This window comes from Pantoea sp. F_5 (assembly GCF_008631595.1).
Classification (GTDB): domain Bacteria; phylum Pseudomonadota; class Gammaproteobacteria; order Enterobacterales; family Enterobacteriaceae; genus Pantoea; species Pantoea gossypiicola.
Map to the genome: position 1 here is coordinate 341,746 of NZ_VWUO01000002.1, position 114,978 is coordinate 456,723.

Consider the following 114,978-nt stretch of genomic DNA (forward strand, 5'->3'; position numbering starts at 1 on the left):
AGGCACCCTGATCGATGGTAAGCGCATTATGGACAGCATCCTGCAGGCGCACCCGGATGTGAAAGGCGTAATCTGCGGTAACGGTCCGGTCGCGCTGGGTGCCATTGCGGCGCTCAAGGCAGCCGGTCGCAACGATGTCATCGTGGTGGGAATTGATGGCAGCAACGATGAACGCGATGCGGTGAAAGCCGGCACGCTGAAGGCCACGGTGATGCTGCAGGCGCAGGCGATTGCCGCTGAAGGCGTGACCGATCTCGATAACTTCATTCAGAAAGGCGTGAAGCCGGAGAAACAGCGGGTGATGTTCCGCGGCATTCTGATTACCCCGGAAAACGCCAAAGGCGTCCAGGACTTTAACTACAAGTCGTAATTAACCGCTGTCGCGCCTGCGCGAGCGGGTGCCAGGGAGAAGAAGATGTCACGAAGAGTCTGGCTGACGCTGATGGTCATGCTGTTAGGCGGCTGCAAAATTGTGTCGCAGCAGGAGCTGGCTGACCTGAAAAATCCCCCCAATCCGAAGATGGCCAACATCGACCAGCTCTGGCAGCAGAAGCTGGTGCCGCAGGTCCAGGCGGAGGCGAAACCGCTGGCGACGCTGATGTCGTCGCTGCAATCTGCCAAAGACTTTGACAGCGCCTGTCAGACCTACGGCTATCGCAGTCAGGCTGAGAATCCCTGTGTCTTCAGCGTTTCCGTTCGCGGCGAGGTAACGGCTGTCAATACCACTTCCCGCAGCGGAAAGATGACCGTGAAGGATGAATCAGGTGACAGTGTCACTATTCAGGTCGGGCCAATCATTCGTGGCACGGCGCTGCGCGATGTCTATAAGGGCGCGAGTTATCAGGACTTCAACGATCAGGTGCTGTTTGGTGATTACGGTAAGGCGATTAATCAGCACGCCTCAGCCCTGATGCAGCAGTTCGCACCTAAAGTGGGCGACAAAGTGAGGGTCAGCGGCGTGTTCAGCAGCTGGGACATTCCGCAACAGCTGCCGGATATCACTCCGGCTGCCATCACCCGGCAATAAGGAGCGGCAGATGCAAAATCCGCAACCGCAAACGTCCGGCGACGTGATTATCGAAACGCGCAACGTGTCGCGTCTTTATCCCGGCGTGACCGCACTCGATCAGGTCAGCTATCGCGTTTATCGCAACAAAGTAAATGTCCTGATCGGGGAGAACGGGGCCGGTAAGTCCACCATGATGAAGATGCTGGCGGGGGTGGAAACGCCGTCGTCGGGCGAGATCCTGCTGGATGGCAAGGTGGTGTCGCTGAACTCAACCCATCAGGCGGAGAAGCAGGGGATCAGCATCATTTTTCAGGAGCTGAATCTGTTTCCCAACATGAACGTGATGGACAACATTTTTATCGCCAACGAGTTTTTCCAGCGCGGCGTCATCAATGAAAAGTATCAGTATGCGCTGGCGAAGTCGCTACTGGATCGGCTGCAGCTCGATGTCGATCCCTATGCACCGCTGGGCGAGCTGGGCATTGGGCATCAGCAACTGGTGGAGATTGCCAGAGCGCTGTCGAAGGATACCCGGGTACTGATCATGGATGAACCCACCAGTGCCCTGAGCCAGTCGGAAGTGAAAGTGCTGTTCAATGTCATCGATCAGCTGAAGCGACGCGGTGTCACCATTATCTACATTTCTCACCGGCTGGAAGAGCTGATGGAGATAGGCGATCACATCACCATTTTTCGCGATGGCCGTTTTATCAGTGAGCGCGAGGTGCGCGATGCCAGCGTGCCGTGGATTATCGCCCAGATGGTGGGCGATAAGAAAAAACAGTTCGACTATCAGCCTGCGTCACAGGGGGAAACGGTGCTGGAGGTTGAGGGGCTGACCGCGCTGCATCAGAACGGCGGCTACAGGCTTAATGAGGTCAGTTTCAGCCTGCGCAAAGGCGAGGTGATCGGCATTTATGGACTGCTGGGCGCGGGACGCACGGAGCTGTTTAAGGGGCTGATTGGGCTGATGCCCTGTCAATCGGGCCGGGTCCGGCTGTCCGGTAAGGATCTGGCGAAACGCAGTTTTCAGCAGCGGCTGAAAAGCGGCATCGCCCTGGTACCCGAAGATCGCAAAGGCGAAGGAGTGATTGAACTGATGTCGATCACCGCCAACATGACACTCTCTGATTTCAGCCTGCGCGGTTTTCGTCGGGCGCTGGGGCGGGTAAATCCGGCCCGGGAGCAGCAGCGGGTCAGTGAGATGATCGGCCATCTGGCAATCAAAGTCAGCGATCCCGACCTGCTGGTGACCGCGCTGAGCGGGGGTAATCAGCAGAAGGTCGTGCTGGGTAAAGCGCTGATGACCGGGCCGCAGGTTGTGTTGCTGGATGAGCCAACGCGCGGCATCGATGTGGGTGCCAAAACTGACGTCTATCACCTGATTGGCAATCTGGCTCAGCAGGGGCTGGCCGTGATGTTCTCATCGTCCGAGCTGGATGAGGTGATGGCGCTGGCGGACCGCATTTTAGTGATGGCCGATGGCCGGATAACGGCCGATCTGCCTCGTGCAGCGGCAACGAGAGAACATCTGATCGCGGCATCAACCCCGCAGGATTAAGCGCCTGGCCCATTGGGCTATTTTATTCGTCAGTCTGAACCTGAGCAGTGTCGTGTTTACCGGGTTATTCCGCGCGCCGTGTTCAGACTGCCTGCAACCATTACGCCTGCTGGGCCAGACGCTAAGCTGGCCGGAGAATGTCATGAACCAAAAGTATCTGCTCTATATGTACCTCCTCAAGGCGCGCACCTTTATTGCGCTGCTGATTGTGGTCGGCTTCTTCAGCGTGATGGTGCCGAACTTTCTGACTCCCTCTAACCTGTTGATCATGACGCAGCACGTGGCCATAACCGGGCTGCTGGCGATAGGGATGACGCTGGTGATCCTCACCGGCGGTATCGATCTCTCGGTGGGGGCGGTCGCCGGAATCTGCGGCATGGTGGCGGGCGCGCTGCTGACCAATGGCATCCCGTTATGGGGCGGCAATACGCTGTTTCTCAACGTGCCGGAGGTGATTCTGGTGGTGGCGATCTTTGGCGTGCTGGTGGGCCTGATTAACGGCACGGTGATCACCCGACTGGGCGTGGCGCCCTTTATCTGCACCCTGGGGATGATGTATGTGGCACGCGGGGCGGCACTGCTGTTCAACGACGGCAGCACCTACGCCAACCTGGTGGGCATGCCCGCGCTGGGCAACACCGGCTTTGCCCTGCTGGGTTCCGGCACCGTGCTGGGCGTGTATCTGCCGATCTGGTTGATGCTCGGCTTCTTACTGCTCGGCCTCTACCTGACGCGCAAAACCCCGCTGGGCCGTTACATCTACGCCATTGGCGGCAATGAGTCCGCCGCGCGGCTGGCGGGCGTGCCGATTATTAAAGTGAAAATTTTTGTCTACGCCTTTTCGGGCCTCTGCGCCGGATTGGTCGGGCTGGTGGTGGCGTCTCAGTTGCAGACCGCGCATCCAATGACCGGCAACATGTTTGAGATGGACGCTATTGGTGCCACGGTGCTGGGCGGCACGGCGCTGGCGGGCGGACGTGGGCGGGTGTCCGGCTCGATTATTGGCGCGTTCGTTATCGTTTTCCTGGCCGATGGCATGGTGATGATGGGCGTCAGCGATTTCTGGCAGATGGTGATTAAAGGCCTGGTGATTGTCACAGCCGTTGTGATCGACCAGTTCCAGCAACGTCTGCAAAGCAAAGTGGTGCTGCTGCGTCGCCATGAAAAAAAGCAGCAGGCAGCACCTCTCACTGATGTTCGTCACAGTTAACAGGAGCAATTATGAGCCGCGAACAACGTGGAAAAACAGTGGTGATTACCGGTGCCTGTCGCGGCATCGGTGCCGGGATCGCGGCGCGTTTCGCCCGCGACGGGGCCAGGCTGGTGATGGTGTCGAATGCCGATCGGGTTTTTGCCACGGCCGACCAGCTTTCGCAGCAGTACGGCAGTGAGATTCTGGCGCTGCAGGTCGACGTTACGGATGAAGTGGCGGTTCAGCAGCTCTATCAGCAGGCCTTTGAACGCTTTGGTCAGATTGACGTCTCGATACAGAATGCAGGCGTGATCACCATTGACCGCTTCGACACCATGCCGAAAAGCGACTTTGAGCGGATTCTGGCCGTGAACACCACAGCCGTCTGGCTCTGCTGTCGTGAAGCGGCGAAATATATGGTGAAGCAGGGCAGCGGCAGTCTGATTAACACGTCATCGGGGCAGGGACGGCAGGGCTTTATCTACACGCCACACTATGCCGCCAGCAAAATGGGTGTGATAGGCATTACCCAGAGTCTGGCGCTGGAGCTGGCACCGTGGAACATTACGGTCAACGCCTTCTGTCCCGGCATCATTGATAGTGAGATGTGGGATTACAACGATCGCGTCTGGGGCGAGATCCTCAGCAGCGAGGAGAAAACCTACGGCAAAGGTGAGCTGATGGCGGAGTGGGTGAAAAACATTCCGCTGAAGCGTGCCGGTCAGCCGGAGGATGTGGCCGGACTGGTGGCGTTTCTGGCTTCAGACGATGCGCGCTATATCACCGGACAGACTATTAACGTGGATGGTGGCTTAATCTTCTCCTGAAGACGCCAGAGATAACCCCGGGCCTGCTTCACAGCAGGCCTTTTTTTGTTTCACGATGACTCCAGCCCGGCATTTCGCTGGACTACGCCCAAGCCCGCTACAGCAGGTTTATCAAGGACTTAGGCGAGTTCAACATATGCCGGTGCTTTCCGAAACTTGACCCGGCTTCCGGTCGCGTGGCTCCCATGTGGCTCTTGGAAACCGAGGTTTCCGAGGAGTCATCATGGCAAGAATCAAACTCACCAAGTCCGCCGTCGATGCCGCCAAGCCCCAGGCGCAGGCCGTCGAACTCCGGGACACCGTGGTTCCCGGCTTCCTGTGCAAGATCACCCCGGCCGGCCGCAAGGTGTTCATGCTCCAGTACCGCACGAACGCTGGCGAGCGCCGCAAGCCCGCCCTGGGCCAGTACGGGGAACTGACCGTCGAGCAGGCCCGCGTCATGGCGCAGGAGTGGCTGGCCGAGGTTCGCCGGGGCGGCGACCCCAGCGCGGCCAAGAGTGCGGCCCGCAAGGCGCCGACCATGAAGGAGTATTGCAGCACCTTCATGGAGGACTACTCCAAGCAGCGCAACAAGCCCAGCACGCAGCGCGGCGACCCTCGACATCACACCCGCGATGCGTGCTCGCATCAAGGTGTCGGCCTTCACGCGAGGCGTGACCGTGGCCGAGTTGCTGCGCGGCGTGCTGGAACGAGAGTTCCCCGACAACCGCACGGAGAACCTGCCATGAACGCATCCGCTTTGCCTGCCGCTCACGCGGCGACGGCTGCACCGGCTGCTGCGCCGCCGCCTTCACTTTCGACGCCCGCCGGCCAGGCTGGCAGCGTGCCGCTGACTCGCGTATCGCTCGCCTACATCGAACCGCGATTCAAGCTCTACCTGCGCTTCGGCGAGCCGGCGCGCACGCTGCGGCTCGACCGCTGGCGGCACTGCGCAGTGTTCCTGCCGCGTGCAATGTTCTGCCGCGTGCGCTGGGAAGCAAATGACTACGGCACGATCCGCTGGCAACTCATGGTAATGCAAGCCGCCACGCCGCTGGACGACATGCAGCGCATCCCCGGCGTGCGGCCGGGCGCACGCCTGCTGCTGCACGCCGAAGGCGAAAACGCGGTGCGTGCCGTGCTGGAACACATCGACGGTATCGAAGGGCAAGGCATCGCCGCCATCGACGTGTCGCCCGCGTACTGGCGCACGCTGGGCAACCGTCTGGCGGCCCGCCTGGCGCTGCCCGAATACACCGCCGAGCGGCACGCCGCCTGGCTGGCCGGAAGGGCGCTGCCATGACGACCCAATCCAACACCGCATGCACGCACGAAGCCGCGCCGCATCCTCGCTCGCGCCTGCGCGTTCGCATCGTGCTGGCGGGCTTCGCCGCCGTCGGCCTCGCTGCGCTGGCCTGGGCGGCTTTCGTGTCGCCGCTGCCGCGTCTGACCTACAACCCGTCCGACAGCGTGGCGGTCGGCTGGTATCGCGTACAGCCGCTCGACCGCCGGGCGGCCTCGCTGCCACGTCCTTTGTCCGTGGGCAGCATCGTCCTGACCCGATTGCCTGCCGACGCTGCCGCCCTCGCTGCGCAGCGCGGCTACCTGCCGATCCGCGTGCCGCTGCTCAAACGTGTGGGCGCGGTCGCGCTGCAACACGTTTGCATCGTCGCCGGGCAGGTTCGCATCGACGGCGTGCCTGCGGCCGCCGCGCTGCCTGCCGACCGGCTGGGCCGGCCGCTGCCATCCTTGCAGCTTTGCCGCCGCCTCGAACCGGGCGAGCTGTTCCTGTTGAGCGTGACCAATCCGGCGTCGTTCGACAGCCGCTATTTCGGCCCGGTCAGCGCATCCGCCGTGATCGGCGTCGCGCATCCGGTCTGGCTGGAGACACGCCCATGATGGTCGTCGATTCGCTGCACCTTGCCGTGCCTCTCATCGTGCCATCGGGCATGTCGCTCCAGTGGCTGCTGCCGTGTCGTCGCGCGTGCAGCGCGGGCGCATTCGCGCCGCGCCTCGCGCAACATCCGGCGCAGCCGTCCAGCGTGCAGGCGTCTTGCCTCGAACGCGCCCGGCCTGCGGCCATTGGCGCGTTCGCCGGCGGGCTGGCTGCAAGCAGCGCCGCGCCGCCGGGCCGCCGACGCCCGGAGCGACAGCGAGGGGTAAAGGCGGAAGGCAAGACAAAAGGACGCGGCACCGGGCCGCGTCGAAAGCTTGTCTGCACATGGGGGTGGCGCGGCACGGAGCGGCTTCGCCGCCGTGCCGCGTGGGGCGCGAGGGTCGCGCCAATGCAGGCATGTCCGCGTGCTTCGCACGACAGGACTCGCCAGGGCTTGCAGGGAGAACGGCAATGACCGACCGCCGCGACGACGATTTCCGGGTGCGCCCCAGCGCCCCGAAAAACCGGGGCAAGGGCCAGGGGCAGAGCTTCGTTTCCAAGGTGCTCAAGCAGGCCGGCAAAGCCAGCAGCGGCAAGTCGGCGGTGCGCCGTCCTGGGGCGGCCGGCACCGGCCAGCGGCCTGGCTCGCGCCTGGGGCGCGGCCATACGGCGGCGCGCTTTGCCGGGGCGAAGCTAACGCCCATGTCGCGGCGCGTGACCATCAAGACCTTGCTGGTCAATCACCAACGGGCCAGTCCGCAATCGCTCGCCAAGCACCTGCGCTACGTCGAACGCGATGGCGTGGGCCGCGACGGCGAACTGGGCCAAGCCTACGGGCCGCAGACCGACACCGCCGGCCTCGATGCCTTCAAGGAACGCTGCTCCAATGACCGCCACCATTTCCGCTTCATCGTTTCGCCGGAGGACGGGGCTGAACTGGACGACCTGCGCACCTACACCCGGCATCTGGTGGATCGCATGGAAGCCGACCTGGGCACGCGGCTGGATTGGGTGGCGGTCGATCACTGGAACACCGACAACCCGCACACCCACCTGATCGTGCGCGGGCGCGACGACACGGGCAAAGACCTCATCATCGCGGGCGACTACATCGCCCACGGCTTCCGCCATCGGGCCGCCGAGCTAGCGACGGAATGGCTGGGGCCGCGCACCGAACTGGAGATCCAGCAGACTTTGCAGCGCGAAGTGGAGCAAGAGCGGTGGACGAGCATCGACCGCACATTGCAGCGCGAGGTCGGCGACGATGGCCGAGTGCGGATCGAGCGCTTGAACGAACCCCGGCTGCAACGCCAGCGCCTGCTGCTGATCGGCCGCCTGCAACGCTTGCAGCGCCTGGGCCTGGCCGACGAAGTGCAGCCTGGCACCTGGGCCATCCATGCGGATGCGGAGAAGACCTTGCGCGCCCTGGGCGAGCGCGGCGACATCATCCGCACCATGCAGCGGGCGATGAGCGGCCAGCCGCGCGATCTGGCGGTGTTCGAGCCGGGCGACGATGGCCGCACCATCATCGGCCGCGTGGCCGGCAAGGGCTTGGCCGACGAGCTGCACGACCGCGGTTATCTGGTCATCGACGGCGTGGATGGCAAGGCCCACTACGTCGCGTTGAATGCCCGCGACGAGCTGGCGAACTACGCGACCGGAGCCGTGGTGGAGGTACGCGGTGCCGCCGAGATGCGGTCGGCCGACAAGAACATCGCCGCGCTGGCGAGCGATGGTCTGTATCGCCCCGATCATCACCTGGTGATCGAGCGAGGCCGAGCCAAGCCCGGCCGCGACCCGCAGGAGGTCGTCGCGGCCCACGTTCGCCGGCTGGAATCCCTGCGCCGGGTCTGCATTGTGGAACGTGTGGCGGACGGACTATGGAAGGTGCCGGACGATCTGGCGGAGCGTGGCCGCCAGTACGACGCGCAACGGCTGGGCGGCGTGGCTGTGGAGCTGAAATCGCATCTGTCGATCGAGCGGCAGGCGCGGGTAATCGGCGCGACCTGGCTGGATCAGCAATTGATCGGCGGCGGCAAGGGGCTGGGCGACCTGGGCTTTGGTGGCGATGCCAAGCAAGCCTTGCAGCAGCGCGCCGACTTCCTCGAAGAAGAGGGGCTGGCCCAGCGGCGCGGGCAGCGGGTGATTGTCACCCGGAATCTGCTGGAAACGTTGCGCAATCGGGAGCTGGCGCAGGCAGCGAAGGACATTGCCGCCGACACCGGCCTGACGCATCGCTCCGTCACGGACGGGGAGCGCGTGGCCGGCATCTACCGGCGCTCCGTCATGCTCGCCAGCGGGCGCTACGCGATGCTTGATGACGGCAAGGAATTCAGCTTGGTGCCGTGGCGGTCGGTGATCGAACAGCGGCTGGGGCAGCAGATCGCCGCGACAGTGCGCGGCGGTGGCGCGTTGTGGGAGATTGGCCGGCAGCGCGGGCCTGAACTCTGATAGCGCACATCATCTTCAGCATGTTGCAAGATCGTCAAGGCTAGGTGCGAATTACTTCACGAAATCAACATGAGCCTTTTGGCTGCACCAAGATTTCCAACTGCCGTGCCACATCATCGAATGGCGCGACGCTGCGCTCCGCGCGGCATAGCACGATCGCACCTTCAATACTGGCGACGATGAGAGTGGCCAATTGGGATGCATTAACGGACGTGTGTCCGTGAGATTGCAGTGATGCAGACAGTATCGCCTTCCACTGGCCAAACGTCAGCGCAGCTGCCTCCAGTGCTTCTACCGCTTCACCCTCAATCGGTTGTTCGACCGCTGCGGCCATGACCGGGCAACCCTGGCGAAAATCAGAGCGCAGCAGGATATCGCGCCACAAACCCAAAAACGCACGCAACCCCGGCCGGAGCCCTTCGCGTAAATGACCTTCCAACTGCCGCTGCACTCGCGCACCGGCCTGCAACACCGCCTCAGAAATCACCTGCTGCTTGCCGCCCGGAAAGTAGTGGTAGGTCGAGCCGAAGGGCGCCTGGGCACGCTTGGCCATCTCCCGGATGCTGGTCGCGTTCAAGCCGTGCCGGGCCAGCATCTCGGCGGCTACGGCAACGACACGCTGGCGGCCGCCGGTTTGACGAGGACTCATGACAACACCCTTGCTAAGACAGTCGTCATAGTCTAGCCTCGCGAATTCTAATATGACAGTCGTCATAGATAGCGTGAAATGGCCGTGACCTTGAACCTGATTGAACTGACCGCCGCCGATGGCTACGTACTTGGCGCCACTCGGTATGTGCCAGACGTCCCGCCCCATGCATGTCTGGTCGTAGCCGGCGCCACCGCCGTACCCCAAGGCTTCTACAAGCGCTTCGCCGAATTCGCTACTTCCCGGGGCTTTGAGGTCCTGACCTTCGACTATCGGGGGATCGGCCGCTCGCATCCCGGATCACTGAAGAACTTCCGCATGGATTTGTTGGACTGGGGACGACTCGATCTGGCGGCAGCGGTCGATGCTATGGCCCATCCGCAGGTGCCGCTATTCATCGTCGGGCACTCATTTGGCGGCCATGCCTTCGGGTTGCTCCCCAACCACCAGAAAGTTGCAGGCTTTTATGTATTTGGTACTGGGGCGGGCTGGCATGGCTACATGCCGATGGGTGAACGCGTGCGCGTACTGGCGATGTGGCACCTCGTTCTTCCGGTCCTGACGTGGTGGAAGGGGTACTGCCCTTGGAAGATGCTGGGCATGGGTGAGGATCTTCCCGTCGATGTCTACCGCCAGTGGCGGCACTGGTGCCGCTTTCCCCGTTATTTTTTCGACGACCCTGCCATGTCTGGCATCGAAAGTAATTTCGCCGACGTGCGCACGCCTATCGTGGCTGCCAATGCGCTTGATGACCGGTGGGCGATGCCAGCCTCGCGGGATGCCTTTGTGGAGGCTTATCGCAATGCACCATTAACGTGCAAGGACCTAAATCCTTCCCAATCCGGCGGCGCGCTCGGACATATGGGCTATTTCCGCCAATCAGCGACATCGCACTGGGAAGACGCGCTGGAATGGTTTACGGGTCTGTCCCACAGGGCCGAACGGAGATGAACACAGCGCCACACTGACGCTCCTCGCTTCGCTGACCACTTTCGGTAGCAATGCCCTGCTCTAAGCGGCACATCTGCCGCTCTTCGAGCGGCGCTCAGATCCCCATCTGGATCAGCGGGGGCACAATTAGCGGACCTTTTTGCTAAGGCGCTTGCCATAAGAAATATAGGAGCAGAGCACGTTACAGCAGTTCAAGCTCGCTCAAGTTTGATTGCGCGCTCTGGGCAGGCAGTGACGCATAGGCCACATGCCTCACATGCACTGGCATTCGGCATGAAGGCCTGCTTCCAACCGTGAGCAAAGCCCTTCACCTTGCCAATCCAGGAGAGGCCGTCTCGATCGGACTTGGGAAGGACACCGAGCACGAACACGTCTTTCGGACAGGCGCTGACGCAGTCGCCTTTTCCCTCGCAGCGGTTGCGATCGATGACCGGCACGAACTTGCCTGGCGGATGCTTACACGGCTCAGCCGCGGCTTTCAGTGTTTTTTCCATAGGTCCTTTCTCTGGGTTATGGTTTACCCAGCGGCGCGTCGAAGAGCGGTGCTAGGACCAATTTTACTTAATTCTGGCACAAAGTGCCAGTTGGCGCATTGTGCTTTAATGGCACTCAATGCCATAAAGCAGAGCGATTTGGATGACAGAGAAGAACCCCAGCCTTCGTGAAAGGCACAAACAAAGCACTCGAACAGACTTGTCCAACTTCGGACTGGAACTGTTCTTGAAACAAGGCTTCGCAAGTACCACCATCGAGCAGATCGTCGAGCCCCTGGGCATCGCGCGACGCACCTTCTTTCGGTACTTCAAGACCAAGGAGGAACTTGTTTTTGCGTGGCACGCAGAGAAGACGGTTGAATTGGTCGAGGTGTTGAAGGGCAGGCCCGCGAAGGAGCGTCCCCTGGAAGCGGTTTGCGAAACCATGGCGACGACCCTCATGCGCTACGACGCGAATCCAGACCTCGCCTTTGCTTTGGTACGCCTTCTGAAAGAAACTCCGGCCTTGCTCGCCAAGGAATGCGAAAAGCGGATGGACCGGGAATTGGCGCTTGCTGCTGCATTGGTGGAGCGAGAAGGCGAGCAGAAGCTGAGCCTCCTTAAAGCGCGCATCATCGTTGGCGCGGTCACGTCGGCGTGGATGGCAGCGCTGGATGAGTGGTATGCCGACGGCGGGCAGGCAAACCTGCGGCCCATCATGGCAAGCGCGTTCGCACTGGTTCACGAGCTGTGATCATCACCCCGGGCGACGCGCCGCATTGCCATTGACCGTGGACCACTGCCTTGGAGCATGCATGTGCTCCGAAGGCGGCGCTTTCCAAGCCGGCTGTTTGGTGTCGTGCAGAAGGCGTTTGCGTTTCCTGTCAACAGCCCTCGCAGCGGAGATCGGCTGCGGCCGACAGGAGATGCTCCAGCAGGATGCGGCGTATCTCCAATATCGCCTCTGGCGTTTCTTGCACGCTGTGCCATGACGTGATGACCCTTTCGGACAACGCGCCTTCCAGGTGCGCACTGGCATAGGGCACCACGCCGTCGCTGGACTGCGCCAGTACCTCCTCGGGGCGTTCGCGGCCAATGATGGAGTGGTAGCGCACCCTCGGGCTGATCTGCAATTGCGCAGCCGCACGCACGAATGGGTCACGATCGCTAAGGTTGTCGATGCTGTTCGGGATGTGCAGCGGTTCGCGGCCCTGACTCTGGGGAGACAGCCGGGCCAGCCGTCGCGTCAGATCGCCCGCCTGCTCCAGCATGGCCAGAGGCAAGGTGACGAGATTGGCGGCGTGGCGTGCTAGCCGGTTCTCGGCGAAGGGCGTGCCGCGGTGCGGTGCGGCAATAAAAACGGCGCGTGTGACCTGCGGCATCGGCCGAAACTCCACATATGCGGTCAGATCGCGCTGGAGTTCCGGGTCCGATGCCATGCGCGTTTTCGCTCCCGAAGGTAACAACGGCCACATCGCCTGACCGGCATCGGACATTAACAGCCGCGACAGCACGCCACCCATGCTATGGCCGACCAGCACCATGTCGCGTGAGGCGCGGGCCGTGCCCTGGGGGTCGAAGTGGGCCAGTGTCTGTGTCAGCGCCTGCTCGATGGCGTGCCGGTTCAGGGCCAGGGGGGCATTCGTTGGGTAATAGACCTGCCAGATCTGATAGTGCTGGCGCAGCGTCTCGTCGCCCAGCACCTCGTTGGCCACATTGACCCATGCTTCCGGGCTGCTCGCCAGTCCGTGCAGCATGACGACGATCCCCCGTTCCGGGTCATAGGGCTGCATCAACTGGATTTGCGGCCGCACGATGCCGTCGCTCATGCCGAACAGGGTACGCAGCGCTTGTGTGGCGAAGCCGGAGCGCGCGAGCCAAAGGCCATAACCGGCAGTGAAGTTGGCCGCGAGCGGAGCCTGTACCCCGGCCGTGTCGATCTGCTTCGCGCGGTAAGGATCGTAGAGGCGAATATCCACGCGGCGGGTGCCCAGCACCTCTTGCAGGTTCCGGCCCTCGAAGGTGATCAGCGCAGTGATCGCGGGATACCGCATCTCGGTATAAGGCACCGGGGGACTGGTTGGTAGCGGCGGGAGGACCGCCACCAGCGGGGCGCCGAAGCCGTCGCGCCGATAGGTGTTGCGCAGGCCGGAGAAGCGCAGCGAGGAAGCGGTCACCAGCGCCTCTGGCAGCGCCGCACCCTGCGTGCGTGCAAACCCCTCGACGTGGCTGCTTAGACGCCACTGTCCAAGATGGAGGACAGAAGCCCCGGTGTTGCGGGTGGCGGCAACCCGCTCGCGCCAGCGGGCGTTGAACAGGCGTGTCACGGTCTGCTCGACGGCGTAGTTGTAGTAGTCGCGCACTTGGGTCTGGCGGTCCTCGAACGCGCGTTCTCCGGGGCGCCGCTCGGTGAAAAACAGGTAGGCCCAGGCGTGCCGCGCTGCTTCAAGCCACGCGTCCAGCGCCGGGGCTTGCCGGGTCGAGCTGGCAGGCGCCTGGTCGGCCGCGAGTGCCGCTTCCAGCCACAGTTCGGACAGCGCGGACTGGCGCTGCTCCTCGGTGATGCCGCTCGCCTGCGCCAGGGTCTGTCGGCAGGCCTCCTGGCGTTCACGGCAGTCGTCGATGCCGACCACGCGCAGCACCTCCTGCGCGGCCGTGCTCAGCCGGCCCGTGGTGAGCACGTCGCCACGTCGCTCAGCCAGGTACTCCTTGGGTGAGATGGATGAAACGGACACCACCGCGCAGCCTGGCAGCAGCGCGACGAGCAGTACCCACAGCAGTATGTGAAACGGGGGCCGAAGGCGACTCATGAAGCCGCCTCCTGCATATCGGAAAGGTCGGAGCGCGCGGCTCGGCAGCCGAGAGGGTCGGCGTTGGTGGCCTGCGCGCGACCGGGTTCGCACGGCTCAACCGTGGCTCGGGATACGTCTTCCATAGCGCTTCTCTCCCCTGAAGCCAATGAAACGCCGACAGGGGCGGTTCAGCCAAAACTTCAGTCATTGTGACACAAAGTGCCAATTGGCGCATAATGCAGTATTGGCACCAAGTGCCAGTTAAGGCAGAATGCACCCATGACACAGAAAAACCCTGGCCTTCGCGAAAGACACAAGGAGAGCACCCGCAGGGAGTTGTCCAACCTCGGGCTCGCGCTGTTTCTGAAGCAAGGCTTCACCCACACCACCATCGAGCAGATCGTCGACCCTCTGGGCATCGCGCGGCGCACCTTCTTTCGCTACTTCAAGACCAAAGAGGATCTGGTCTTTGCCTGGCATGAAGAAAAGACCGTTCAGTTGGCCGACGAGTTGAGGGGCAGGCCCGCCGAGGAGCGCCCCTTGGATGCGGTCTGCGAAACGCTGGGGACGGTGCTCAAACTCTATGACGCCAATCCCGACATGGCTTTTGCTCTGGTGCGCCTCCTGAAGGAAGCACCGCCCTTGCTCGCGAAGGAGTGCGAGAAGCGGATGGAGCGAGAAGTGGTGCTTGCCGCCGTGCTGGTGGAGCGATACGGCGAACGGGGCCTGAGCCTGCTGGAGGCGCGCATCATCGTGGGCGCGGCGACGTCAGCATGGACGGCCGCCCTGGATGAATGGTACGCCGACGGTGGGCAGGCAAATCTGCGGCCGATCATGGCAAGAGCGTTCTCACTGGTGCGCGAGCTGTGATGGCGACGCTGCACGATCTGACGCATCGCCAAGGTCACCCTGGACCGCGGCTTGGGGCGTGCGTGATGGCCGCAGCGCTTTGCGTCGGTGGCTGCGCGACGCAGCCGCCTTATGCGACGCCACACGTCGATGTGCCGACGGCTTGGGCGAACGCCAAGGCAGGTACGCCAGTCGGTGGCGCCGAGTTGCGCGAGGACTGGTGGACGCATCTGGGCGATCCCGCCATCGACACCCTCGTCGCCTCGGCGTTGATCGACAACCCCACGCTTGCACAAGCAGCCGCACGTGTCGATGAAGCGCGTGCGGGGCTGGGAGCGAGCCGTGCCCGGCGCGCTCCCCAGCTTGGTGGCAACGGATCGCTGTCGCGCGGCAAGTCGCAGGGCCAGACGGGCGGCGCCGAGACAATCAACGCCACTACGGGTTCTTTGGGCGGCAGCCTTGCTTGGGAGCTTGATCTTTGGGGCCGTGCCCGTGCGACGGAAGACGCGGCCCGCAGCCGGCTCGACGCGCGCAACGCGGACGCCGATGACGCCCGGCTGTCCCTGGCCGCGCAGATCGCCGACGGCGTCGTGGCCCTGCGCGCCTGCAACTATTCCCTCGCGATTCGCGGCCAGGACATCGCCTCGCGTGAAACCGAGCTTTCGCTGATCCGTCAGCGCCTCGCGGTTGGCAATGTCGCGCCCGTGGAAGAAGCCAGCGCACTGAGCAATCTTGCCGCCGCGAGAACCAATCGCTTCAGCCAGGAAGAGGCCTGCACGACCCTGGTGGACGCGCTTGTCGCCCTTAGCGGCCGGGAGGCCGCGACGGTACGGCAGCTTGCGATGCAGCCGCCGCTTGTATCGCCCAGCGGTGACTCGTCGCAAGCCGCAGCCATCAGCCGCCCGGCTGGTCCCGCGGCCACCGCCTCCCTCGCGCCCTCGTCGCGCCTGGACCTTCAGGCCATTGTCCACCTCCAGCACGGCGAGGCTCGGCGCCTCGCGATGTCATCTCCCTCCGTGCCGCCCAGTAGTGATTCGTCGGCATCCGTTGCAGTCGAACATCTCGATGATCCCGCGGCCATCGTACCCATCGCGCCGTCATCCCGACTGGATCTGCCGGCAACCGTTCTTCTCCAGCATCCTGCGGTCCGGTCAGCCGAGCGGGAACTCGCCGCCACATATGCCGAGATCGGTGTTGCCCGTGCCGAGCGTCTGCCGCGTGTTGATCTGTCTGCGCTCCTGACGGGCCAGTGGATTCGCGCACTGGGGTCCACGGTCAATTTCGATACCTGGTCCGCCGGCGCCGCGGTGTCCGTGCCCATCTTCGATGCGGGGCTGGGGGCGGCCAACGTCGATGTCGCCGAAGCGCGGTATCGCGCGGCCCTGGCGACCTTGGCAGACACCCTGCGTACAGCGACCCGTGATGTCGAGGACGCTCTGGCTGCGCTGTCGTCGGCGCAGCAGCGCGTGGGCACGTCCCGACAGGCTACCGATGCAGCTCGCATTGCTTTGCAAGCCAACGAAGCCCGATATCGCGCCGGCGCCATCAGCCTGTTCGAGCTGGAAGGCTCGCGACGGCAGTTCAACAGCGCGCAAGAGAGCGCCATTTCGGCTGCTTCCGATCGCGCTCGATCCTGGGTTTCCCTCGTGCGCGCCGCAGGGAATCCGCCGCTGTCGGCGGCGGCACCGGAGCCGCCGGTGACCCGAAAGACGACCGATACCCCTATCGCCCGCAACGAAAGTATTCGCAGATGAGCCCAGAACAAGAGCACCCCCGCAATTCGCCCACTCCTGGTCACCTGCGCAGGAACCGGGTCGCGTATGCCATCGGGGCCATCGCCGTCGTTGCGGCGGCGCTGGCGCTCGTCTTCGTGCAGCGCGATCGGAGCCCGGCCGAAGTTACTCCCGCCGCCACGCCAGCGCTCACCGTGACAAGCGCCGCGCCACGCGAGGTGTCTTGGCCGCTGCAAATCAAAGCCACCGGCGCGATTGCCGCATGGGAAGAAGCCAGCATCGGCTCGCAGATCGGCGGCTACCAACTCATCGACGTTCGCGTCAACGTCGGGGACGTTGTGAAAAAGGGCCAGGTGATCGCCCGTTTCGATCGCGCGCTGTTGGAGGCGGAACACGCGCAACTGAAGGCGAATGCCGATCAAGCGGCCGCCAACCGCCAGCGCGGTCTGGCGTTGCAGCGTAGCAGCGCCATGAGCGATCAGGACGTGCTGCAGCTCGTGACCCAATCCAAGACCGCCGATGCCTTGCTCGCGGCCAATGCGCTACGGCTGCGCTACACCGACGTCAGGGCGCCCGATGATGGTGTCATCAGCGCCAGAACGGCGACCCTTGGCACCGTCGTCCCGGTGGGCCAGGAATTGTTCCGGATGATTCGCCAGGGGCGCCTGGAATGGCGTGGCGAGCTGACGGCGGGACAACTGGCCCAAGTAAAGATCGGCCAGGAAGTCACGCTTGAACTTCCCGACGGCAACACCGCGACGGCGACCGTTCGACAGACTTCGCCCGTGCTGGACAGCGCCTCGCGCCTGGCCATCGTCTATGCCGACCTCCGACCAGGTAGCTCGGCCCGGGCTGGCATGTACGCCAGCGGCAGCCTTGGGCTGGGGAGCGGCGCGGCGCTGGTCGTGCCCGCCGAGAGCGTCGTCATTCGCGATGGGCGCAGCCATGTGCTCGCGTTGGCCGACGCCAGCGCAACGCCCCGGGTGTCGCTGCGAAGCGTCACTGTCGGCCGGCGCAATGGCCGGGAGGTCGAGATCACCGACGGGCTTGGCAAAGATGAACACGTCGTCGTCCAGGGCGCAGGGTTCCTCAAGGACCGTGATCTGGTGCGCATCTCCCAAGGCCGTCCGGCAGGAGCGGCCAAGCCATGAACTTCGCCACCTGGTCCATTCGCAATCCCATACCCTCGATCCTGCTGTTCGCGCTGCTGGCGCTCGCCGGATTGTGGGGATTCCAGAAGCTGCCCACGCAGGACTTGCCCGACCTCGATCTGCCGATGGTTACGGTAGCGTTGTCGCAGCCGGGGGCGGCCCCCGCTCAACTCGAAACGGAGGTCGCACGCAAGGTCGAGGACGCGCTCGCGACCTTGAGCGGGCTGAACCATCTGACCACATCAGTCACGGATGGCTTGGTGTCGATCCAGGTGCAATTCGTACTGGAAAAGAATCTGTCGGACGCGCTGATCGAGACCAAGAACGCGGTGGACGGCATTCGCTCCGACCTCCCGCCTGATCTGCTGCAACCGACGGTCAGCGCGTCCAACAGCGTCGGTGCTCCGGTGCTCACCTATGCCATCGCTTCCTCCCGTCTCAGCGAGGAGCAGCTTTCCTGGTTCGTGGACGATACAGTCGCCAAGACCGTGCTCGGCGTGTCCGGTGTTGGCCGGTTCGAGCGGCTTGGCGGCATCGAACGCGAGGTTCGGATCGAGGTCGATCCGCTGCGCATGTCTGCCCTTGGCATCACCGCGGCGGATGTCTCCCGAGCGTTGCGCCAGGTACAGCAGCAGTCCTCGGGTGGCCGCGGACAGCTCGGCGGCGAGGAGCAGTCGGTTCGCACGATCGCCACGGTTCGCCAAGCATCGGAGCTTGCGGGCCTGCGGATCTCGCTGTCGAACGGCACGAGCTTCAGGCTGGACCAGATCGCGACCATAATCGATGGTCAGGCTGATCCCACGCACGCGGCCTTGCTCGATGGCAAGCACGTGGTCGGCTTCAGCGTGTATCGCGCCAGGGGCTTTGACGAAGTGCGGCTGGCCGAGGGCGTTCGCGAGGCCCTGGCCGGCCTCCAGCAGGCCGATCCGGCGCTCAGCCTGACGGAGATTTCTGGGTCGGTCGGCCAGACGCTGGAGCAGTACGAAGGTTCGATGGCGATGCTCTACGAAGGCGCCATCCTGGCGATGATCGTCGTCTGGCTCTTCCTGCGCGACTGGCGCGCGACACTGATCGCCTCGACCGCGCTACCGCTGTCCATCCTGCCCGCGTTCGCGGCCATGGCCTGGCTGGGCTTCACGCTCAACACCGTCACGCTGCTGGCGCTTGCGGTGGTCGTGGGCATCCTGGTCGATGACGCCATCGTCGAGATCGAGAACATCGAGCGCCACCGGCACATGGGCAAATCGATCCGGAAGGCAGCAGAGGATGCCGTGACCGAGATCGCCCTGGCCGTCATGGCGACCACCATGAGCTTGGTGGTCGTCTTCCTGCCGACCGCCATGATGAGCGGCATTGGCGGCTTGGTCTTCAAGCAGTTCGGCTGGACCGCCGTGATCGCCGTGCTCGCGTCGCTGCTCGTCGCGCGCTTGCTCACGCCAATGATGGCAGCCTACCTGCTCAAGCCCGAACCGATTCCCGAGAAAGAAGATGGCCGGGTCATGCGCTGGTACATGGCAACGGCGCGCTGGTGCCTGAAGCACCGCAAGACCACCTTGGGCGGCGCGGTCATCTTTCTGGCCGCTTCGCTCGCCCTTGTACCCTTCATCGAGACGGGCTTCATCCCGGCCTCCGACAGTGGCACGACGACCGTGAGCATCGAGTTGCCGCCGGCCAGTTCGATGGCGGACACATTGGCGGTTGCCGAGTCTGCGCGCAAGGCCGTCAGCGATGTGGATGGCATCGCCCACGTCTTCGCCACGGTGGGCACTGCGCAGAGTGCCGGGCCAGGAGGCACGCGTGCTGGCGAGGTTCGGCGGGCGTCGCTCACGCTCACGATGGGGCCGCGTGGCGATCGGCCATCGCAGCAGGTCATTGAGAAAGCTGTGCGAGAGCGCCTGTTCAACGTTGCAGGCGCGCGCTTCGCTGTTGGTGGTGGAGGGCCGGGGGAGAAACTTTCGATCATCCTCGCCAGCGACAATGCCGAGGTGCTCAAGGCGAGCGCAGAGGCAGTGGAATCCGAACTGCGCGACGTCAAGGGCCTCACGGGCATCGCCTCCACCGCAAGCCTGGAACGTCCCGAGATCATCATCCGCCCCGACCCGGAACGCGCGGCCGAGCGTGGCGTGACGACCGCAGCGATCGGCGACGTGGTACGGGTGGCGACGAGCGGCGATTTCGATTCGCAGGTCGCGCGCCTGAACCTGGACAACCGGCAGGTCTATATCCGTGCGCGCATTCCCGATGCAGCACGGCAGGACATTGACACGATCGGCAACATGCGCGTACCGGGCCGCGACGGGCCGGTGCCGCTTGCCAGCGTTGCCAGTCTGTCCGTGGAGAGTGGTCCTGCGCAGATCGACCGCCACGACCGCCTTCGCAACGTCACCATTTCGGCTGACCTGGGGGGCACCGCACTTGGAACGGCGCAAGCAGCAGCCGCCAACCTGCCTTCGATTAAGTTCCTGCCATCCAGCGTGAAGGTGGTCGAGGCCGGCGATGCAGAGATCGTTGCCGAACTCGGCGCGGGCTTCGGTATGGCGCTCGTGGTTGGTGTCCTGTGCATCTACTGCGTGCTGGTGCTGCTGTTTAGGGACTTTCTTCAGCCGATCACCATTCTCTCGGCCATACCGCTGTCCATCGGCGGCGCGTTTCTCGCGCTGCTGGTCACGCGCAGCCAGTTGAGCGTGCCTTCAATGATCGGGCTGGTCATGCTGATGGGGATCGTCACTAAGAACTCCATTCTGCTCGTCGAGTACGCGGTCATCGGCATGCGCGATCGCGGCTTGTCTGTTCACGATGCCTTGCTGGACGCGTGCCACAAGCGAGCGCGCCCCATCGTGATGACCACCATCGCGATGATCGCCGGCATGTTGCCCATCGCGCTGGGGCTTGGCGCGGATTCGAGCTTCCGCCGGCCCATGGCCATGGCGGTGATCGGCGGCCTGATCACATCGACCGCATTGAGCTTGCTCGTCGTGCCTACCGTGTTCCTGTACGTGGACAAGTTCGAGAAATGGCTGGCATCGCTCGGATTCTTTCGACACACCGAGCGCGCCACCGCCGGCGAGGGGGCGCTTGAACGATGACACAGCAGCCTTCGCCACGATGCGGCACTCCCGCAGCGCGTCCGTCGCCTCCCTTCATGGCGAGCAGCGTGTGGCCGGACTGGTGCGAGACGACGTCGGGTCGTCAAAACGAGATGGAAGTCAGGCAGACGGTGAAGTGCGGCCGTCTGCCGACGGTCCGCGAGCCTATCGGCGCAGTTCGATGGCGCGGTCCGCCAGCAGCCGATCCCCTGCATGGGGAGAGGCATTCTTCACGTTCTCCTTGAAAGGGATCAATCATGTCATCACGCCTTCATTGCGCAGCCCGGCTGCGACGCCAGCCGTCTTATGCGGCGCTGCCGATTCTGGTCGCCGGCATTTTCTCCACTCCCGCCGCCGTTGCTCAGACCGACGATACGAAGAGGTCCGCGAGAGGCCAGGCCATGGCCGAAGCCGAGCGCAGTGAATCGACATGGGGGATCGGCGTCGCCGGTGGCATGCAGTACCGCGTTTACCGGGACTTCGATAACCGCGTGCGTGGCTTGCCGATGATCACCTATGAGAATAAGTGGATTCAGGTGGCCGGCCCTGGCCTGGACGTCAAGCTCCCGTCGTTGGGGCCGGTGTCTTTCAGGCTGCGTGGCCGGTATGCCATGGAGGAGTTCGATTCTGGCGACTCGCCGTACTTCGCGGGTATGCGCGACCGGGATTCCAGCTTCTGGGTCGGCGGTGCCGCCATCTGGCGCAGCGGCATTGCCAACCTGTCTGCCGAAGTGCTGACCGATGCCATGAGCAACAGCAAGGGAACGCGGGCGACGCTGCAGATCGATCGGCGTTTCACCGCAGGCCCGATCGGTTTGACACCGCGGCTCGCGGCCGAGTGGGTGGACAGCAAGTACGTGGATTACTACTACGGCGTGAGGTCGGACGAAGCGCAAAGCTGGCGCCCGGCCTACAGCGGCAGTTCCTCGGTCAATACCGAAATCGGACTGCGCGTTGACTGGCAGCCTGTGCCCAAGCACACGGTGTTCCTCGATATGGGCGCCAAGCACATGGGCAGTTCGATCCGCAACAGCCCGCTGGTCGAAAAGAGCACGCAGTACGGCGTGGGACTCGGCTACCTGTATCGGTTCTGAGAAGGCGATTCATGGCATGGCCCGTTGCTGGGCTTTTGCTGTGTTTCGGATTCGACTCGAAATGAGCGGGACGCAGGGCATTGGGAATGTGTGCTGGAGCGCGTTATCTGGCCAGCCACTGCCAACTGCGTTCATCTCGATCTTCTTTTTGTGGGAGGGGTAGCTATGGCAACTCGCAATGGCTCCAGACGTTTCAGGAATCTCGACGGCAGCGCGGCCCCTGGTACTGTGCTGCCGGCATTTCGCATGTTGGTCCTGGACAGCCTAGCCGGGCGTGGCCGCGGTGTTCCAAGAAAAGCACCCGTCCCATGTGTCGAGACCGACCTCGTAGCGATCGCCAGTCCGCCGGGACCGGGCGAAGGCGCTCGCCTCACCTGGATTGGACATGCAAGCTGGCTGGTGCAGCTAGAGGGCAAGTCGTTCCTCATCGATCCGATCTTTGGCGACCTTGCCCTGGGCCCGGGGGGACGAAATGTTCCGGCCGGCGTGCTGCCCGAAAACCTGCCGCCCATCGATGCCGTGCTGATCACGCACAACCACTACGACCACCTCGATCTTCCCTCCGTACAGCAGGTCGGTGCGCCGGTGATCGCCGGGCTGGGCATGCAGGCGTTCCTGGCGAAGAAGGGCATTCCCGCAAGCGAACTGAATTGGTGGGAATCCGCTGAACTTGGCTCCGCCAAAGTGTCTTTTGTGCCTGCTCAGCACTACAGCCGTCGTGGCCTCACCGACGCCAACGAAACGCTATGGGGCGGATTCGTCGTCGAGGGGCCATCCGCCAGCATTTATCACTCGGGCGATACGGGATATTTCGACGGCTTCCGGGAGATCGGTCGTCGCTTTCCGGCGATTGACGCGGCGCTTCTACCGATCGGCGCCTACGACCCGGCATGGTTCATGCGGGCGCAACACATGAATCCAGAGGAAGCTGTCCAAGCCTATCTAGACTTGGGTGCGCGGAGCTTTTTCGCCATGCACTGGGGGACGTTCAAGTTGACCTACGAACCGCTCGATGAACCTCCAGTTCGCCTGGCGGCGGAGTGGAAAAGACTGGGGCTGACTGCTTCAGAAAAGCGGGTTCTCGCCGTTGGCGAAACTGCAGAAGTGCGACGTCCAAATGAATAAGCCGGCTCTACAGCGGCGACCCACGCCGTCACCCACTGCAACGCCACGCCATCATCGCTTTATCGACGGCGCATGCGAACCTGCCATGTGCCAGGCAGAAGTGCCTGGGCTGGAAACGCTGTGTTCCGTTCGCTTGGCGGCGAAGCGCTCTGGCCGCTTGCCGCATGTAGCGAGTGAATCCCCTGCGTGGAAAGGCTGGATGGCGATTGGGGCAATGCTCTGGAGTGGCTCGGCGCTGGCTGAGGAGCGCTGCGACCGCAAAGGCATTGCGGCCGAATCCACGGTGAATCTGCGAATCGACAACGACATGTTCGGCGGCCTCGGGCAGGACCAGGGGTACTCCAATGGCTTCCTGCTCACGCTGGTTTCGCCGAATCTAATCCACCGTGCGGATGACCCGTGCCTGCCCGATATCGCCAGACGGTTGAACCACGCGTTCTCCAGCTTGCAGCCTGGCGGGTTCGATGAGTTGAACATGACTATTGGGCTCGGTCAGACGATGTACACGCCCACCGACCGCGAGCCGCACGAACTGATTGCAGACGACCGGCCTTACGCCGGCGCATTGATGTTCAGCGTGGGCTACAACGCTCGAAAAGGCGACGACCTGCGGACTTCGCAACTACGGTTAGGCATCGTGGGGCCTGCTGCCAAAGCCGGAGAAGTTCAGGACTGGTGGCACGGCGTCATTGGCGTGGACAGGTTCAATGGCTGGGACAACCAACTGCAAAACGAACCTGTGGTGCAGTTCATTCACGAGCGACGAAAGCGGTTCGCGCTGCAGCAGCCTGCCGGGCCATGGCGGTGGGACGCGATTACCCATTGGGGCGGCAGCCTGGGCAACTTCGCCACTTACGCCAACACCGGGATCGAGTTCCGTTTCGGCTATTTGCTGCCGGACGACTTTGGCACAGCGCCAATGCGGCCGGCCGGCGAGAACACATCCCCGATCCGCACGAGCGCGACGCAGGGGTGGCGCGGCCATTTCTTCGTCGCTGCCGATGCGCGTTGGGTCCTGCGCGACATCACGCTCGACGGAAATACCTTCCGCTCCAGCCACAGCGTGGACAAGCGCCCACTGGTTGCAGACATCGGCTTCGGTATCGCATTTACCCATGGCCACTGGCGTTTCGCCTTCGCGCGCTACCACCGGACCCGCGAGTTCGATGGACAGCGCGAGCGACCGGCCTTTGGGAGCTTCACCATTGGCAGGCGGTTCTGATGGAAGAAATCGCGTTCTCGATACAGCGACTAGACCGTCGCGCAGGTGGCCTGACTCAAGGAGAAACGAGGTGAGACCGATGAACTCGAAGTACGTCGTCGTGATGACCGGAGCCACAAGTGGGTTTGGCCAATTCACGCTGCAGGATCTGGCCGCTTCCCCTGACACAAGGGTCATCATAGGCGCTCGTGGAGAAAATCGCGCCGTGCCGAAAGGCGTTGATGTCTTGCCGCTTGATCTTGCCTCTCTGGCCAGCGTCCGCGACTTTGCCGGCGCCGTGATACGGCAGCTTGGGGATGAACGTATTGACATCCTTGTCCTCAATGCAGGCCTGCATGGCACACCCGCCGATCAGCGTAGCGCCGAGGGTTATGGCCTCACGTTCGCCGTGAATCACCTTGCTCACTATCTGCTGGCGCGTCTGCTGCTGCCGCATATCGCTGAGCGGGGTCGAGTGGTGATCACGTCGAGCAACATGCACAACCCGCCCATCAAAGCGATCGGTCCCAAGACGCTCGACCTTCAGGAGTGGGCGTATCCGCCGAAAGGCGGTTCGGGTGACGGCATACGCTCCTACACGGCGTCGAAATTGTGCAACCTTATGACGGCACTGTCCCTGGCCCGGCATGACACGGTGGTGGCGCGCCAGATCGAGGTCATCGCCTTCAACCCGGGCCTAACGGGTGGCGCTGCCGGCCGCGAGGCGTCTGCGTTGCAGAAGGCGCTCCTTAGCATCGTGATGCGCACGATCTTCCCTCTGGTCGGTATCTTCCGCCCCGAGTTCGTGATGAATGCGCCCGAGCACTCGGGTCGGATGCTGGCCGACGTGGCGCTCGGAACGCTTTCCCTGCCGGAGGGGCGCATTTACATCTCCCTCGTCAAGGGAAATCCCACCTTTCCCGATCCCTCGGAGCTGGCTCGCAACCGTGAGGCCCAGGAGCGCTTGTGGCGCGAGAGTGCCGTAATGGTGGGCGTGGAGGAGTCGTCTCCATGAGTTTCTTGAGAGAACCGATTCGCCCAATAGACAACCAAACTGCGAGCTTCTTGTAGTGGACAACCTGACTCACACTTTGGTCGGCGCCGCTTTGGGGCAGGCCGGGCTCAAGCGGCGAACGGCGCTCGCGATGCCGGCATTGATGATCGGCGCGAATCTGTCCGACGTGGATGTCTTGTGTATCGCTTTCGGCGAGGCTCTCTCGTGCAGGCGTGGCTGGACACATGGCCCGATCGGGTTGCTCGTGCTGCCAGCGGTTCTAACGCTCGTGCTGCTGTGGTTCGACAGATGGCAAACCCGTAGAGGTTCACGACCAGGCGCGCGCCCCGCCGTTCAGCCGGGGCAGCTCTTGTTGCTCAGCTATATCGGCGCGCTTTCGCACCCCTTGCTGGACTGGATGAATAGCTGGGGCATCCGGCTTCTGATGCCGTTCTCGGAGCGTTGGTTTTATGGCGATGCGCTTTTCATCGCCGATCCATGGATCTGGCTCGCCCTTGGCATAGGAATCTGGCTATCACGGCGCCGCGAGCGCTCGGGCGCAGGTCGGACATCCAGCCCGGCGATAGTGGCCCTTCTGGTAACCACACTCTATAGCGGCGCAATGGTCGCGAGTGGGCGAGTTGTGGAAGAACGTGTAGCCCGCGAGTTCAAGGAGTCTGGTCTGGGTCAACCGCAGCAGGTTCTGGCGAATCCGGTATTTGCCGACCCGTTCAGGCGGAGGATCGTCGTGCAGACAGAGCATCAGTATGGCTTTGGTGATTTTCGCTGGCTTCCCAACCCTCATGTATCGCTGGACCAGGAACTTGTTTCCTCTCACATGGACCAGTCGGCGATTGCTCTGGTGGCTGGGCAGAGCAAGCAGATGGCCGATTTCCTGTACTGGTCTCGGTTCCCCTTCGCGATGATCAAAGGAAATGGTGAGAACACCAACGTCACTGTTGGGGATGCGCGGTTCGGAACGCGCCCGGATACGGGGGTTTTCTCGGTTAAAGCAGCGTTTCCACTGGAACTGACGAAGCAGAGCGACCCTGAGAGGTTGGTCGATTCGTGTGATAAAAAGTGCCCGGAGAATTGACTCCGCACACTTTGGCGTTCTCACCCTCAGAAATTAAATGCGGATAGCCTCAAGCGCGATCTATAGATTCGGCAAAATCAGAAAATTGGCTTTCACTCCAGGTACGCTTACATGATCAACACGATTCGGCCTGGCGGGCGCCGGCCGACTTCCGTGTCCTTGATCATTGACAGCGCATCGGCAAACGGCGCTTCCAGACCAATGGAAGAACGCAGCTTTCCGTCGCCGGCTAACTTGGCGATTTCCTCCAGATTCTTGAAACCGCCTGTCGAGAACGTCATCCGGTAGCGCCCGGAGATGAGGCCGCGCAGCATCCTGGCCGGAGTCGGATTGATGTCGATGAAGCGGCCCTTGGGCTTGAGCATCGCCAGTCCATCAGCGACGGCCAGCGTACCGAGCGTGTCGAACACCGCGTCGTAGAGGCCGTCGGATGCAAACGAGGCCTTCTCCGAGTAAGGAAACACCGGATTGACGCCAGCAGCCCTCGCTGCAGCGATCGAAGCATCGCCGCACGCGCCGCACACCTGCGCGCCATGCGCCTGCGCGAGTTGGACCGCGCTGCTGCCTACGGCGCCGCTGCAGCCGTGGATGAAGATTCTCGAACCGTGGCCCACGCGCGCGACGCCGACGACGGCCGCCCAGGCGGTTGCCGCCGGGATGGGGAGGCACGCGGCTTCGCTGAACGTGAGCGAGGCGGGCTTGCGGACAATGAGCTTGGCGTCGGCATCGACGACCTCGGCAAACGCACCTTGCCTCTTAATCTCGACCGTGCCGAAAACTTCGTCGCCCACACGGAAGTCGGTGACATCGGTGCCGACTTCTTCCACTACCCCAGCGAAGTCCGAACCCATACCCTGAGGAAACTTCCGTCCGGTGACGAACTTCATGACACCGCGCCGCAGCTTCCAATCCAGCGGATTGATCGCAGCGGCTTTCACGCGCACGCGCACCCGTCGGGCTTCGAGTGGGGGAAGTGTATATTCGGCGAATGCCATCGTCTCGGGGCCGCCGTAGCTGCTGAACTGCACTCTTTTCATGGTGTCTCTTTACCTTTCGGCTGCTTTTGGAATGTCAATGGATCGAGGGGGCGATGCTGGCCGGGAGCGTTCGCTCGTGGAGGTCTTCAACGTGACGTCCTGCGAGATGACGGATGTGGTTGCGGTGTCAAGCATCGCCAGCATCACCGAGGTCTGCCACTCGAAATACGGGTTGAAGGTGAGCCGTGCGTGGATCTTCCCTTCCTCTCGATAGCCCCAGTCCGAGTACCAGACGGGCTCCCCCTTTTCGCAGGCCTGCGTGTCGCCTTCACGCAAGCCGTTCAGGCACAGGCGCAGGCTGCCGCCGTCCCCATAAACAGTGTTGGCGGGAGAGAACGTGACGCTCATGTGCGAGAACTGGCTGATGCGCCATTCGGGCAGCCGGTCCTGCCGGACCAGAACGCGCCGGCGATCCGTCAGTCCGTCCGGCTCGCCTCCGTACCAGACCAAGCGGCTGTCCGGGTGCGTGAAGCGCTGCTGGAAGACATCGAACAGATAGTCGGTATCCAGCACGGAATCGTGCTCGGCAACGACCATGAAGACCGGCTTCTCATAGGCCCGGTCGCGCAGCAGCCGGCGTGCGTTGGCGCTGGTCCGATAGAACTGTGCGAACCCGTTGGACGGGACGTTGAAGTACTTGACGGCGTTCTGCATCGGAATCGTCCCGTCAGGCTTGATGAGCCAGGGCCGGACACGGGCCGCCAGCGGCGCAAGCCAATCGAAGGGCATGCTCTTGAAGCCGGGCGAGAACAGCACCAGTCCTGCGATCTCGGGATGCGAATACGCGTAGTCAAGGACCAGGTTCGCCCCCGTGGAGAACCCTCCTAGGTACACCTCGCCATCGACGTCGCGCTGCAGCGCCATGGCCTGTTCCCAGACCACTTGGCGCCATTGCTCCGCCGTTGTCGTCAGCAAGTCGTCGGGCCGCGTGCCGTGGCCGGGGAGGAGCACCGTTCGCACCAGTAATCCTTGGCTCGCCAGTGGCGGCCCCACGTCGTGGAAGGACCAGGGCGAATCGCCGAGGCCATGCACGAACAGAATCCCTTTTCGCGGACGCGCTCCCGCCTCGGATTCAGCGGGCCGCCACTCCTGTGGGGCATTCCACGCCAACTCGGCATCCCGGTCGGCAAGCTGGAAACTGCGGCCGGCCTGGATTTGAGCGATCGTGTCGCGTCGATACTTTTCAAAGCTCACCGAGCCGACCGGAGACTCGCTGAAATCCACCGTTGCGCACCCGGACGACAGGCTGACTGCTCCGAGAACCACGGCGAGCAGCGCGGCACCTCGCGCTAAGCGCGAGATGACCGAGCGGACGCCGAATTCATGCCAGTTCGGCATGGTCTTCCTCGGTGAGGGAAATGCCACCGGCGGCGACGTTCTCCTGAAGGTGCTCGACGGAGCCCGTGCCGGGGATCGCCAGCATCACCGGGGAGGATGCCAACAACCAGGCCAGCGCGATCTGGGACGGCGTGGCACCATGCCTTCCGGCGACCCGGGCCAGCCGCCCGTCGTCGATCTCCCCCATGCCCCCACCGAGCGGGAAGAACGGGCAGAACGCGATGCCGGCTTCTTCGCAGGCCTTCAGCAGGCTCAGGTCCTCGCGCTTGGCGATATGGAAGTTGTTCTGCACGGCCGCGATCGGGGCGATGGCGCGGGCCTCGTTGAAGTGCCCGATATCGACGTTGCTGATGCCCAGATGCCGAATCAGGCCTTCTGCACGCAGTGCGGCCAGCGCCTCGAAGCGTTCGGCCAGCGACTCGCCGTGAGGCACCGTCATCTCGCCGATGCGCAGGTACACCAGATCGAGACGGTCCAGGCCAAGACTCGACAGGTTCTCTTCGACGAGCCTGCGCATGTCGGCACCGGTGGCCGGTCGATGGCTGCCATCCGGGTTGAACACGACCCCGACCTTGGTCGCGATCAGCAGGTTGGACCGATAGGGATACAACGCCTCACGGATGAGCGCATTGGCGCGTACCGAACCATCGGTGCTCTGGTAGAACTCGGCCGTATCGATGTGGTTGACGCCGAGTTCGACTGCGCGGCGCAGCACGGCACGCCCGGTTTCCGGGTCTCGCGCCGGACCACGGAAGCCGTTGCAAGGCAGGCGCATGGCGCCAAAGCCCAGCCGGTTGATGGGCAGCTCTCCGCCAAGGCGGAACTCATTGGTACTGGGAAGCGAAGAATTCATTTCGTGTTCCTGATGGGAGTTGCGTGAGGTTGTCAGGTCGAGCGGGACGCGCGGATCACGCGCAACCCAACCGTTCGGCGATCCGGTCGAAGATGTATTCGGTGGCCGTCGCATAACCGCCGATCTGGCAGTGCGACTGCGCCGTCGAGGTCTCGTCGAACAACAGGTATTCCTTGGGACCTTGCAAGGCGTCGTAGAACGGCTTGGCTCCATGGAAGACCTCGCCGGTGCCGTCCAGCACGAGCGTCTCGCAGGTCACCTTGTCCAGAACGGCCGAGTTGTCGTAGGGCTGGAGGGCCTGCACCACATCCTTGATCGTGTTCGGCACGCCGTGCTTCCAGGCGTAGTCACGCACCAGGTTGCGCATCTGCTCCGGAATCTGGTCCAGCGGGTGGTCAGCGAAGCGCTCCAGTTGCGCGATGATCTGGCGGCCCCAACTGATGTTGCCGGGATCGGTGATGCAGAGCTTGATGCGCTTGTCGAACGCGGCCACGCGCGGCGCCAGATAGCCGCCGAAGCTCAGTCCCATCAGCGCGATGTTGGAGGCGTCGATTTCCGGGAATTTTTCCAGCGCGAAGTCGATCAGCGGGCTGACGACCTTTTCCCAATCCGGGCGGAAGGTGAGATTGTTCAGTCGCAGCGCGAATCCCTGGCCCGGACCATCGTAGGTCAGGCAGTGGATACCCCGTTGCAGCGCGCCTTCGCACACCCAGCGGGTGTCTTCGGCCCAGGTATCCCGGCCAGGCGTGACGATGAGCAGTGGTGCCTTTGCGCCCGCATGGGGCGACCGGTAGAAGTAGCCGGGAAGGAAGTCGCCCTCGTAGGGGATTTCGATGCGCTCGCCGGGGTAGCCCGACAGCTTGATGTAGCGCTCGTAGCACGAGGCGCTGGCGACCGCGTACTCCTTCATGCGCTTGTCCTCGAAGTCGCTGAAATACAGGAGCGCGCAGCGCCAGTAGGTGGAGGCCCGAAGAAAGGCGCTGGCGGCGGTGACGCGCTTGCCTTTTTGGTCAGCCGCTTCGGCCCTGTCCTGCAGCCGGCCTGCCAGCGCGGCCCAGGCACTGACCCAAGCCTCTTCGTCGCTGCCCTTGAGCCGGTGCACCACGTCCATGACCTCGCCGAAATCGGTCATGCCGTAGGGCATCAGGCTCAGGATGTGCTTGATCAGTGCGTCAAGCAGTACGTTGTCATTGAAAAAACCAGGGTCTGCCCAATGCTTTCCGACCTGTGCTGAAGTCGCCGCGCTGGCCTTTGCGCCGTGTACTTGTTTAGTGTCAAATTTATCTTTCTGATCGATCATGATGTGTGTACCTCATCCTTAATGTTGACAAATTGATCTCGCCTTGGATTCGGCCGGATCGCTCTCTCCGTTGGAGGTAGAGGACCGATTCATGGAGTGAGTGCTAACCCCGGACTAGAAAAATTCAGTTGTTATTTCTTCTCTCTACGCTCCACTCCACGGCTCAATGAGCCATGAAGAAAGGTCTGGACGGCGTGGCCCACAATTCGGTCGATCTCGCTGTTGGACAAAGGTGACGAACGGAGTCCTGAAGCTGCCAGCAGCTTGGCATGGCCGGCTACCAGGCCAATGAAATGTTCGGCAAGCACTTTGGCTGGAACCGCGCCAGACAGGTCTTTTCCCGATTGCTGTTGCGTCTCGATCCAGTCGGAGAGGATCTCGATGGCCTTGCCGTAACTCACTTCCCACATTGCCTGTGCAACATCGGGAAAGCGCCTGCCTTCATTGACTAAGAGACGGTGCAGGGCAAGCGTGCGTGGGGACAGTGCGGACTGTAGTAGCCGCTTGCCGAGCAATGGAAGCACTTCTTCTGGCCCGCCATTCCCGATTCGCAACTGCTCCAGCGGCTTCGCCACGTCTGCGCACAGACTGATCATGGCCTCCTTGAACAGTCCTTCCTTGCCGCCGAAGTGGCTATAGATGTTGCTGCGTGAACCTCCCACGCGGGCGATCAAGTCATCCACGGCGACGCTGTCGAAACCGCGTTCGAGGAATAGCTCAGCCGCAACGGAGATTAGATCCTGAAGGCGCTGTGCGCCCTTTGCGGTTCGATGCTTCGTCGGTGATGTGCGCTGATCCTTTACCACTTCGATTGTCCTTGGCTTCATCGTTTATGTAACGTACTATACAGTACACTTTCGGGCGTGACAACTGCACAGGCGCCAGCCGATAGGAAACATATGCCACCTCCGGCTGTGCGCTAACCAAAGTAAGGACTACAAAATGGAACTACGGCACCTGCGTTGCTTTGTCGCCGTTGCGGAAGAACTCCACTTCGCTCGTGCAGCGGAAAAGCTGCACATCGAGCAATCGCCCCTGTCGCGCACGATCAAGGAGCTGGAGGAAGAACTAGGGGAACAGTTGTTCATCCGCTCCAGCCGAAGCACGCGCCTGACACGGGCAGGCAAGCTGTTTCTAGAGCATGTGCCACGCGTGTTCACGGCCTTGCAGCAAGCGCGCGACAGTGTGAAAGCAGCATCCAACGGCTTCCACGGCCAGTTGAGAATCGCCGTTTCCGACGGCATCACGTCTTCGCGTCTCCCGAGCTTGCTGGCGATGTGCAGGCAGGAGGAACCCGAGGTGGATATTCGGCTTTTCCAAGTGCCGCTTTCACAGCAACTCAAGGGCCTGCAAGACGATCTGTACGACTTGGGGTTTGCTCAATCCGATGAAGTGGGTGACGGCATAACCGCCGAGGCCGTATGGAGCGACCCGCTCATGGTGGCTGTGCCCGCGCGGCATCACCTGCTCAAGCACAAGCGAATCCCATTGGATGAATTGCTGCAATTTCCGCTGGTGCTCTGCGATCCGCAGGCGTGCGAGGGCCATGCTCGCCAGGTGGAACGCATGCTGCGTCGATCCGACCGCGAGCCGCTGATCGCAGAACGTGTCGCTTCGTTCGAGCTGATGATGGTGGTGGTTTCCGCTGGCTTCGCCTTGGGTCTAGCCGGCTTGCCGCATATCGTGGCGAGCCGGGAATGCGGCGTGGTGGCCCGGCCATTGGCCGGGCGCTCCCCTATGCTGACCACCTACCTTCTGCGGCGCGAAGGGGAAGAGTCTGAAGTGCTGACTCGATTCGTCGAACGGGTACAGGCAATCGACTTGCCCGAAGGCGCAAGGCCCGTGCCGTCAGCCGAATCTGACCCACAGGAGGAAATCGAGCTATGAAGCGAATGACGCTATTGCTGCTGGCCGGCTTGCTCACGGCCTGCGGCCCATCTGAGACGCCCAAGCAGGCCAACATCCCGACCGTCGAGGAACTGGCTGCCGATCCTGCACGGTTGAAGGAGTTGCGTCAGCAGTGCAAGACCGACCGTGCGACGCTTGGCGACGTACTCTGCAACCGCGTGGCAGAAGCCACGCGCAAGCGGTTCTATGGCGACGGCAACACGCCCTATACCCCGCCGGAGGCGCCACCTAAGTTCTAGTCGCTAGTCCTTCACAAATTATTTTCCCTCTTAACCAAACACGCCGCAGCGCGCTCGCGCCTGCGGCGTTTCTATTGGTTTCGCTCCAGCCTGGAACGATGCTTTTTGCATCATCTTGCTTCCGATAACGGTCTTTGACCGGCACCTACCCGGCACCGATCCTCCCTCTATGCGGCACGTCCCTGTGCCGCTTTTGAACGAAGAATCAGCGCAGGGAAATCGGAGGCCAGTCGATGCAAGCTCAGGGCGTACTGTTCGGGCAGATCGCCGCCGTATTCGGCATCGTGATCGCCGGCGTGTGGAGTGCAACGCAATGGACAGCCGCCGCCCTGGGCTATCAACTACGCCTTGGCTCGCCGTGGTTCGACTTCTTTGGAACTCCGGTCTATCACCCTTGGCGGCTGTTCGAGTGGTGGTTCTTCTTTGACGCCTACGCGCCGCACGTCTTCGATATCGGCGGGGCTATCGCGGGTGGCAGCGGTCTGGTGGCCGTGGGGGTCGCCATCGCCATGTCGGTGTGGCGCTCGCGGCAAGCGCGCCTTGTCACCACCTACGGTTCGGCACGTTGGGCCGATGCGGACGACATACGCAAAGCCGGTCTGATCCAGCCCGACGGGGTTTTCCTCGGGCTGCATCGCGGCCAGTACCTTCGCCATGAAGGCCCGGAACACGTCCTGACCTTCGCCCCCACACGCTCGGGCAAGGGTGTGGGCCTGGTCGTTCCCACCTTGTTGAGTTGGCCCGCATCCGTCGTCGTTCACGACATCAAAGGCGAGAACTGGACGCTCACCGCAGGCTGGCGTTCGCGGTTTAGCCACTGCCTCCTGTTCAACCCCACGGATGCGCAGTCGGCAGCCTACAACCCGCTGCTCGAAGTCCGGCGCGGCGCGCATGAAGTCCGCGACGTGCAAAACGTGGCGGACATTCTGGTCGATCCCGATGGTGCGCTTGAGCGCAGGAACCATTGGGAAAAGACCAGTCATGCGCTGCTGGTCGGCGCGATCCTGCATGTGCTCTACGCGGGCGAGGACAAAACGCTACGCGGCGTCGCAAACTTCCTCAGCGACCCTGCTTGTCCCTTCGAGCTGACGCTGCACCGGATGATGACGACGAAGCACCTGGGCGATGCGCCTCACCCGGTTGTCGCATCCGCTGCGCGCGAAGTGCTGAACAAGTCAGACAACGAGCGGTCGGGCGTGCTCTCCACCGCCATGTCGTTTCTCGGTCTGTACCGCGACCCGACCGTGGCCGAAGTCACGTCGCGCTGCGACTGGCGCATCGCCGACCTGATTTCCGCCGAGCATCCGGTATCGCTCTATCTGGTCGTGCCGCCTTCCGACATCAGCCGCACCAAGCCGCTGATCCGGCTCATCTTGAACCAGATCGGGCGGCGGCTGACCGAATCGCTCGATGGCAGCGACGGCATCGCGCGCCGCCACAAGCTGCTGCTGATGCTGGACGAATTTCCGGCGCTGGGTCGTCTGGACTTCTTCGAGTCCGCACTTGCCTTCATGGCCGGCTACGGCATCCGCAGCTTTCTCATCGCTCAGAGCCTGAACCAGATCGACAAGGCGTATGGGCAGAACCATTCCATCCTCGACAACTGCCATGTCCGGGTGACTTTCGCCACCAACGACGAAAGGACGGCGAAAAGGATTTCCGAAACCCTCGGCACTGCCACCGAGCTTCGCGCGCAGCGCAACTACGCCGGCCACCGGCTCGCTCCATGGCTGGGGCACCTGATGGTGTCGCGTCAGGAAACCGCGCGTCCGCTGCTGACGCCCGGCGAGGTGATGCAGCTTCCGCCCGATGACGCCGTGGTCATGGTGTCCAGCGTCGCCCCGATCCACGCGAAGAAGCTGCGCTACTACGCCGACGCCAATTTCAAGAATCGCGTCCTGCCACCGCCCGCGCTCGCAGTCGGGAGGTACGCCGACGCGCCGCCAGCCCGCCCCGACGACTGGAGCGGCTTGGCGATCCCGGCCGTACCTGCGGCGCCGGCCTCGGCATCCGCCGATGGCCTGGGCGGCACCGATGACGGCGGCCCGCGCCGCCAGCCCGAACTCTCCGAAACCGTCGCCTACGACCCCGAGCCTGACGCACATGCGAACGACCTGGCGCTGCTCGATGACGACGACCTGGTGCTGCCACTTCCCGGCCAGCTCGACCCGTCCATGCAGCGCACGGCCCGGCTGGCTTCCCTCGACCCCAACGACGGAATCGACCTATGAGCCAATACCGCCTCAACCTTTTCATCCAGCCCGAGCACGCCAAGCGCCTGGACGAACTGGCCGCCAAGAAAGGTGTGTCCAAGTCCTCCATCGTCGCAGCGGCCTTGGCGTCCTGGCTGTCACCGGATGCTGGCGACCAGCGTGAGGCCGCTATTGCCAAGCGGCTGGATCGACTGTCGCGGCAGACCGAACGCCTGGAGCGCGACCAGAACATCCAGATCGAAACGCTGGCGCTGTTCATCCGCTATTTCCTGACCGTCAGCACGCCAGTGCCAGAAGCCCACCAGGACGCGGCCCGCGCCCAGGGCAAGGCGCGCTTCGAGCAGTTCGTCGAGCAGTTGGGCCGTCACCTGCTGCGTGGCCGCAGTCTGGTGCGCGACGTGGTGGAGCAATTGCACCCCGATCCGATGCGGATGGATGACGCACCAGCGATGGCGTCCGCCCATGAACGAACTGCGGAGCGTGCATCATGAGTGCCGTTCCGCAGATCCCGCCCGAACCCCGGTCATCCGCAGCGGCGTCCCAGGATCGCCGCATCCAGATGCTGCGCACGGCGATGGGGCCGCTGATCGCCGCTGCGCTCGAAGACCCGGACGTGGTGGAAATCATGCTCAACCCGGATCGCACCCTGTGGGTGGATCGGTTGTCGTCGGGTCGCTCGCCGCTGGGCGTGGAACTGCCCGAAGCAGATGGCGAACGCATCATCCGCCTGGTAGCCGCGCATGTCGGTGCGGAGGTGCATCGCAGCCAGCCGCTCTTGACCGCCGAGCTGCCGGAAACCGGCGAGCGTTTCGAGGGCATCCTGCCACCGGCCGCCCCGGGGCCAGCCTTCGCGCTGCGCAAGCGGGCCGTGAGCATCATCGGTCTGGATCGCTACGTGGCCGACGGCATCCTGACCGCCGGGCAGGCCGAGTTCCTGCGCCGCGCCGTGCGCGAGCGGCAGAACATCCTGATCGCCGGCGGCACCAGCACCGGCAAGACCACGCTGGCGAACGCGCTGCTGGCCGAGATCGCCGCCACAGGCGACCGCGTGCTGGTGCTCGAAGACACCATCGAGCTGCAATGCGCGGCCCGCGACCATGTGCCGCTGCGCACCCGCGCCGGCGTCGTCACCATGACCGAGCTGGTGCGGGCCACGATGCGCCTGCGGCCTGACCGCGTGATCGTCGGCGAGGTGCGCGGCGGCGAGGCCCTCGACCTCATCAAAGTGTGGGGCACCGGCCACCCCGGCGGCATTGCAACCATCCACGCCGGCTCCGCGCTGGGCGCCTTGCTGCGCCTCGAACAGTTGATTCTCGAAGTCGCTGTGAATCCGCCGCGGGCGCTGATCGCCGAGGCGGTCAACGTCGTCATTCACATCGCCGGACGCGGCCGCAAGCGCCACGTCGAAACCATCGCCCGTGTCGTCGGCTTCGACGGCACCGGCTATCGCCTGGCGGACGCGCTGGAAACGCCGTTTCCCAAGCTGACGCCGGCTCCTCTCGCAGCCGACGCCGCTGCACATCCCCGTCCCCTAACCAACTTGGAGAACTGCCATGACGCACGTTGATTCTTTCCGCTTTTCCGTAAATCCGCTTCCTCACCTGTCCGGCCTAGCGCGACTGCGCAGCCTCGCCCGCCCTGCGGGGCAAGGGCTGCTGCTGGCCGCGCTGCTGCTGTTGCTGGCGGGCACGGCGCAAGCCGCCGGTTCCTCGATGCCGTGGGAGGGGCCCTTGCAGTCGATTCTGGAGTCGATCCAGGGGCCGGTGGCACGCATCGTCGCGGTCATCATCATCATCGCCACGGGCCTGGCGCTGGCCTTCGGCGACACCAGCGGCGGCTTTCGCAAGCTGATCCAGATCGTGTTCGGGTTGAGCATCGCGTTCGCCGCTTCCTCGTTCTTCCTGTCGTTCTTCTCGTTCTCCGGCGGGGCCGTCGTATGAGTACGGCCAGCGACCTTCCGGGCTTCGAGGTGCCGCTACATCGCTCGCTGACCGAGCCAATCCTGCTGGGCGGCGCGCCGCGCACCGTGGCAATTGCCAACGGCACGCTGGCCGCCGCCGTCGGACTGGGCCTGCAACTGTGGATTCCCGGCGTGGTGCTCTGGATCGTCGGCCACTCGCTGGCCGTATGGGGTGCTCGCGTCGATCCGCAGTTCATGCAGGTCTTCGCGCGGCATATCAAACACCGCCCGCTTCTGGACGTGTGAGGGGAGGACGCCATGCTGAACCTTGCCGAATATCGTCAGCGCCCGGCCTTGCTTGCCGACTGGCTGCCCTGGGCCGGGCTGGTCGCGCCGGGCGTTGTACTGAACAAAGATGGTTCGTTTCAACGCACGTTCCAGTTTCGCGGTCCCGACCTGGACAGTGCGACACAGGGCGAACTGATTGCCACGTCGGCGCGGCAGAACAACGCGCTTCGCCGTACCGGGTCTGGCTGGGCCTTCTATATCGAGGCCGAGCGAATGCGGGCATCGAGCTATCCGCAGTGCTCCTTTCCCGAACCACTGTCCTGGCTGGTGGATGAGGAGCGACGCGCGGCGTTCGAGGAGTCGGATGGCCATTTCGAGAGCGTCTATCACTTCACGTTGCAACACCTACCGCCGCAAGAGTCTCGCGCCCGTGCGGCTGGGATGCTGTACGAGAACCGGCCCACCGAGGGCGTGGACTGGCGCGGTCGGCTCGATTCCTTCGTGGCAGAGACCGATCGCGTGTTCGACCTGCTCGATGGTGTGATGCCGGAGATTGCCTGGCTGGACGACAGCCAGACGCTGACCTACCTGCATGCCACAGTCTCCACGCGCCGCTATCGCGTCGGCGTGCCCGACGTGCCGTTCCATATCGACGCGCTGCTGGCCGATGCCGCGCTGGTCGGCGGCCTGGCGCCCATGCTGGGCGATCAGCACCTGCGCGTGGTGTCGGTACGAGGCTTCCCGACCTCGACCTGGCCGGGGATTTTGGACGACCTCAACCGCCTGGGCTTTGCGTATCGCTGGAATACGCGCTTCCTGTGTCTCGACAAAGCCGAGGCGGAACGGGAGTTGGGGCGCTTGCGGCGCCAATGGTTCGCCAAGCGCAAGAACGTCATCGCGCTGCTGCGCGAAACGATCTTTCAGCAGGAAAGCCCGCTGGTCGATACCGATGCCAGCAACAAGGCCGCCGACGCCGATGCCGCCTTGCAGGAGCTGGGCAGCGATCAAGTCGCCTTCGGCTACCTCACCGCCACGGTGACGGTGCTCGACGCCGACCCGGCCGTGGCCGACGAGAAGCTGCGCATGGTGGAGCGCGTTATCCAAGGCCGGGGCTTCGTGACGATCCCCGAAACCCTCAACGCGGTCGATGCGTGGCTGTCGTCCGTCCCCGGCAACGCATACGCGAACGTGCGTCAGCCCATCGTTTCGACGCTGAACCTGGCGCACATGATGCCGATGTCAGCGGTATGGGCCGGGCCGAAGAAGAACGACCACCTCGACGGCCCGCCGCTGATCGTGACACGCACCGATGGTGCGACGCCGTTCCGGCTGGTAACGCACATCGGCGACGTGGGCCACACCCTTGTCGCCGGGCCGACTGGCATGGGCAAGTCGGTGCTGCTCGCCATCCTGGCCATGCAGTTCCGGCGCTACTTCGGCTCGCGGATCTTCGCCTTCGACATGGGGCGCTCGATGCGCGCCACCATCCTCGGCCTTGGCGGTGAGCACTACGACCTCGGTGCCGATGGCGGCATCGCCTTCCAGCCACTCGCGCGAATTGCCCACGAGGGCTACCGCACCTGGGCCGCGGAATGGGTGGAGGGCCGGCTGCTGCACGAAGGCGTGACGGTCGGCCCGGACGAGAAGGCTGCCATCTGGTCGGCGCTGAGAAGCCTTGCCGGTGCGCCGGTGGAGCAGCGCACCATGACCGGCTTGTCGGTGTTATTGCAGTCCAACGCGCTGCGCCAAGCGCTCGCGCCCTATGTGCTGGGCGGCGCACACGGCAAGCTGCTGGACGCTGACCACGACCGGCTGGGCATGGCCGACGTGCAGGGCTTCGAGATGGAAGAACTGATGCACAGCCCCGCCGCCGTGCAAGCGGTGCTGCGCTACCTGTTCGCCCGCTTCGACGAGCGTTTCGACGGTGCGCCGACGCTGCTGATCCTCGATGAAGCGTGGCTATTCCTTGATGAGCCATCTTTCGCGGCCCGCATCCGGCAATGGCTCAAGACGCTCAGGAAAAAAAACGTCAGCGTCATCTTCGCCACGCAGTCGCTGGCCGACATCAAGGATTCGACCATCGCGCCCGCGATCATCGAGAGTTGCGCCAGTCGGATTTTCTTACCTAATCCGCAGGCGACCGAGCCGCAGATTCGCACGATCTACGAGGGCTTCGGGCTCAACAGCCGGCAGATCGAGATCGTCGCCACCGCGCAGCCCAAGCGCGACTACTACTACCAGTCGCGCCTCGGCAACCGCCTATTCGACCTCGACCTGGGGCCTGTCGCGCTCGCATTCGCGGGCGCATCCACCCCTCAAGACCAACGCGATATTGACCGCGTGCTGACGCAGGCCGGCGCTCCCGGCTTCGCCGGCGCGTGGCTGCGCCATCGCGGCCTCGGCTGGGCCGCCGACCTGCTGCCGTCCGCTCCGGCGGCAGCTTCCTTTCTCGCTTCTCAACCGCTGGAGGTTTCACTATGAAGACCAAGCCCCGTTTGCTCTCTGTCTCACTCGCTGCTGTGTTGTCGGTATTGCTGCTGGCCATGCAGCCCGCATCCGCGCTGACGGTGTTCGACCCGTCCAACTTCGTGCAGAACACGCTGACCGCCGTGCGCACGCTGGAACAGATCAACAACCAGATCAACCAGCTCCAGAACGAGGCGCAGATGTTGATGAACCAGGCCAGGAATCTGGCAAACCTCGACTTCAACATCGTCAACCGCCTGCGCTCGACGCTCGCCACCACCGAGCGCCTGATCGCCGAGGCGCGCGGCTTGGCCTACGACGTGCAGAGCATGGATGCCACGTTCGCCCGCCTGTACCCGGAACAGTACGCCGCCACCATCAGCGGCGACCGCATGGCGCAGGACGCCCGCGAACGCTGGCAGAACACCTTGAACGGCCTGCACACCGCGATGCGGATGCAGGCGCAGGTGTCGCAGAACCTCGCCCAAGACGAAAGCGCGCTGGCCGACCTCGTGAACCAGAGCCAATCGGCGACCGGCGCGCTGCAAGCGATGCAGGCGACGAACCAGCTCCTGGCTTTGCAGGCCAAGCAGTCGATCCAGGGGCAGCAGCTCCAGATCACGCAGGACCGGGCCGCTTCGCTGGAACTGGCGCGGCAAGCGGCGGCTATGGAGCGCGCCCGCGAAGTGCGGCGGCGCTTCCTCGGCACCGGCACGCCGTACACGCCGCAGTCCGTCAACTTCTACAACAACTGACCGGAGGCGGCCATGCGAAGCGCTTCCGTCCTGCTGGCCGTGCTGCTGACCGCGTGCGGCCAGCAGCCGGCCGAGAACCTGGCCGACGCCCTGGCCGCAGATCCGGTGCGGCTCAAGGCATTGCGCGGGCAATGCGCGGCCGACCGGCAGGCCGTGGGCGAGGATGCCTGCCGCGCCGCCGCCGAAGCCTTCCGGCGGCGCTTTTTCGCCGGCCATACCGGGCCGGACGAATACAACTCGCTGGCTGAACTTCCGCCGATTCCGCCGAGCTTCGATACGCCCGCAGATGAATTGCCAGAGGGCGCCGTTCTGCTCACTCCGTCCGAGGATTCGCCATGAACGACGTGACCATCATCGACCGTTTCCTCGATACGTTCTCGCGCTACATCGACTCGGGCTTCGGTTTGTTGCAGGGCGAAGTGGCGTTTCTCACCGCCACACTCATCGTCATCGACATGACGATCGCTGGTCTTTATTGGGCCATGAGCCACGCCACCGGCCAGGGCGATGACGTGATCGCCAAGCTGCTGCGCAAGGTGCTCTATGTCGGCGCGTTCGCCTACATCATCGGCAACTTCAACTGGCTGGCGAGCATCGTGTTCCGCTCGTTCGCCGGCTTGGGGATCACCGCGACCGGCTCGGCCATCACGATGGAGAACTTCCTTCAGCCTGGCCGGCTGGCGAAGACCGGCATCGACGCTGCCGCGCCGATTCTGGAACAGATCGGGGACATGGCTGGGTTCCCCGAGGTGTTCGTGAACATCGACCCCATCGTGGTGCTGTTCATCGCCTGGCTGGTGGTGATCCTCTGCTTCTTCGTGCTGGCGGTACAGCTTTTCATCACGCTGATCGAGTTCAAGCTGACCACGCTCGCCGGCTTCGTCTTGATCCCGTTTGCACTCTGGAACAAGACCTCGTTCCTCGCGGAAAAGGTGCTGGGCAACGTGGTGTCGTCAGGCATCAAGGTCTTGGTGCTGGCCGTCATCGTCGGCATCGGTTCCGGCCTGTTCGCCGAGTTCCAGGTGCATCCCGACGAGCCATCCATCGACCACGCGCTGGTCGTGATGCTGGCCTCGCTCGCGCTGCTTGCGCTGGGCATTTTCGGACCCGGTATCGCCACCGGCCTGGTGTCCGGTGCGCCGCAGCTTGGTGCGGGCGCGATGGCTGGTGCTGCGGTCGGCGCTGTCGGCACCGGCGTTGCCATCGGCGCCGCCGCAACGGGCGTGGGCGGCGCCGTCATGGCCGGTGCACGAATGGCCCCGGCGGCCGCAAAGCTGGCCGGTGCCGGGGCGCGTGCCGCGACTTCGGCGGCCGGCAGTGCCCGATCGGCGTTCCAGGCCGGTTCCACTGCGGCCGGCGGCGGTGCCAAGGGCGCGGCGGCTGGCCTCGGCAATGTCGCCAAGACCGGCGCACAAGCCGCAGGCCGCCGCGTCGCCTCTGGAGCTTCCGCTGCGGGGCAGAAGATGGCCGATTTCTTCCGCGCTGGCTGGAACGGCACAGAAGCCGGCAGCGACGGTGCTGGCCCCGGCCAGACCGCAGACGGCGCCGCAGGCTCGCAGAAGCAAGAGCAACCGGCCTGGGCCAAGCGGATGCACCGGCGCCAGCAGGCCACCCATGCCGCGACCACTGCTGCCCACACGCTGCGCGGCGGCGACGGCGGCGGCTCCGGGCAAGGCCCGAGCCTGCGGGATTCCGATACCTAACCTTCAAGGAGAACACCCATGCGATTCAAACGCCCGCAGGTGCGCTACGCCGATACGCCGCAGCCTGCCACCCCGTATCAAGCCGCCGCCCAGGTATGGGACGACCGTATCGGCTCGGCTCGCATGCAGGCCAAGAACTGGCGCCTGATGGCCTTCGGCTGCCTGGTGCTCGCGCTGCTGATGGCCGGCGGCCTGGTGTGGCGCTCGGCGCAGTCCATCGTGACGCCCTATGTCATCGAGGTCGATCAGGCCGGGCAGGTGCGCGCCGTAGGTGAGGCCGCCACGCCGTACCGGCCCGGCGACGCGCAGATCGCGCACCACCTGGCGCGCTTCGTGACGCTGGTTCGCTCGCTGTCCATCGATCCCATCGTGGTGCGGCAGAACTGGCTCGATGCCTACGACTACACCACCGACAAGGGCGCGGCGGTGCTCAACGACTACGCCCGCACCAATGACCCATTCGCCCGCATCGGCAAGGAATCGGTGACGGTGCAGATCACCAGCGTGGTTCGCGCCAGCGACACGTCTTTCAACGTGCGCTGGACAGAGCAGCGCTACGTCAACGGTGCGCCCGCCGGCACCGAACGCTGGAACGCCGTGCTTTCGACCGTCCTGCAAACCCCGCGTACCGAACAGCGCCTGCGCAAGAACCCATTGGGTATCTACGTCAACGGACTGTCATGGAGCCGCGAACTGGATTCTTCCGAAGGAGCCAAACCATGAAACTTCGTTTCCGCCTTTACGTTTTTCCTTTGACGCTGCTGGCCCTCGCGGGCTGCGCCTCGCAGGGCAAGCCGCCGCCGTCCATCTCGCTCGACGAGCCGGTGCTGGCCCAGCCGTTGCCCGAACCGCCCAAGCCCGTCGAAGTCGTCGCCGTCCCTGAACCGCTGGCGCTGCCAGCGCAGTTGAAGCCGCTGCCGGAAGTCGATGAAGCCCCCGCTGCGCCGGAGCCGGCCGACGAAAAGGTGCGCGTTTCCCGTGCCAATGCAGAAGCGCGTATCGCGCCTACCCGTGAGGGCTACGTCAACGCGATTCAGGTGTGGCCGTTCACCGATGGCGCGCTTTATCAGGTCTATGCGTCGCCGGGGCGCGTGACGGTGGTTTCGCTTCAACCGGGCGAGGAACTGGTGACGGTCGCCGCCGGCGATACCGTGCGCTGGATCGTGGGCGACACGTCCAGCGGCGGCGGGGCCGATCTGCGCGTCAATGTGCTGGTCAAGCCCATCCGTTCCGGTCTGAAAACCAATCTCGTCATCACCACCAGTCGGCGCACCTACCTGCTGGAGCTGACCTCGACCGAGAAGGCATGGATGGCGTCGGTATCCTGGGACTACCCGAAAGACCGGATGCTCGCGTTGCAGCGCCAGGCGCAGGCGACAACGCCTGTCGATACGGGCCTGTCGCTGGACAAGATCCGCTTCCGCTACGCGGTATCGGGCAGCAACCCGCCGTGGAAGCCGCTACGCGCCTTCGATGATGGAGAGAAGGTCTATATCCAGTTTCCGGCCGGCATTGCTCAGGGCGAGTTGCCGCCGCTGTTTGTCATCGGCGCGCAGGGCGACGGGCAATTGGTGAACTACCGTTTCCGCGCGCCGTACTACGTCGTGGATCGCCTGTTCGGCGCGGCCGAACTGCGGCTGGGCGGCGACGGCGGCGACTTGGTGCGGATCGAGCGCACCGATGGCGTTGCGCGGAGGAACTGACCATGAGCCAGGATGACACTCCCGACCTTGCCGCGCCGCAGGCGGCGGGCAAGATCGCTCCCGAGGCGGTGGCGCTGCGCGCCCAGCCGCGCCCGGTCACGCGCCTGAATCGGCGCACGCTGGCCATCCTCGCCGGCGTCCTGGCGGTGGCCGTGCTCGGCGCGCTGATGTGGTCGCTGCAACCTCAGCGGCGCGGTGCGGGCGAGCAGACCGAGCTTTACAACGTCGATCGTGTCTCGAAGTCGGAAGGACTGGATGCGCTGCCGACGGACTACTCCAAGCTGCCGCCGGCGTTGCCGCCTGCCGTTCCCGAACTGGGGCCGCCGCTGCCGGGCGATCTTGGCCCTGCCATCGTGAAGTCGCAGCAGCCGGCGACGGCCGCCTACGCGGCCCCCGGCCACGACCCGAACGATGCTCTGCGCAAAGAAGCCGAAGCGGCCGCGGCCTCGTCCGTGTTCTTCCGCTCGGGAGGGCAGAATGCGGCGCCGGTGGCGCAGACACAGGTGGCCGCTGCGCCGGGCTTCGCCGCCAATGCGGCGTTTGACCCGCTGGCGGCCGCGCCGGCCTCCACGGCGGCCCAGCCTGCTGACCCGACAGCGGTGCAAAACCGGCAAGACCAGAAAGAGGCTTTCCTGAAAGGTGGCTCCACTGAAACCCGTAATTCCGGCAATCTGACCCTGCCAACTTCGCCGTATCAGGTCATGGCCGGAGCGGTGGTCGCAGGTGCCTTGGTGACGGGCATCAAGTCGGACTTGCCCGGCGACGTGATCGCCACGGTGACGGAGCCGGTCTATGACACAGCCACCGGGCGCTTCCTGCTGATTCCGCAGGGTTCGCGCATCCTGGGCAAATACAACAGCCAGGTCAGCTACGGGCAGAGCCGCGTTCAAGTCGTCTGGAACCGGATCATCCTGCCGGACACGTCTTCGCTCACGCTCGACAACCTGGCCGGCACCGACCCAGCCGGCTATGCCGGGCTGGAGGACGATGTGGACTACCACTGGGGCCGCATCTTTGCCGGTGCGGCACTCACCACGCTGCTGGGCGTCGGTGCCGAGCTGGCCGCGCCGGAGAACCGGCAGGATGGTGATCGCGTCATCATCGCTGGGCGCGACAGCGCGCAAGACAGCATCAATCAGGCCGGCCAGGAGATGACCCGGCGCAACCTCAACATCCAGCCGACCTTGACGCAACGACCGGGCCTGCCGGTTCGCATCATCGTCAACCGGGATCTGGTGCTGCGGCCGTACCAGCCGCTGTTCTTCAACCGGGGGACTTCACGATGAGCACGACCAAGAAGCTGCGGCTTGGCCCGCTGCCGAAGACCGAGAGCACCAAGCTGACTTTCGTTTGCCCGACCAGTTTAAAAGCCGACCTCGACCGCTACGCCGCGCTACACGCGCAGGCGTATGGCGAGGCAGTCGATGCGGCGACGCTGATCCCGCATATGCTGGAAGCGTTCATGGCGGGCGATCGAGGATTCAGGAAGGGCACGGCGACCCGCAGCGCACCACCGAAGCCGCCATGATTGCACCGCATACTATTCAACGGCATCCATCGAACGCGCAGCCCAGGCTGCGCGTTCTTCATTATGGATGCCGCCGAGCCTGTTGGGCTATGATGATGCGACAGGCCCGCCGTTCCTCGGCAATCGAGCACTACACAGTGCGATGCGGCTTTCTCTCCCAAAGCTCCTATGTCGCTCCTAGCCGACGACGCCGCTCTTCTTCAAAGCGGCCCCGAAAGGAGCTAACCTACTGTCCCATATACGGTTTCAAGCCCTTCTTGATTTGAGCCGAAGACTTGACACCGGCACTTTTTTGTGCCAGACTTTTCTGGTATATGCACAATTTGCCTCTGCTGTCCTGCATCGCCGTCACAATATGTTAAGGTAACTGTCAATGAATTTGACTTTATCGCAGCAACAAATTAATCAATGTGCCGGGTGACATGATACGGAAAACAGGGGTTCTCTCTTTGCTTGCGCTGTCGCTCTCTGTCTTGCAGAGCGCCCGCGCGTTCCAGACTGAAACGACAGTGTCAGAAACGCCGTTCGACAATCCTGCGCGCTACAGTGAGTCACTGCCGACGCTTGGCAGTGCCAGCGACGAGGATGAAGAGTGGAGCAAAAAGCTGGCGGCCGTGGCGAAAAGTATCGGTGAAGCGAGTAACAACAGCGACAGCAATGTAACGTTTGGCCAGCAGGCGGGCGTCTGGGCGTTCAATCATCTGCGCGATGAAGTCGCTAATCGGGTCGAGAGCGAAGGGCAGTCACTGCTTTCGCCCTACGGCACTGCGCAGCTCGATCTGAAAGTCGACATGAACGGCAACTTTGCCGGCACGGGCGGCGATCTTTTCAGCGCACTGGCCGACGAGAAGAGTCTGCTTACCTTCAGCCAGCTTGGTCTGCATGATACCGGCGACGGTCTGGTCGGCAATGCGGGACTGGGACAACGCTGGGACGCCGGTAACTGGTTGCTGGGCTACAACGGCTTTGTCGATCACGTCTTCAGCAGCGGCCTGCAGCGTGCTTCGGTGGGGACTGAAGCCTGGAGTGATTCGATGCGTTTTTCTGCAAACTACTATCTGCCGCTTTCCGGCTGGAAAAATCTTGGCAGTTCGCAGCAGCAGCGTATGGCGCGCGGCTATGACATCACCAGCCAGAGCTATCTGCCCTTTTATCGTCAGCTGGGCGTCTCGGTGAGCTATCAGCAATATCTGGGTGAAAATGTCGATCTGTTTAACAGCGGCAACCGCTACCACAATCCTTCCGCCATGTCGTTTGGCCTCTCTTACACGCCGGTGCCGCTGGTCACGCTGTCTGCTACCCACAAAACCAGCAGTGCCGGTGAAAGCCAGGATCAGCTGGGGCTGAAACTGAACTATCGCTTCGGCGTGGCGCTGAGCCGTCAGCTTGATGCCGGAAACGTCGCGGAAGCACGCTCCCTGCGCGGCAGCCGTTACGATACCGTGACCCGCAGTGATACGCCGGTGCTCTCATTCCGTCAGCGCAAAACGCTGTCGGTATTTCTGGCGACGCCACCCTGGCAGTTAAGCAGTGGCGAGAGTCTGCCACTGAAGCTACAGGTGCGTGCCAGCAATGCGATCAAGGCAGTGAGCTGGCAGGGTGACACGCAGGCGCTTAGCCTGACGCCACCGGCTAATAACGCGGATCCGCAGGGCTGGAGTGTGATTTTACCGCAGTGGGATCCGTCGCCAGACGCCAGTAACGAATACCGGCTGTCGGTGACACTGGAGGACATCAAGCAGCAGCGTGTCACCTCTAACTGGATCACCCTGAAAATTGAGCCGCCTATGGCTATGGATGCGCCCCCGCAAAACGATCCTTACGATTTAATGGCACCCACCGGCACGGCCCTCTAGCGGGCACCTGCCGGCACGGCGCGCTGGCGGGAAAATCCGGCCAGAGCGCGACGTGATATGTCCGCCCGACTTCATCACAGAAGCGTGCTGATGTGCGGCCGTCAGATTTATGTGTCAGTAGTAACATCATGTTGCAATCATCAGCAGCAACTATCGCAGCGATGCGTAAGGGACACTGGCAAAATGCCGATAACAAGAGCAATTCCACCGTTTACTGGTCTTGCTTATGCGCCTGAGTTTACTGAAATATCTTGTCCCTTCTTTTCTCCGTCAGCGTGGCCTGCACGCCTCCGCGTCTTTCCGATCGCTGGGGCGCGCTATGCCCGTGATTGAGTTCACGCCTGAGGGCATCATTCAGAAAGCCAGCCCGCTATTTGTGGCGGCCATGGGATACCGGGCGGATGAAATTGTCGGTCAGCATCACAGTATGTTCTGCCCGCCCGCGCTGGTGAACTCGCCAGAATACCGACGTTTCTGGCAGCGTCTGGCGGCCGGCGAAAGCTTCAGTGATAAATATCTGCGGCTGGCTAACGGTATGCGGCCAGTCTGGCTGGAGGCGAGTTATATTCCGGTGACTGACCGTCGCGGACGGGTATTCAAAATCGTGAAAATAGCCGCGGATATTTCAGAGAGAATGCAGTCATCACTGGAACAGGAGTCGATTATCAATGCGATCAGCCGCTCCATGGCCGTGATCGCCTTTAGTCCTGACGGACACGTTCTTGAGGCAAATGATAACTTCCTTAAGGCTACCGGTTATCAGGCTGCTGAGGTAATAGGAAAGCATCACCGGCTTTTCTGTTCAGATAACCTTTCTCAGAGTGAGGAGTACCGGCAGTTCTGGTTGAGGCTGAATCAGGGCGAGTTCTTTTCGGGCCAGTTTCCCCGTCTTAACCGGCGTGGCGAACCGCTCTGGCTCAGGGCAACTTACAATCCGGTATTCAACAGTGATGGACAGCTCACTAAAATTGTTAAATTCGCCACTGACGTGACTGAGCAGGTGCTGCGTAATCAGCAGGAATATGAGGCGGCGTTAAATGCCTGGAACATGGCTGTTCAGACGCGGGGAAGTGCACAGGCGGGCGCGGATGTTATCGACAACAGCATTCAGATGATCAGCCGGATTGCTGAAGAGATGAGCGTCGTGTCGGCAGATGTCACGCGCCTGAACAGCCAGTCTGACAGCATTGATGGCATGGTTGAAACCATCCGGCGCTTTGCCATGCAGACCCGACTTATTGCACTGAATGCCGCCATTGAAGCGGCACGTGCAGGCGCGTCCGGGCGGAGCTTTGCCGTCGTGGCGGCAGAGGTCCGCAGCCTGGCGGCCAGCGTCAGCAGTGCGACCGAGGAGATTGAGCGGGTGGTGGCAGGCAACAATCAACTGGCCAGAGAGGTGCTGCGGGGAATTGAAACCTCGCTGGCGAACACCGGTCAGGGGGTGCTGCTGATGCGTGAAGCGGGAGACGTGATTGCCAGCATTCAGAAGGATTCAGAGCGGGTAGAAAACGCTGTCAGAGACGTTGCCCGGGCGGCACATAGCGAATAACCACGCATTGACCGGTCGGATAAACAGGGCCGGTCAATGCGTGGCCCTGAAGAACAGGGATTCATTGGGTCAGGTCCGGCAGTTGTCTCAACAGGAGAATAAGGAACGGCGGCTGTCAGGATAATCTGATCAGTGCCGCTCAGCCTGGCAGGGTTAGTTAACCAGTTTCGTCACGACACGAACGGCTCTGGCATAGACTTCTCTCTGACCGTTGACGGACCGCGCTTCCTGTTGTTTCAGGTAAGCGATGATTTCCTGTATGCCTGCCGTCTTGCCCGACTTCAGCAGGCTCGAAACAGCCTGTCCTACCACGGCATGAACATCATCCATATCTGCCGGTTTATCGGTACCCAAATGAAACTCCAGTGGAATAATTCTGGTTAAAAGCATCCGAACGGTCAACGCTTCGGCGAATCAGCCTGCCCGTCTGTTTATCGAACGCGCGCATTATGGCAGGGCCTTAAGCAGTTTTTCCCGCAGCGTGGCAACCTGGGTCGTCAGTTCACCAAGCTCACTGCAGGCGGTATCCATTACTGAGATCATATCTGCCGGGACACCCGCCGCCGCGACTTTAAGCTGGTGGCCCTGTTCCGTCAGTGAGACCACGACCCGACGCTCATCCTTCCCGGTGTCACGCTGCCGACAGATAATGCCAGCGCTCTCCAGCCGCTTCAGAAGTTGACTGAGCGTGCCGGAATCCAGCCGGACGCGCGCGCCAATATCAGAAACGGTCAGGCGATCTTTTTCCCACAGCACCAGCAGTACCAGATACTGCGGATAGGTCAGCCCAAGCGGTTTCAGCCGCGACTGATAAAGCTTTGTCATGGCGAGCGATGCGGAATAGAGCGCAAAGCAGAGAAACTGGTCAATGGTTTCTGGCGCTGCACTGGCGGGAGACGTATCAGCGATCCCCGCGGTTTCATCATTCATATTTTTACTCATTCTGAGTCCGGGGCAGGAGAGCCAGACCACCGGCGGCTTGTCAGCCCTGAAGTCTTGCTAAGTGCATATCGGGGAGATGCAGACTGCAGCAGCATCTCTTTTCGGGTGTCAGAAACCCCACTTTCAATCGCTTTCGCGGCGAGAGGAAAAGCCGTTGGCTGCGCCTCCGGTTGAAAGGTGACTCAGTATTGAGTCAAATTAAATTGAAGTCAACATAACCGGGCGCAGCCCCTGGCGCACAACGTGCGCCGGGGGCAAAACGGCTAAGATTTGCTACAAAATTTCAGCATTTAACGCAGAAGTGAATGCCGCACATTGTCAGCACCCTGATCCGGTCATCGGGTAATGACCGCGCAGCGCAGAAAGTTATCCATGACCGCAATCATTCTTCCCACCGCCAGCAGGTCAGCGGCCAGCAACAGGTCGCTGCGCACCAGTTTGTCCATCAGGGCGCGATCACTCATGTGCGCCTGAATCCGGCTGTAAAGCTGGGTCAGATGTATCCAGTTATTGGCGAACGTATCCACACTCAGATACTCGCCTTCACTGAGCTGCTGAAGCAGGATATCCACATCCTGTTTCAGGCCGCCGATCCGGTTGATAAGGTCAGCCGTGCCGACGGAGAGTTGTCCGCCGGAAGGGTTCATACGGTGAAGGTCCCCACCATGCCGCGCAGGTCGCGCGCCTGCGCCAGCAGGGACTGTGACGCGGAAGAAGACTCTTCCACCAGCGCGGCGTTATTCTGCGTGACGCCGTCCATCTGACTGACTGCAATACTGACCTGGGAGATGCCCTGCATTTGTTCACCGGAGGAGAGTGAGAGGTTGTCCATGGCATCGGCCAGCTCGCCCACGCGGCTGACAATTTCCAGGATGCGCTCACCCGTGCCTGCCGCCACGGTGACGCCTTCCTCGACCTGCGTGACCGCCTGCTCAATCAGCTGCTTGATGTCGCGCGCCGCAGTGGCGCTGCGCTGGGCCAGCGAGCGGACTTCACCCGCGACCACGGCAAATCCGCGACCGTCTTCACCGGCACGTGCTGCTTCTACGGCAGCGTTAAGCGCCAGAATATTGGTCTGGAAAGCGATACCTTCTATCACTGAGGTAATGTCACGCACCCGCACGGCACTCAGCGAAATGTCATGCATGGTTTCTGACAGGCGCTGAACATCGACTTCGCCCGCGTGAGCCAGCGTGGCAGCCTCGCGTGCTGAACCCGCCGTCTGATGCGCGCCCGCCGCATTGCTTTTTACGGTGGCAGTGAGCTGCTCCATGCTGGCTGCGGTTTCCTGCAGCGCAGCAGCCTGCTGCTCGGTGCGGGATGACAGCTCACTGTTGCCCTGAGAAATCTCATCGGCCGCCAGTGCCACCGAAGCGGAAGCATCTTTAATTTGCGACACCAGCCCGCGCAGATTGGTCTGCATTTCGCTCAACGAAGCAAGCAGACTGGTGCTGTCGCCACGGCGTAGCGTAACCGGGGAGGTGAGATCGCCAGCGGCAATCGCGGCAGCCAGCGTTTGTGCCTGAACAGGTTCGCCGCCCAGCTGACGCATCAGTATCCGCACAATAAACGCGCCGGTCGCGACCGCAGCCAGTATGGAGAGGACCGCCAGAATGATCAGTATCCAGGTGGTACGGGCGATAGCGTTACCGTTCTCTACCACCGCATCCCGGCTGCTGCGCATCTCAAGTTCAGTCAGGTCGTTGATCGCTTTAAGCAGACTCTGCTGTGCAGGACGCGTGACGGTCAACAGATAGCTGGTGACCTCCTGCTGACGGTTTTCCAGTCCGAGTTTCCCGGCGGTCATCAGGGTAGAAAGAGCAGCGTCTTCGGTTGACTCAATTCTGCTCATTGCCTCTCGTCCGGCTGACCCTGTGTCGGTCTGCATCATGCGTGATAGCGCTTCACGATTGCTGATGTAAAGCGCTCGTTGTTTTTGCAGGCGTTCCCACTCTGGCTGCATTTCGACAGGATCGGTCAGCAGGGCGAGGTTACGTACCGCAATAGCCATATCACGCACGCCGCCACGCATATCCAGCACCGTCTGGTATTTTTTCAGGCGGACATTAACCACCTCGTCCATGCTATCACGGGCGCTGTTCAGCGCCTGAATCGCGGTGCCTGCACAGAGAATAAACAGTAAAATCAGCAGGCCAAAACCTGCGCCAAGCCGCGTTGAAATTTTCATCCATTTTCCTGAAGAGTTCGTTGGGTAACAAGGTATCGGCAGGCGGAAAAGGTTCTGTAGGGTTGTGTTTAACTAAATTGAGTGCTATTTAGTTTTGCACGACAAAAGACGATTCCGCTGGTTCGTGTCCCACGTGATTAGTCGGCCGGTAATAAATGAAAAAAGTGCCATGTTCGCAGGCTTTGTAACGCAAATTTTCGCAACGACTTAGGGTGGCAGAACACGTCAAACCCTTGTTAATTGAAGATTTAGCTGCCCTGGCGTGGTGCATTTTGACGTGCTGTGCGGTGTCCCGACTTCCCGTTCACATCACCTGTCGGAACACGAGTAATGCATAAATTTAACCGGAAGGGCCTGTTAATCTGGCCGCCGCTGCCGATAGAACATTCATCAATAATGATGACGTAACCGGCACGCGCCGCTCAGAGCAGGTCTTCTGTTGTGCTGGCGCGAGGCGGATAAGAACGCGTGATTTCTATGAGCAGAAATAGCGGAGGGGTGATTATCGTCGGCAGTTAAGCTGACAGGCTATGAGAAATACACCCCGGTTTTTTACTGATAATTAAAACAACACTCTTACACTCTCCATCACCGGGAATGAATGCATGCGCCTGAAACTTTCCTGGCTCGCAGTGCTGAATATTGCGACCATCATATTACTTTCCATATTGTGGGAATTCGGGCTTGAGGCGCGGATTTCCACTCTGCTGGGCCTGGGCTACGATCCCGGTTTCGAAACAAGTGAACGGGTGCGGTTTATCCTCACCGCCACTGCGTTTGCCGGGCTGGCGATGATTATTCCGGCGCTGCTTATCGTAAAGTTGCTCCGCCAATCGCTGAATGCAGAAAAAACCGCACTCAGGCTGGCCGGTACAGATGCGCTGACCGGGGCGATGAATCGCCGGGCATTCACCGCGCATCTTGCTGCGCTGAATGCCGGAGAAATGTCTTACACCCTGACGCTGCTCGATATCAATGATTTCAAAAGTATCAATGACCTGAACGGTCATCGTCAGGGCGACGCCACGCTGGTTGCGCTGGCCGGACTGCTGACCACCTCGGCGGGCTCAGAGAGCCAGGTATTTCGCATTGGCGGGGATGAGTTTGCTATTGTAACCGCGGCGTCGCAGGCTGAGCAGGCCCTGGCCGCGGCTGAAAGTCTCTGTCAGCATGCGGCATCTATCCGGACCGGCCCGCACACCTTCCTGAGCCTTTCTGCCGGAATTGCCAGTTCAGCCTGCACGGGCCAGACCGATGTGGTACGTGCGGCGGATCTGGCGTTGTATGACGCTAAGCGGAATAAGTGTTCTCATCTGGCGCAATTTTCGCCAGACATGGAGCTGCGTTTTCGCCAGCGGGAAAGGCTGGAGCAGGAGGTGGTTGCCGCCGTCAGCGGTCACGCCATCGTTCCCTTTCTGCAACCGCTGGTGTCGCTGCATACCGGAAACATTACCGGTTTTGAAATACTGGCACGCTGGATTACGGCGTCGGGTCAGACGGTTTCGCCCGCCGAGTTCCTGCCGGTGGTGGAGCGGCTGGGGTTGATGGACAGCATGACCGTAGCGCTGTTGCAGGATGCGGTCAGTGCAACACGGGCATGGCCTGCCGGGCTCTGTCTGTCGCTGAATATTACCCCGGAGCAACTGCTGAGGCCGTCACTAACGACCTGTCTGTCCCGCATTATGCAGCAAGCCGGACCCGTCATGCTGGAGCTGGAGATCACGGAACAGAACGTCATGGCCATCTCTGATGATGCCCGCGAGGCGATTCGTCTGCTGAAAGAGGCCGGGATTGGCGTGGTACTGGACGATTTCGGCACCGGCTATTCCAATCTCTCCGTATTGCTGGGGCTGGGTATTACCAAAATCAAAATTGATCAGACGTTTATTGCCGGAATTGTGACCGGATCGGAGCAGCGGAAAGTCGTGGAAACGCTGCTGGCGCTCTGTCAGGGACTGAATGTGGTGATAACGGCAGAAGGCATCGAGGATGTCGCCACGCTGCGGTGGCTGAGAAAACGCGGCTGTGATTATGGTCAGGGTTATCTTTTCAGTCGTCCGATTCCTGCCGGGCAGGCAACCACGCTGCTGGCATCGGCCAATGTGGAAGAGCTGATGCAGGAAGAGGCCGTAGCGGTTAATTTAGTCCGGTCGCTGGGCTGAAGCGATGTGAAAACTGATTTTGCCTGGACTAAGTCAGTGAACAGGCCCGGCAGGAAGCGCCGGACCTGCTGTCTCATCAGAACTGGTAAATCAGACCCAGCGCGGTGATGTCGTCGGTTGCCAGACCGAGCGGATTGTTATCTTTCAACAGGTTGATACGGTATTCACCATAGACCGACATGTTCTTATTGAAGTAGTAAGTGGCACCCACGGCGGTGTACTTAACAATGTCGGCATCGCCGATGTTTTCAATCTCTTTGCCCTTCGAAGAGACATAGCCTACTGATGGACGGAAGCCGTTCAGGAACTGATATTGCGCTACAGCTTCAACGTTTTGCGCTTTGTTTGCAAAGCCGCCGCTAATCGGGGTGGCATTCAGGGTCTCGCCATACATTGCGGCCAGATAAACCTGGTTGGCATCATATTTGACTGAGGTCGCCCAGTGCTGGGCTTTTTCGCCTTCACCGCGTGCGGCTGCATTCTGCGCCGTGGTGCGATCCAGGCTCGCAAACGCGCCAGCGAAGCTCAGTCCGAAATCGAAGTCATAAGACGCGGAGAGGGCAAAACCATCGCCATTGGAACGACGCACGCCGTCGGTGTTACTGCTGCGGTCGTTTTTACCCTGATACTGTGCAGCAAGGTTTAACCCGTCAACCAGGCCAAAGAAATCACTGTTACGCCAGGTCAGCACGCCGGTTGAGCGGCCAGAGAGGAAGGCGTCGGTATAGCCGGAATCGCCACCGAAGAACGGCAGCATATCGGTGTAACTCAGCGCGTCATAGACCAGGCCATAGTTACGTCCATAATCCAGCGCGCCTGCTTTACCAAATTTCAGGCCAGCATAGCCAAGACGGGTACGGTTACTCGTCTGCGCATCGCTCCCCTCGGAGTTGTGCAGGCTGTACTGATACTGCCAGAAGCCATAACCGGTGAGCTGATCGGTAATCTTCGTCTCGCCCTTGAAACCCAAACGGGCATAAGAAGAGGTATCACCGTTGTTGTTATCGTCGTCAGAAAAGAGGTGTGACACGTTAATCTTGCCGACCAGGTCCAGCTTATTGCCATCCTTGTTATAAATTTCTGCGGCCTGTGCGGAGGAGAGACCGATCAGTAACGGCATAATAGCCGCCAGTGAAGTGCGCTTCATCATTTAATTATTACCCTGTATTCATTAATTATTATTCCCCTGATGAGGGGTGAAATGAAAATGACACAAAAAGTTAAAATCACAAAGCGCAATAAAAGTAACAAAATGTGATTTCTATATTCAGCTAATGATTAACAGCGGGAAGCAGAAGATTAAATGACAAGGTAATAAGATTTTCTTCTAATAAAACCTTCAGTGGTTATGGTGAATAATTACCATTAAATCAACTAATTAAGTATTAAATTCACACTGAAATCCATAAGTAAACTGACTATAAATAAAACAGATTAATCTCTGAGCTAATTATAGTGAGTTTTATGAGGGTGATAATAGCACAAGGGTTTTCTTCTAATCATTAGTCTGCATATTAATATTTGTTCATCTTTTCAGAAATATTATTACCCGCCCGATAATCACGTCATAAATAACCTGCACGACGCTGATTAAATTGTCACCATGTTGTTCGTTAATTAAACGAAAACAGGCCGGAAAATTAATCCGCCGGGCGTGATAAATGAAAATAGTTTGTTAAGTTTTGGCAATACTCCCCTCTTTTTCATGCAAATTCTGTCAGCTACTGTTGCACCATTGCGAGGCAAACTGCGCTAAAACAGGGCAAAGAAGGGGTTTTTGTGGAGAGATAATTTATCAGCGATCACAAAAGCGATATTTCATCCCGCGAATGCATAATTCTGCTGTTTAAAACCCGGCTTTGCCGCTGCAATCAGACAACTATTCACTATATATGCAAATTAAGTGAATATTGACGGCACCTAACCCATTGATATTGCGTTACGAAGATAATTTTATGCATTAATTCTCTGGCTGGCACGTTAACTGCACTCTACAGTAGGGCTGCACTACAACATCTTTTAACAATTTTAAAACATAAGCTTTACCCGGCCGGTAAAGTAAAGAAGGAGAGTGGGTTATGGCACTGCACGTTTCACGTCACGATTTCGATCAATGGATGATGCCGGTTTATGCACCTGCGACATTTATACCGGTTCGCGCAGAAGGCTCCACCGTCTGGGATCAGAACGGTAAAGATTACATCGACTTTGCCGGTGGCATCGCCGTCAATGCGTTAGGACATGCGCATCCGGCGCTACAGCAGGCGTTGCAGGAACAGGCCGCACGTTTATGGCATACCGGTAATGGCTACACCAACGAACCGATCCTGCGGCTGGCGAAGCAGTTGATCGACGCCACCTTTGCTGACCGGGTATTCTTCTGTAACTCCGGCGCGGAAGCAAACGAAGCAGCGCTGAAACTGGCGCGCAAAGTGGCGCATGACCGTGCTGGCCCGCATAAAAGTGGCATCGTGGCGTTTAAGAATGCGTTTCACGGCCGCACCCTGTTTACCGTCTCAGCCGGTGGTCAGCCCGCCTACTCAAAAGACTTTGCGCCGTTGCCGCCAGAGATCCAGCATGCGCCGTTTAACGATCTGGCTGCGGCCGCAGAACTGATTAATGACCATACCTGCGCCGTGATTGTTGAACCCATTCAGGGTGAGGGCGGCGTGCTGCCGGCCGATCCGGCGTTCCTGCGTGGACTGCGCGAACTCTGTGATAAACATCAGGCCGTGCTGATTTTTGATGAAGTGCAGAGCGGCGTGGGTCGTACCGGTTCGCTTTACGCCTATATGCATTATGGCGTCACACCCGATGTGCTCACCAGCGCCAAAGCGCTGGGCGGCGGCTTCCCGATTGGTGCGATGCTGACCCGCGACGATCTGGCGCTGGTGATGGGCGTCGGCACTCACGGCACCACCTATGGCGGCAATCCGCTGGCGGGTGCGGTGGCCGGTAAAGTGATGGAGCTGATCAACCAGCCTGAAATGATGACAGGTGTCACGCAGCGTCACGAGTGGATTGTCGCGGCCCTGGATGAGATCAATCAGCGCCTGCATCTGTTCAAAGAGGTGCGCGGTCTGGGTCTGCTGATTGGCGCGGTGCTCAGCGACGACTTTGCCGGTAAAGCCAAAGAGATCAACCTTGCCGCCGCTGAGATGGGCGTGATGGTGCTGATTGCCGGGGCTAACGTGGTACGCTTTGCCCCCGCGCTGAATATCAGTGAGCAGGAAGTGAAGCTCGGCATGGCACGCTTTGCTGAGGTCTGTGAACGCCTGGTTCGAGGGTCCGCATCATGATGGTAATCCGTCCGGTTGAACGCGATGATTTAAGCCAGCTGATGGCGCTGGCCGGTAAAACCGGTGGCGGACTGACCTCGCTGCCCGTCGATAGCGCCACATTACAGGCGCGTATCGATCGATCGCTGCAGACCTGGGAGGAGTCGCTGCCGCGCGCTGAGCAGGGCTATGTCTTTGTGCTGGCCGACAGTGAAGATAACCGCGCTGTTGGGATATGCGCTATCGAGGTGGCGGTCGGCCTGCAGGATCCCTGGTACAACTTTCGCGTCGGCACGCAGGTGCACGCCTCGAAAGAGCTGAATGTCTACGCCGCGCTGCCAACGCTGTCGCTGAGTAACGATCACACCGGCAGCAGTGAATTGTGTACGCTGTTTCTCGATCCCGATTACCGTGACGGCAAAAATGGCTATCTGCTGTCGAAGTCCCGCTTCCTGTTTATGGCCAGTTTCCGTGAACGCTTCACCGACCGCGTGGTGGCTGAGATGCGTGGCGTCAGCGATGAGCAGGGCCATTCGCCGTTCTGGGAGAGCGTGGGCAGCCGTTTCTTTTCTATGGAATTCAGTAAAGCTGATTTCCTCAGCGGCACCGGCCAGAAATCGTTTATCGCGGAGCTGATGCCAAAGCATCCGCTCTATATCGACTACCTGACACCACAGGCGCAGGCGGTCATCGGGCAGGTGCATCCACAAACCGCCCCTGCCCGTGCCGTGCTGGAGGCAGAAGGCTTCCGCTACCTCAACTATGTTGACATCTTTGATGGCGGCCCGACGCTGGAGTGCGATATCGATCACATCCGCGCCGTGCGCAAAAGCCGTCTGCGCCGCGCAGAACGGGGTGAAAACCCGACGGGTGCGCCGCTCTGTCTGGTTGCCAATAACCATTACCGCCAGTTCCGTGTGGCGCTGATCCCGGCCCATGCCGACAGCGACAGCGTACAGCTTACGGATGAACAGATGCGGGCGCTCCACTGCCAGCCGGGCGACAGCCTGCGCGTGGTGACGCTCTGCAAAGAGGAGAAAACAGCATGACGCACCTGATAAAGGGAGAATGGGTAAACGGTAACGCGGAGGTCCTGACCAAAGCGGATCCGGTCAGCGGCGAGACGCTATGGCAGGGCCAGGCGGCATCGGCCGCGCAGGTCACGGCGGCCTGTGACGCGGCGCGCGCCGCCTTTCCGGTCTGGGCCAGACGCCCGCTGGCGGAACGGCAGGCGATCATAGAGAAATTTGCGGCCGGGCTTGAAGCGCACAAAACAGAAATGGCAGAAACCATCGCCCGCGAAACCGGTAAGCCACGTTGGGAGGCGCTGACTGAAGTCGGCGCGATGATCAATAAAATCGGCTTTTCGGTAAAGGCGTATCATAGCCGCACCGGTGAGCAGCATGAAGGCGAAAGCTCGCTGCGCCATCGTCCCCACGGCGTGCTGGCGGTGTTTGGTCCCTATAACTTCCCCGGTCATCTGCCAAACGGCCATATCGTTCCGGCGCTGCTGGCGGGCAACTGCGTGGTCTTTAAACCCAGCGAACTGACGCCGCTGACTGCCGAGAAAACGGTTGAGATCTGGCTGGCCGCGGGCCTGCCAGCAGGAGTCCTGGCGCTGTTGCAGGGCGGGCGTGAGACTGGTCAGGCGCTGGCCACCTGTAGCCAGATCGACGGCCTGCTGTTTACCGGTAGCGCCCATACCGGCTATCAGCTGCATCGCCAGTTTGCCGGTCAGCCTGAGAAGATGCTGGCGCTGGAGATGGGCGGCAATAACGCTCTGATTGTAGAAGAACCGGCTGACCTGGATGCGGCTGTCAACATCACGTTGCAGTCCGCCTTTATTACCGCGGGTCAGCGCTGCACCTGCGCCCGGCGTCTGCTGGTTAAACGCGGCGAGGCGGGCGATGCGTTTCTGCAGCGGCTGGCTGAGGTGGCGGGGCGACTTCAACCGGCCGCGTGGAATGCGGAGCCACAACCCTTTATGGGCAGCGTGATCTCCACCGGCGCGGCAGAGAAGATTATGAGCGAGTGGCAACGTCGGGTTAAGGCGGGCGGTGAGGTGCTGCTGGCGATGCGCTGGCCGGATCGCCACAGCGCCATCCTGACGCCAGGCATTATCGATTTGACCGGCGTGCAGGGCATCCCGGATGAAGAGGTCTTTGGCCCACTGCTCGGCGTGCTCCGCTATGACACCTTTGACGAGGCGATTGCGCTGGCGAACCAGACCCGTTACGGCCTGTCGTGCGGATTAATCTCGCCTTTGCGCCAGCAGTTTGATCAGCTGCTGCTGGAAGCACGCGCCGGTATCGTCAACTGGAACAAACCGCTGACGGGCGCAGCCAGTACCGCACCGTTTGGCGGTATTGGGGCGTCGGGCAATCATCGCGCCAGTGCCTGGTATGCGGCAGATTACTGTGCCTGGCCGATGGCCTCGCTGGAGACGCCGGACCTGACGCTACCCACCACGCTGTCGCCGGGCCTGGATTTCTCCGCGCCGGAGAAAACATCATGAAGGCAATCGAAGCCAACTTTGATGGGCTGGTGGGATTAACGCACCACTATGCCGGGCTGTCGTTTGGTAACGAAGCCTCAACCCGCAACCAGCTGCAGCCCTCAAACCCCCGTCTGGCGGCAAAGCAGGGATTGCTGAAGATGAAAGCTCTGGCCGATATGGGCTATGTGCAGGGCGTGATCCCGCCACATGAGCGGCCCAATATTGCGGCGCTGCGTCAGCTCGGATTCAGCGGCAGCGATGAGCAGGTGCTGGCGGCAGCCGGGAAAACCGCGCCGGGATTACTCTCCGCCTGTAGCTCCGCGTCGGCAATGTGGGTCGCCAATGCCGCTACGGTTTCGCCGTCAGCAGACAGTCTGGATGGCCGGGTTCACCTGACGGTGGCAAACCTTAACAACAAATTCCATCGGGCAATGGAAGCGCCGGAAACGGCCTGGCTGCTGCGTTCCATCTTCCGTAACGACCGCCATTTTGCCGTGCATGATGCCTTGCCGCAGGTGGCGATGTTTGGTGATGAAGGGGCTGCTAACCACAACCGATTCGGCGGGGCCTATGGCGAGCGTGGCGTGCAGCTGTTTGTCTATGGCCGTGACAGCAGCCATGAGGGCAACGCCCCGCAGCGCTATCCGGCGCGGCAGACCCGTGAGGCCAGCGAGGCGGTGGCCCGCCTGCATCAGCTTTCACGCGAAAGCGTGCTGTTCGCGCAGCAGAATCCTGAGGTGATTGATCAGGGCGTATTTCATAACGATGTGATTGCGGTAAGTAACCAGCAGATGCTGTTCTGTCATCAGCAGGCGTTTGTTAATCAGCCTGAGCTGCTGGCGCAGCTTCGGACGCGCGTGCCCGGCTTTGTGGCACTGGAAGTGCCGGCAGATCGGGTCTCGGTAAAAGAGGCGGTAGAGACCTATCTGTTTAACAGCCAACTGCTCAGCCGACCCGACGGCAGCATGATGCTGGTGCTGCCGGAGGAGTCTCGTCAGCATCCGGGTGTCTGGCGCTATCTGTGCGAGCAGGTCGAAGGTGACACGCCACTGAAAGCCCTGAAGGTGTTTGATCTGCGCGAAAGCATGTATAACGGGGGAGGCCCGGCCTGCCTGCGTTTACGGGTGGTGCTGACGCCTCAGGAGCAGCAGGCAGTCAATCCGGCGGTGCTGATGAACGATACGCTTTTCACCACGCTGAATCACTGGATTGACCGTCATTACCGCGATCGCCTGACCCAGGCCGACCTGGTCGACCCGCAGTTACTGCGTGAGGGACGCGATGCGCTGGATGAACTGACGAAGCTGCTAGACTTAGGAAATGTATATGCATTTCAGCAGTGAAGGAGGGGGCAGCTCAGGCTGCCCCCTGCTCAGGGCGAAAAGGAGGAACGATGCAGGACTTTTTACAACAAACGCTCTCCGGCGAAGTACCGCATAAGCGTAGTGGTGAAACGGCGCATCTTCGCTGGCAGTGGTTGTATCACGGCATACTGTTAATGGAGCCAACGGTGCCGGTTAAACAGGCGCTGGTACTTTCCGCCGGGATCCACGGTAATGAAACCGCCCCGGTTGAAATCGTGAACCAGCTGATTAACCCCCTGCTGCGCGGCGAAAAACCGTTGCAGCAGCGCATGCTGGTGATTCTGGGTAATCCATCAGCGCTGCGGGCGGGTAAGCGCTATGTGCGCTATGACATCAACCGGCTGTTTGGCGGACGCTGGCAGCAGATTGACGATGGCGATGAGGCCCGCCGCGTGCTGCGGCTGGAGCAGACGCTGGAAACGTTCTGGCAGCTGGGCGAATGTGATGAGACGCGATGGCATCTCGACATGCACACGGCGATTCGCGGCTCTTACCATCCTCAGTTCGGCGTGATGCCGCACAACGAGCGCCCCTGGTCGCCCGGGTTTCTTAACTGGCTGGCCGCAGCCGGTCTGGAAGCGCTGGTATTTCATCGTGCGCCGGGCGGCACCTTTACTCATTTCAGCTGCGAGCACTTCGGTGCGGCCAGCTGCACCCTGGAGCTGGGTAAAGCGTTGCCGTTTGGCGAGAATGATCTCAGTCAATTCAGAGCGGCACAGCAGGCGCTGGCATCGTTACTCTATGGTGAAGCGATGCCCGTCACTACGGTTAAGCCGCGCCATTATCGGGTCGCGCAGCAGATCACCCGGCTGAGTGAGCACTTTACGCTGCATATGTCGCCGGAAACGCTGAACTTTACCGCCTTTCCACAGGGGACGTTACTGGCGGAAGATGGCAACACCCGCTATTACGTGCAGCAGGCACGGGAATATGTGCTGTTCCCGAACCCCAACGTAGCAGCCGGGTTGCGTGCCGGGCTGATGCTGATAGAAGAGGGCGAACAGACCCAGGCGCTGCCGGTCTGATGCCTGACGTAACCGGCACCGTTCATCGGCATTAAAAAATCGACAGGAAAAGCGCGAGACAGCCTTCCGCTTTCCTGTCGTAACCATTACACTCCTCCACGATTTCTGCGAAATCCGCTGTAAATTCATAAACTTTTTCAATTCCTCACGCCTTTCTTCTTATTCTCTTCATGATTGCCCGATTTTTATCTTTTATGCTTTCACGGCTTTACTCAGGCTCTGAGTAGTTGACGTTCAGCGTCGTATGCTTGTTTTCGAAGACGCGACAGAGTGCTGTCGTCATTATCATGAATTATAAGGACACGATTATGCGCAAACTGACTTCCCTTTTACTGGCTTCTTCGCTGGCGTTTGGTGCAGCCAGCGCCGTCCATGCTGCTGCGGATAACCTGACTCCACCGCCAGCAGGCAGCGAAAAAGCGATGCACAAACCGCCAATGCGTCATGGCCCGGAGATGATGTTTAAAGGTCTGAACCTGACCGACACGCAGAAAACGCAGATGCGCGACATCATGAAAGAGAGCCACAAAGATATGCAGCGTCCATCGCTGGATGAGCGTCGCGCAGCCCACAGCATCATTGCCTCTGACAGCTTTGACCAGAGCAAAGCAGAAGCGCAGGCAGAAAAAATGTCCGCCAATGCGAAAGAGCATGCGCTGAAGATGCTGGAAACCCAGAACAAGCTCTATAACGTGCTGACGCCGGAGCAGAAAAAACAGTACAACGCGAACTTTGAAAAGCGTCTGACTGAGAAAGGCCCGCACGAAGGAAAAATGGCACCGCCAGCAGAACCGGCTGAATAACCTTAGCTAAGCCAAGGGTCTGAGACCGCCGATGCTGTCCACTGAAATGAGTGGGCAGCATCGGCGGTTTTTTATAGCGGAAGAATCGGGTAGGCTCCCGACAGAATCGGGCGGCAGAGAATTTTATAGCCGTCGTGGTCAAAACCGCCTTTGGGCCGCTGCAGTTTTCTGGCCTCATCCATGCTGTTCACCGAACCAAGATAGAACCAGTGGTCGATGACGTGAATCTGAGTCATCTCTTTGCCTTCCTCCACCAGGCCTACGGCACCCTGCCAGGGCCAGCAGAAGACCCGGACATTCTCCAGCGCCTCCAGCAGACGATCCTGATGATCGCTGACCGGCTCTTTACCGCAGCAGGCACCGGCGCAGCGGCGCAGTGCCGAACGGAAGCAGCCGCGCCCTGCATTGAGCGTTTCCAGACCCAGCAGGCCATGACAGAGCTGATACTCATCCGCAAGCTGCTTCAGTCGTTCAAGCGCGGCAAAGCGACTGCGATAGAGGCCAAACAGGTTGGGAGACTGGCTGAAATCGAGATCTTTTGCGTAAACCACATTTGGTTTGCCATTGGTAATCTGTAACGAGCAGAGCTGCCGGTTTTTGCGCAGTCGCTTATTAAACAGCGGTTGCTGGGTTTTGATCATCTGCGCTTCCAGCAGCAGTGCGCCGAGATCCCCTGCGGTAGGGATCCAGCTGACTCGCCGCGACTGACGCAGCATTTTTGCCTCGTCAGGGGTGCGAAAATGGGACATCACCCGCGAACGCAGATTCACACTTTTACCGATATAGAGCGGCAGTGACTCACTCTCGCCGTGAAAGGTATAGACGCCAGGGTGATTCGGCAGACCTTCCAGCCATTCACGCAGGTGTTCAGGATATTGATAAATTGTATTCGCGTCGGGTTCGGGGCGAAGAATGGCAGAACGTCTGGCCAAAATGGACTCCACTTACTGGTTGTCCATACAGCATAACAGGCAGGCGAAATGATCGCCAGCCGTCTGGTTAAAGACGCCGTGTTGCCAGCCAGCAGATCAGCGAACCCAGGGTAATCATTGCGACCCCCTGCCAGAAGACCAGCGGCGGCGTCAGGCCGAGCCATAGCGATCCCAGCAGAGCCGACAGCACGGGTGTGAAATACGAAGCAGTGGCTAGCAGCGTCAGGTTGCCCTGCTGAATCCCGTGGTTCCAGGCGGAGTAGGCGATAGCCGTAGAGAGGCCGACAAACAGCACCTCAAGCAGCGGTACCAGTGCAAAGGTCATTGGCGCAGAATGATCGCTGAAGGCATATTTAATCCACAGCGCCAGCGCGGTCAGCATAAAAAACAGCGTAACGCCATTCGAACCCCGGGCATAGCGCCGGGTAAGATTGTTGTAGAACGCCCAGGTCAGGGCCGCGATAAAGGCGAGTGCATAGGCGACAGGATTACGCAGCATGTTCTGCCATAGCAGCGCAGGCGAGCCGCTGCCGCTGCTTTTCATTACCCAGACAATCCCCAGCAGCGCCAGCAGCAGCCCGGGCCAGAGCCAGACGCGGAAGCGCTGCTGATTAAATGGGATCGCCAGCACGATGGTGAGACAGGGCCAGAGATAGTTAATCATCCCCAGCTCCAGCGACTGGCTGCGATCGCTGGCCAGCCCGATAGCCATCGCCAGAGAGATTTCATAGCCCACGAAGAGAGTGCCACCCAGCCATAAATAGATTGCAGGCATTGCGCCGGGCTTTGGCAGGCCGCGGGTCAGGCAGAGCAGGAGCGCTGTGGTGGTATAGATCAGCGCCGCGCCGCCAGTGGCACCAAAGGCTTCACTAACGCTGCGCAGCAGGCCAACGGTGGTGCTCCAGAGCAGAATGGCAATAAGCCCGATGAGAGTAGCGCGCGAAACGGTGGCAGGCATGCAGCGATCAACAAGATGAGTGAGAGAAGCCTCCCTTGCCGGGGCAAAGGAGGCGCGGGATTACTTCCAGAAGTCGTCAAACACCGTGATCGGTGGGCGACGTTTGTGCTCGGTCTTCAGATACCAGCCTTCGATGATGCGGGCGTTATCAGGATTGATGGTTTTACCTTCCAGATAATCATCAATCATCTCGTAGGTGACACCCAGCGCCACTTCATCCTGCAGGCCTGGACGATCATCTTCCAGATCGGCAGTCGGCTTCTTCAGGTAGAGATGTTCCGGGCAGCCAAGATGCTTCAGCAGCTGTTTGCCCTGACGCTTGTTCAGGCGGAACAGCGGGTTGATATCAGTGCCGCCATCGCCATACTTGGTGAAGAATCCGGTGACCGCTTCAGCCGCGTGATCGGTGCCAACCACTACCCCTTTGGTCATGCCGGCAATGCTGTATTGTGCTTTCATACGCTCGCGCGCTTTTTCATTGCCGCGCACGAAGTCGGAAAGCGTGATACCTGCGTCTTTCAGCGCGCGCTCACTGGCCAGTACCGACTCTTTGATATTGACCACCAGCGAACGATCAGGCTTGATAAACGCCAGTGCATCCTGGCAATCCTGCTCATCCGCCTGCACGCCATAAGGCAGACGCACGGCAATAAAGGTGTAGTCATTATCGCCGCTCTCCTGACGCAACTCGCTGATCGCCGTTTGCGCCAGCTTGCCCGCCAGGGTTGAATCCTGGCCGCCGCTTATTCCCAGCACCAGCGTTTTCAGTCCGCTGTGACGTTTCAGGTAGGCTTTAAGAAAATCGACGCTGACGCGCACTTCCTGGTCGGCGTCGATAGCGGGTTTCACACCCAATGCTTCAATAATTTCCTGCTGCAGTGACATGAACTTCTCCTCAGGTCAGTGGCCTGTCGGCTCGATGCGAACGTTTTAATAAAGCTAACGTGCCTTCGCCAAAACAACAAGCTTAAGCGGCAACTGATTACGGCTTAACGTTGCGAAATCAGTGAGTTTTTACCTGAGGCAGCGGTTTTTTGGCCAGCAGGCTGAACATCAGAATGGCCATCATAAAGCAGCCAAAAATGGTGGCACACATGCTCAGTACCGAGGTGCCGCCGATGCCGGTGATCGGCACGGTAATCGCGCCCAGGGTGAACATAGTGACGCCAATCACTGCGGAGGCGCTGCCCGCGCGGTGGCCCTGACTCTGCATCGCCAGTGATGAGGCGGTGGTGGCGATGACGCCATTACTGGCGATGGTAAAGAACAGCGCGACCAGCAGCAGTGCCAGCGGTGCATGGAGCAGCGCGGTCAGCAGCAGCAGGCTGGAGGCGACAAAGGCCAGCGTCAGCCCGCCTTTCAGCACCCGATACTCGCCCCAAAGTGGACAGAGACGGGCGCTGGTCTGCGAGGCAATGATCAGACCAAATCCGTTTGCTGCAAAACAGAAGCTAAAGGCCTGAGGCGACAGGCCATAGAGCTGTTGCAGCACAAACGGTGAGGCACCGATATAGGCGAACATCCCGGACATCATAAAGCCCTGCGTCAGGCAGAAGCCCATAAAGGGGCGATGGGTTATCACCTGACCCAGCGCTGCGTAGGCGGAGAAGATCGATCCTTTACTGCGTCTTTCTTCTGGCAGCGTTTCATGCAGCTTCCAGCGAGCCAGCAGGATCAGCAAAATGGCAATGCCGCCCAGCACCATAAAGATGCCGCGCCAGTTGACTATCGGCATCAGCACACCGCCCAGGACCGGTGCACCAATCGGGGCCAGACCGTTGACCAGCATCAGCAGCGCGAAGAAGCGCGTCAGCTCATGACCGCTGTACATGTCACGCGCAATCGCCCGTGACAGCACCGCACCACCTGCACCGGCCAGTCCCTCGAACAGTCGTGCCAGCAGCAGCTGGTTAATATCCTGCGCCAGCGCACAGCCCATTGAGGCGATAAACAGCAGCACCAGTGACAGGGTCAGCGGACGCAGGCGGCCGAACTTATCGCTCATCGGGCCAAACAGCAGCTGTCCAACGCCCAGACCCAGCAGACCGGCGGTCAGACTCAGTTGCGCGGTTGCGGTTTCAGTATGCAGATCCTGCGCCATTTGTGGCAGGGCAGGCAGATAGAGGTCGATGCAGAGTGGGCCCAGTGCGGCCAGCAGGCCGAGCGTAACGGCGTAAACCAGGCGGTTGGAGTGTACAGGGGTCATTTATCCTCGGAATCATCAGCGATGGGGTGAACAGAAAGCAGGCAAGGCAGTAAATTACAGAGACCCGTAACGCAGCTATCACACTGCTCAAGGCCTTCACAGATGATGGCCGATGCGTCTGAAAATAGGTCGTTACGGCGTGTCTGTTTTGCGGTGAAGTATACGTCTGCGTTGACAGCAAAACAGCCTTCTTTACGATATCCTGACATTTACCTTGCCACGAATTATTGCTCATAAACTTGATAAATCAGCATTTATGTTCCAGGCTTGTTTCCACATGGACAATCAATGAGGAACAACAAGATGAATAAAGTGATGGGATGTATCGCTGCGGCGCTGACACTGGCTGCACTGTCTGGTTGTACGACTTACGATCGTGCTGAAAGCTACGTGACTAAGCCAGTGGTAAAGGATGTTAAAAAAGGCATGACCCGTGATCAGGTACGTCAGATCGCCGGTACGCCGTCAACTGAAATCACCATGGTTCACGCGCGCGGCACCTGCCAGACTTACGTACTGGGTCAGCGCGACGGTAAAGCACAGACTTACTTCGTGAGCTATAACGACACTGGCCGTGTGATGAACTACGGCTTCCAGAGCTGTGCGGAATATGACACCGATCCGCAGGTTCAGCAGTAATACGTAGCCCCCCTGAATAGCAAACGGCCCGTCGTCATGACGGGCCGTTTTTCGTTGTGTCGCAGACTACAATCCTGCCGGACGCGGCACCTCAACATAATCACCGTCTATCTGCCGCTGATAGTAGTGGCCGTCCTGCACATAAAAACGTTTACCATTAAAGTCGAGTACCCGCATTTCATTGCTGACCCGCGACTCGGCTGGCGGTTCGACCACCACATATTCCTCCCCGTGACGCTGGTAATAACTGCCGTTCAGCAGGTAGTAGGTCAGTCCGCCAATCAGCACCGCGGTAGCGGCTTCAGGTAAAAAACGTATCGGGCCAGGCCCGCCCCAGTGGGGGCCAGGTCCGCCATGTCGACCCCATCCACCCGGGCCCCAGTCGCCATGGTGGGCAAAAGCCAGCGCGGGCGTCAACAGCGCCAGCGTCAGAAGCGAGGCAATAATTTTTTTCATCGGATGTCCTCCTCATAAGACTGGATGCAGAATTCGCTTTTTGCCGGGCAAAGACAAGCATTAAAGCGGCGATTTTTCGCCTGTTTACCATGCTTAACGCTTTCTTAACGACGTCGCCATCAACGGGGAAGATTATGGAGAGGCAGGGCGGAAATAACCTGGCGCGGGCGCGCCAGGTTTACAGCAGATTAACGATGCGCCAGCTCGGCGTTGTCGTCACTTTCCAGTACGCGCTTATCGGTCAGACCTAACCAGCGGCTGGTCAGGGAACCGGCGGTCATAGAACCGTTGACGTTCAGTGCCGTACGACCCATATCAATCAGCGGCTCAATGGAGATCAGCAGCGCCACCAGGGTGACAGGCAGGCCCATCGCAGGCAGAACAATCAGGGCGGCAAAGGTGGCACCACCGCCGACACCGGCCACGCCTGCGGAGCTCAGCGTCACTATCCCAACCAGGGTGGCAATCCACAGCGGATCAAACGGGTTGATACCAACCGTTGGCGCTACCATCACGGCCAGCATGGTCGGATAGAGACCGGCACAGCCATTCTGTCCAATTGTGGCACCAAAGGAGGCAGCGAAGCTGGCAATCGAGTCAGGTACGCCCAGACGACGGGTCTGCGTCTCCACGCTCAGTGGAATGCTTGCTGCGCTGGAGCGGCTGGTGAAGGCGAATGTGATCACCGGCCACACTTTACGGAAGAAGCGCAGCGGGTTGATGCCGTTCACCGACAGCAGCAGGGCATGGACACCAAACATGATGGCCAGACCGAGGTAAGAGGCGACCACAAAACTGCCCAGCTTGATGATGTCCTGCAGGTTAGAACCGGCAACCACTTTGGTCATCAGCGCCAGCACACCGTAGGGGGTCAGCTTCATGACCAGACGAACCAGCTTCATAACCCACGACTGCAGCGTATCAATTGCGACCAGCACGCGCTGACCTTTCACTTCATCATCTTTCAGCAACTGCAGGGCAGCGACACCCAGGAAGGCGGCAAAGATGACGACGCTGATAATCGAGGTGGGATTGGCACCGGTCAAATCGGCAAACGGGTTTTTCGGGATAAAGGAGAGCACCAGCTGTGGCACGCTCAGGTCAGAGACCTTGCCGACATAGTTGCTCTGGATCGCACTCAGACGCGCGGTTTCCTGCACACCCTGTACCAGACCTTCCGCGCTCAGACCAAACAGGCCGGTCACGAACACGCCGACCAGCGCCGAAATAGCGGTGGTAAACAGCAGTACGCCAATGGTCAGCACGCTGATTTTCCCCAGCGACGAGGCGTTATGCAGACGGGCCACCGCGCTCAGAATAGAAACGAACACCAGCGGCATCACCACCATCTGTAGCAACTGGACATAGCCATTGCCAACGATGTTAAACCAGCTGATAGACTCTTTTACCACTGCGCTATTTTCGCCGTAGATCAACTGCAAAACCAGGCCGAACAGCACGCCGATCACCAGACCGGTCAGCACTTTTTTCGACAGGCTCCAGTTCTGACGGCTGAAGCGGGAGAGTAATACCAGCAGCACCACAAAGGCCACGATATTAAGCGTAAGAGGAAGGTCCATGCTGAAACTCCAGAGTAATGCGGCTTTCCCACCCGGGAAAGCCGCATAACGTTAATCACGAATTAAGACAGCAGGAATGGTAACAGCAGGTGCAGAGGGTGCCTTATATCCAAATGGCATGGTTTATAACTTAATGGTGTTTTGTGCGGATTTATTGCGCAGAATGACTGGATATTAACCGACCGACGCCATTTTGTAGCGTATCAAACAGTTGAGCCGGCCAGCCGTTTGCACCAAAAGATGGCATGCCGACCGGGAACCACAGCGCATAGCCTACCAGTCCCAGACACAATGCCCGCTCAAGCTGATTGCCTTTCTGACTGCGCAGGATCGGCAGACGGAAGCGCCAGCGGCAGGGCCACAGCAACGGGACACCGGCGGGCGTCAGCATATCGGCCACAATATGACTGAGGTAGCCCAGCGTCAGACCCTGCAGTACGTCCGCGGGTATCGGCGACGACTGGGGCAGGTTTATCTGAAAAAGCCATAAACCGGCGGCTACCGCCAGCAGACTATGGGTAAAGCCCCGATGACCGAACGCGCGTGCAATAGGATGAGAGAGCCAGCGTAGTCGCTGCCCCAGCAAAGATTTGGGGTGATCGATATCGGGCAGGAGGCATGTCAGCAGAGCAGAAGGAACAAGATGCCACCAATCGGCCTGCGCCAGTACGGGTGTAAGCTCAGCACGCTTAGCAAAAATAGCGCTGGCAATGGCAAAAATGATGTGGCCTTCGCCCGTCATGATAGAACCTGGTTGCAAAGAAAACTGTCGATGCATCCAGTATAGGGATTTATCCAGTGAATGAGAACATGTGACGCTGTAACGAAGCATGAATATTTTTAACAAGCCGGACAGCGATGAAACACTGCCCGCCTGTTCTGACAGAAAGATTAACGTGCCAGCCAGCCGCCATCTACCGCCAGGGTATAGCCATTTACGTAGTCAGACGCGGAAGAGGCCAGGAAAACTACCGGCCCCATCATGTCATCAGGCACGCCCCAGCGTCCTGCCGGGATACGTCCCAGGATCTCATCGCTTCGGGCCTGGTCTTTACGCAACTGTTCGGTGTTATCGGTAGCCATATAGCCTGGGGCAATCGCATTAACATTAACGCCATGCTTCGCCCACTCATTCGCCATCAATCGCGTTAAACCCATCACGGCGCTTTTTGACGCCGTATATGAAGGCACGCGGATGCCCCCCTGGAACGACAGCATAGAGGCGATATTGATAATTTTGCCGCCGTTACCCTGAGCAATAAACTGCCGCGCTACCTGCTGTGACAGGAAAAAGACCGTTTTACTGTTGATGTTCATCACATCATCCCAGTCCTGCTCGCTGAAGTTCAGTGCATCTTCACGACGGATAATCCCGGCGTTGTTGACCAGGATATCGATTCTGCCTGCGGCGGCGACAGCCTGCTCAACAACCTGCGACGCAACATCAGAGCGCATCAAATCCGCTGACACCGACCAGAAACGGCGGCCAAGTGCTTCAACTTTACGTTGCGTTTCGTCAGGCTCGAAACGGTTAACGCCGACAATGTCGCAGCCAGCCTGAGCCAGCCCCAGAGCCATACCCTGACCCAGACCGGTATTACAACCGGTCACCATTGCCACTTTGCCTTTTAAATCAAACATATTCAGTACCATTTATGCCTCTCCTCTGCTTAACGCAGTTCGCTGATTTTGACGTGGTCCATGTCATCAAAGACCTGATTCTCACCCACCATGCCCCAGATAAAGGTGTAACGCTGGGTGCCGACACCAGCATGAATTGACCAGCTGGGTGAGATGACCGCCTGCTCGTTATGTACCAGCAGATGGCGGGTTTGCTGGGGTTCTCCCATCATGTGGAAGACCGCGCTCTCTTCGCTCATATCGAAGTAGAAGTAGACTTCCATGCGCCGCTCATGGGTGTGACAGGGCATGGTATTCCACAGGCTGCCTTCATCCAGCCTGGTTAAGCCCATGGTGAGCTGGCAGGTGGGCAGGACATCCGGCACGATAAATTTGTTAATGGTGCGACGATTGGCAGTGGCAACATCACCCAGCGTGGCGGTGGCTGCTTCCTGCAGCGTGATCTTCTTATCCGGGAAGGTGCAGTGTGCGGGTGCGCTGTTGTAATAGAATTTGGCGGGCTGGGCTGGGTTCAGGCTGCGGAACAGCAGGTGGCGCGCACCTTTGCCAATGTAAAGCGCCTCTTCGTGACCGATCTCCCACGCTTTACCGTCGACCTCGACCAGACCCGGGCCGCCAATGTTAATCATGCCCAGCTCGCGGCGTTCAAGAAAATAACTGACACCCAGCTGCTTTCCCATCTCATCACCGATAGTGACTGGCTTATTAACCGGCATCACGCCGCCAATGATGATGCGGTCGATGTGGCTGTAGGTCAGGGTGTAATTGTCAGCGGAAAAAATCGTCTCAATCAGAAACTCGCGGCGCAACGCGTCAGTGTCGAGTTGTTTAGCGTGATCGCTATGAATGCTTTGGCGAACGTCCATCTCAGGCCTCTCTGCAGGTCAGGTTATTCATGCCCCGAACGGGGACGCTTCGGGCATCTTAGGCAGAGTGGGATGGGAATTCAATAAAAATGAAACGTTGTTTTATTTTTTGCGGGGTAGATCAACCGGCATGCGCAGCGGGCCAAAAAAAAGCCCGCTATGCGCGGGCTGTTTATTATCCCTGCAGATGCTGCAGGCTAAGCTGTGTCAGGTTGTCCAGCCGGACATCCGCCAGCGCCCAGCGCGGATCGTCACGATGCTCAGTAGCAGGTACCACAATCGACCGCATGCGGGCCGCTTTGGTCGCGATCATGCCATTAAACGAGTCTTCCAGTGTGACGCAGTTGAGTGGATCAATCGCCAGGCTGGCGGCGGCGTTGAGGTAGACCTGCGGATGGGGCTTGCTATAGGGCAGTGATTCTGCTGAAGCCAGCACATCGAAATAGTGGCGCAGGTTGAAGATCTCCAGCACCTGTTCCAGCATCATGAGCGGCGATGCTGAGGCCAGACCGATTTTCAGTCCCTGCTCCTGGCAGAGCTGTAGCGCCGTTTCCACGCCAGGGAGCAGCGGGCGCGTCTGATCCACCAGCGTCATGGCACGCGCAATAATACGGTCAGTAACCTCCTGCTGAGAGGGGCCCTGCCAGGGCAGCGTTTCGTACCACATCCGCACAGTCTGGTCGATACGCAGGCCAAGGGTATCAGGCATTTCACTGCGGCGTGACAGGTCGACGTCCAGCGTTGAAAAGATATCCAGTTCAGCCTGATCCCACAGCGGTTCAGAATCGATCAGTAAGCCATCCATATCAAACAGGGCAGCAAGGACAGGGCGGTGCCAGGTCATCAGCGGTCTCATTATAAATAAAGTCGGTTTACCATACCATCATTCTCTGCTGACGCCTGCTTCAACCAATTGACCACGCTTTATTTGGGAAATTTCTTTGTGGGCAGGTAGACTGACGGCAAATTGGATTCCAGGTTCAGGAGATATTATGACCTATCAACAGGCTGGCCGTATCGCCATCCTTAAGCGCGTAGTGGGCTGGGTGCTCTTTTTAGTGGCACTGCTGTCGACCATTATTTCGGTATTGAGCTTTATGTTTAAGCACAGCGAGAAGCAGCCCGGTATTGACGCCGTTATGCTTGATTTCGTCCATGTCATTGTCGATATGCTGCGCTTCAACACGCCGTTCCTGAACGTTTTCTGGCATAACTCGCCGGTACCGGAATTTAATGGTCAGATGAACCTGGGTTTCTGGCTGATCTACATTCTGATTTTTGTCGGGCTGGCGCTGGAGTCATCAGGCGCGCGGATGGGACGGCAGGCACGTCACGTCAAAGAGGGCATTGAAGATCAGATGATTCTGGAGCAGGCAAAAGGCAGAGAAGGACGCAGCCGTCAGCAACTGGAAGAAAAGGTGCGCGTTCCTCGCCACACCATCTTCCTGCAGATCTTCCCGCTCTATGTCCTGCCAGTGATAATTGCGATAGCCGGCTATTTTGCGTTGTCGCTGCTGGGCTTTATCTGACTGTGAACGCCGTCAGGCCGGTCTGGCCTGACGGGTGCCGAGCGCATCTTCATCCAGCAACTGGCCAATGGCGAACTGCGCGTCGCCAGGCCAGTGCCCGCCAAACACGTTAGCCCGGTTCAGCAGATAGTAGAGCTGGTAGACCGGCAGGCGCTGCGAAAAACCATCCGGCAGGGGCCACACAGCCTGATAGCCGTCGTATATCTGGCGTGGCAGGTCAGGGTACCAGCTCAGCATGGCTAAATCGCATTCACGGTCGCCCCAGTAGCAGGCGGGATCGAACAGCCAGGGGCCACTGTCACTGCTGGCGCAGTTAGCGGGCCAGAGATCGCCATGTAAAAGCGACGGCTGCGGATGATGTGACGCAAGCACCCGCTGCACGGAGGCGATAATCAGCTCGGTATCCCCGTACTGAATCCCCTTTTCGGCCGCCAGCTGCAGCTGCCAGCCGATGCGCTGTTCGGCAAAAAAGACTGACCAGCGTCGCAGCCAGCTATTAGGCTGGGGCGTGGTGGTGATGTTGTTGTCGAAATCGAGGCCAAACTGTGTCTGCTCGCTCCACTGATGCAGGTGCGCCAGCTGCTGACCCAGCAGATATGCACTCTGCTCATCAAGCGGCTGTGGCCTGATGTACTCCAGTAACAGAAAGCTCTCCTCACGATGATGACCCACACCATATACCTTTGGCACCCGAACCGTGCCGGTGCGTGCCAGCAAGGCGAGCTGGTCTGCTTCCCAGGTAAAAAGCGACAGCATCTCGCGGCTGTTACTTTTAACGAAGACATCATGATCACCGTAGCGAATATGCCAGGTGGGGTGGATATCACCACCCGCAAGGGCGTGACGTTGAGTGATTTCGGCGTTGCCTAACTGCTCGCTTAACAGACGACTGATGGCTGACCACATAGGGCTATCCTCGTTGTTCGCTGCGTAAGTCCGATGCTGATGCCTGAATATTCACCAAAACCAGCGTGATTGCACCTTTTTATTCTGGCGCTGAGGTGGCGGGGCGATGACTGGCGGTGTCCCGCAGATACTCTTCAAAGGTCATAACAGTCACATCGGGTTTCTGACCCAGTGCGTTTTCACCGGCATCTGCAACCTGCTGTCGCAGATCCTCAGCGTCCAGCGTACTGACAATGCCATAACTGTTCGTGCCCAGTTCATGGGGATGGCCGTTTTCATCAGCCAGCGTGGTGGTGAAACCGGCGGCGGTCATCGCGCTGGTCAGCTCCAGGATGTCACTTAATCCCGACTCCTGGTAATGAAAGGTCACGATGTAACGGGTTAAGGTCGTGTTGCTCATGAGGCACCTCCGGGAAAAAGAAACTGAACTGAGCGTAGACTATGGTGAAAATTCAGGCGAATTATGAAAGAGATGCTGGATGTCTGTCGTGACGCATAGCGTAAATCAGTGTCAGGAGTCCAGTCACTGACGTCAAAATCTTTCTGCCGTTACGTCTGGCTTTTCATTTGGGCAGCACTATAATGCGCGACGTTAATAAGATGAGTCCCAATTAACATGGGTTTTCAGGGTGATTACAGGCATTTTGTGTGAGTTAATAATTTTTTACAAAACTTACCGTAAATTGCATTGAATGCCCGGCAAAACGCTTCAGACTCTCCGTTTTTTAAACAGTCGCACGGATCACATTTAATGAAAGCCTTTAACAAGCTGTCTGCTGTTCTTTTGCTCTCCGCCGGAGCGTTTTGTCACCAGGCACTGGCCGATAACGCTGTATTCACCTCAATGGATGACCCTTCAACGGCTAAAAAGCCATTTGAAGGTTCTGCTTCTGCGGGATACCTGGCGCAAACCGGTAACACCACCAGTTCATCAATGACGGCTCAGACCAATATGACCTGGTATCAGTCATCTATGGCCTACAGCTTGTGGGGTAACGCAGCGAACACTTCCTCAAATGATGAACGCTCTTCAGAGACGTACAACATCGGTGGTCGTTCACGCTATAACCTCAACTCCTATGACTACCTGTTTGGGCAGGCGAGTTGGTTAAGCGATCGTTTCAATGGTTATGATTCACGTGACGTGCTGACTGCCGGTTACGGTCGTCAGATCCTGAATGGTCCGGTGCACTCGCTGCGTGCGGAATTGGGTCCGGGTGTACGTTATGACGACTACCACGCTGGTGGTCATCAGACCAAGGCGCTGGGCTATGGCGCAGTGAGCTATCAGTGGCAGCTGACCGATACCACCAAATTTATTCAGGGCGTATCCGTGCTGAGCAGCTTCGGTGAAGACACCACGGTGAACTCCGAAACCGGCCTGCAGGTCGCTATCAATAGCCACTTCGCGCTGAAGCTGGCCTACAATGTTACCTGGAACAACAATCCGGCTGAGTCTGCGCCAGATCGTACCGACACCAAAACCTCAATCATGCTTTCTTACGCAATGTAAGCGCATTTTTGCTTAAGGCTTGCCCGGCGGCCTGACACTCTGTGTCAGGCCGCTTTTTTTGTTCGTCCATGGCTGAGCAAAAAGGGGATGGTTTTTCTCGTCGGCGAAAACTGCTATCATCCGCTCCGCACTACAATCCTGGCGACATTCCGACAATGTGGGTCTGATATTACGCCAGGTCACTCATTTTACATTACGTTGCATGTAAGCTTTCGTGTGGCTTACCACTGCAAATAAGGACATGAAATGCCTGTAATTACGCTTCCTGATGGCAGCCAGCGCGTGTTTGACCGCCCTGTCAGCGTCATGGATATTGCGCTGGACATCGGTCCAGGTCTGGCGAAAGCCTGTATCGCTGGCCGCGTTAACGGTGAACTGGTTGATGCTGTTGACCCCATCACCGACGATGCCGCTGTCGCGATCATTACCGCAAAAGATGAAGCGGGTCTGGAAATTATCCGTCACTCCTGTGCGCACCTGTTAGGGCACGCAATTAAACAGCTGTGGCCGGATACTAAAATGGCGATTGGCCCGGTCATTGATAACGGCTTCTATTATGATGTCGACATCGATCGTACCCTGACCCAGGAAGATATCGATCTGCTGGAAAAACGCATGCATCAGTTGGCTGAAACTAACTACGATGTGGTGAAGAAAAAAGTCAGCTGGCAGGAAGCACGCGACGTCTTTGCGGCGCGCGGCGAAATCTACAAGACCACCATTCTTGATGAAAACATCAGCCATGACGATAAGCCTGGCCTGTATCATCACGAAGAATATGTCGACATGTGCCGCGGTCCGCACGTGCCGAACATGCGGTTCTGCCATCATTTTAAACTGCAGAAAATCTCCGGTGCCTACTGGCGCGGCGACAGCAGCAATAAAATGCTGCAGCGTATTTATGGCACCGCATGGGCAGACAAAAAGCAGCTGGCAGCCTATCTGCAGCGTCTGGAAGAGGCGGCGAAGCGTGACCATCGTAAGATTGGTAAGCAGCTTGATCTTTACCACATGCAGGAAGAAGCACCCGGTATGGTCTTCTGGCATAATGACGGCTGGACTATCTTCCGTGAGCTGGAAGTGTTTGTCCGCAGCAAATTAAAAGAGTACCAGTACCAGGAAGTTAAAGGTCCGTTCATGATGGACCGTGTCCTGTGGGAAAAAACCGGGCACTGGGAAAACTATAAAGAAGCGATGTTCACTACCTCATCTGAGAACCGTGAATATTGCATCAAACCGATGAACTGTCCTGGACACGTTCAGATCTTTAATCAGGGTCTGAAATCCTACCGTGACCTGCCGCTGCGTATGGCAGAGTTTGGTAGCTGTCACCGTAATGAGCCATCAGGTGCGCTGCACGGTCTGATGCGCGTTCGCGGCTTTACCCAGGATGATGCACACGTCTTCTGTACAGAAGAGCAGGTGCGTGACGAAGTGAACAGCTGTATCCGCATGGTCTATGACATGTACAGCACTTTCGGCTTTGAAAAGATTGTGGTGAAGTTATCCACCCGTCCTGAGAAGCGTATCGGTACAGATGAGATGTGGGATCGTGCCGAGGAAGATCTGGCCGCCGCGCTGAACGAAAACAACATTGAGTTTGAGTTCCAGCCCGGCGAAGGCGCGTTCTATGGCCCTAAAATTGAGTTCACTTTGTACGATTGTCTTGATCGCGCCTGGCAGTGCGGAACCGTTCAGCTAGACTTCTCCCTGCCAAAACGCCTTGAAGCAACCTACGTGGGTGAAAACAACGACCGTCAGACGCCAGTGATGATTCACCGTGCGATTCTGGGATCGATGGAGCGCTTCATCGGTATTCTTACCGAAGAATTCGCCGGTTTCTTCCCAACCTGGCTGGCACCGCTGCAAGTTGTGGTAATGAATATTACCGACGGACAAGCGGAATATGTTGAGTCTTTGACGCGTAAGCTGCAGAATGCTGGCATTCGTGTGAAGGCAGACTTGAGAAATGAGAAGATAGGCTTTAAAATCCGCGAGCACACATTACGTCGCGTCCCTTATATGTTGGTCTGCGGTGATAAAGAGGTGGAATCTGGCAAAGTTGCCGTTCGCACCCGCCGTGGTAAAGACCTGGGATCGATGGATGTCGACCTGTTTGTTGAGAAGTTGCAACAAGAGGTTCGCAGCCGAAATCTTCACCAATTGGAGGAATAAAGTATTAAAGGCGGAAAACGAGTACTACCGACGCGTCCGAACAAAATTAACAGCGAAATCCGCGCAACTGAAGTGCGCTTAACGGGCATGGATGGCGAGCCGCTTGGCATCGTCTCATTACGCGAAGCTCTGGAAAAAGCCGAGGAAGCGGGCGGCGACTTAGTCGAAATCAGCCCGAACGCCGAACCGCCGGTCTGCCGTATTATGGATTACGGCAAATTCCTCTATGAAAAAAGCAAATCTTCTAAGGAACAGAAGAAGAAGCAAAAAGTTATTCAGGTTAAGGAAATCAAATTCCGTCCTGGAACCGATGATGGCGACTATCAGGTCAAACTACGCAACCTGATTCGCTTTCTGGAAGATGGCGATAAAGCTAAAATCACGCTCCGCTTCCGCGGTCGTGAGATGGCGCACCAGCAGATCGGTATGGAAGTGCTTAACCGCGTCCGTAAAGACCTGTGTGAAGATCTGGATTTGGCCATTGTCGAATCCTTCCCTTCGAAGATCGAAGGCCGCCAGATGATCATGGTGCTCGCTCCTAAGAAGAAACAGTAGGCTTTCAAGTAGCAATAGCCGCGCAGCGTTCGCGCTGTGCGGCTATCTGTTCGCCTGTCTGGGTCATGTTATTAACAATGCGAAGTGGATATTTTTAAAATGCCAAAGATTAAAACTGTACGTGGCGCGGCTAAGCGCTTCAAGAAGACCGCTTCTGGCGGCTTCAAGCGTAAACACGCAAACCTGCGTCATATTCTGACTAAAAAATCTACTAAGCGTAAACGTCACCTGCGTCCTAAAGGCATGGTGTCAAAAGGCGATCTGGGTCTGGTTATTGCCTGCCTGCCGTACGCATAAGTAAATTTTTTTATTAATTCAGAATATTAAACAGGAGAGCTAAATGGCTCGTGTAAAACGTGGTGTAGTTGCTCGCGCACGTCACAAAAAAATCTTAAAACAAGCTAAAGGCTATTACGGTGCACGTTCACGTGTTTACCGTGTTGCTTTCCAGGCTGTTATCAAAGCTGGTCAGTATGCTTACCGTGACCGTCGTCAGCGTAAGCGTCAGTTCCGTCAGCTGTGGATCGCGCGTATCAACGCAGCGGCACGTCAGAACGGCATGTCTTACAGCCGTTTCATCAATGGTCTGAAAAAAGCAGCCATTGAGATTGACCGTAAGATCCTGGCCGACATCGCAGTATTCGACAAAGTGGCATTCTCTGCACTGGTCGAAAAAGCGAAATCAGCCCTGGCGTAAGTCAGATGGAAAAGGGAGCTTGCTCCCTTTTTTATTGCCTGTAACTTACGCAAAAGATTGACATTTTCGTCGCTGAGCTTTTCAATATACCCCCCTGTATCGCATGACAAGGTAACCGCAAGCATGAATGCTGCTATTTTCCGTTTCTTTTTTTACTTTAGCGCCTGACATTTGGGGGCTTTTGCGCATAAGAGAAGAAACGAAAAACCGCGCTAAAAGCCTCCCTCGTGGAGGCTTTTTTGTTTCTGGCGCTAGCATATTGGACCGGCAGGTCCCAACGAGAACTGACCAGCCTGACTGGAAAAAGAGGAAATTATGTCCCAACTCGCAGAACTGGTGGCCAGCGCCACGGCGGCCATCGACGGGGCGACGGATATCGCCGCCCTTGACGCGGTGCGCGTCGAATACCTGGGTAAGAAAGGACATCTGACACTGCAGATGACGACGTTACGCGAGCTGCCAGCAGAAGAGCGTCCTGCAGCGGGTGCGGTAATCAACGAAGCGAAGCAGCAGGTCACCGATCGACTGAATGCCCGTAAAGACGCACTGGAAGCCGCGGTGCTGAATGCCCGTCTGGCGGAAGAGACCATCGATGTCTCGCTGCCGGGTCGCCGTATTGAGAATGGCGGTCTGCATCCGGTCACCCGCACCATGGATCGCATTGAGACCTTCTTTGGCGAGTTAGGCTTTGGTGTGGTAACAGGGCCGGAAATTGAAGATGATTATCATAACTTCGATGCGCTGAATATTCCTGCGCACCACCCGGCGCGTGCCGATCACGACACCTTCTGGTTTGACGCCACGCGTCTGCTGCGTACGCAGACCTCTGGCGTGCAGATCCGCACCATGCAGGCTCAGCAGCCGCCTATCCGCATTATTGCGCCAGGCCGCGTCTACCGTAACGATTACGACCAGACTCACACGCCGATGTTCCATCAGATGGAAGGGCTGATCGTGGATAAAAACATCAGCTTCACCAATCTGAAAGGCACGCTGCACGATTTCCTGAACAACTTCTTCGAAGAAGATTTACAGATTCGTTTCCGTCCTTCTTACTTCCCGTTCACTGAGCCATCGGCAGAAGTGGATGTTATGGGTAAAAACGGCAAGTGGCTGGAAGTGCTGGGTTGCGGCATGGTGCATCCTAACGTGCTGCGCAATGTCGGCATCGACCCGGAAGTTTACTCTGGTTTTGCCTTTGGTATGGGCATGGAGCGTCTGACCATGTTGCGCTATGGCGTGACTGACCTGCGTGCTTTCTTCGAAAATGATTTACGTTTCCTCAAACAATTTAAGTAAGGGCAGGATATCCAATGAAATTCAGTGAACTCTGGTTACGCGAATGGGTAAATCCAGCCCTGGACAGCGCCGCGCTGTCTGAACAAATTACCATGGCCGGTCTGGAAGTGGACGGCGTTGAGCCGGTTGCCGGCGCGTTCCACGGCGTTGTGGTCGGTGAAGTGATGGAGTGCGGTCAGCACCCCAATGCCGACAAGCTGCGTGTCACCAAAATCAACGTCGGTGGCGATCGCCTGCTGGATATCGTCTGTGGCGCGCCGAACTGCCGTCAGGGACTGAAAGTCGCCGTTGCTACCGTCGGCGCTGTGCTGCCAGGTGATTTCAAAATCAAAGCGGCCAAACTGCGTGGCGAGCCCTCTGAAGGTATGCTCTGCTCGTTCTCTGAGCTGGGTATTTCCGACGATCACAATGGCATCATCGAACTGCCTTCTGATGCGCCTGTTGGCACCGATATCCGCGCTTATCTGCAACTGGACGACAACACTATCGAAATCAGCGTCACGCCTAACCGCGCCGACTGTCTGGGTCTGATCGGTATTGCCCGTGATGTTGCCGTGCTCAACGGTCTGCCGCTGAACGTGCCGGAGATGCAACCGGTCGCAGCGACGCTTAACGACACGTTCCCGATTCAGGTTGACGCGCCGGACGCCTGTCCGCGCTATCTGGGCCGTGTCGTGAAAGGGATTAACGTTAAGGCTGCTACGCCACTGTGGATGAAAGAGAAGCTGCGTCGCTGCGGCATTCGATCTATCGATCCGGTCGTCGATATCACCAACTACGTTCTGCTGGAACTGGGTCAGCCGATGCACGCCTTCGACCTTGACCGTATTGATGGCGGTATCGTGGTGCGTATGGCGAAAGAGGGCGAAAAGCTGACGCTGCTGGATGGTACCGAAGCCACCCTGCAGAGTGATACTTTAGTGATCGCCGATCATCAGAACGCGCTGGCGATGGCCGGTATCTTTGGTGGCGAACATTCAGGCGTTAACGGTGAAACGCAGAACATCCTGTTTGAGTGCGCGTACTTTGATCCGCTCTCTATCACCGGCCGCGCCCGTCGTCACGGTCTGCATACCGACGCGTCTCATCGCTACGAGCGTGGCGTTGACCCGGCGCTGCAACACCTCGCGCTGGAGCGTGCTACTCAGCTGCTGCTGTCTGTCTGCGGCGGTGAAGCGGGCCCGATTATCGATCAGACTCATCAGTCAGCGCTGCCTGTACCCGCCACAATCACACTGCGTCGCGAAAAGCTGGATCGTCTGATTGGTCACGTGATTGCGGATGAGCAGGTTACCGACATTCTGACGCGCCTTGGCTGTGACGTGACGGCAGGTGAAGGGCAGTGGCAGGCCGTCGCGCCGAGCTGGCGCTTCGATATGGCCATTGAAGAAGATCTGGTTGAAGAAGTGGCCCGTATTTATGGCTACAACAATATTCCTGATGTGCCTGTTCAGGCCGGTCTGGTCATGACCCGTCACCGTGAAGCGAATCTGTCGCTGAAACGCGCCAAAAATCTGCTGGTTGATAAAGGTTATCAGGAAGCGATTACTTATAGTTTCGTCGATCCGAAAATCCAGCAGCTGCTGCATCCGGGTGAAGAAGCGCTGTTACTGCCAAGCCCGATCTCCAGCGATATGTCGACCATGCGTTTGTCACTCTGGACCGGTCTGCTCAGTGCGGTGGTTTACAACCAGAACCGTCAGCAGAGCCGTGTACGTCTGTTTGAGAGCGGCTTACGCTTTGTGCCAGATACGCAGGCGGATTTAGGCATTCGTCAGGATCTTATGCTGGCTGGCGTCATCAGCGGCAACCGCGTTGAAGAGCACTGGGATCTGGCGCGTCAGACAGTTGACTTCTATGATTTGAAAGGCGATTTAGAGTCGCTGCTCGATTTAACCGGCAAACTGGATGAGATCAGCTTCCGGGCTGAGGCGAATCCGGCGTTGCATCCAGGACAGAGCGCGGCGATTTATTTGCGTGATGAACATATCGGATTTATCGGCGTTGTACATCCTGAGCTGGAACGTAAGCTTGATCTCAATGGCCGCACCTTAGTCTTTGAACTGCTTTGGAATAAGGTCGCAGACCGCGTCCTGCCTGACGCGCGCGAGATTTCTCGCTTCCCGGCGAACCGCCGTGATATTGCCGTTGTAGTGGCTGAAAACGTCCCTGCAGCAGATATCATTGCGGAGTGTAAGAAAGTTGGCGTAAATCAGGTAGTTGGCGTAAACTTGTTTGACGTGTACCGCGGTAAGGGCGTTTCTGAGGGCTATAAGAGCCTCGCAATCAGCCTGATTTTGCAGGATACCAGCCGGACACTCGAAGAAGAGGAGATTGCCGCGACCGTTGGCAAATGCGTTGCGGCATTAAAAGAGCGATTCCAGGCAACCTTGAGGGATTGAACCTATGGCGCTTACAAAAGCTGAGATGTCAGAGTACCTGTTTGAGAAACTCGGACTGAGCAAACGCGATGCCAAAGAGTTAGTAGAGCTGTTTTTCGAAGAGGTACGTCGCGCTTTGGAGAATGGAGAACAGGTAAAACTGTCTGGGTTTGGTAATTTTGACCTGCGTGACAAGAACCAGCGTCCTGGCAGAAACCCGAAAACGGGTGAAGATATTCCGATTACTGCGCGTCGCGTAGTAACGTTCCGCCCAGGACAGAAGCTGAAAAGCCGCGTAGAGAACGCTACACCCAAAGAGACTGACTGAATTTCAGCGTTTCAAAAAGGCCGCGCAAGCGGCCTTTTTTCATGGTTCCAGTAAGCAGCTTTCAGGGTTTCAGAAAGCAGGATCCCGCTTCAGGCGCGCATTAATGTCCACCTCAACCCGGCGCAGACCGCCTCATCAGCCTTTCTTTTTTCACCAATCCCTCTACAATCAAATCACTGTTTTCTCAGCTAATCCCGCTTATGTCTCTGCTCGACACGTTCGCGCGCCAGGCCGATCAACGCGGCCAGAAATGGCTGATTGCGCTCGCCCTTATGCTCTCTGCACTGCTCTGTCTCAGCCTCTGTGCCGGAGATAGCTGGATCACGCCCTCAGCGTGGTTCAGCGATAGCGGACAGCTCTTTGTCTGGCAACTGCGGCTGCCCCGCAGTCTGGCGGTAATCCTGGTGGGGGCGTCGCTGGCGGTATGCGGCGTGGTGATGCAGGCGCTGTTTACCAATCCGCTGGCGGAGCCTGGTCTGCTCGGCGTTTCGAACGGCGCAGGTATCGGCCTGGTGCTCGGCGTGCTGCTGGGCAGCGGCTCGCTGTGGAGTCTGGGGCTGGCGGCGATGGCCGGTGCGCTGATTATTACGCTTATCCTGCTGCATTTTGCTCATCGTCAGCTTTCGGTCACCCGGCTGTTGCTGACCGGCGTGGCGCTGGGGATTATCTGTAGTGCCATCATGACCTGGGCGGTCTACTTCAGCACCAGCCTCGATCTGCGTCAGCTGATGTACTGGATGATGGGGGGATTCAGCGGCATTGACTGGCGCTATGGCTGGATGATGCTGGCACTGCTGCCGGTGATGCTCGCGCTCGGGGCGACCGGCCCGATTCTCAATCTGCTGGATCTGGGCGAGACGTCCGCCCGTCAGCTCGGGCTGTCACTCTTCTACTGGCGTAACCTGCTGGTGCTGGCGATGGGCTGGCTGGTCGGGATCAGCGTCGCAATGGCTGGTGCCATTGGTTTTGTCGGGCTGGTTATCCCGCATCTGCTGCGCCTGAGCGGCATCAGCGATCACCGCTATCTGCTGCCGACATCGGCGCTGGCGGGCGCGGCGGTGCTTCTGGCCGCCGATATCGTGGCGCGTCTGGCACTGACGTCAGCGGAGTTGCCGATAGGCGTCGTGACGGCGACACTGGGCGCGCCACTGTTTATTATTTTACTGATGAAATCTTCGCGCTAGCTTCGGCTGGTTACTCTGCATCCACAACCGCATCCATTACAGGAAAAAGCATGAACATTTATGAGACTGAACTGGTTACGCTCGACGGGGAAAAAACTACGCTGTCACAGTGGCAGGGCAAAGTCCTGCTGGTGGTCAATGTTGCCTCGAAATGTGGTCTGACGCCACAATACGAAGAGCTGGAGAATCTGCAGAAAGCCTGGCAGGATCAGGGCTTCAGCGTCCTCGGTTTCCCCTGCAATCAGTTTCTGGAGCAGGAACCGGGCAGTAGTGAGGAGATCAAAACCTTCTGCAGTACCACCTATGGCGTGACGTTTCCGATGTTTGCCAAAACCGAGGTTAATGGCCCGGCGCGTCATCCGCTCTATGCACAGCTGATTGCAGCCCGACCTGACGCGGTGCGTCCGGAAGGCAGCGGTTTTTACGAGCGTATGGAGAGTAAAGGGCGCGCGCCGAAAGAGCAGGGCGACATCCTGTGGAACTTTGAAAAGTTCCTGATTGGCCGTGACGGCAGTGTGATCCAGCGTTTTGCACCAGACATGACGCCGGAAGATCCCATTATTCTGGAAACGATTAAACAGGCGCTGGCAAAATAGATGCTGTTGCGCCTGCAACAGGTCGCCGTCCCCGGACGGCTGCTGCCACTGACCGGCGAACTTTCCACCGGTCAGCTGCTGCACATTGCAGGCCCGAACGGAGCCGGTAAAAGCACCTTACTGAGTGTCATTGCGGGGCTGCAATCCGCTTCTGGCAGGGTGTTGCTGGATGAACAGCCGCTAAGTAACTGGAACGGTGCAGCACTGTCCAGGGTGCGCGGCTGGCTGCCACAGCAGCAGGCACCCCTGAGTCAGATGCCGGTCTGGCACTATCTGCGTCTCCATCTTAAACCAGCGGGGTCGCAGGCCGATGCCCGTCTCAGCATGCTGCTGCAGCGGCTTCAGCTGCAGGATAAGTTAACGCGTTCACTGACCCGGCTCTCCGGCGGAGAATGGCAGCGCGTCCGGCTGGCAGCCGTCTGTGCTCAGATTGATCCTCACATCAATCCTCACGGGCGGCTGCTGATCCTTGATGAGCCGTTGACGGCGCTGGATATCGGCCAGCAAAAAGCGGTGGACGATCTGATTGCGGCGCTGTGCGCGTCGGGTATTAGTGTTGTCGCCAGCAGTCACGATCTTAACCACAGCCTGCAACAGGCAGACAGGGTCTGGCTGATGGATAGCGGACAGGTGATCGCGCAGGGCGAACCTTCAGAGGTTCTGACGCCGCAGCGCCTGACACCGCTCTACCAGATTGCATTCCGGCAGATTGAACTGGAAGGACGCACGCTGCTGACCGTACTGCCCTGACACTTGCTACCTGGCGGGCTTTACCGCTACATTATCCCGGTTGCAACTTCTGATAAGGACATTTGGCGATGCGCCTGGGTTTGCTGATTTTAGTTCTGCTGCTGACGGGATGCAGTCATCACGCCCCGCCGATTAATGGCCGTCTTTCCGATTCAATCACCGTGATAGCGGAACTCAACGATCAGCTTGGTCACTGGCACGGTACGCCTTATCGTTATGGCGGCATGAGTCGTAACGGCGTTGACTGCTCCGGCTTTGTCTATCTGACCTTCCGCGATAAATTTGCATTGCAATTGCCGCGCACCACCTCAGCCCAAAGTGATATTGGCACCCGCATCAGCAAAGATGAACTGCTGCCAGGCGATCTGGTCTTTTTCAAAACCGGACGCGGTGAAAATGGCCTGCATGTGGGCATCTACGATACCGATAATGCTTTTATCCACGCCTCCACCAGTCAGGGCGTCATTCGCTCCTCACTCGACAATGTCTACTGGCGAAAAGTGTTCTGGCAGGCTCGCCGTATTTAACTGCAGGTCCGCGAAATCAGACTTAAGTCCAATTTTAAATAGAGTTAAAACAAAGAGTAAAAGTTTTATTTTAAATGAACGTTTAGGATGAGGATTTTAATAAACAGAATAATCGCTGATTTAATTCCACTAATAACCGGTGTTTTATCACTACTATTTGGCTTAAGCGTGATCGGCTGTTGCCAAACGGCAATGGAAGGGTAAAGAAGGTCGTCTCTTCAATGATTTGGCACTATTGCCTGCGGCTGACCATTACTATACGATAACAACATCGCCGCATATTCTGGCATTAAAATGAAAATTCATCTCTCGGCCGACTATCAGTCGGAAATCTGGTTTTATCCTGTCTGTGATGTTGACGGACGGTTGACCGCTGTTGAGCTGGTAACGCAGTTTGTGCATGAAAGTGCGCCTATCACCCTGCCACAGGATCTGCTGCTTCCCCAGCTTGACGAGTCGCAGCAATTACGCCTGCTGCAAAGCCAGATTGGGTTGCTGGAGCAGAATCGCGGATTATTTGAAGCGAATTCCGTGTCAGCCTTTATCCGTATTGATGAAGGCATGGCCCGGACGCTGCTTGCCAGTGAATTAGTCATGCGCAAAATAAAACAGCTGCCGTTCATTCTCCTGAATATTACTGAAACGTTTCCGCAACTCAAACTGGGCAAAAATAATCCGTTGCTGGCGAGCCTGCATGCTGAGCTTAATTTAGCGCTTTCACATTTTGGCGCGGGCAAAACACCCTCTAATGCGGTCTACGATAATTTATTCAACTGCATCTGTCTCGACAAAGAGTTTATTCACTCGCTGGCAAAGCGCGCGTCATTCGTGCCGTTTATTCAGAGCATTATTGATAATTTCCGTGCTCATTGTGACCGCCTTATTATTTGTGGCATTGACGATGAAGTGCTGTTCGATAAAGTGAGCCAGCTGAACGGTGCTGAGTTTCAGGGTGCACTCTTCCCGGTAGTCAAATCTGATGCACTGCGTTCGCTGCTCTGTGCCGACGAGCGCATGCCATCCTCTCAGCATCCTGGCTGACCTGACCTGTTAATCCCCGCCATCAGCGTTACACTAAAGGACTAACCTACGTATCGCTGAGTATCGCATGGGAGAAACAATGTCCTCAGGCAAGGCCTCTTTTGACAACACCTGGTTCCGTGAGCTTTCCGGGTGTTACACCGCGCTGAACCCCACGCCGATGGCAGGCGGACGCCTGCTGTATCACAACGCACCGCTTGCAACCTCAATGGGGCTGGATAGCACGCTCTTTGAAGGTCACGGTCACGATGTCTGGCACGGTGCGGCACTGCTGCCCGGCATGCAGCCACTGGCGCAGGTCTATAGTGGCCATCAGTTTGGTGTCTGGGCGGGTCAGCTTGGTGACGGGCGCGGTATCCTGCTGGGTGAACAGCGCCTGGATGATGGCAGCAAACTTGACTGGCATCTCAAGGGTGCCGGGCTGACGCCTTATTCCCGCATGGGCGATGGTCGTGCCGTGATCCGTTCCAGCGTGCGAGAGTTTCTCGCCTCGGAAGCGCTGCACCATCTGGGCATCCCCACTACGCGCGCACTGACCCTGTCGATAGGCGATGAGCCGGTCTATCGCGAAACCACTGAGCGTGGTGCGATGCTGATGCGCATTTCACCGAGCCATCTGCGCTTTGGCCATTTCGAGCATTTCTTTTACAACCAGCAGCAGGAGAAAGTAGAGCAGCTGGCCGATTACGCTATTCGTCATCACTGGCCGCATCTGGAAGGGGACGCAGACCGCTATCAACAGTGGTTTACCGACATTGTATTACGCACCGCGCGCCTGATTGCGCTATGGCAAAGTGTGGGCTTTGCGCATGGCGTGATGAATACTGACAACATGTCGATCCTTGGCCTGACCATCGACTATGGCCCGTTTGGTTTTCTCGATGATTATCAGCCTGACTTTATCTGTAATCACAGCGACTATCAGGGGCGCTACAGTTTTGAAAATCAGCCGATGATTGGCATGTGGAATCTTAATCGTCTGGCACATGCGCTGTCGGGTCTGCTGACCACTGAGCAATTGCGGACGGCGCTGAGCGCCTATGAACCTGAACTGATGCGGGTCTGGGGTGAAAGGATGCGGGCAAAACTCGGCCTGCTGACACAACAGAGCAGCGACAATCAGATTCTGACCGATCTGCTGGCAATGATGGCGCAGGAGCACAGTGATTACACCCTGACCTTCAGGCTGCTGAGTGAAACCCGGCAGGCTGAAAGCCGCTCACCGCTGCGCGACGAATTTATCGATCGTGAGGCGTTTGATAGCTGGTATCAGCGCTACCGCAGTCGTCTGATGGATGAGCATGTCAGCGATACGGAACGGCAAACTGTGATGAAGGCGGCCAATCCGGCGGTGATTCTGCGCAACTATCTGGCGCAGCAGGCGATTGAAGAGGCGGAGCGGGGCGAGCAGGGTGCGCTGGCTCGTCTGCATCAGGCGTTACAGCAACCCTTTAGTGATGAAACAGCCGCTGAGTATCGTCAGCGGCCGCCAGACTGGGGCAAAACCTTAGAGGTGAGCTGCTCCAGCTAATAAGAACTCAGAGGCGGTGCGAAACCGCCTCGGCCAGCAGGGCGAGTACCTGTTCGCTCTCCTGCCAGCCGAGGCAGGGATCGGTAATTGACTTGCCGTAAACCAGCGGCTCGCCGCTCACCACTTTCTGATTGCCTTCTTCAAGAAAGCTTTCAATCATCACACCGGCAACGACCCGCGAGCCTGATTTAATCTGCTCTGCCACCTCTGCCGCCACATCCATCTGACGACGATGCTGCTTCAGACAGTTGCCGTGACTAAAATCGATCACCAGCTGCTGCGGCAGATTAAATGCCCCCAGACTCTCCGCGGCGGCGGCGACATCACTGGCATGATAGTTTGGCTGTTTACCGCCTCGCAGGATCACATGTCCATGCGGGTTACCACTGGTCTGATAGATAGTCATCTGGCCCAGTTTATCCGGCGACAGGAACATGTGGCTCGCGCGTGCAGCACGAATTGCATCTACCGCGATCTGCACGTTTCCATCAGTGCCATTTTTAAAGCCGACCGGACAGGAGAGGGCCGATGCCATTTCGCGGTGGATCTGGCTTTCGGTGGTACGTGCGCCAATTGCGCCCCAGCTGATCAGATCGGCAATAAACTGGCCGATCACCATATCCAGAAATTCCGTGGCGGTGGGCAGGCCCAGCGCGTTGATATCAATCAGCAGCTTGCGTGCGATGCCGATGCCCCGGTTCACATCGTAGCTGCCATCCAGGTCCGGATCGGAGATTAAACCTTTCCAGCCGACAACAGTGCGTGGCTTCTCGAAGTAGGCACGCATTACAATCTCCAGCCGATCTTCATAGCGGCTGCGCAACGCGTTCAGACGCGCAGCATACTCCAGGGCCGCTTTCGGGTCGTGCAGTGAGCAGGGGCCAATCACCACCAGCAGGCGGGGATCTTCACCCGTCAATATACGGGCAATGCGTTTACGGGCAGCGGTGACGTTGTCGGCAATTGCCGCGGAGACAGGATGTTCAGCCGCCAGACTGGCGGGGGTAATCAGATTACCAATGCGTGCAGTACGCAGTTCGTCGGTTTTGTTCATGAGTATCTCGAAAACGGTTCTTCGCAGCGGTGGAATACCGGGAAGTGATGGTTGTCACAATAAACCATTAGTTTGCGAATTCAACCCGTGATTTGATAATGAAATCAAAACCCACGGCAGCAGCGCTTTACATCTTCGAACTGATTTCCCTTCAGTACATGCGGCGTGTCAGGCCCATAATGTCGAGAATTTTGGTAGCGATCTCTTCGACTGAGTAGTTGGTACTGTTGAGATAGCGGATCTGATGGGTGCGGAACAGCGCTTCCACTTCGCCCACTTCCAGCCGGCACTGACGCATTGAGGCGTAGCGGGTATTTTCCGCCCGTTCCTGCCGTATCGCTGCCAGTCGTTCCGGATCGATGGTCAGCCCGAAGAGTTTATTCTGATGGGCGCGTAGCGCGGGCGGCAGTTTAAGATTATCCATATCGTCGGCAATAAACGGGTAGTTGGCGGCACGAATACCAAACTGCATCGCCAGATAGAGGCTGGTGGGTGTTTTGCCACAGCGTGAGACGCCTAACAGAATCACCTGCGCATCCTCCAGCCCGCGCAGCGAAATACCGTCATCATGTGCCAGGGCGTAATCGATCGCCGCAATACGCGCGTCATATTTCCCCAGATTACTGGCGTCCAGTCCGTGGGTACGGTGTGCCACGGGAGCAGGCGATAAGCCCAGTTCCTGCTGAAGGGGAGCCACCAGCGCCTGCACGATATCCTGACAAAAACCTTCACTCTGCACGATAATGTCGCGCACCTCTGGTGTCACAATGGAGAAGAACACCAGCGGTCGCACACCGCTCTGCTGGTAGAGCGCATTAATCTGGGCTTTAACCGCCAGCGCCCGCTGGACGTTTTCCACAAATGGCAACGTCAGGCTGGTGATATTGACCGGAAACTGCGACAGCACCGCATGGCCCAGGACTTCAGCTGTAATCGCTGTACCATCGGAGATATAAAAAACGCTTCTGTCAGTTGTCATAATGAATTCTGCCTCAGCCAGGAGTGAGCCATCAGCATGCGCGATGCGACTCAATAAATCATCTCTGATTTTAATTTCTGGAAGGCCTGTCCGGATTATTTGTCTGCAGTTTCATCATGCTAATAAAATTGAAAAGGCGTTTCGATTCGCCGGAATTCTTTTTTAAAATGCAATCGGACCTTAAATAGCCCTCCATCTGTTGCGCAACAAAACAGAATGCTTAAGTGGCTGAAAATCTTCCATTTCCTGCCACATCAATCAGTTAGATAAAAATCGCGACTTTGCGCAACGGCAAAATAATCCGCTTACAATTCTGAAACTGCGGCTGAAATTCTGCTTTAACGATTCAACAGATCGTTATTGCAGGGGTGATATGCCAGGCTGGAAACAGCTCACTCTCTGTGTCCATTCATTGAAAATTGATAAAGGATAAGCGCGATGTCCACTCAAGAACAGCCACTGGTACTCTGGTATAACCAGCTTGGCATGCATGATGTTGATCGGGTAGGCGGCAAAAACGCTTCGTTAGGTGAAATGATAACGAATCTGTCGTCGCTGGGTGTTTCCGTGCCCAATGGTTTTGCGACCACGTCGTACGCCTTTAACCTGTTCCTCGATCAAAGCGGGCTGAACCAGCGAATCTATGCGCTGCTGGATGAGACAGATATTGATGATGTTGATGCGCTGGCAAAAGCAGGTAAACAGATTCGTCAGTGGGTGGTGGAAACGCCGTTTCTGCCACAACTGGAGTCCGCCATTCTGGACGCTTATCAGCAACTTTCTGCCGATGATGCTGACGCGTCGTTTGCCGTCCGATCCTCGGCCACCGCCGAAGATATGCCCGACGCCTCCTTTGCCGGCCAGCAGGAAACCTTCCTGAATGTGCAGGGCATCGACGCCGTCATGGTGGCGGTCAAGCATGTCTTTGCTTCACTGTTTAATGATCGCGCTATCTCTTACCGTGTTCATCAGGGCTACGATCATCGTGGCGTTGCGCTCTCTGCGGGCATACAGCGTATGGTGCGCTCGGATCTGGCCTCGTCAGGTGTGATGTTTACCATTGATACCGAGTCCGGCTTTGATCAGGTGGTCTTTATCACCGCCGCCCTGGGGCTGGGTGAGATGGTGGTGCAGGGCGCTGTGAACCCGGATGAGTTCTATGTTCACAAGCCAACGCTGGCAGCCGATCGTCCCTCAATCGTGCGTCGCAATATGGGCTCGAAAAAGGTGCGCATGGTGTATGCCGATTCTCAGGCACATGGCGAACAGGTGCGCATCGAAGATGTGCCTGAGGCCGAACGCGATCGATTCTGCCTGAACGATGAGGAAGTGCAGGCGCTGGCGAAGCAGGCGGTGCTGATTGAACAGCACTATCAACGGCCGATGGATATTGAGTGGGCCAAAGATGGACACACCGGCAAGCTGTTTATCGTTCAGGCGCGTCCTGAAACCGTGCGCTCAAATGGCCAGGTGATGGAACGTTATACGCTGCAGGGTCAGGGCAGCGTCGTCGTTGAAGGGCGAGCCATCGGTCATCGTATCGGCGCAGGCGTGGTGAAGGTCATCCACGATATCAGCGAAATGAACCGCATTGAAAAAGGCGATGTGCTGGTGACGGACATGACCGACCCGGACTGGGAACCGATCATGAAAAAGGCGTCAGCCATTGTCACGAACCGTGGTGGACGAACCTGCCATGCGGCGATCATCGCGCGTGAGCTGGGTATTCCGGCGGTAGTGGGCTGTGGCGACGCCACCGATCGGCTGAGAGAGGGCCATCAGGTCACCGTTTCCTGCGCTGAGGGCGACACCGGCTACGTTTATGATCAGCTGCTCGACTTCGACGTCACCAGTTCGCAGGTCGATTCGCTGCCGGAACTGCCGCTGAAAATCATGATGAACGTGGGCAACCCCGATCGGGCTTTCGATTTCGCCTGTCTGCCGAATGAAGGTGTTGGCCTGGCACGGCTGGAATTTATTATTAACCGAATGATTGGCGTCCACCCGAAAGCACTGCTTGAATTTGATCAGCAGACGCCAGAACTGCAGCAGCAGATCCGTAAAATGATGAAAGGATTTGATAATCCGGTGGAGTTTTACATTGCCCGCCTGACTGAGGGAATTGCCACGCTTGGTGCAGCATTTGCACCGAAACGCGTAATTGTCCGACTTTCCGACTTTAAAACTAATGAATATGCCAACCTCGTTGGCGGTGAACGTTACGAGCCTGAAGAGGAAAACCCGATGCTGGGATTCCGTGGCGCAGGTCGCTATGTGGCGGATAACTTCCGCGACTGCTTTGCGCTGGAGTGTGAAGCGGTAAAACGCGTTCGCAACCAGATGGGCCTGACCAACGTCGAAATCATGGTACCGTTCGTGCGCACTGTGGATCAGGCGCAGGCCGTGGTGGAAGAGTTGGCCCGTCAGGGGCTGAAGCGTGGCGAGAACGGCCTGAAGATCATAATGATGTGTGAGATCCCGTCCAATGCGCTGCTGGCAGATCAGTTCCTGCAGCACTTTGATGGCTTCTCAATTGGCTCCAATGACATGACCCAGCTGACGCTGGGGCTGGATCGCGATTCCGGCGTGGTCTCCGCGCTGTTTGACGAGCGTAACGAAGCCGTGAAAGCGTTGCTCTCCATGGCGATCAGGGCCGCGAAGCAGCAGGGCAAATATGTCGGAATCTGCGGCCAGGGACCGTCCGACCATCAGGATTTTGCCGCATGGCTGATGGAAGAGGGCATCGATAGCCTGTCGCTGAACCCGGACACTGTAGTTGAAACGTGGGTGAGTCTGGCACAGTTAAACAAATCCGCCTGACACCGCTTACAGAAATGATGAAAGGCCCGCACTGCGGGCCTTTTTCTGTTTATCGATGGTCAGATTCAGGCAAAAAAAAAGCCCATCACAGGGGATGGGCAAAGACTACACACAGCAATTCTTTACTCTACTCAGGGGAATCAGGTTGTCTGAAAATCAATAGCTTGATTCCGAACATAGGAAACATGTTATTCACACCGCTGGCTGGCGTCTTTAAGAATCCTCTTATTAGTTTAAAGCCGATAATCTTTTGTCACCTTTACCTTACCGTTTGTCTAAAGAAACAGTGCAGAAAGTAATCTTTTTTAGGCCAGAAAGGTCAAATAAAGGCCAAAGATGGCTTTTTTCTTAAAATTCGCTAATGGAAAACAAAATTTGACGAGTCTCTGAGAAGGGGGGCGGTTAATCATCATTAACCGCACTAATCAATGCTCACAGAATAGAGTGACGCAGCGTGTCATTGCTGTGAATCAGACGGCTGGTGGGGTGCCATCGTGATCGGCCAGCGCATCCGCCACGGCCAGTGGGTCATTGTCTGGTGCTGGCGCTTCATGAACCCAGACGGAAACGAGACGGTAAGAAACGGCCAGAACTACCGGCCCGATAAACAGACCAATCATGCCGAAAGCAAACAGGCCACCTATTACGCCAGAGAGGATCAGGATCATCGGCAGATCGGCACCCATCCGGATTAACATGGGGCGCAGGACGTTATCCATCGTGCCGACTACACAACTCCAGACCAGCAGCACGGTTCCCCAGGTGGTATCGCCGCTCCAGTAGAGATAGATAATGGCCGGGACCAGCACCAGCAGCGGGCCGAGCTGCACCAGGCAGCAGAGGATCATCAGCACCGTTAAGAGCGTGGCATAGGGAATGCCTGAAATCGCCAGACCGATACCGCCCAGCACGCCCTGCACCAGTGCCGTCACCACCACGCCAAGCGCCACGGCACGAATGGACTGTGCTGCCAGCAGCACGGCGGCATCACCGCGCCGTCCCGCCATGCGGAAAGCAAAATGACGAATGCCCTGGGCAGCTTGCTCACCGCGCCAGTAAAGCAGCACGCTAAACAGCAACATCACGCCCAGATGGATCATAAAGCGGCCAAAATGACCGGCCTGCGCGACAAAAAAGCCGGTTGTACGGCCAATGTAGGGCTGAATTTTGGCCATGATGCCGGCCCCGCCGCTCGCCACCAGTGTGTCATAACTGACATAAAGCTTTTTGCCGACCATCGGCACATCCCTGAGCCACAGCAACTGCGGCATCGTATGACCCTGGGTAACCCAGGCGATAACCGGGGCACTGTTATCGATCAGGCTGCTGACCAGTAGTGCGATAGGGATGATAAACAGCAGCAAAAGCAGCATTGTCATCACGATGACCGCCAGCGAACGACGCCCCCATAACAGTCGCTGGAATTTCAGCATCAACGGCCAGGTCGCAATCACCACCATGCTGGCCCAGGCAAAGCCCAGAATAAACGGCTGCACCACCCATAAACAGGCGACAATCAGCAGCAAAATGAACATCAGGGTGAAGAGTATTTGCGGTAAATCCATATCCCGGTACTGGCTTTTCATCATTGACTCATAACCTCGTCTTAATCCTTCATTTCAGGGCATTCGGATGCCCGTTTTTATCATGATCTATTTGCCAGGGTTTAAACAGCGTCCGGAGAAAGGTTTTTGTCTTTTCTGAAAAAAGGGCAGCCGCAGAAAAAATATGATAAAACGAGAAATCGCTCACGTATAAACGCAAACGTTTACAACACCTTCGGTCAGACAATCATGATCCCACAGATTTCGCAGGCACCGGGCCTCGTTCAACTGGTGCTGACGTTCCTTGAGTCGCTGAAAGAGCAGGGTTTTACCGGCGACATGGCGACCAGCTATGCCGATCGACTTTCACTCTCTACCGATAACAGCATCTATCAATTGCTTCCCGACGCGGCGCTCTTTCCACGATCGACGGCGGACGTTGCGCTGCTGGCCCGTGTGGCCGGAGAAGCACGTTTTACCAGCCTGGTGTTTACCCCGCGCGGCGGCGGCACCGGCACCAACGGTCAGTCGCTGAATCAGGGCATCGTGGTGGATATGTCGCGCTACATGAACCGCATCCTGGAGATCAATACCGATGAGGGCTGGGTGCGGGTCGAAGCGGGCGTGATCAAAGATCAGCTGAACGCCTGGCTGAAGCCTTTCGGCTTTTTCTTTTCACCTGAATTGTCTACCAGTAATCGCGCCACGCTGGGCGGCATGATCAATACCGATGCGTCGGGTCAGGGCTCGCTGGTTTATGGCAAGACCTCGGACCATGTACTGGGCCTGCGCGCCGTGCTGCTGGGCGGCGATATCCTTGATACCCGGCCGATGGCCACCGCGCTGGCTGAAACGCTGGCGCAGACGGCAACACCCGAAGGCCGTATTTACCAGCAGGTGCTGACGCGCTGCCGCGAGCAGCGGGATCTGATTCTGGAAAAGTTTCCCAGGCTGAATCGCTTCCTGACCGGGTATGACCTGCGCCATGTCTTCAGCGACGATATGCAAACCTTTGACCTGACACGTCTGCTGTGTGGTGCCGAGGGAACGCTGGCCTTTATCACTGAGGCGCGTCTCGATATCACCCCGCTGCCTAAAGTGCGGCGACTGGTGAACATCAAATATGACTCTTTCGACTCGGCGCTGCGCAATGCGCCCTTTATGGTGGATGCGCAGGCGCTGTCAGTAGAAACCGTTGACTCCAAAGTGCTGAACCTGGCGCGGGAAGATATCGTCTGGCACTCAGTGCGCGAATTGATTGCTGACGTACCTGATAAAGAGATGCTGGGTCTGAACATTGTTGAGTTCGCCGGTGACAACGCCGCACTCATCGATCAGCAGATCGAAAAACTGTGCGCCCGGCTTGATGCGCTGATGCTACAGCAGCAGGGCGGCGTGATTGGCTATCAGTTCTGTAACGATCTGGCGGGCATTGAGCGCATCTATAACATGCGTAAAAAAGCAGTGGGCCTGCTGGGAAATGCGAAAGGCCGGGCTAAGCCGATTCCGTTTGTCGAAGATACCGCCGTTCCGCCGGAAAAACTGGCGGACTACATTGTCGAGTTTCGCACGCTGCTCGACAGCCACGGTCTGAGCTACGGCATGTTTGGTCACGTCGATGCGGGCGTCCTGCACGTGCGTCCGGCGCTGGATATGTGCGATCCGCAGCAGGAGATGATGATGAAACAGATCTCCGACGAAGTGGTGGCGCTGACCGCGCGCTACGGTGGCCTGCTGTGGGGCGAACATGGCAAAGGGTTCCGCGCCCAGTACAGTCCGGCCTTCTTCGGCGAGACGCTGTTTAACGAACTGCGCCGCATCAAAGCGGCCTTTGACCCGCTTAACCGCCTGAATCCGGGCAAAATCTGTACGCCCTTTAACAGCAATGACGAGATGATGCAGGTCGATGCGGTGAAGCGCGGAACCTACGATCGACAGATTCCGTTAACGGTCCGGGATGAATGGCGTGGAGCGATGGAATGTAACGGCAACGGGTTATGTTTCAATTTTGATGCCCGCAGCCCGATGTGCCCGTCAATGAAGATCACCCGCAACCGTATTCATTCGCCAAAAGGGCGGGCAACGCTGACGCGGGAATGGCTGCGGCTGTTGGCCGGGCAGGGCGTCGATCCGCTGGCACTCGAAAAGCAGCTGCCGGAAAACAGCCTGTCACTACGCGGGCTGATCGCCCGCACCCGCAACAGCTGGCACGCCAGCAAAGGGGAGTATGACTTTTCACACGAGGTTAAAGAGGCGATGTCGGGTTGTCTGGCCTGTAAAGCCTGTTCCACCCAGTGTCCGATTAAAATTGACGTACCCGCGTTTCGTTCGCGCTTTCTGCAGCTCTATCACACCCGTTATCTGCGCCCGGTCAGCGATCACCTGGTGGCGGCAGTCGAAAGTTATGCGCCACTGATGGCGAAGGCACCAAACGTGTTTAACTTCTTCCTTCGCCAGCCGTGGGTGAAAGAGTTAAGCAAAACGCATATCGGCATGGTCGATCTGCCGCTGCTTTCGTCCCCTAACCTGAAACAGCAGCTCAGTGGCCATCCCGCCATGAACATGACGCTGGAACAGCTGGAAGGACTGTCAGCCACGGAGCGCGCCAGTTGTGTGCTGGTGGTACAGGATCCCTTTACCAGCTTTTATGAGGCACAGTTGGTTAACGATTTTGTCAGGCTGATTGAGAAGCTGGGTTATCGCCCGGTGCTGCTGCCTTTCTCGCCAAACGGTAAAGCGCAGCATGTAAAAGGCTTCCTGCAACGTTTCGCCCGCACGGCAGCCCGTACCGCCGATTTTCTTAATCGGGTCGCAAAACTGGAGCTGCCGATGGTGGGCGTCGATCCGGCTACCGTGCTCTGCTATCGCGATGAGTATCGTCAGACGCTGGGTGATTCACGCGGCGACTTCAACGTGTTGCTGGTGCATGAATGGTTAGAGCGTGCCCTGGCAGAACGTGAGGTGCAGACCACAGGCGGGGAGTCCTGGTATCTGTTTGCGCACTGCACCGAGGTAACGGCGCTGCCTTCAGCGCCTAACCAGTGGCAGGCGATTTTCGCCCGTTTTGGCGCAAAGCTGGAGAACATCAATGTAGGTTGCTGCGGCATGGCGGGCACGTATGGTCACGAAAGTCAGAACCTTGAAAACTCGCTGGGGATCTATGCGCTCTCCTGGCATCCCCAGCTTCAGCAACTGCCGCGTCAGCGCTGTCTGGCCACCGGCTATTCATGCCGCAGCCAGGTCAAGCGTGTGGAAGGCAACGGCATGCGCCATCCGCTTCAGGCATTGTTAACGTTAATGTAAAAAAATTGTGCGCGACGTCACGTCGTGGCTGGATTAGAATATCCAGCCTGCGTGACGCACAAAGTCACTTTGCAGCACGGTGGCTTTGTTCCACTCTCCGACGAGGGCCAGTTGATGGCACAGGCGGGTCAGGGACAATCGCGCCAGTTGATAGGCCTGAAGGCGGAACAGGCGATCGCGATCGCTGTTTCCCATCTCCTGCACCAGCCGGTGATGCAGTTTACCCATCGCATGAAGGTAACTCTGATCGTCACCGTTCAACTGGCAGACTTCTGCCATATCCTCACAGGCATCGTTAAACTGACGTAGCTGATGAATCGTGCAGTCGGCCCGGTCAAGTTTTGCCTGCGCCATATAAAAGTCGACGGTGATATCACGCACTGAAAACTGGTATTCGTCGATTTTATGCTGCAGCCAGGCGGAGACAGAAAGCATCATGGCGTCACCCTGAATGTTAATGATAATAATTATCATATTCATCCAGGCCGCGATTGCAATTGCAGGAGAGAAAAATTTATCGATTTATCCTGCCTGTCGGTATAATCGGAAATAACAATCTGTTTACATCAGAGAAAGGCGTAACCTATCAATAAGCATTTTTATCAAAAATGGTTATTTCAAATAGAGTGATTTATTAATAGGTTATCACTGGCTTATTGCGACTGACATTGTTCACACAGGGTGAACGGAAGCAGCTATGCTTAATAATTGAGCGAATAAAACAGCACAAGATGATTATCCCTGCAAAACAAGAGGTTGAAGTGATTGGTCAGATCACTACCATAGGGGGATAGCCTGAAAAGGTCCGGACTCAAGAGGTATCAACATGGCATCTGTTAATACAGACTCTTTCTCACCCGACGATTTTGTCTGGAAAGGTCTGACGCTGACTGAAACCGCAGCGCAACAAATTCTCAATCTGGCGGCTCAGGACCCTGAAGTCAAGGGGCTGCGTCTGGGCGTAAAACAATCCGGCTGCGCCGGGTTTGGCTACGTCATGGATCTGGTGAAAGAACCCGTCGAAGACGATCTGCAGTTCTCATTCCACGGCGCAACGCTGTTTGTGCCGCTTCAGGCGATGCCATTCGTTGATGGCACTGAACTGGATTACGTTCGTGAAGGCCTGAATCAGATTTTTAAATTCAATAACCCTAAAGCTCAGCACGCCTGCGGGTGCGGTGAGAGCTTTGGCGTCGAGTAAGTGAAATATGTCACGACACAGCGAAACATCTGACGATGTACAAATCTGGGAAGGCAAGCTCAACTACAAAGAGGGCTTCTTTACCCAACTGCAGACCGAAGAATTTGCCAACGGCATCAATGAAGATGTGGTGCGGGCGATCTCGGCCAAGCGTAACGAGCCAGAGTGGATGCTGGAGTTTCGTCTTAAAGCGTTTCGTGCCTGGCTTGAAATGGAAGAGCCTCACTGGCTGAAAGCGCACTACGAAAAACTCGATTATCAGGATTACAGCTACTACTCCGCGCCCTCCTGCGGTAACTGCGATGACACCTGTGCCTCAGAGCCGGGTGTGACGCAGGCTTCAGGCAGCGCGCCAGCCAGCGACTACCTGACGCAGGAAGTTGAGAACGCTTTTAATCAGCTGGGTGTGCCGGTGCGTGAAGGGCGGGAAGTGGCGGTTGACGCCATTTTTGACTCCGTCTCTGTGGCAACTACCTATCGCGGCAAGCTGGCGGAGCAGGGGATTATCTTCTGTTCATTCGGCGAAGCGATTCAGGAACACCCGGAGCTGGTGAAGCAGTATCTCGGCACGGTGGTTCCGGCTAACGATAACTTCTTCGCAGCGCTGAACTCGGCGGTGGCCTCTGACGGCACCTTCGTCTATATCCCGAAAGGGGTTCGCTGCCCGATGGAGCTATCGACCTATTTCCGCATTAACGCAGCGAAAACCGGTCAGTTTGAACGTACCATCCTGATTGCCGATGAAGACAGTTACGTCAGCTACATCGAAGGTTGTTCAGCCCCCGTGCGTGACAGCTATCAGCTGCATGCCGCCGTGGTCGAAGTGATCATCCATAAAAATGCTGAAGTGAAATATTCGACCGTTCAGAACTGGTTCCCTGGCGGCGAAGGCGAGGGCGGTATCCTCAACTTCGTTACCAAGCGTGCGCTGTGTGAAGGTGACCACAGCAAGATGTCCTGGACCCAGTCTGAAACCGGTTCAGCTATCACCTGGAAATACCCGAGCTGCATTCTGCGCGGGGATTATTCGGTGGGTGAGTTCTATTCGGTGGCACTGACCAGCGGTCGTCAGCAGGCCGATACCGGCACAAAGATGATCCACATTGGTAAAAACACCAAATCGACCATTATCTCTAAAGGGATTTCGGCCGGTAAAAGTCAGAACACCTATCGCGGCCTGGTGAAAATCATGCCAACCGCCACCAATGCCCGTAACTTTACGCAGTGTGACTCAATGCTGATTGGCCCTGATTGCGGCGCACATACGTTCCCGTATGTCGAAACCCGCAACAATACCGCCCAGCTTGAGCATGAAGCCACAACCTCGCGTATCGGCGAAGATCAGATGTTCTACTGTCTGCAACGCGGTATCAGTGAAGAAGACGCCATCTCAATGATCGTGAATGGCTTCTGTAAAGACGTATTCTCGGAGCTGCCACTGGAATTTGCCGTGGAAGCCCAGAAATTGTTAGCCATCAGCCTTGAGCACAGTGTGGGCTGATGCCGTCACACGCCTTGCCGGAAGCAATGTGAAGGAATAAGAATGTTAAGCATTAAAGATTTGCAGGTCAGTGTTGAAGATAAAGCCATTCTGCGTGGCCTGAATCTCGAAATTAAACCGGGCGAAGTACATGCCATCATGGGGCCGAACGGCTCCGGTAAAAGTACGCTGTCAGCCACGCTGGCAGGCCGTGAAGATTATGAAGTGACCGGCGGTTCAGTCAGCTTCAAAGGTAAAGATCTGCTGGAACTGGCCCCTGAAGAGCGTGCCGGTGAAGGCATCTTTATGGCCTTCCAGTATCCGGTAGAAATTCCGGGCGTCAGCAACCAGTTTTTCCTGCAAACCTCGGTCAACGCGGTGCGTAAATATCGCCAGCAGGACGAACTGGATCGTTTTGATTTCCAGGACTTCATTGAAGAGAAAATTCATCTGCTGAAGATGCCGGAAGATCTGCTGACCCGTTCCGTTAACGTTGGCTTCTCAGGCGGTGAGAAGAAACGTAACGACATCCTGCAAATGGCGGCGCTGGAGCCGGAACTCTGCATTCTGGATGAGACTGACTCCGGTCTGGATATCGATGCACTGAAAATCGTCGCAAATGGCGTTAACAGCCTGCGTGATGAGAAGCGTGCCTTTATCATCGTGACCCACTACCAGCGTATTCTGGATTACATCAAGCCAGACTTCGTTCATGTTCTGTATCAGGGCAAAATCGTGAAATCTGGCGACTTCTCGCTGGTGAAACAGCTGGAGGAGCAAGGTTATGGCTGGCTTACCGACGAAGAGTGATTCTGCGCTGCAACAGTGGCATCACCTGTTTGAATCGCGCGGCGACGTGCGTTCTCTGCAGGCACAGCAGCACTGGCAGCAACTGATGCGGGTTGGCCTGCCAACCCGGAAGCATGAAAACTGGAAGTACACGCCGCTGGACACCCTGCTGTCCCAGCAATTTGTGCTGCCCGATGCGCCGCAGACCCTGAGTGCTGAACAGGTTGATGCGCTGGCGCTGCCGCTGGATGCAATCCGTCTGGTGTACGTTGACGGTCAGTTCCAGCCCGCCTTCAGCAGCCGCGACGTCGAACTGTTTGAGATCCAGCACAGCGTGGCCGCCGATCGCCGTCCGCTGCCTGCCGCGGTTCAGCCGGAAGTCTTTCTGCACCTGACCGAGAGCCTGGCAGAAGAGGTGACGACCCTGCGTCTCGCACGCGGTAAAGCCGCAGCGCGTCCGGTCTACCTGTTGCATATCACCAGCGGTCAGCAGACGGGCATGAACACGGTTCATTATCGCCATCACCTGCAGCTGGAAGAGAGTGCCGAAGCGGAAGTCATTGAGCACTACGTTTCACTGGATGAACGCGCCCATTTCACCGGCACGCGCTTTACCTTTGCGATCGGTGACAATGCGAAACTGACTCACACCAAGCTCGCCTTTGAAAGCAGCGCCAGCTACCACTTTGCGCACAACGATCTGGTGATTGGTAATGATGGCCAGGTCAGCAGCACGAGCTTCCTGCTGGGTGCGGGCCTGTCGCGTCACAATACCAGTACTCAGCTGAATGGCGAAAACACCACGCTGGCCATCAACAGCCTGGTTCTGCCGGTGAAACAGGAAGTGGCGGATACCCGTACTTACCTGGAGCACAACAAAGGCCACTGTGTCAGCCGCCAGATGCATAAAACCATCGTGCGTGACAAAGGGCGTGCGGTGTTTAACGGTCATATCAAAGTGGCACAGCATGCACTGAAGACTGACGGGCAGATGACCAATAACAACCTGTTACTGGGCAAGCTTTCTGAAGTCGACACCAAACCGCAGCTCGAAATTTACGCGGATGACGTTAAGTGCAGCCACGGTGCTACCATTGGTCGTATTGACGATGAGCAGATGTTCTATCTGCGTTCTCGCGGTATTGAGGAGGATGCGGCACAGACCATGATTATTCATGCGTTTGCAGCTGAACTTACCGAAACGCTTGAAAATGAAGTGATGCGCCAGGCTGTACTGCAGCGTATCGCACAACGTTTTCCCGGAGGCGACGTATGATGAACTTCGATCTCGAACGCATCAGGGCTGACTTTCCTATCCTGAAGCGTGAGGTCAACGGTCATCCGCTGGCCTATCTTGACAGTGCAGCCAGCGCACAGCGTCCCCTCTCGGTGATTAATGCCGAGAGTCATTTCTATCAGCACGGCTATGCAGCTGTGCATCGTGGTATCCATACGCTGAGCCAGCAGGCGACCAGCGATATGGAAAACGTGCGCGATCAGGCTGCCCGTTTCATTAATGCCGGATCACAGGAAGAGATTGTCTTCGTTAAAGGCACCACCGAAGGCATCAACCTGGTGGCGAATACCTGGGGCAGCAGTAACCTCAGATCTGGCGACAACCTCATCATCACGGAGATGGAGCATCACGCCAATATCGTGCCGTGGCAGATGCTGGCGCAGCGTACCGGCGCAGAAGTGCGTGTCCTGCCCTTAAATGACAACGGTGAACTGGCGCTGGAGCAACTGGCGGGGCTGATCGACAGCCGCACGCGTTTGCTGGCCGTGACGCATGTGTCAAACGTACTCGGCACTGTTAACCCGGTTAAAGCCATCGTGGCCCAGGCAAAAGCCGCTGGCGTGATTACGCTGGTGGATGGCGCGCAGGCCGTGATGCATGACAAAGTCGATGTGCAGGATATCGGCTGCGACTTCTACGTCTTCTCCAGCCATAAACTTTACGGTCCGAATGGCGTCGGTATTCTCTATGGGCGCAAAGCGCTGCTGGATGAGATGCCACCGTGGGAAGGCGGCGGTTCGATGATCGGTCAGGTTCTGCTGCCTACCGGTACCACCTGGAACAGTGCGCCGTGGCGTTTTGAAGCAGGTACACCCAACACCGGCGGCATTATCGGCTTTGGCGCTGCGATGGCCTATGTGCAGGCGCTGGGACTGGATACGATTCATCAGCGCGAGACGGCACTGATGAACTATGCGCTTGATAAGCTGGGCACCGTTCCGGATATTCAGATCTACGGCCCGCAGTCTCGTGCCGGTGTTATTGCCTTCAACCTGGGCAAACATCATGCCTTTGATGTCGGCAGTTTCCTGGATCAATATGGTATTGCCATCCGCACCGGACATCACTGTGCGATGCCGCTGATGCAGCACTACAATGTCCCGGCGATGTGCCGTGCCTCCTTCACCTTCTACAACAGTGAAGAGGAAGTGGATCGTCTGGCTGCCGGTTTGACGCGTATTCATCGTCTGCTGGGCGGCTGAACAGTTTTAACGGAGTTACTGATGGCGAATTTGCCTGAAAAAGAGAAACTGGTTCGCAACTTCAACCGTTGTGCTAACTGGGAAGAGAAGTACCTTTACATTATCGAACTGGGTTCAAAGCTTCCGGAATCTTCTGAAACATTACACCAGCCGGAAAACGCGATTTCGGGTTGCCAGAGTCAGGTATGGATCAGAATGACCCCGCAGACAGATGGCACCATCGCATTTGAAGGTGACAGCGATGCCGCTATCGTTAAAGGTCTGATTGCTATCGTGTTTAGTCTCTATCAGAACCTGCCACCTGCCGAAATTCTGGCGCTGGATGTGCGCCACTGGTTTGGCGAACTGGCCCTGGTGCAGCACCTGACGCCCACCCGGTCGCAGGGGCTGGAGGCGATGATTCGGTCTATTCGCCATACCGCTCAGAACCTCAGCTAAGTTACACTCGACAGACGCCATCCGGCGTCTGTTTTTTTATCTGACGAGAAAATTGCATGAAACCTGCTTTACGTTTAGCCGGTGCATTGCTGCTGACCTGCTTTGGGCTCTCTGCACCCGCATTCGCCACCGAATACCCGCTGCCTCCGCCTGACAGTCGCCTGATTGGCGAAAACGTGCTGACTCAGGTTCCTGATGATAAACAACCGCTGGAAGCCATTGCAGCCCGCTACCAGGTCGGGCTGCTGGGCATGCTGGAGGCAAATCCCGGCACCGATCCCTGGCTGCCGAAAGCGGGTACCCAGCTGACAGTACCGCTGCAGATGATCCTGCCCGACACGCCACGCGAAGGGATTGTGGTGAATCTGGCCGAGCTGCGGCTCTACTACTATCCCAAAGGGGAAAATAAGGTCATTGTCTATCCCATTGGCATTGGCCAGCTGGGTGCGGCAACGCCGGTGATGGTAACCCGGATCAGCCAGAAAATCCCTAACCCGACCTGGACTCCCACGGTTAACATTCGCAAGCGCTACGCCAAAGAGGGCATTACATTGCCTGGCGTGGTACCAGCAGGACCGGATAACCCGATGGGGCAGTTTGCCATGCGTCTGGCACGGGGTACCGGGCAGTATCTGATCCACGGCACCAATGCGAAGTTTGGCATCGGCATGCGGGTCAGTTCAGGCTGCATCCGTCTGCGTTCAGAGGATATCGAAGCACTGTTTAACGCCGCACCCAAAGGTACACGTGTTCAGATCATCAACCAGCCGGTTAAGTACGCGGTGGAGCCGGATGGAAAACGCTATGTGGAAGTGCATCAGCCGCTGTCGCGGAACGATAAAGACGATCCACAGACCATGCCCATTGCGATCGGCAGTGACCTGAAGAAATTCATGAAGAGTGAGAAGAGTGATAGCGCGCTGATTAAAGCCAGCTTAGCGCGACGCTCAGGCATGCCTGTCCTGGTCAGCAGTGGCGAGCCGGTGCAGAGTGATACCGTGCCGCCTGCGGGGCTGGAGAGTGCCTCGGCGAATGCGAATAGCCCGGATGTGCAGGCCGAAGGTGAAGCTGTACAGCCCTGAACGAATGAGTGCCTGAAAGGGCACTGAATTCAGAGCAAAAAAATGGCGCCCTGAAGGCGCCATTTCTAAACCAGAACTCTTACTTACGGTAAGAGTGAGCCTGGTTGTCCAGACGCTGGTTAGCGCGAGCTGCGTCATCTTTAGCAGCCTGAACGTCTGAACGCACTGCGTTCACGTCGTTGCTCAGCTGGTCAACTTTCGCGTTCAGAGTCTGAACGTCTGAAGACAGCTGATCGATTTTAGCGTTGCTTGAGCAACCAGCCAGCATAGTTGAAGCCAGAACTACCGCGCCCAGTACCAGTTTAGTACGATTCATTATTTATACCCTCTAGATTGAGTTAATCTCCATGTAGCAATACAAGTATTACACAAAGCTTTTTAAGTTGAGAATAAATTTTTGATGAGAAGATGCTTAAATTTGATCGTTCGCTCAAAGAAGCAGCGAATCCCAGAATATGATAAAAAAAATTAGCGAAAACAGAGAGATTTAATCGGATTAACCTTAATATTAAGAGTATTTGAATAGTTATTTTCGATTGGAATTTTCCCGGATTTGGTTTAAGTAGAAATAAAAAAAGCGCCCCATTAAGGCGCTTTAAAATAACAGCAAAAAAGAGTTTTACAGTACGTGTACAGAGGCAGTGTTGGTAGTTCCGCTTGGTACTAATGCACCTGAGACCAGCACCACAACATCACCTTTCTGACCATAACCACTTTCCAGCGCCGCTTCTTTACCCAGACGATAGAAATCATCGGTTGAGGCGATTTCAGTGACCAGACGTGTCTCAATCCCTTTACTCAGGATCAGCTGACGTGCGGTGGTCGGATTGGTTGTCAGTGCCAGAATGGTGGCGTTCGGGAAATATTTACGCACGGCTTTTGCAGACTTACCGCCTTCGGTCGCGACCACGATCAGTGGCGCTTCCAGCTTCTCAGCGGTCTCTACCGCACCACGGCAGACTGCTTCAGTGATACGCAGCTTGCGGGTATCGTTCTGGCTGTCGATGCGTGACTTCATGACGCGGTCGGTACGCTCACAGATGGTCGCCATAATGGTGACTGACTCCAGCGGATAACGACCCTTAGCGCTCTCACCAGACAGCATTACCGCATCGGTACCGTCGAGGATGGCGTTCGCCACGTCACCGGCTTCTGCACGGGTAGGGCGTGGGTTCTTGATCATTGAATCAAGCATCTGAGTCGCAGTGATAACGACTTTGCGTGCTTTATTACATTTTTTGATCATCATCTTCTGCGCGAAGATCACTTCTTCTACCGGGATCTCAACACCCAGGTCACCACGTGCAACCATGATGCCGTCTGACGCTTCGAGGATTTCGTCGAAGTTATTCAGGCCTTCCTGGTTTTCGATTTTAGAGATGATCTGGATATGCTCGCCGCCGTGCTGTTTCAGGTGCTCACGAATTTCCAGCACGTCTGAACGCTTGCGGATGAACGAGGCGGCGACAAAATCTACGCCCTGCTCACAACCAAAAATCAGGTCGCGCTTGTCTTTTTCTGCCAGCGCAGGCAGCTGGATGGAAACGCCCGGCAGGTTAACGCCTTTGTTCTCACCCAGGTCGCCATTGTTCAGGACCTTGCACACGACGGTATTTTCAGTGACTTCGGTCACTTCCATGCCAATCAGGCCATCATCGACCAGCACGGTGTTACCAATTTTCAGGTCGGCTGTGAAACCCGGATAGGTTACCGCAACGCGCTCACTGTTGCCGATCACACTCTGGTCGGTAGTGAAGGTAAAGGTCTGGCCAGCTTTCAGCGCCGCATCGTTGCCGCCTTCCAGCTTCATGGTGCGGATTTCAGGGCCTTTGGTGTCCAGCAGGATAGCCGCCTGACGGCCGGTTTTTTGCATGACGGCACGCATATTAGTAATGCGTTGACCATGCTCAGCATAGTCGCCGTGAGAGAAGTTAAGACGCATAACATTCATGCCCGCTTCAAGCAGTTGAGTCAGCATCTCTTCGGATTCGGTTTTCGGGCCGATTGTACAAACGATTTTAGTCTTTTTCATGACGGATTTTCTGTAAGTTGTGATGGATGAATAAGGGCGAAATCCGATGGCAGCGCATCGAAATGAAAATTCTGATTGAGACTGAAATGGGCAGTACTGAGTAAGAATAGGTGACGAAGGCCAGGCGTGCAGGGAAGTTGTGCGGTTACGGTTGGTAACCACCACGCTGTTGTTGCGCAAATCATTTGAGTTATCGCAGTAAGCACGTGATCGCTGAAACCTTTCAAGTAAGCAACGCGGGACAGTATAGACGCTAAGTATGCGAAAACCAATCAAAAAGCAGAGGGGCGAGCGATGCAGATCAATAAAAGGGAGAGTTGCGCAAGTTGAAGAAATTCTGAAAGTGGTGCGCTCTAATGGACTCGAACCATCGACCCCCACCATGTCAAGGTGGTGCTCTAACCAACTGAGCTAAGAGCGCATACTGAATATTGGTGCGTCCGAGTGGACTCGAACCACCGACCCCCACCATGTCAAGGTGGTGCTCTAACCAACTGAGCTACGGACGCACTTGGTGCGCTCTAATGGACTCGAACCATCGACCCCCACCATGTCAAGGTGGTGCTCTAACCAACTGAGCTAAGAGCGCAACATGCTGTCAGGGCGACAGCGGGGACGAATATTAACGGCAGCACAGAAGCCTGGCAAGGGGAAAATAGTTTTTTCGCCATGACTGAGCAGCAACTGTGCTAACCGTCGTTTTTTTCGTCATCGCGGGCTATAAATAGCCCGCTTTTAGGGTTATCGCGCCGCGCGCGCCAGGATGATTTCCGCAGGTGACCGCTGTAAACGTCTGATGCGCCAGATCATCATGACCGCCGCTGAGGTCAGACCGATAATAAAGCCGCACCAGAAGCCCGCTGGTCCCATCCGGGGAACCAGCCAGTCTGTCAGCGCCAGCAGATACCCGGCGGGCAGTCCCAGCAGCCAGTAAGCGATAAAGGTAATAAAGAAAATGGACCTTGTGTCTTTATACCCACGCAGGATTCCGCTGCCAATCACCTGTATCGAGTCCGAGAACTGATAAATCGCTGCCAGCAGCATCAGCTGCGCCGCCAGTGTGACCACTTCCGGATTATCGTTATAGAGCAGGGCAATCTGATGACGAAACGTCACGGTAAAAATGGCGGTCAGCGCGGCCATGCTGATGCCCACACCCTGGGCGGTCCAGGCGGCGACTCTTGCCTGCTCGGTAGAGCCCTGGCCCAGACGATAGCCGACGCGGATGGTGGTTGCGACGCCCAGCGACAGCGGTAATACAAACATCAGTGAACTGAAGTTTAACGCGATTTGGTGACCGGCCACATTCACGATCCCCAGTGGTGACACCAGCAGGGCCACAACGGCAAACAACGTGACTTCAAAGAACAGCGCAAGTGCCACCGGCAATCCCAGCGTCATAAGACGGCTCAGAATCGGACGCGAAGGCGGCGACCAGCGGCTCTCCATGCGGATATCACGCATGCTGCCCATCCGGCGCACCCAGAAGCGCATGCAGATAAACATCACCCAGTAGACCGATGCCGTTGCCACGCCGCAGCCGACACCGCCCAATGCGGGCATGCCGAAGTGACCGTAGATAAAGACATAGTTTAGCGGGATGTTAAACATCAGGCCCAGAAAGCCCAGCACCATGCCGGGTTTGGTTTTCGACAGCCCCTCGCACTGATTTCGCAGCACCTGAAAGAAGAGATAGCCTGGCGCGCCGAACAGCAGGGCGTGCAGATAGCCCTCGGCTTTACGCGCCAGCGCGGGATCGATGTCATGCATCGCCCGGATAAGATAACCGGCGTGCCACAGCAGCACCATAATCAGCAGTGAGACAAAAAAGGCGAGCCAGTAGCCCTGGCGGATCTGTTCGCCGATGCGTTCGCGGCGGCCTGAACCGTTGAGTTGCGCAACGGTGGGCGTCAATGCTAGCAGAAGACCATGACCAAACAGGATGGCCGGAAGCCAGACAGAGGTGCCGACAGCAACGGCGGCCATATCCGTGGCGCTGACTGCACCGGCCATAATGGTATCCACAAATCCCATTGCGGTTTGGGCCACCTGAGCAAGGATGACCGGAATCGCAAGGGCCAGCAATTGACGCGCTTCTGTTAAATACTTCTGCACGTTAACACCTGACTTATTAAATGAGTTAAAAGGGCAGAAAAGCCCGGGGAATAGCGCGAACCAGTGTAACCGTGGTAACAGAATTCGCCAATCTTTGTCACACAATGCGTTTTGCCACAGATTACAGAGGCGGCGTGGGCTGAATTCTATCAGCCGACCGGAGCTGTGATAAACTAGCGTAAACTTCGCAGAGGCAAAGACTATGTTTACCGGTATTGTGCAGGGCACCGCAGAAATCGTGTCCATTGAAGAAAAAGAACTGTTTCGTACCCACACTGTCCGACTGCCGGAAGAGCTCCTGCCGGGCCTGGCGCTGGGCGCATCCGTAGCCCATAACGGATGCTGTCTGACTGTAACGGCAATCGAAGGTGACCGCGTCAGTTTTGATTTAATTAAAGAGACATTGCGCGTGACTAACCTTGGCGATTTACGTCAGGGCGATGTGGTGAATATTGAGCGTGCAGCGAAATTCAGCGATGAAATAGGCGGTCATCTGATGTCAGGTCATATTATGACCACCGCTGAAATCTGCAAGATTATCCAGTCAGAACACAATCGCGAAGTCTGGTTTAAAATCCAGGATCCGATGCAGATGAAATATATTCTGCATAAAGGTTTTGTCGGTATTGACGGCATCAGCCTGACGGTAGGTGATGTGACGAAGACCAAGTTCTGCGTCTATCTGATTCCGGAAACGCTGGAGCGCACGACGCTGGGCGCGAAGACCTTTGGCGACCGGGTCAACATTGAGATCGATCCGCACACGCAGGCAATCGTAGAGACCGTTGAACGGGTGTTAGCTCAGCGCGATGCCGCGGCGGCGATGAGTGCGCTGACCGGCCAGCCTGCCTCCGAAAGTTAATAAAGGGCGTGTGAGCGCCTTTGAGAGTAGTGATAGGATCTGAACTGTTTGCTGTTTTACCGAGCCATCACAGGGTACAGGGTCAGATCGGAAAGACGCAAAATCCAGTCCATGACACGCTCGGCCCGCGCGATGACGCACCTCATTTCTGAGGTGCGCCCGTTGCCGGGCCAACGCGTTGCGTTGTTCAAAAACGCTCCCGGCGTTTTTAGTACGCACCTCATCCCTGAGGTGCGCCCGTTGCCGGGCCAACACGTTGCGTTGTTCAAAAACGCTCCCGGCGTTTTTGTCACAGACGCGGGACGCTTTCCTCTTCTGACCCAGTTCCCTGCTCGTTAAACTTATTCGTTGCTGTGAGATTCAATATGATTTGGCATTCGCAGCGTTTACATGACAGAGCACTACCGCGCCACCCGTAATCCTCCCTCAATACCGCGACTGAACACAATCTGCCACAGCTGAATATCACGCGCGCGGAAGGCACCGGCACAGGCATTAAGGTAATAGGAGAACATCCGCTTGAAGCGTTCGCCATAGTTATCGGCCAGCTCCGGCCAGGCCTGCAAAAAGCGCTCATGCCAGGCCATCAGCGTTTTGTCGTAATCGGCCCCGAAGTTATGCCAGTCTTCCAGAATAAAATGCGGCTCGCTGGCATCCGCTACGTGACGCACCGAAGGCAGGCAGCCGTTAGGGAAGATATATTTGTCAATCCAGGGATCGACACTCATATCGGTTTTAATCGCGCCAATGGTGTGAAGAAGGAAAATACCGTCAGGTTTTAAATTACGATCGACCACATCAAAATAGGTGGCGTAATTCTTCGGCCCGACATGCTCGAACATGCCTACTGAAACGATGCGATCAAACTGCTCATTCAGATCGCGATAATCCTGCAACAGAATCGTGACATCTAATCCGCTACAGCGCTGCTGCGCCAGTTTCTGTTGTTCGGCGGAAATCGTCACGCCATGCACTTTGACGCCGTAATGACGTGCGGCAAATTCCGCGAGTCCGCCCCAGCCACAGCCGATATCCAACAGCGACATTCCGGGTTCCAGCGCTAATTTACGGCAAATCATATCCAGCTTGGCTTCCTGCGCTGTTGCCAGGGTCGTGGCCTCTTTCCAGTAGCCACAGGAATATTGCATATAGGGGTCAAGCATCCGTGAAAAGAGATCGTTACCCAGGTCGTAATGCTCTTTACCGACAATCCAGGCCCGCTTTTTCGACTGCAGATTGGTTAAGCGGGCAGCGGCGATGCGCAGCGTATCTTTAAAGTGATGCGGGAGTTGCTGATCGAGTTTATGTTTAAGCACCTGATGGAAGAAAATATCCAGCCGGTCGCACTCCCACCACCCATCCATATAGCTCTCGCCGAGCCCAAGCGATCCTTCCTGTAGAACACGCTTAAAAAAGCCGGGATGATTAATATGAATATCCCAGGGACGTGAACCATTAATTTCAATATCCGCTTTTTCCAGCATTTCGTGGACGATGCGATACCAATGGTTTTCTTCAGGACTCACTGCTTCTGCATAAGATGAACTCATAGCTTTTCCACCACCTGTCCAATCTGAACCTGAACAAAGAGTAGTCAATTTCGTCAGGCATTGAGAAACGGTACGGATGACTCCGCACAACGGTTGACTGTGTGATACAGAGGACTGCAATAGCCTGCAGCAGGTCGGTCAGGGTAAGAATAACGCGCGCAAATACCGTCCCGGCAACAGGGTACCAATCAGATTATTACGTTATTATATTGTTGATTTATTACAGATTTGTTGACCCGAATGAGTATATGCTCACGCGGGTCAATATTCAATGACTTATTGTTAGGAGGCTAACGAAAAAGTCAGTGTATCAGTGATTATCCTGGCAGGCAGGTTGCGGAGAGGCAACAACAGTTTGTGCGCTTGCGGTACGCTGCAGAGCGTAACCGAGTAGCGCCAGCAGAATCGTTACCGTCATTATCAGCGTAGTGGTAAACAGCGCCTGGGTTAATCCGGCAGAGACTGCCAGGCTTGCAGCAAAGCAGAGTCCGAGTTGTAAGGTGTTCTGCAATGCGGCTGCTTTACCGGTGGCGTGCGGGAAGGGCGTCAGCGCACTGGAAACCACAATCGGATAAATTGCGCCGTTAGCCAGCGCCATCCCACAGAACGGCACCATCAGGCTCACCAGCATGCTGTTGCCTGACAGTGCTACGGCAAACAGCGCCAGAATGCTCAGGCTGTAAATGCCCAGCAGCCACGGTAACAGCTGAGCGCCATGAAAGCGGTTGAGCATGGCGCGACAGCCGAATCCGCCAATCAAAAAGGCGAGCGTCTGGGGCACATAACTCAGGCCGATATCGGCGGGCGAAAGGCCCAGATCCGCCAGAATGAACGGCGAGCCGGTCAGCCAGGCAAAAAAACTGGCAGAACAGGCGGAGTAGATCAGCACGTTGCCGCTGTAGACCCGGGATTTCAACAGAGTGAGGAAGCCGGGCTGTGCTCCTTTTTCACGTGCTTCCGGGCGTACTGTGGGCAAACGCAGCGTGGTCAGAATCAACGCCACCGCAATCAGCGTCAGCACCAGGAAAATCGAACGCCAGTGGAAATGGCCGATCAGCCAGGCACCCAGCAACGGGGCCAGCGCCGGGGAGAGCGCAACCAGCGGCATAATCGTTGCAAAGACTTTGTTGGCGCGCGCGGCGGGGTAGCGATCCACTACCAGCGCCTGCCAGCTCACGGCCGCAGCACAGACGCCTATCGCCTGCACAAAGCGCAGCGTCAGCATCAGAGCAATATCATTCACCCACAACATGCCCGCACAGCCGACGCCAAACATGGCCAGTCCGGCCAGCAGTACGGGTTTACGGCCGATGCGATCGGAAAGCGGTCCCCAGAAGAGCTGACCTACGGCGAAGCCCGCCAGGAACAGACTCATACTGGCGCTGATCAGACCAGGCGAGGTGTTAAATGTTTGCTGCATCGCACCAAAGGCGGGCAGATACATGTCAGTGGCTAAAAAGCCGAGCATGCTCAGCAGGGCAAGATAGGGCATAAATCCTTTATTCGACAGCATCTCATTCTCATTTTTGCAGGATAAACGCGGCAGAGTGTAAAAGGTGCGTTTGCCGCTGTGAAACGGTAATATTTGCCGGTTGCTGTTAAAATTTTTGAAGGCAGATTATGTGGTCAGAATATGCATTAGAGGTCGTTGACGCGGTTGCCCGCGGAGGCAGCTTCAGCGCAGCCGCGCAGGAGCTGCATCGGGTACCTTCTGCCATCAGCTATACAGTGCGTCAGCTGGAGAACTGGCTGGCGGTGCCGCTGTTCGAACGCCAGCATCGTGAAGTGGTGCTGACGCCTGCAGGGGAGCATTTTGTCCGGGAAGGGCGCAGCGTCATCAAAAAAATGCTTGCCACACGGCGGCAGTGTCAGCAGCTGGCCAACGGCTGGCGCGGGCAGCTCAGCATTGCTGTTGACCGTATTGCCAAACCTCAGCGTACCCGACAGCTGGCCAAA

The 114,978-nt window shown here is 58.3% G+C and carries 104 protein-coding genes, 3 tRNA genes, 1 other RNA gene, 3 pseudogenes and 1 other annotated feature (2 of these 112 cut by a window edge); of the genes and pseudogenes, 73 read left to right on the top strand and 38 right to left on the bottom strand.

Annotation, left to right across the window (positions count from 1 at the left end; all coding sequences use genetic code 11):
* The 10 genes and pseudogenes from F3I44_RS04085 to F3I44_RS04135 form a co-directional block, all read left to right on the top strand.
* Positions 1-370, top strand: the end of a protein-coding gene (locus F3I44_RS04085; protein WP_150012686.1) for a D-ribose ABC transporter substrate-binding protein. 566 nt of this gene lie to the left of the window's left edge; the window shows 370 of its 936 coding nt (coding positions 567-936); its start codon lies off the left edge, out of view; the stop codon is at positions 368-370.
* Positions 371-415: 45 nt separating this feature from the next.
* Positions 416-1,027: a DUF2291 family protein gene (locus tag F3I44_RS04090; RefSeq protein WP_150012688.1), complete on the top strand. Its 612-nt coding sequence runs from the start codon at positions 416-418 to the stop codon at positions 1,025-1,027.
* 10 nt (positions 1,028-1,037) lie between these two features.
* Positions 1,038-2,570: a sugar ABC transporter ATP-binding protein gene (locus F3I44_RS04095; RefSeq protein ID WP_150012690.1), complete on the top strand. Its 1,533-nt coding sequence runs from the start codon at positions 1,038-1,040 to the stop codon at positions 2,568-2,570.
* A 142-nt stretch (positions 2,571-2,712) separates the two neighbouring features.
* Complete coding sequence (locus F3I44_RS04100) at positions 2,713-3,780, top strand: ABC transporter permease (RefSeq protein ID WP_150012692.1); 1,068 nt, start codon at positions 2,713-2,715, stop codon at positions 3,778-3,780.
* Between the two features lie 11 nt (positions 3,781-3,791).
* A complete protein-coding gene (locus F3I44_RS04105; RefSeq protein WP_150012694.1) occupies positions 3,792-4,589 on the top strand; it encodes an SDR family oxidoreductase in 798 nt (265 codons plus the stop codon).
* A 223-nt stretch (positions 4,590-4,812) separates the two neighbouring features.
* Positions 4,813-5,181 (top strand): annotated as a pseudogene (locus tag F3I44_RS04110) (Arm DNA-binding domain-containing protein); the annotation flags it as partial.
* Position 5,182: 1 nt separating this feature from the next.
* A pseudogene (locus F3I44_RS04115) lies at positions 5,183-5,317 on the top strand (chromosome partitioning protein ParB); the annotation flags it as partial.
* A complete protein-coding gene (locus tag F3I44_RS04120; protein WP_150012720.1) occupies positions 5,314-5,871 on the top strand; it encodes a DUF2840 domain-containing protein in 558 nt (185 codons plus the stop codon). The pseudogene F3I44_RS04115 and the gene F3I44_RS04120, both read left to right, overlap by 4 nt.
* Complete coding sequence (locus tag F3I44_RS04125; RefSeq protein ID WP_150012722.1) at positions 5,868-6,467, top strand: S26 family signal peptidase; 600 nt, start codon at positions 5,868-5,870, stop codon at positions 6,465-6,467. Before F3I44_RS04120 ends, F3I44_RS04125 begins: the two co-directional genes overlap by 4 nt.
* Before the next feature lie 448 nt (positions 6,468-6,915).
* Positions 6,916-8,895, top strand: coding sequence for a relaxase/mobilization nuclease and DUF3363 domain-containing protein (locus F3I44_RS04135; protein ID WP_150019302.1), 1,980 nt, complete (start codon positions 6,916-6,918; stop codon positions 8,893-8,895).
* Between the two features lie 64 nt (positions 8,896-8,959).
* On the opposite strand, the gene F3I44_RS04140 is transcribed toward F3I44_RS04135, so the two are convergent.
* Complete coding sequence (locus F3I44_RS04140; RefSeq protein ID WP_078515343.1) at positions 8,960-9,544, bottom strand: TetR/AcrR family transcriptional regulator; 585 nt, start codon at positions 9,542-9,544, stop codon at positions 8,960-8,962.
* 84 nt (positions 9,545-9,628) lie between these two features.
* Here F3I44_RS04140 and F3I44_RS04145 point away from each other — a divergent pair, with 84 nt between their 5' ends.
* A complete protein-coding gene (locus F3I44_RS04145) occupies positions 9,629-10,495 on the top strand; it encodes an alpha/beta fold hydrolase (protein WP_223813784.1) in 867 nt (288 codons plus the stop codon).
* Between the two features lie 191 nt (positions 10,496-10,686).
* Here the strand turns inward: F3I44_RS04145 and F3I44_RS04150 are convergent, their stop codons facing one another.
* On the bottom strand, positions 10,687-10,989 hold the full coding sequence (locus F3I44_RS04150) for a ferredoxin family protein (RefSeq protein WP_005922708.1): 303 nt from the start codon (positions 10,987-10,989) through the stop codon (positions 10,687-10,689).
* A 226-nt stretch (positions 10,990-11,215) separates the two neighbouring features.
* Here F3I44_RS04150 and F3I44_RS04155 point away from each other — a divergent pair, with 226 nt between their 5' ends.
* Positions 11,216-11,722: a TetR/AcrR family transcriptional regulator gene (locus F3I44_RS04155; RefSeq protein ID WP_197042340.1), complete on the top strand. Its 507-nt coding sequence runs from the start codon at positions 11,216-11,218 to the stop codon at positions 11,720-11,722.
* Positions 11,723-11,852: 130 nt separating this feature from the next.
* Here the strand turns inward: F3I44_RS04155 and F3I44_RS04160 are convergent, their stop codons facing one another.
* Positions 11,853-13,778, bottom strand: coding sequence for a triacylglycerol lipase (locus F3I44_RS04160; RefSeq protein ID WP_223811650.1), 1,926 nt, complete (start codon positions 13,776-13,778; stop codon positions 11,853-11,855).
* A gap of 261 nt (positions 13,779-14,039) precedes the next feature.
* Here F3I44_RS04160 and F3I44_RS04165 point away from each other — a divergent pair, with 261 nt between their 5' ends.
* The 9 genes from F3I44_RS04165 to F3I44_RS04205 all read left to right on the top strand — a co-directional run bounded on the left by F3I44_RS04165 (position 14,040) and on the right by F3I44_RS04205 (position 26,089).
* The gene (locus F3I44_RS04165) at positions 14,040-14,630 is read left to right on the top strand and encodes a TetR/AcrR family transcriptional regulator (RefSeq protein WP_032805134.1); all 591 of its coding nucleotides are present in this window, start codon (positions 14,040-14,042) and stop codon (positions 14,628-14,630) included.
* Complete coding sequence (locus tag F3I44_RS04170) at positions 14,630-16,363, top strand: TolC family protein (protein WP_197042341.1); 1,734 nt, start codon at positions 14,630-14,632, stop codon at positions 16,361-16,363. The genes F3I44_RS04165 and F3I44_RS04170 overlap by 1 nt, the downstream gene beginning before the upstream one ends.
* On the top strand, positions 16,360-17,493 hold the full coding sequence (locus F3I44_RS04175) for an efflux RND transporter periplasmic adaptor subunit (RefSeq protein WP_007704425.1): 1,134 nt from the start codon (positions 16,360-16,362) through the stop codon (positions 17,491-17,493). The genes F3I44_RS04170 and F3I44_RS04175 overlap by 4 nt, the downstream gene beginning before the upstream one ends.
* Positions 17,490-20,579 carry an efflux RND transporter permease subunit gene (locus F3I44_RS04180; RefSeq protein WP_150012728.1) on the top strand — a complete coding sequence of 1,030 codons (3,090 nt, stop codon included), beginning with the start codon at positions 17,490-17,492 and terminating at the stop codon, positions 20,577-20,579. The genes F3I44_RS04175 and F3I44_RS04180 overlap by 4 nt, the downstream gene beginning before the upstream one ends.
* A gap of 257 nt (positions 20,580-20,836) precedes the next feature.
* On the top strand, positions 20,837-21,673 hold the full coding sequence (locus F3I44_RS04185; protein WP_223811651.1) for a MipA/OmpV family protein: 837 nt from the start codon (positions 20,837-20,839) through the stop codon (positions 21,671-21,673).
* 165 nt (positions 21,674-21,838) lie between these two features.
* Positions 21,839-22,798, top strand: coding sequence for an MBL fold metallo-hydrolase (locus tag F3I44_RS04190; RefSeq protein ID WP_032805126.1), 960 nt, complete (start codon positions 21,839-21,841; stop codon positions 22,796-22,798).
* A 199-nt stretch (positions 22,799-22,997) separates the two neighbouring features.
* Positions 22,998-24,020: a lipid A deacylase LpxR family protein gene (locus tag F3I44_RS04195; protein WP_150012730.1), complete on the top strand. Its 1,023-nt coding sequence runs from the start codon at positions 22,998-23,000 to the stop codon at positions 24,018-24,020.
* Between the two features lie 79 nt (positions 24,021-24,099).
* Complete coding sequence (locus tag F3I44_RS04200) at positions 24,100-25,014, top strand: SDR family NAD(P)-dependent oxidoreductase (protein WP_032805798.1); 915 nt, start codon at positions 24,100-24,102, stop codon at positions 25,012-25,014.
* A 55-nt stretch (positions 25,015-25,069) separates the two neighbouring features.
* Complete coding sequence (locus F3I44_RS04205) at positions 25,070-26,089, top strand: metal-dependent hydrolase (RefSeq protein ID WP_053531607.1); 1,020 nt, start codon at positions 25,070-25,072, stop codon at positions 26,087-26,089.
* A 107-nt stretch (positions 26,090-26,196) separates the two neighbouring features.
* Here the strand turns inward: F3I44_RS04205 and F3I44_RS04210 are convergent, their stop codons facing one another.
* The 5 genes from F3I44_RS04210 to F3I44_RS04230 form a co-directional block, all read right to left on the bottom strand.
* Positions 26,197-27,126: an NADP-dependent oxidoreductase gene (locus tag F3I44_RS04210; RefSeq protein WP_032805122.1), complete on the bottom strand. Its 930-nt coding sequence runs from the start codon at positions 27,124-27,126 to the stop codon at positions 26,197-26,199.
* 9 nt (positions 27,127-27,135) lie between these two features.
* Complete coding sequence (locus F3I44_RS04215; protein WP_033944414.1) at positions 27,136-28,464, bottom strand: carboxylesterase; 1,329 nt, start codon at positions 28,462-28,464, stop codon at positions 27,136-27,138.
* Positions 28,448-29,317, bottom strand: a complete 870-nt coding sequence (locus F3I44_RS04220) for an aldo/keto reductase (RefSeq protein ID WP_150012732.1) — start codon at positions 29,315-29,317, stop codon at positions 28,448-28,450. Before F3I44_RS04220 ends, F3I44_RS04215 begins: the two co-directional genes overlap by 17 nt.
* Positions 29,318-29,372: 55 nt before the next feature.
* Positions 29,373-30,617, bottom strand: a complete 1,245-nt coding sequence (locus F3I44_RS04225) for a S9 family peptidase (protein WP_150012734.1) — start codon at positions 30,615-30,617, stop codon at positions 29,373-29,375.
* Between the two features lie 131 nt (positions 30,618-30,748).
* Positions 30,749-31,423 carry a TetR/AcrR family transcriptional regulator gene (locus F3I44_RS04230; RefSeq protein WP_032805120.1) on the bottom strand — a complete coding sequence of 225 codons (675 nt, stop codon included), beginning with the start codon at positions 31,421-31,423 and terminating at the stop codon, positions 30,749-30,751.
* 136 nt (positions 31,424-31,559) lie between these two features.
* On the opposite strand from F3I44_RS04230, the gene F3I44_RS04235 reads away from it, so the two are divergent.
* From F3I44_RS04235 to F3I44_RS04315, 17 genes and pseudogenes are all read left to right on the top strand, one after another.
* The gene (locus F3I44_RS04235; protein ID WP_007704377.1) at positions 31,560-32,504 is read left to right on the top strand and encodes a LysR family transcriptional regulator; all 945 of its coding nucleotides are present in this window, start codon (positions 31,560-31,562) and stop codon (positions 32,502-32,504) included.
* Entirely contained in the window at positions 32,501-32,764 is a 264-nt protein-coding gene (locus F3I44_RS04240; protein ID WP_038862368.1) for an EexN family lipoprotein, read from the top strand. The genes F3I44_RS04235 and F3I44_RS04240 overlap by 4 nt, the downstream gene beginning before the upstream one ends.
* Positions 32,765-32,997: 233 nt before the next feature.
* Positions 32,998-34,995: a conjugal transfer protein TraG gene (locus F3I44_RS04245; protein ID WP_150012736.1), complete on the top strand. Its 1,998-nt coding sequence runs from the start codon at positions 32,998-33,000 to the stop codon at positions 34,993-34,995.
* Positions 34,992-35,468 (top strand): ribbon-helix-helix protein, CopG family, encoded by a 477-nt coding sequence (locus tag F3I44_RS04250; protein ID WP_150012739.1) that lies wholly within the window; start codon positions 34,992-34,994, stop codon positions 35,466-35,468. The genes F3I44_RS04245 and F3I44_RS04250 overlap by 4 nt, the downstream gene beginning before the upstream one ends.
* A pseudogene (gene trbB / locus F3I44_RS04255) lies at positions 35,465-36,534 on the top strand (P-type conjugative transfer ATPase TrbB). The gene F3I44_RS04250 and the pseudogene trbB overlap by 4 nt, the downstream one beginning before the upstream one ends.
* On the top strand, positions 36,531-36,917 hold the full coding sequence (locus tag F3I44_RS04260) for a TrbC/VirB2 family protein (protein ID WP_150012741.1): 387 nt from the start codon (positions 36,531-36,533) through the stop codon (positions 36,915-36,917). The pseudogene trbB and the gene F3I44_RS04260 overlap by 4 nt, the downstream one beginning before the upstream one ends.
* On the top strand, positions 36,914-37,183 hold the full coding sequence (locus F3I44_RS04265; protein ID WP_006378802.1) for a VirB3 family type IV secretion system protein: 270 nt from the start codon (positions 36,914-36,916) through the stop codon (positions 37,181-37,183). The genes F3I44_RS04260 and F3I44_RS04265 overlap by 4 nt, the downstream gene beginning before the upstream one ends.
* 12 nt (positions 37,184-37,195) lie before the next feature.
* Entirely contained in the window at positions 37,196-39,646 is a 2,451-nt protein-coding gene (gene trbE, locus F3I44_RS04270) for a conjugal transfer protein TrbE (RefSeq protein WP_150012743.1), read from the top strand.
* Positions 39,643-40,386, top strand: coding sequence for a P-type conjugative transfer protein TrbJ (gene trbJ, locus F3I44_RS04275; protein ID WP_150012745.1), 744 nt, complete (start codon positions 39,643-39,645; stop codon positions 40,384-40,386). Before trbE ends, trbJ begins: the two co-directional genes overlap by 4 nt.
* Before the next feature lie 12 nt (positions 40,387-40,398).
* Entirely contained in the window at positions 40,399-40,725 is a 327-nt protein-coding gene (locus F3I44_RS04280; RefSeq protein WP_038858343.1) for a hypothetical protein, read from the top strand.
* Positions 40,722-42,089, top strand: coding sequence for a P-type conjugative transfer protein TrbL (gene trbL, locus F3I44_RS04285; protein WP_053531560.1), 1,368 nt, complete (start codon positions 40,722-40,724; stop codon positions 42,087-42,089). The genes F3I44_RS04280 and trbL overlap by 4 nt, the downstream gene beginning before the upstream one ends.
* 18 nt (positions 42,090-42,107) lie before the next feature.
* On the top strand, positions 42,108-42,812 hold the full coding sequence (gene trbF, locus F3I44_RS04290) for a conjugal transfer protein TrbF (protein ID WP_007704357.1): 705 nt from the start codon (positions 42,108-42,110) through the stop codon (positions 42,810-42,812).
* Positions 42,809-43,792 (top strand): P-type conjugative transfer protein TrbG, encoded by a 984-nt coding sequence (trbG, locus tag F3I44_RS04295; RefSeq protein ID WP_150012748.1) that lies wholly within the window; start codon positions 42,809-42,811, stop codon positions 43,790-43,792. Before trbF ends, trbG begins: the two co-directional genes overlap by 4 nt.
* Before the next feature lie 2 nt (positions 43,793-43,794).
* Positions 43,795-45,078: a TrbI/VirB10 family protein gene (locus tag F3I44_RS04300; protein WP_150012750.1), complete on the top strand. Its 1,284-nt coding sequence runs from the start codon at positions 43,795-43,797 to the stop codon at positions 45,076-45,078.
* Positions 45,075-45,320 carry a DUF2274 domain-containing protein gene (locus tag F3I44_RS04305; protein ID WP_007704353.1) on the top strand — a complete coding sequence of 82 codons (246 nt, stop codon included), beginning with the start codon at positions 45,075-45,077 and terminating at the stop codon, positions 45,318-45,320. The genes F3I44_RS04300 and F3I44_RS04305 overlap by 4 nt, the downstream gene beginning before the upstream one ends.
* A gap of 422 nt (positions 45,321-45,742) precedes the next feature.
* Entirely contained in the window at positions 45,743-47,176 is a 1,434-nt protein-coding gene (locus F3I44_RS04310; RefSeq protein WP_190286001.1) for a YchO/YchP family invasin, read from the top strand.
* Positions 47,177-47,495: 319 nt separating this feature from the next.
* The gene (locus tag F3I44_RS04315; protein WP_370452826.1) at positions 47,496-48,725 is read left to right on the top strand and encodes a PAS domain-containing protein; all 1,230 of its coding nucleotides are present in this window, start codon (positions 47,496-47,498) and stop codon (positions 48,723-48,725) included.
* 153 nt (positions 48,726-48,878) lie between these two features.
* On the opposite strand, the gene F3I44_RS04320 is transcribed toward F3I44_RS04315, so the two are convergent.
* From F3I44_RS04320 to F3I44_RS04335, 4 genes are all read right to left on the bottom strand, one after another.
* Entirely contained in the window at positions 48,879-49,079 is a 201-nt protein-coding gene (locus F3I44_RS04320; RefSeq protein ID WP_223811652.1) for a hypothetical protein, read from the bottom strand.
* A 93-nt stretch (positions 49,080-49,172) separates the two neighbouring features.
* Positions 49,173-49,667, bottom strand: coding sequence for a MarR family winged helix-turn-helix transcriptional regulator (locus F3I44_RS04325; protein WP_150012754.1), 495 nt, complete (start codon positions 49,665-49,667; stop codon positions 49,173-49,175).
* Positions 49,668-50,002: 335 nt separating this feature from the next.
* The gene (locus tag F3I44_RS04330; RefSeq protein ID WP_150012755.1) at positions 50,003-50,314 is read right to left on the bottom strand and encodes a hypothetical protein; all 312 of its coding nucleotides are present in this window, start codon (positions 50,312-50,314) and stop codon (positions 50,003-50,005) included.
* Positions 50,311-51,855: a methyl-accepting chemotaxis protein gene (locus F3I44_RS04335; RefSeq protein ID WP_150012757.1), complete on the bottom strand. Its 1,545-nt coding sequence runs from the start codon at positions 51,853-51,855 to the stop codon at positions 50,311-50,313. Before F3I44_RS04335 ends, F3I44_RS04330 begins: the two co-directional genes overlap by 4 nt.
* A gap of 605 nt (positions 51,856-52,460) precedes the next feature.
* On the opposite strand from F3I44_RS04335, the gene F3I44_RS04340 reads away from it, so the two are divergent.
* Positions 52,461-54,017, top strand: coding sequence for a bifunctional diguanylate cyclase/phosphodiesterase (locus F3I44_RS04340; protein WP_150012759.1), 1,557 nt, complete (start codon positions 52,461-52,463; stop codon positions 54,015-54,017).
* A gap of 76 nt (positions 54,018-54,093) precedes the next feature.
* On the opposite strand, the gene F3I44_RS04345 is transcribed toward F3I44_RS04340, so the two are convergent.
* Positions 54,094-55,167 (bottom strand): porin, encoded by a 1,074-nt coding sequence (locus F3I44_RS04345; RefSeq protein ID WP_150012761.1) that lies wholly within the window; start codon positions 55,165-55,167, stop codon positions 54,094-54,096.
* 928 nt (positions 55,168-56,095) lie between these two features.
* Here F3I44_RS04345 and F3I44_RS04350 point away from each other — a divergent pair.
* The 6 genes from F3I44_RS04350 to spy all read left to right on the top strand — a co-directional run bounded on the left by F3I44_RS04350 (position 56,096) and on the right by spy (position 62,984).
* Positions 56,096-57,316, top strand: a complete 1,221-nt coding sequence (locus F3I44_RS04350; protein ID WP_150012763.1) for an aspartate aminotransferase family protein — start codon at positions 56,096-56,098, stop codon at positions 57,314-57,316.
* Positions 57,313-58,344 carry an arginine N-succinyltransferase gene (gene astA, locus F3I44_RS04355; protein ID WP_150012765.1) on the top strand — a complete coding sequence of 344 codons (1,032 nt, stop codon included), beginning with the start codon at positions 57,313-57,315 and terminating at the stop codon, positions 58,342-58,344. The genes F3I44_RS04350 and astA overlap by 4 nt, the downstream gene beginning before the upstream one ends.
* Entirely contained in the window at positions 58,341-59,810 is a 1,470-nt protein-coding gene (astD, locus tag F3I44_RS04360) for a succinylglutamate-semialdehyde dehydrogenase (protein ID WP_150012767.1), read from the top strand. The genes astA and astD overlap by 4 nt, the downstream gene beginning before the upstream one ends.
* Positions 59,807-61,135: an N-succinylarginine dihydrolase gene (astB, locus tag F3I44_RS04365; protein ID WP_150012769.1), complete on the top strand. Its 1,329-nt coding sequence runs from the start codon at positions 59,807-59,809 to the stop codon at positions 61,133-61,135. The genes astD and astB overlap by 4 nt, the downstream gene beginning before the upstream one ends.
* A 50-nt stretch (positions 61,136-61,185) precedes the next feature.
* Positions 61,186-62,181: a succinylglutamate desuccinylase gene (gene astE, locus F3I44_RS04370; protein ID WP_150012771.1), complete on the top strand. Its 996-nt coding sequence runs from the start codon at positions 61,186-61,188 to the stop codon at positions 62,179-62,181.
* A gap of 308 nt (positions 62,182-62,489) precedes the next feature.
* Positions 62,490-62,984: an ATP-independent periplasmic protein-refolding chaperone Spy gene (gene spy / locus F3I44_RS04375; protein ID WP_150019304.1), complete on the top strand. Its 495-nt coding sequence runs from the start codon at positions 62,490-62,492 to the stop codon at positions 62,982-62,984.
* A 71-nt stretch (positions 62,985-63,055) separates the two neighbouring features.
* On the opposite strand, the gene cho is transcribed toward spy, so the two are convergent.
* The 4 genes from cho to F3I44_RS04395 form a co-directional block, all read right to left on the bottom strand.
* Positions 63,056-63,916: an excinuclease Cho gene (gene cho, locus F3I44_RS04380; protein ID WP_150012775.1), complete on the bottom strand. Its 861-nt coding sequence runs from the start codon at positions 63,914-63,916 to the stop codon at positions 63,056-63,058.
* A 67-nt stretch (positions 63,917-63,983) separates the two neighbouring features.
* Positions 63,984-64,874 carry an aromatic amino acid DMT transporter YddG gene (gene yddG / locus F3I44_RS04385; RefSeq protein WP_150019305.1) on the bottom strand — a complete coding sequence of 297 codons (891 nt, stop codon included), beginning with the start codon at positions 64,872-64,874 and terminating at the stop codon, positions 63,984-63,986.
* Between the two features lie 60 nt (positions 64,875-64,934).
* The gene (gene nadE / locus F3I44_RS04390; protein ID WP_013357668.1) at positions 64,935-65,759 is read right to left on the bottom strand and encodes an ammonia-dependent NAD(+) synthetase; all 825 of its coding nucleotides are present in this window, start codon (positions 65,757-65,759) and stop codon (positions 64,935-64,937) included.
* A 118-nt stretch (positions 65,760-65,877) separates the two neighbouring features.
* Positions 65,878-67,080, bottom strand: a complete 1,203-nt coding sequence (locus tag F3I44_RS04395) for a multidrug effflux MFS transporter (protein WP_150012780.1) — start codon at positions 67,078-67,080, stop codon at positions 65,878-65,880.
* A 303-nt stretch (positions 67,081-67,383) separates the two neighbouring features.
* Between F3I44_RS04395 and osmE the strand changes: the two genes are divergently transcribed.
* Positions 67,384-67,719: an osmotically-inducible lipoprotein OsmE gene (gene osmE / locus F3I44_RS04400; RefSeq protein WP_010245718.1), complete on the top strand. Its 336-nt coding sequence runs from the start codon at positions 67,384-67,386 to the stop codon at positions 67,717-67,719.
* Positions 67,720-67,785: 66 nt separating this feature from the next.
* Here osmE and F3I44_RS04405 read toward each other — a convergent pair whose 3' ends face one another.
* The 6 genes from F3I44_RS04405 to hxpB all read right to left on the bottom strand — a co-directional run bounded on the left by F3I44_RS04405 (position 67,786) and on the right by hxpB (position 73,106).
* Positions 67,786-68,175 (bottom strand): DUF6515 family protein, encoded by a 390-nt coding sequence (locus tag F3I44_RS04405; protein WP_150012782.1) that lies wholly within the window; start codon positions 68,173-68,175, stop codon positions 67,786-67,788.
* Positions 68,176-68,363: 188 nt separating this feature from the next.
* On the bottom strand, positions 68,364-69,755 hold the full coding sequence (locus F3I44_RS04410) for an L-cystine transporter (protein WP_150012784.1): 1,392 nt from the start codon (positions 69,753-69,755) through the stop codon (positions 68,364-68,366).
* A 151-nt stretch (positions 69,756-69,906) separates the two neighbouring features.
* Positions 69,907-70,497: a metal-dependent hydrolase gene (locus F3I44_RS04415; protein WP_033732464.1), complete on the bottom strand. Its 591-nt coding sequence runs from the start codon at positions 70,495-70,497 to the stop codon at positions 69,907-69,909.
* 149 nt (positions 70,498-70,646) lie between these two features.
* Positions 70,647-71,408, bottom strand: coding sequence for a 2-dehydro-3-deoxy-D-gluconate 5-dehydrogenase KduD (kduD, locus tag F3I44_RS04420; protein ID WP_150012786.1), 762 nt, complete (start codon positions 71,406-71,408; stop codon positions 70,647-70,649).
* 17 nt (positions 71,409-71,425) lie between these two features.
* Positions 71,426-72,262, bottom strand: coding sequence for a 5-dehydro-4-deoxy-D-glucuronate isomerase (kduI, locus tag F3I44_RS04425; RefSeq protein ID WP_150012788.1), 837 nt, complete (start codon positions 72,260-72,262; stop codon positions 71,426-71,428).
* A 175-nt stretch (positions 72,263-72,437) separates the two neighbouring features.
* Positions 72,438-73,106, bottom strand: coding sequence for a hexitol phosphatase HxpB (hxpB, locus tag F3I44_RS04430; RefSeq protein ID WP_150012790.1), 669 nt, complete (start codon positions 73,104-73,106; stop codon positions 72,438-72,440).
* A 148-nt stretch (positions 73,107-73,254) separates the two neighbouring features.
* Between hxpB and F3I44_RS04435 the strand changes: the two genes are divergently transcribed.
* Positions 73,255-73,791, top strand: a complete 537-nt coding sequence (locus F3I44_RS04435) for a YniB family protein (protein ID WP_150012792.1) — start codon at positions 73,255-73,257, stop codon at positions 73,789-73,791.
* A 12-nt stretch (positions 73,792-73,803) separates the two neighbouring features.
* Here the strand turns inward: F3I44_RS04435 and F3I44_RS04440 are convergent, their stop codons facing one another.
* Both F3I44_RS04440 and ghoS read right to left on the bottom strand, forming a co-directional pair.
* Positions 73,804-74,697 carry a fructosamine kinase family protein gene (locus F3I44_RS04440; protein WP_150012794.1) on the bottom strand — a complete coding sequence of 298 codons (894 nt, stop codon included), beginning with the start codon at positions 74,695-74,697 and terminating at the stop codon, positions 73,804-73,806.
* A 79-nt stretch (positions 74,698-74,776) separates the two neighbouring features.
* Entirely contained in the window at positions 74,777-75,097 is a 321-nt protein-coding gene (ghoS, locus tag F3I44_RS04445) for a type V toxin-antitoxin system endoribonuclease antitoxin GhoS (RefSeq protein WP_150012796.1), read from the bottom strand.
* Between the two features lie 351 nt (positions 75,098-75,448).
* Between ghoS and F3I44_RS04450 the strand changes: the two genes are divergently transcribed.
* The 15 genes from F3I44_RS04450 to F3I44_RS04520 all read left to right on the top strand — a co-directional run bounded on the left by F3I44_RS04450 (position 75,449) and on the right by F3I44_RS04520 (position 89,274).
* On the top strand, positions 75,449-76,210 hold the full coding sequence (locus tag F3I44_RS04450) for a YdiY family protein (protein ID WP_150012799.1): 762 nt from the start codon (positions 75,449-75,451) through the stop codon (positions 76,208-76,210).
* 246 nt (positions 76,211-76,456) lie between these two features.
* Entirely contained in the window at positions 76,457-78,385 is a 1,929-nt protein-coding gene (thrS, locus tag F3I44_RS04455; RefSeq protein WP_098050757.1) for a threonine--tRNA ligase, read from the top strand.
* Between the two features lie 3 nt (positions 78,386-78,388).
* Positions 78,389-78,940: a translation initiation factor IF-3 gene (gene infC / locus F3I44_RS04460; protein ID WP_150012801.1), complete on the top strand. Its 552-nt coding sequence runs from the start codon at positions 78,389-78,391 to the stop codon at positions 78,938-78,940.
* Positions 78,941-79,039: 99 nt separating this feature from the next.
* Positions 79,040-79,237, top strand: coding sequence for a 50S ribosomal protein L35 (gene rpmI, locus F3I44_RS04465; protein WP_004157374.1), 198 nt, complete (start codon positions 79,040-79,042; stop codon positions 79,235-79,237).
* Positions 79,238-79,280: 43 nt separating this feature from the next.
* On the top strand, positions 79,281-79,637 hold the full coding sequence (gene rplT / locus F3I44_RS04470; RefSeq protein WP_003853267.1) for a 50S ribosomal protein L20: 357 nt from the start codon (positions 79,281-79,283) through the stop codon (positions 79,635-79,637).
* 118 nt (positions 79,638-79,755) lie between these two features.
* Positions 79,756-79,881: a sequence feature (Phe leader region), on the top strand.
* Entirely contained in the window at positions 79,761-79,805 is a 45-nt protein-coding gene (gene pheM / locus F3I44_RS23880) for a pheST operon leader peptide PheM (protein WP_106120997.1), read from the top strand. It overlaps the preceding feature by 45 nt.
* Positions 79,882-79,952: 71 nt before the next feature.
* Positions 79,953-80,936, top strand: a complete 984-nt coding sequence (pheS, locus tag F3I44_RS04480) for a phenylalanine--tRNA ligase subunit alpha (RefSeq protein ID WP_033732472.1) — start codon at positions 79,953-79,955, stop codon at positions 80,934-80,936.
* Between the two features lie 14 nt (positions 80,937-80,950).
* Entirely contained in the window at positions 80,951-83,338 is a 2,388-nt protein-coding gene (gene pheT, locus F3I44_RS04485; protein WP_150012804.1) for a phenylalanine--tRNA ligase subunit beta, read from the top strand.
* 4 nt (positions 83,339-83,342) lie between these two features.
* A complete protein-coding gene (gene ihfA / locus F3I44_RS04490; protein ID WP_003853259.1) occupies positions 83,343-83,645 on the top strand; it encodes an integration host factor subunit alpha in 303 nt (100 codons plus the stop codon).
* Between the two features lie 200 nt (positions 83,646-83,845).
* Positions 83,846-84,829 (top strand): vitamin B12 ABC transporter permease BtuC, encoded by a 984-nt coding sequence (btuC, locus tag F3I44_RS04495; protein WP_150012806.1) that lies wholly within the window; start codon positions 83,846-83,848, stop codon positions 84,827-84,829.
* 50 nt (positions 84,830-84,879) lie between these two features.
* The gene (locus F3I44_RS04500) at positions 84,880-85,425 is read left to right on the top strand and encodes a glutathione peroxidase (protein WP_150012808.1); all 546 of its coding nucleotides are present in this window, start codon (positions 84,880-84,882) and stop codon (positions 85,423-85,425) included.
* Entirely contained in the window at positions 85,426-86,175 is a 750-nt protein-coding gene (gene btuD / locus F3I44_RS04505; RefSeq protein ID WP_150012810.1) for a vitamin B12 ABC transporter ATP-binding protein BtuD, read from the top strand.
* Positions 86,176-86,243: 68 nt separating this feature from the next.
* The gene (locus F3I44_RS04510; protein WP_150012812.1) at positions 86,244-86,702 is read left to right on the top strand and encodes a C40 family peptidase; all 459 of its coding nucleotides are present in this window, start codon (positions 86,244-86,246) and stop codon (positions 86,700-86,702) included.
* A gap of 294 nt (positions 86,703-86,996) precedes the next feature.
* On the top strand, positions 86,997-87,743 hold the full coding sequence (locus tag F3I44_RS04515) for an EAL domain-containing protein (protein WP_150012814.1): 747 nt from the start codon (positions 86,997-86,999) through the stop codon (positions 87,741-87,743).
* A gap of 79 nt (positions 87,744-87,822) precedes the next feature.
* Positions 87,823-89,274 (top strand): protein adenylyltransferase SelO, encoded by a 1,452-nt coding sequence (locus tag F3I44_RS04520; protein ID WP_150012816.1) that lies wholly within the window; start codon positions 87,823-87,825, stop codon positions 89,272-89,274.
* 7 nt (positions 89,275-89,281) lie between these two features.
* Here F3I44_RS04520 and F3I44_RS04525 read toward each other — a convergent pair whose 3' ends face one another.
* Together F3I44_RS04525 and F3I44_RS04530 are read right to left on the bottom strand one after the other, a co-directional pair.
* Entirely contained in the window at positions 89,282-90,328 is a 1,047-nt protein-coding gene (locus tag F3I44_RS04525; protein ID WP_150019306.1) for a 3-deoxy-7-phosphoheptulonate synthase, read from the bottom strand.
* A 151-nt stretch (positions 90,329-90,479) separates the two neighbouring features.
* The gene (locus F3I44_RS04530) at positions 90,480-91,307 is read right to left on the bottom strand and encodes a pyruvate, water dikinase regulatory protein (protein WP_013357691.1); all 828 of its coding nucleotides are present in this window, start codon (positions 91,305-91,307) and stop codon (positions 90,480-90,482) included.
* A 438-nt stretch (positions 91,308-91,745) separates the two neighbouring features.
* On the opposite strand from F3I44_RS04530, the gene ppsA reads away from it, so the two are divergent.
* A complete protein-coding gene (gene ppsA, locus F3I44_RS04535) occupies positions 91,746-94,127 on the top strand; it encodes a phosphoenolpyruvate synthase (protein WP_150012820.1) in 2,382 nt (793 codons plus the stop codon).
* A 70-nt stretch (positions 94,128-94,197) separates the two neighbouring features.
* On the opposite strand, the gene rprA is transcribed toward ppsA, so the two are convergent.
* Positions 94,198-94,308, bottom strand: an RNA gene (rprA, locus tag F3I44_RS04540) — antisense sRNA RprA.
* A 289-nt stretch (positions 94,309-94,597) separates the two neighbouring features.
* Complete coding sequence (gene ydiK / locus F3I44_RS04545) at positions 94,598-95,716, bottom strand: AI-2E family transporter YdiK (RefSeq protein WP_033732482.1); 1,119 nt, start codon at positions 95,714-95,716, stop codon at positions 94,598-94,600.
* A 204-nt stretch (positions 95,717-95,920) separates the two neighbouring features.
* Here ydiK and F3I44_RS04550 point away from each other — a divergent pair, with 204 nt between their 5' ends.
* On the top strand, positions 95,921-98,974 hold the full coding sequence (locus tag F3I44_RS04550) for an FAD-binding and (Fe-S)-binding domain-containing protein (protein ID WP_150012822.1): 3,054 nt from the start codon (positions 95,921-95,923) through the stop codon (positions 98,972-98,974).
* A 33-nt stretch (positions 98,975-99,007) separates the two neighbouring features.
* Here F3I44_RS04550 and F3I44_RS04555 read toward each other — a convergent pair whose 3' ends face one another.
* Positions 99,008-99,412 (bottom strand): hypothetical protein, encoded by a 405-nt coding sequence (locus F3I44_RS04555; RefSeq protein WP_150012938.1) that lies wholly within the window; start codon positions 99,410-99,412, stop codon positions 99,008-99,010.
* A gap of 388 nt (positions 99,413-99,800) precedes the next feature.
* Between F3I44_RS04555 and sufA the strand changes: the two genes are divergently transcribed.
* From sufA to F3I44_RS04590, 7 genes are read left to right on the top strand one after another with little or no spacing between them, the layout of a single operon-like run.
* A complete protein-coding gene (sufA, locus tag F3I44_RS04560; RefSeq protein ID WP_003853229.1) occupies positions 99,801-100,175 on the top strand; it encodes a Fe-S cluster assembly scaffold SufA in 375 nt (124 codons plus the stop codon).
* A gap of 7 nt (positions 100,176-100,182) precedes the next feature.
* Complete coding sequence (gene sufB / locus F3I44_RS04565) at positions 100,183-101,676, top strand: Fe-S cluster assembly protein SufB (protein ID WP_013357696.1); 1,494 nt, start codon at positions 100,183-100,185, stop codon at positions 101,674-101,676.
* Positions 101,677-101,718: 42 nt separating this feature from the next.
* On the top strand, positions 101,719-102,465 hold the full coding sequence (gene sufC, locus F3I44_RS04570; RefSeq protein WP_013357697.1) for a Fe-S cluster assembly ATPase SufC: 747 nt from the start codon (positions 101,719-101,721) through the stop codon (positions 102,463-102,465).
* On the top strand, positions 102,440-103,720 hold the full coding sequence (gene sufD, locus F3I44_RS04575; RefSeq protein ID WP_150012824.1) for a Fe-S cluster assembly protein SufD: 1,281 nt from the start codon (positions 102,440-102,442) through the stop codon (positions 103,718-103,720). Before sufC ends, sufD begins: the two co-directional genes overlap by 26 nt.
* Complete coding sequence (gene sufS, locus F3I44_RS04580; protein WP_150012940.1) at positions 103,720-104,943, top strand: cysteine desulfurase SufS; 1,224 nt, start codon at positions 103,720-103,722, stop codon at positions 104,941-104,943. Before sufD ends, sufS begins: the two co-directional genes overlap by 1 nt.
* Positions 104,944-104,964: 21 nt before the next feature.
* Positions 104,965-105,381, top strand: coding sequence for a cysteine desulfuration protein SufE (gene sufE, locus F3I44_RS04585; protein ID WP_150012826.1), 417 nt, complete (start codon positions 104,965-104,967; stop codon positions 105,379-105,381).
* Positions 105,382-105,437: 56 nt separating this feature from the next.
* Complete coding sequence (locus F3I44_RS04590; RefSeq protein WP_150012828.1) at positions 105,438-106,463, top strand: L,D-transpeptidase family protein; 1,026 nt, start codon at positions 105,438-105,440, stop codon at positions 106,461-106,463.
* A gap of 79 nt (positions 106,464-106,542) precedes the next feature.
* Here F3I44_RS04590 and F3I44_RS04595 read toward each other — a convergent pair whose 3' ends face one another.
* The 6 genes from F3I44_RS04595 to F3I44_RS04620 form a co-directional block, all read right to left on the bottom strand.
* Positions 106,543-106,779, bottom strand: a complete 237-nt coding sequence (locus F3I44_RS04595; RefSeq protein WP_003853216.1) for a major outer membrane lipoprotein — start codon at positions 106,777-106,779, stop codon at positions 106,543-106,545.
* A 303-nt stretch (positions 106,780-107,082) separates the two neighbouring features.
* Positions 107,083-108,495, bottom strand: a complete 1,413-nt coding sequence (pykF, locus tag F3I44_RS04600) for a pyruvate kinase PykF (RefSeq protein ID WP_150012830.1) — start codon at positions 108,493-108,495, stop codon at positions 107,083-107,085.
* A gap of 344 nt (positions 108,496-108,839) precedes the next feature.
* A tRNA-Val gene (locus F3I44_RS04605) sits at positions 108,840-108,916 on the bottom strand.
* A gap of 11 nt (positions 108,917-108,927) precedes the next feature.
* A tRNA-Val gene (locus tag F3I44_RS04610) sits at positions 108,928-109,004 on the bottom strand.
* Positions 109,005-109,007: 3 nt separating this feature from the next.
* A tRNA-Val gene (locus tag F3I44_RS04615) sits at positions 109,008-109,084 on the bottom strand.
* Between the two features lie 152 nt (positions 109,085-109,236).
* Entirely contained in the window at positions 109,237-110,610 is a 1,374-nt protein-coding gene (locus F3I44_RS04620) for an MATE family efflux transporter (RefSeq protein ID WP_150012832.1), read from the bottom strand.
* A 202-nt stretch (positions 110,611-110,812) separates the two neighbouring features.
* Between F3I44_RS04620 and F3I44_RS04625 the strand changes: the two genes are divergently transcribed.
* Positions 110,813-111,472: a riboflavin synthase subunit alpha gene (locus F3I44_RS04625; protein WP_150012834.1), complete on the top strand. Its 660-nt coding sequence runs from the start codon at positions 110,813-110,815 to the stop codon at positions 111,470-111,472.
* 401 nt (positions 111,473-111,873) lie between these two features.
* On the opposite strand, the gene cfa is transcribed toward F3I44_RS04625, so the two are convergent.
* Both cfa and punC read right to left on the bottom strand, forming a co-directional pair.
* On the bottom strand, positions 111,874-113,022 hold the full coding sequence (cfa, locus tag F3I44_RS04635; protein WP_150019307.1) for a cyclopropane fatty acyl phospholipid synthase: 1,149 nt from the start codon (positions 113,020-113,022) through the stop codon (positions 111,874-111,876).
* Positions 113,023-113,332: 310 nt separating this feature from the next.
* Positions 113,333-114,535, bottom strand: a complete 1,203-nt coding sequence (punC, locus tag F3I44_RS04640; RefSeq protein ID WP_150012840.1) for a purine nucleoside transporter PunC — start codon at positions 114,533-114,535, stop codon at positions 113,333-113,335.
* Positions 114,536-114,642: 107 nt separating this feature from the next.
* On the opposite strand from punC, the gene punR reads away from it, so the two are divergent.
* Positions 114,643-114,978, top strand: the start of a protein-coding gene (punR, locus tag F3I44_RS04645; protein ID WP_150012842.1) for a DNA-binding transcriptional activator PunR. It continues 570 nt past the right edge of the window; 336 of the gene's 906 nt are visible here — the first part of the coding sequence; the start codon lies at positions 114,643-114,645; its stop codon lies off the right edge, out of view.

What these genes read in the sequence shown, in the direction of transcription:
- F3I44_RS04090 (WP_150012688.1), top strand. Translation starts at nt 416, where the DNA reads ATGTCACGAAGAGTCTGGCTGACGCTGATGGTCATGCTGTTAGGCGGC.
- F3I44_RS04095 (WP_150012690.1), top strand. Translation starts at nt 1,038, where the DNA reads ATGCAAAATCCGCAACCGCAAACGTCCGGCGACGTGATTATCGAAACG.
- F3I44_RS04100 (WP_150012692.1), top strand. Translation starts at nt 2,713, where the DNA reads ATGAACCAAAAGTATCTGCTCTATATGTACCTCCTCAAGGCGCGCACC.
- F3I44_RS04105 (WP_150012694.1), top strand. Translation starts at nt 3,792, where the DNA reads ATGAGCCGCGAACAACGTGGAAAAACAGTGGTGATTACCGGTGCCTGT.
- F3I44_RS04120 (WP_150012720.1), top strand. Translation starts at nt 5,314, where the DNA reads ATGAACGCATCCGCTTTGCCTGCCGCTCACGCGGCGACGGCTGCACCG.
- F3I44_RS04125 (WP_150012722.1), top strand. Translation starts at nt 5,868, where the DNA reads ATGACGACCCAATCCAACACCGCATGCACGCACGAAGCCGCGCCGCAT.
- F3I44_RS04135 (WP_150019302.1), top strand. Translation starts at nt 6,916, where the DNA reads ATGACCGACCGCCGCGACGACGATTTCCGGGTGCGCCCCAGCGCCCCG.
- F3I44_RS04140 (WP_078515343.1), bottom strand. Translation starts at nt 9,544, where the DNA reads ATGAGTCCTCGTCAAACCGGCGGCCGCCAGCGTGTCGTTGCCGTAGCC.
- F3I44_RS04150 (WP_005922708.1), bottom strand. Translation starts at nt 10,989, where the DNA reads ATGGAAAAAACACTGAAAGCCGCGGCTGAGCCGTGTAAGCATCCGCCA.
- F3I44_RS04160 (WP_223811650.1), bottom strand. Translation starts at nt 13,778, where the DNA reads ATGAGTCGCCTTCGGCCCCCGTTTCACATACTGCTGTGGGTACTGCTC.
- F3I44_RS04165 (WP_032805134.1), top strand. Translation starts at nt 14,040, where the DNA reads ATGACACAGAAAAACCCTGGCCTTCGCGAAAGACACAAGGAGAGCACC.
- F3I44_RS04170 (WP_197042341.1), top strand. Translation starts at nt 14,630, where the DNA reads ATGGCGACGCTGCACGATCTGACGCATCGCCAAGGTCACCCTGGACCG.
- F3I44_RS04175 (WP_007704425.1), top strand. Translation starts at nt 16,360, where the DNA reads ATGAGCCCAGAACAAGAGCACCCCCGCAATTCGCCCACTCCTGGTCAC.
- F3I44_RS04180 (WP_150012728.1), top strand. Translation starts at nt 17,490, where the DNA reads ATGAACTTCGCCACCTGGTCCATTCGCAATCCCATACCCTCGATCCTG.
- F3I44_RS04185 (WP_223811651.1), top strand. Translation starts at nt 20,837, where the DNA reads ATGTCATCACGCCTTCATTGCGCAGCCCGGCTGCGACGCCAGCCGTCT.
- F3I44_RS04190 (WP_032805126.1), top strand. Translation starts at nt 21,839, where the DNA reads ATGGCAACTCGCAATGGCTCCAGACGTTTCAGGAATCTCGACGGCAGC.
- F3I44_RS04195 (WP_150012730.1), top strand. Translation starts at nt 22,998, where the DNA reads ATGGCGATTGGGGCAATGCTCTGGAGTGGCTCGGCGCTGGCTGAGGAG.
- F3I44_RS04200 (WP_032805798.1), top strand. Translation starts at nt 24,100, where the DNA reads ATGAACTCGAAGTACGTCGTCGTGATGACCGGAGCCACAAGTGGGTTT.
- F3I44_RS04210 (WP_032805122.1), bottom strand. Translation starts at nt 27,126, where the DNA reads ATGAAAAGAGTGCAGTTCAGCAGCTACGGCGGCCCCGAGACGATGGCA.
- F3I44_RS04215 (WP_033944414.1), bottom strand. Translation starts at nt 28,464, where the DNA reads ATGCCGAACTGGCATGAATTCGGCGTCCGCTCGGTCATCTCGCGCTTA.
- F3I44_RS04220 (WP_150012732.1), bottom strand. Translation starts at nt 29,317, where the DNA reads ATGAATTCTTCGCTTCCCAGTACCAATGAGTTCCGCCTTGGCGGAGAG.
- F3I44_RS04225 (WP_150012734.1), bottom strand. Translation starts at nt 30,617, where the DNA reads ATGATCGATCAGAAAGATAAATTTGACACTAAACAAGTACACGGCGCA.
- F3I44_RS04235 (WP_007704377.1), top strand. Translation starts at nt 31,560, where the DNA reads ATGGAACTACGGCACCTGCGTTGCTTTGTCGCCGTTGCGGAAGAACTC.
- F3I44_RS04240 (WP_038862368.1), top strand. Translation starts at nt 32,501, where the DNA reads ATGAAGCGAATGACGCTATTGCTGCTGGCCGGCTTGCTCACGGCCTGC.
- F3I44_RS04245 (WP_150012736.1), top strand. Translation starts at nt 32,998, where the DNA reads ATGCAAGCTCAGGGCGTACTGTTCGGGCAGATCGCCGCCGTATTCGGC.
- F3I44_RS04250 (WP_150012739.1), top strand. Translation starts at nt 34,992, where the DNA reads ATGAGCCAATACCGCCTCAACCTTTTCATCCAGCCCGAGCACGCCAAG.
- F3I44_RS04260 (WP_150012741.1), top strand. Translation starts at nt 36,531, where the DNA reads ATGACGCACGTTGATTCTTTCCGCTTTTCCGTAAATCCGCTTCCTCAC.
- F3I44_RS04265 (WP_006378802.1), top strand. Translation starts at nt 36,914, where the DNA reads ATGAGTACGGCCAGCGACCTTCCGGGCTTCGAGGTGCCGCTACATCGC.
- trbE (WP_150012743.1), top strand. Translation starts at nt 37,196, where the DNA reads ATGCTGAACCTTGCCGAATATCGTCAGCGCCCGGCCTTGCTTGCCGAC.
- trbJ (WP_150012745.1), top strand. Translation starts at nt 39,643, where the DNA reads ATGAAGACCAAGCCCCGTTTGCTCTCTGTCTCACTCGCTGCTGTGTTG.
- F3I44_RS04280 (WP_038858343.1), top strand. Translation starts at nt 40,399, where the DNA reads ATGCGAAGCGCTTCCGTCCTGCTGGCCGTGCTGCTGACCGCGTGCGGC.
- trbL (WP_053531560.1), top strand. Translation starts at nt 40,722, where the DNA reads ATGAACGACGTGACCATCATCGACCGTTTCCTCGATACGTTCTCGCGC.
- trbF (WP_007704357.1), top strand. Translation starts at nt 42,108, where the DNA reads ATGCGATTCAAACGCCCGCAGGTGCGCTACGCCGATACGCCGCAGCCT.
- trbG (WP_150012748.1), top strand. Translation starts at nt 42,809, where the DNA reads ATGAAACTTCGTTTCCGCCTTTACGTTTTTCCTTTGACGCTGCTGGCC.
- F3I44_RS04300 (WP_150012750.1), top strand. Translation starts at nt 43,795, where the DNA reads ATGAGCCAGGATGACACTCCCGACCTTGCCGCGCCGCAGGCGGCGGGC.
- F3I44_RS04305 (WP_007704353.1), top strand. Translation starts at nt 45,075, where the DNA reads ATGAGCACGACCAAGAAGCTGCGGCTTGGCCCGCTGCCGAAGACCGAG.
- F3I44_RS04310 (WP_190286001.1), top strand. Translation starts at nt 45,743, where the DNA reads ATGATACGGAAAACAGGGGTTCTCTCTTTGCTTGCGCTGTCGCTCTCT.
- F3I44_RS04315 (WP_370452826.1), top strand. Translation starts at nt 47,496, where the DNA reads ATGCCCGTGATTGAGTTCACGCCTGAGGGCATCATTCAGAAAGCCAGC.
- F3I44_RS04325 (WP_150012754.1), bottom strand. Translation starts at nt 49,667, where the DNA reads ATGAGTAAAAATATGAATGATGAAACCGCGGGGATCGCTGATACGTCT.
- F3I44_RS04330 (WP_150012755.1), bottom strand. Translation starts at nt 50,314, where the DNA reads ATGAACCCTTCCGGCGGACAACTCTCCGTCGGCACGGCTGACCTTATC.
- F3I44_RS04335 (WP_150012757.1), bottom strand. Translation starts at nt 51,855, where the DNA reads ATGAAAATTTCAACGCGGCTTGGCGCAGGTTTTGGCCTGCTGATTTTA.
- F3I44_RS04340 (WP_150012759.1), top strand. Translation starts at nt 52,461, where the DNA reads ATGCGCCTGAAACTTTCCTGGCTCGCAGTGCTGAATATTGCGACCATC.
- F3I44_RS04345 (WP_150012761.1), bottom strand. Translation starts at nt 55,167, where the DNA reads ATGATGAAGCGCACTTCACTGGCGGCTATTATGCCGTTACTGATCGGT.
- F3I44_RS04350 (WP_150012763.1), top strand. Translation starts at nt 56,096, where the DNA reads ATGGCACTGCACGTTTCACGTCACGATTTCGATCAATGGATGATGCCG.
- astA (WP_150012765.1), top strand. Translation starts at nt 57,313, where the DNA reads ATGATGGTAATCCGTCCGGTTGAACGCGATGATTTAAGCCAGCTGATG.
- astD (WP_150012767.1), top strand. Translation starts at nt 58,341, where the DNA reads ATGACGCACCTGATAAAGGGAGAATGGGTAAACGGTAACGCGGAGGTC.
- astB (WP_150012769.1), top strand. Translation starts at nt 59,807, where the DNA reads ATGAAGGCAATCGAAGCCAACTTTGATGGGCTGGTGGGATTAACGCAC.
- astE (WP_150012771.1), top strand. Translation starts at nt 61,186, where the DNA reads ATGCAGGACTTTTTACAACAAACGCTCTCCGGCGAAGTACCGCATAAG.
- spy (WP_150019304.1), top strand. Translation starts at nt 62,490, where the DNA reads ATGCGCAAACTGACTTCCCTTTTACTGGCTTCTTCGCTGGCGTTTGGT.
- yddG (WP_150019305.1), bottom strand. Translation starts at nt 64,874, where the DNA reads ATGCCTGCCACCGTTTCGCGCGCTACTCTCATCGGGCTTATTGCCATT.
- nadE (WP_013357668.1), bottom strand. Translation starts at nt 65,759, where the DNA reads ATGTCACTGCAGCAGGAAATTATTGAAGCATTGGGTGTGAAACCCGCT.
- F3I44_RS04395 (WP_150012780.1), bottom strand. Translation starts at nt 67,080, where the DNA reads ATGACCCCTGTACACTCCAACCGCCTGGTTTACGCCGTTACGCTCGGC.
- osmE (WP_010245718.1), top strand. Translation starts at nt 67,384, where the DNA reads ATGAATAAAGTGATGGGATGTATCGCTGCGGCGCTGACACTGGCTGCA.
- F3I44_RS04405 (WP_150012782.1), bottom strand. Translation starts at nt 68,175, where the DNA reads ATGAAAAAAATTATTGCCTCGCTTCTGACGCTGGCGCTGTTGACGCCC.
- F3I44_RS04410 (WP_150012784.1), bottom strand. Translation starts at nt 69,755, where the DNA reads ATGGACCTTCCTCTTACGCTTAATATCGTGGCCTTTGTGGTGCTGCTG.
- F3I44_RS04415 (WP_033732464.1), bottom strand. Translation starts at nt 70,497, where the DNA reads ATGACGGGCGAAGGCCACATCATTTTTGCCATTGCCAGCGCTATTTTT.
- kduD (WP_150012786.1), bottom strand. Translation starts at nt 71,408, where the DNA reads ATGGTACTGAATATGTTTGATTTAAAAGGCAAAGTGGCAATGGTGACC.
- kduI (WP_150012788.1), bottom strand. Translation starts at nt 72,262, where the DNA reads ATGGACGTTCGCCAAAGCATTCATAGCGATCACGCTAAACAACTCGAC.
- hxpB (WP_150012790.1), bottom strand. Translation starts at nt 73,106, where the DNA reads ATGACCTGGCACCGCCCTGTCCTTGCTGCCCTGTTTGATATGGATGGC.
- F3I44_RS04435 (WP_150012792.1), top strand. Translation starts at nt 73,255, where the DNA reads ATGACCTATCAACAGGCTGGCCGTATCGCCATCCTTAAGCGCGTAGTG.
- F3I44_RS04440 (WP_150012794.1), bottom strand. Translation starts at nt 74,697, where the DNA reads ATGTGGTCAGCCATCAGTCGTCTGTTAAGCGAGCAGTTAGGCAACGCC.
- ghoS (WP_150012796.1), bottom strand. Translation starts at nt 75,097, where the DNA reads ATGAGCAACACGACCTTAACCCGTTACATCGTGACCTTTCATTACCAG.
- F3I44_RS04450 (WP_150012799.1), top strand. Translation starts at nt 75,449, where the DNA reads ATGAAAGCCTTTAACAAGCTGTCTGCTGTTCTTTTGCTCTCCGCCGGA.
- thrS (WP_098050757.1), top strand. Translation starts at nt 76,457, where the DNA reads ATGCCTGTAATTACGCTTCCTGATGGCAGCCAGCGCGTGTTTGACCGC.
- rpmI (WP_004157374.1), top strand. Translation starts at nt 79,040, where the DNA reads ATGCCAAAGATTAAAACTGTACGTGGCGCGGCTAAGCGCTTCAAGAAG.
- rplT (WP_003853267.1), top strand. Translation starts at nt 79,281, where the DNA reads ATGGCTCGTGTAAAACGTGGTGTAGTTGCTCGCGCACGTCACAAAAAA.
- pheS (WP_033732472.1), top strand. Translation starts at nt 79,953, where the DNA reads ATGTCCCAACTCGCAGAACTGGTGGCCAGCGCCACGGCGGCCATCGAC.
- pheT (WP_150012804.1), top strand. Translation starts at nt 80,951, where the DNA reads ATGAAATTCAGTGAACTCTGGTTACGCGAATGGGTAAATCCAGCCCTG.
- ihfA (WP_003853259.1), top strand. Translation starts at nt 83,343, where the DNA reads ATGGCGCTTACAAAAGCTGAGATGTCAGAGTACCTGTTTGAGAAACTC.
- btuC (WP_150012806.1), top strand. Translation starts at nt 83,846, where the DNA reads ATGTCTCTGCTCGACACGTTCGCGCGCCAGGCCGATCAACGCGGCCAG.
- F3I44_RS04500 (WP_150012808.1), top strand. Translation starts at nt 84,880, where the DNA reads ATGAACATTTATGAGACTGAACTGGTTACGCTCGACGGGGAAAAAACT.
- btuD (WP_150012810.1), top strand. Translation starts at nt 85,426, where the DNA reads ATGCTGTTGCGCCTGCAACAGGTCGCCGTCCCCGGACGGCTGCTGCCA.
- F3I44_RS04510 (WP_150012812.1), top strand. Translation starts at nt 86,244, where the DNA reads ATGCGCCTGGGTTTGCTGATTTTAGTTCTGCTGCTGACGGGATGCAGT.
- F3I44_RS04515 (WP_150012814.1), top strand. Translation starts at nt 86,997, where the DNA reads ATGAAAATTCATCTCTCGGCCGACTATCAGTCGGAAATCTGGTTTTAT.
- F3I44_RS04520 (WP_150012816.1), top strand. Translation starts at nt 87,823, where the DNA reads ATGTCCTCAGGCAAGGCCTCTTTTGACAACACCTGGTTCCGTGAGCTT.
- F3I44_RS04525 (WP_150019306.1), bottom strand. Translation starts at nt 90,328, where the DNA reads ATGAACAAAACCGACGAACTGCGTACTGCACGCATTGGTAATCTGATT.
- F3I44_RS04530 (WP_013357691.1), bottom strand. Translation starts at nt 91,307, where the DNA reads ATGACAACTGACAGAAGCGTTTTTTATATCTCCGATGGTACAGCGATT.
- ppsA (WP_150012820.1), top strand. Translation starts at nt 91,746, where the DNA reads ATGTCCACTCAAGAACAGCCACTGGTACTCTGGTATAACCAGCTTGGC.
- ydiK (WP_033732482.1), bottom strand. Translation starts at nt 95,716, where the DNA reads ATGATGAAAAGCCAGTACCGGGATATGGATTTACCGCAAATACTCTTC.
- F3I44_RS04550 (WP_150012822.1), top strand. Translation starts at nt 95,921, where the DNA reads ATGATCCCACAGATTTCGCAGGCACCGGGCCTCGTTCAACTGGTGCTG.
- F3I44_RS04555 (WP_150012938.1), bottom strand. Translation starts at nt 99,412, where the DNA reads ATGATGCTTTCTGTCTCCGCCTGGCTGCAGCATAAAATCGACGAATAC.
- sufA (WP_003853229.1), top strand. Translation starts at nt 99,801, where the DNA reads ATGGCATCTGTTAATACAGACTCTTTCTCACCCGACGATTTTGTCTGG.
- sufB (WP_013357696.1), top strand. Translation starts at nt 100,183, where the DNA reads ATGTCACGACACAGCGAAACATCTGACGATGTACAAATCTGGGAAGGC.
- sufC (WP_013357697.1), top strand. Translation starts at nt 101,719, where the DNA reads ATGTTAAGCATTAAAGATTTGCAGGTCAGTGTTGAAGATAAAGCCATT.
- sufD (WP_150012824.1), top strand. Translation starts at nt 102,440, where the DNA reads ATGGCTGGCTTACCGACGAAGAGTGATTCTGCGCTGCAACAGTGGCAT.
- sufS (WP_150012940.1), top strand. Translation starts at nt 103,720, where the DNA reads ATGAACTTCGATCTCGAACGCATCAGGGCTGACTTTCCTATCCTGAAG.
- sufE (WP_150012826.1), top strand. Translation starts at nt 104,965, where the DNA reads ATGGCGAATTTGCCTGAAAAAGAGAAACTGGTTCGCAACTTCAACCGT.
- F3I44_RS04590 (WP_150012828.1), top strand. Translation starts at nt 105,438, where the DNA reads ATGAAACCTGCTTTACGTTTAGCCGGTGCATTGCTGCTGACCTGCTTT.
- F3I44_RS04595 (WP_003853216.1), bottom strand. Translation starts at nt 106,779, where the DNA reads ATGAATCGTACTAAACTGGTACTGGGCGCGGTAGTTCTGGCTTCAACT.
- pykF (WP_150012830.1), bottom strand. Translation starts at nt 108,495, where the DNA reads ATGAAAAAGACTAAAATCGTTTGTACAATCGGCCCGAAAACCGAATCC.
- F3I44_RS04625 (WP_150012834.1), top strand. Translation starts at nt 110,813, where the DNA reads ATGTTTACCGGTATTGTGCAGGGCACCGCAGAAATCGTGTCCATTGAA.
- cfa (WP_150019307.1), bottom strand. Translation starts at nt 113,022, where the DNA reads ATGAGTTCATCTTATGCAGAAGCAGTGAGTCCTGAAGAAAACCATTGG.
- punC (WP_150012840.1), bottom strand. Translation starts at nt 114,535, where the DNA reads ATGCTGTCGAATAAAGGATTTATGCCCTATCTTGCCCTGCTGAGCATG.